The 115,343-nt window shown below is 36.4% G+C and carries 109 protein-coding genes (2 of these 109 only partly in view); 84 read left to right on the top strand and 25 right to left on the bottom strand.

Features of this window, described 5'->3' with window-relative positions; genetic code table 11:
• Nucleotides 1–258, top strand: partial view of a GatB/YqeY domain-containing protein gene (locus ABXT51_RS07520; protein WP_416695036.1) — the 3' portion only. Its footprint begins 189 nt before the window's first position; only the last 258 of its 447 coding nucleotides appear in the window; its start codon lies off the left edge, out of view; its stop codon occupies nucleotides 256–258.
• A 2-nt stretch (nucleotides 259–260) separates the two neighbouring features.
• Here ABXT51_RS07520 and ABXT51_RS07515 read toward each other — a convergent pair whose 3' ends face one another.
• A complete protein-coding gene (locus ABXT51_RS07515; protein WP_416695033.1) occupies nucleotides 261–716 on the bottom strand; it encodes an Lrp/AsnC family transcriptional regulator in 456 nt (151 codons plus the stop codon).
• 147 nt (nucleotides 717–863) lie between these two features.
• On the opposite strand from ABXT51_RS07515, the gene putA reads away from it, so the two are divergent.
• Complete coding sequence (putA, locus tag ABXT51_RS07510; RefSeq protein ID WP_416695030.1) at nucleotides 864–4,496, top strand: bifunctional proline dehydrogenase/L-glutamate gamma-semialdehyde dehydrogenase PutA; 3,633 nt, start codon at nucleotides 864–866, stop codon at nucleotides 4,494–4,496.
• On the opposite strand, the gene ABXT51_RS07505 is transcribed toward putA, so the two are convergent.
• On the bottom strand, nucleotides 4,493–5,488 hold the full coding sequence (locus ABXT51_RS07505; protein ID WP_416695027.1) for a helix-turn-helix domain-containing protein: 996 nt from the start codon (nucleotides 5,486–5,488) through the stop codon (nucleotides 4,493–4,495). The two genes, putA and ABXT51_RS07505, sit on opposite strands and share 4 nt — an antisense overlap.
• A 178-nt stretch (nucleotides 5,489–5,666) precedes the next feature.
• Here ABXT51_RS07505 and ABXT51_RS07500 point away from each other — a divergent pair, with 178 nt between their 5' ends.
• The 9 genes from ABXT51_RS07500 (at nucleotide 5,667) to ABXT51_RS07460 (ending at nucleotide 18,446) form a co-directional block, all read left to right on the top strand.
• A complete protein-coding gene (locus ABXT51_RS07500; RefSeq protein WP_416695024.1) occupies nucleotides 5,667–8,123 on the top strand; it encodes an acyl-CoA dehydrogenase in 2,457 nt (818 codons plus the stop codon).
• 15 nt (nucleotides 8,124–8,138) lie between these two features.
• Nucleotides 8,139–10,577 (top strand): 3-hydroxyacyl-CoA dehydrogenase/enoyl-CoA hydratase family protein, encoded by a 2,439-nt coding sequence (locus tag ABXT51_RS07495; RefSeq protein WP_416695021.1) that lies wholly within the window; start codon nucleotides 8,139–8,141, stop codon nucleotides 10,575–10,577.
• Nucleotides 10,578–10,589: 12 nt separating this feature from the next.
• Nucleotides 10,590–11,783, top strand: a complete 1,194-nt coding sequence (locus ABXT51_RS07490; RefSeq protein ID WP_416695018.1) for an acetyl-CoA C-acyltransferase — start codon at nucleotides 10,590–10,592, stop codon at nucleotides 11,781–11,783.
• A complete protein-coding gene (locus ABXT51_RS07485) occupies nucleotides 11,784–12,770 on the top strand; it encodes an NAD(P)H-dependent flavin oxidoreductase (RefSeq protein ID WP_416695015.1) in 987 nt (328 codons plus the stop codon). It abuts the gene before it with no gap.
• Nucleotides 12,771–12,777: 7 nt separating this feature from the next.
• Complete coding sequence (locus tag ABXT51_RS07480) at nucleotides 12,778–13,347, top strand: DUF2889 domain-containing protein (protein WP_416677709.1); 570 nt, start codon at nucleotides 12,778–12,780, stop codon at nucleotides 13,345–13,347.
• Between the two features lie 22 nt (nucleotides 13,348–13,369).
• The gene (locus tag ABXT51_RS07475) at nucleotides 13,370–15,019 is read left to right on the top strand and encodes an AMP-binding protein (RefSeq protein WP_416695012.1); all 1,650 of its coding nucleotides are present in this window, start codon (nucleotides 13,370–13,372) and stop codon (nucleotides 15,017–15,019) included.
• Nucleotides 15,019–16,971, top strand: a complete 1,953-nt coding sequence (locus ABXT51_RS07470) for an acetoacetate--CoA ligase (RefSeq protein WP_416695008.1) — start codon at nucleotides 15,019–15,021, stop codon at nucleotides 16,969–16,971. The genes ABXT51_RS07475 and ABXT51_RS07470 overlap by 1 nt, the downstream gene beginning before the upstream one ends.
• 65 nt (nucleotides 16,972–17,036) lie before the next feature.
• On the top strand, nucleotides 17,037–17,618 hold the full coding sequence (locus tag ABXT51_RS07465) for a thymidine kinase (protein WP_416677705.1): 582 nt from the start codon (nucleotides 17,037–17,039) through the stop codon (nucleotides 17,616–17,618).
• Between the two features lie 42 nt (nucleotides 17,619–17,660).
• Complete coding sequence (locus ABXT51_RS07460; protein WP_416695005.1) at nucleotides 17,661–18,446, top strand: sulfite exporter TauE/SafE family protein; 786 nt, start codon at nucleotides 17,661–17,663, stop codon at nucleotides 18,444–18,446.
• Nucleotides 18,447–18,477: 31 nt separating this feature from the next.
• On the opposite strand, the gene msrB is transcribed toward ABXT51_RS07460, so the two are convergent.
• Complete coding sequence (gene msrB / locus ABXT51_RS07455) at nucleotides 18,478–18,849, bottom strand: peptide-methionine (R)-S-oxide reductase MsrB (RefSeq protein WP_416695002.1); 372 nt, start codon at nucleotides 18,847–18,849, stop codon at nucleotides 18,478–18,480.
• A 54-nt stretch (nucleotides 18,850–18,903) separates the two neighbouring features.
• Between msrB and ABXT51_RS07450 the strand changes: the two genes are divergently transcribed.
• On the top strand, nucleotides 18,904–19,983 hold the full coding sequence (locus ABXT51_RS07450; RefSeq protein WP_416694999.1) for a polynucleotide adenylyltransferase: 1,080 nt from the start codon (nucleotides 18,904–18,906) through the stop codon (nucleotides 19,981–19,983).
• On the opposite strand, the gene ABXT51_RS07445 is transcribed toward ABXT51_RS07450, so the two are convergent.
• On the bottom strand, nucleotides 19,945–22,449 hold the full coding sequence (locus ABXT51_RS07445; protein WP_416694996.1) for a PD-(D/E)XK nuclease family protein: 2,505 nt from the start codon (nucleotides 22,447–22,449) through the stop codon (nucleotides 19,945–19,947). The two genes, ABXT51_RS07450 and ABXT51_RS07445, sit on opposite strands and share 39 nt — an antisense overlap.
• The gene (gene yihA / locus ABXT51_RS07440) at nucleotides 22,439–23,044 is read right to left on the bottom strand and encodes a ribosome biogenesis GTP-binding protein YihA/YsxC (protein WP_416694993.1); all 606 of its coding nucleotides are present in this window, start codon (nucleotides 23,042–23,044) and stop codon (nucleotides 22,439–22,441) included. The genes ABXT51_RS07445 and yihA overlap by 11 nt, the downstream gene beginning before the upstream one ends.
• A gap of 94 nt (nucleotides 23,045–23,138) precedes the next feature.
• Between yihA and ABXT51_RS07435 the strand changes: the two genes are divergently transcribed.
• From ABXT51_RS07435 to ABXT51_RS07410, 6 genes are all read left to right on the top strand, one after another.
• Nucleotides 23,139–23,666, top strand: a complete 528-nt coding sequence (locus ABXT51_RS07435; protein WP_416694990.1) for a thioesterase family protein — start codon at nucleotides 23,139–23,141, stop codon at nucleotides 23,664–23,666.
• A 29-nt stretch (nucleotides 23,667–23,695) separates the two neighbouring features.
• Nucleotides 23,696–24,853 (top strand): acyl-CoA dehydrogenase family protein, encoded by a 1,158-nt coding sequence (locus ABXT51_RS07430; protein ID WP_416694987.1) that lies wholly within the window; start codon nucleotides 23,696–23,698, stop codon nucleotides 24,851–24,853.
• A 6-nt stretch (nucleotides 24,854–24,859) separates the two neighbouring features.
• Nucleotides 24,860–26,917 carry an acetate--CoA ligase family protein gene (locus ABXT51_RS07425; RefSeq protein WP_416694985.1) on the top strand — a complete coding sequence of 686 codons (2,058 nt, stop codon included), beginning with the start codon at nucleotides 24,860–24,862 and terminating at the stop codon, nucleotides 26,915–26,917.
• A 23-nt stretch (nucleotides 26,918–26,940) separates the two neighbouring features.
• Entirely contained in the window at nucleotides 26,941–27,726 is a 786-nt protein-coding gene (locus ABXT51_RS07420) for an enoyl-CoA hydratase-related protein (RefSeq protein ID WP_416694982.1), read from the top strand.
• Between the two features lie 80 nt (nucleotides 27,727–27,806).
• A complete protein-coding gene (locus ABXT51_RS07415) occupies nucleotides 27,807–28,118 on the top strand; it encodes a c-type cytochrome (RefSeq protein ID WP_416651568.1) in 312 nt (103 codons plus the stop codon).
• A gap of 86 nt (nucleotides 28,119–28,204) precedes the next feature.
• Nucleotides 28,205–28,843, top strand: a complete 639-nt coding sequence (locus ABXT51_RS07410; protein ID WP_416694979.1) for a c-type cytochrome — start codon at nucleotides 28,205–28,207, stop codon at nucleotides 28,841–28,843.
• An 18-nt stretch (nucleotides 28,844–28,861) separates the two neighbouring features.
• On the opposite strand, the gene ABXT51_RS07405 is transcribed toward ABXT51_RS07410, so the two are convergent.
• From ABXT51_RS07405 to ABXT51_RS07385, 5 genes are all read right to left on the bottom strand, one after another.
• Nucleotides 28,862–29,650: an SDR family oxidoreductase gene (locus tag ABXT51_RS07405; RefSeq protein WP_416694976.1), complete on the bottom strand. Its 789-nt coding sequence runs from the start codon at nucleotides 29,648–29,650 to the stop codon at nucleotides 28,862–28,864.
• Nucleotides 29,650–30,684, bottom strand: coding sequence for a quaternary amine ABC transporter ATP-binding protein (locus ABXT51_RS07400; RefSeq protein WP_416694973.1), 1,035 nt, complete (start codon nucleotides 30,682–30,684; stop codon nucleotides 29,650–29,652). The genes ABXT51_RS07405 and ABXT51_RS07400 overlap by 1 nt, the downstream gene beginning before the upstream one ends.
• A gap of 9 nt (nucleotides 30,685–30,693) precedes the next feature.
• On the bottom strand, nucleotides 30,694–31,596 hold the full coding sequence (locus ABXT51_RS07395) for an ABC transporter permease (RefSeq protein WP_416679580.1): 903 nt from the start codon (nucleotides 31,594–31,596) through the stop codon (nucleotides 30,694–30,696).
• Nucleotides 31,597–31,753: 157 nt separating this feature from the next.
• Nucleotides 31,754–32,770 (bottom strand): glycine betaine ABC transporter substrate-binding protein, encoded by a 1,017-nt coding sequence (locus ABXT51_RS07390; RefSeq protein WP_416694971.1) that lies wholly within the window; start codon nucleotides 32,768–32,770, stop codon nucleotides 31,754–31,756.
• Nucleotides 32,771–32,894: 124 nt separating this feature from the next.
• Complete coding sequence (locus tag ABXT51_RS07385) at nucleotides 32,895–33,632, bottom strand: sulfite exporter TauE/SafE family protein (protein WP_416694969.1); 738 nt, start codon at nucleotides 33,630–33,632, stop codon at nucleotides 32,895–32,897.
• 127 nt (nucleotides 33,633–33,759) lie between these two features.
• Between ABXT51_RS07385 and ABXT51_RS07380 the strand changes: the two genes are divergently transcribed.
• From ABXT51_RS07380 to lon, 7 genes are all read left to right on the top strand, one after another.
• Complete coding sequence (locus tag ABXT51_RS07380) at nucleotides 33,760–35,382, top strand: GMC family oxidoreductase (protein WP_416694966.1); 1,623 nt, start codon at nucleotides 33,760–33,762, stop codon at nucleotides 35,380–35,382.
• Nucleotides 35,383–35,400: 18 nt separating this feature from the next.
• On the top strand, nucleotides 35,401–36,510 hold the full coding sequence (locus ABXT51_RS07375; protein WP_416694964.1) for a mandelate racemase/muconate lactonizing enzyme family protein: 1,110 nt from the start codon (nucleotides 35,401–35,403) through the stop codon (nucleotides 36,508–36,510).
• A gap of 69 nt (nucleotides 36,511–36,579) precedes the next feature.
• Complete coding sequence (tig, locus tag ABXT51_RS07370; RefSeq protein WP_416694962.1) at nucleotides 36,580–37,878, top strand: trigger factor; 1,299 nt, start codon at nucleotides 36,580–36,582, stop codon at nucleotides 37,876–37,878.
• 1 nt (nucleotide 37,879) lies between these two features.
• Entirely contained in the window at nucleotides 37,880–38,476 is a 597-nt protein-coding gene (clpP, locus tag ABXT51_RS07365) for an ATP-dependent Clp endopeptidase proteolytic subunit ClpP (RefSeq protein ID WP_416677676.1), read from the top strand.
• A 14-nt stretch (nucleotides 38,477–38,490) separates the two neighbouring features.
• Nucleotides 38,491–39,756, top strand: coding sequence for an ATP-dependent Clp protease ATP-binding subunit ClpX (clpX, locus tag ABXT51_RS07360; RefSeq protein ID WP_271558460.1), 1,266 nt, complete (start codon nucleotides 38,491–38,493; stop codon nucleotides 39,754–39,756).
• A 34-nt stretch (nucleotides 39,757–39,790) separates the two neighbouring features.
• On the top strand, nucleotides 39,791–41,122 hold the full coding sequence (gene hflX, locus ABXT51_RS07355; protein ID WP_416696312.1) for a ribosome rescue GTPase HflX: 1,332 nt from the start codon (nucleotides 39,791–39,793) through the stop codon (nucleotides 41,120–41,122).
• Entirely contained in the window at nucleotides 41,086–43,425 is a 2,340-nt protein-coding gene (gene lon, locus ABXT51_RS07350; RefSeq protein WP_416694959.1) for an endopeptidase La, read from the top strand. Before hflX ends, lon begins: the two co-directional genes overlap by 37 nt.
• Here the strand turns inward: lon and rsmB are convergent.
• Both rsmB and ABXT51_RS07340 read right to left on the bottom strand, forming a co-directional pair.
• Nucleotides 43,379–44,707 carry a 16S rRNA (cytosine(967)-C(5))-methyltransferase RsmB gene (gene rsmB / locus ABXT51_RS07345; protein ID WP_416694957.1) on the bottom strand — a complete coding sequence of 443 codons (1,329 nt, stop codon included), beginning with the start codon at nucleotides 44,705–44,707 and terminating at the stop codon, nucleotides 43,379–43,381. The genes lon and rsmB overlap by 47 nt on opposite strands.
• Nucleotides 44,697–45,416: a DsbC family protein gene (locus tag ABXT51_RS07340; RefSeq protein WP_416694955.1), complete on the bottom strand. Its 720-nt coding sequence runs from the start codon at nucleotides 45,414–45,416 to the stop codon at nucleotides 44,697–44,699. The genes rsmB and ABXT51_RS07340 overlap by 11 nt, the downstream gene beginning before the upstream one ends.
• Nucleotides 45,417–45,494: 78 nt before the next feature.
• Between ABXT51_RS07340 and ABXT51_RS07335 the strand changes: the two genes are divergently transcribed.
• The 9 genes from ABXT51_RS07335 to ABXT51_RS07295 all read left to right on the top strand — a co-directional run bounded on the left by ABXT51_RS07335 (nucleotide 45,495) and on the right by ABXT51_RS07295 (nucleotide 53,381).
• A complete protein-coding gene (locus ABXT51_RS07335) occupies nucleotides 45,495–46,922 on the top strand; it encodes a leucyl aminopeptidase (protein ID WP_416694953.1) in 1,428 nt (475 codons plus the stop codon).
• 9 nt (nucleotides 46,923–46,931) lie between these two features.
• Nucleotides 46,932–47,243, top strand: coding sequence for a pyrimidine/purine nucleoside phosphorylase (locus tag ABXT51_RS07330; protein WP_416694951.1), 312 nt, complete (start codon nucleotides 46,932–46,934; stop codon nucleotides 47,241–47,243).
• A 130-nt stretch (nucleotides 47,244–47,373) separates the two neighbouring features.
• A complete protein-coding gene (gene pabC, locus ABXT51_RS07325; RefSeq protein WP_416694949.1) occupies nucleotides 47,374–48,207 on the top strand; it encodes an aminodeoxychorismate lyase in 834 nt (277 codons plus the stop codon).
• Entirely contained in the window at nucleotides 48,198–49,181 is a 984-nt protein-coding gene (gene mltG, locus ABXT51_RS07320; RefSeq protein ID WP_416694947.1) for an endolytic transglycosylase MltG, read from the top strand. The genes pabC and mltG overlap by 10 nt, the downstream gene beginning before the upstream one ends.
• Before the next feature lie 16 nt (nucleotides 49,182–49,197).
• Nucleotides 49,198–49,815 (top strand): dTMP kinase, encoded by a 618-nt coding sequence (gene tmk / locus ABXT51_RS07315; protein ID WP_416694945.1) that lies wholly within the window; start codon nucleotides 49,198–49,200, stop codon nucleotides 49,813–49,815.
• A complete protein-coding gene (locus ABXT51_RS07310) occupies nucleotides 49,812–50,852 on the top strand; it encodes a DNA polymerase III subunit delta' (protein WP_416694943.1) in 1,041 nt (346 codons plus the stop codon). The genes tmk and ABXT51_RS07310 overlap by 4 nt, the downstream gene beginning before the upstream one ends.
• Entirely contained in the window at nucleotides 50,852–52,135 is a 1,284-nt protein-coding gene (gene hemL, locus ABXT51_RS07305) for a glutamate-1-semialdehyde 2,1-aminomutase (protein ID WP_416694941.1), read from the top strand. Before ABXT51_RS07310 ends, hemL begins: the two co-directional genes overlap by 1 nt.
• Nucleotides 52,132–52,734, top strand: coding sequence for a TIGR00730 family Rossman fold protein (locus ABXT51_RS07300; protein WP_416694939.1), 603 nt, complete (start codon nucleotides 52,132–52,134; stop codon nucleotides 52,732–52,734). Before hemL ends, ABXT51_RS07300 begins: the two co-directional genes overlap by 4 nt.
• Nucleotides 52,725–53,381: an HAD family hydrolase gene (locus tag ABXT51_RS07295; protein WP_416694937.1), complete on the top strand. Its 657-nt coding sequence runs from the start codon at nucleotides 52,725–52,727 to the stop codon at nucleotides 53,379–53,381. Before ABXT51_RS07300 ends, ABXT51_RS07295 begins: the two co-directional genes overlap by 10 nt.
• Nucleotide 53,382: 1 nt before the next feature.
• Here the strand turns inward: ABXT51_RS07295 and ABXT51_RS07290 are convergent, their stop codons facing one another.
• The 5 genes from ABXT51_RS07290 to rpiA form a co-directional block, all read right to left on the bottom strand.
• Entirely contained in the window at nucleotides 53,383–53,898 is a 516-nt protein-coding gene (locus ABXT51_RS07290; RefSeq protein ID WP_271537945.1) for a DsrE/DsrF/DrsH-like family protein, read from the bottom strand.
• A 14-nt stretch (nucleotides 53,899–53,912) separates the two neighbouring features.
• Complete coding sequence (locus ABXT51_RS07285; protein WP_271558474.1) at nucleotides 53,913–54,137, bottom strand: sulfurtransferase TusA family protein; 225 nt, start codon at nucleotides 54,135–54,137, stop codon at nucleotides 53,913–53,915.
• A 47-nt stretch (nucleotides 54,138–54,184) separates the two neighbouring features.
• Entirely contained in the window at nucleotides 54,185–54,595 is a 411-nt protein-coding gene (locus tag ABXT51_RS07280; RefSeq protein ID WP_416694934.1) for a DUF6691 family protein, read from the bottom strand.
• Nucleotides 54,592–55,023 carry a YeeE/YedE family protein gene (locus tag ABXT51_RS07275; protein ID WP_416694932.1) on the bottom strand — a complete coding sequence of 144 codons (432 nt, stop codon included), beginning with the start codon at nucleotides 55,021–55,023 and terminating at the stop codon, nucleotides 54,592–54,594. Before ABXT51_RS07275 ends, ABXT51_RS07280 begins: the two co-directional genes overlap by 4 nt.
• A gap of 82 nt (nucleotides 55,024–55,105) precedes the next feature.
• The gene (rpiA, locus tag ABXT51_RS07270) at nucleotides 55,106–55,771 is read right to left on the bottom strand and encodes a ribose-5-phosphate isomerase RpiA (protein WP_416694930.1); all 666 of its coding nucleotides are present in this window, start codon (nucleotides 55,769–55,771) and stop codon (nucleotides 55,106–55,108) included.
• A gap of 37 nt (nucleotides 55,772–55,808) precedes the next feature.
• On the opposite strand from rpiA, the gene rdgB reads away from it, so the two are divergent.
• The 6 genes from rdgB to ABXT51_RS07240 all read left to right on the top strand — a co-directional run bounded on the left by rdgB (nucleotide 55,809) and on the right by ABXT51_RS07240 (nucleotide 60,510).
• A complete protein-coding gene (gene rdgB / locus ABXT51_RS07265; protein WP_416694928.1) occupies nucleotides 55,809–56,396 on the top strand; it encodes an RdgB/HAM1 family non-canonical purine NTP pyrophosphatase in 588 nt (195 codons plus the stop codon).
• Complete coding sequence (gene hemW, locus ABXT51_RS07260) at nucleotides 56,389–57,522, top strand: radical SAM family heme chaperone HemW (protein WP_416694926.1); 1,134 nt, start codon at nucleotides 56,389–56,391, stop codon at nucleotides 57,520–57,522. Before rdgB ends, hemW begins: the two co-directional genes overlap by 8 nt.
• A gap of 100 nt (nucleotides 57,523–57,622) precedes the next feature.
• The gene (argB, locus tag ABXT51_RS07255; RefSeq protein WP_416694924.1) at nucleotides 57,623–58,495 is read left to right on the top strand and encodes an acetylglutamate kinase; all 873 of its coding nucleotides are present in this window, start codon (nucleotides 57,623–57,625) and stop codon (nucleotides 58,493–58,495) included.
• Nucleotides 58,488–59,348 (top strand): dihydroorotate dehydrogenase electron transfer subunit, encoded by an 861-nt coding sequence (locus tag ABXT51_RS07250; RefSeq protein WP_416694922.1) that lies wholly within the window; start codon nucleotides 58,488–58,490, stop codon nucleotides 59,346–59,348. The genes argB and ABXT51_RS07250 overlap by 8 nt, the downstream gene beginning before the upstream one ends.
• Nucleotides 59,348–59,986, top strand: a complete 639-nt coding sequence (locus ABXT51_RS07245; RefSeq protein ID WP_416694920.1) for a YggS family pyridoxal phosphate-dependent enzyme — start codon at nucleotides 59,348–59,350, stop codon at nucleotides 59,984–59,986. The genes ABXT51_RS07250 and ABXT51_RS07245 overlap by 1 nt, the downstream gene beginning before the upstream one ends.
• A 32-nt stretch (nucleotides 59,987–60,018) precedes the next feature.
• Complete coding sequence (locus ABXT51_RS07240) at nucleotides 60,019–60,510, top strand: asparaginase domain-containing protein (protein WP_416694918.1); 492 nt, start codon at nucleotides 60,019–60,021, stop codon at nucleotides 60,508–60,510.
• 18 nt (nucleotides 60,511–60,528) lie between these two features.
• On the opposite strand, the gene ABXT51_RS07235 is transcribed toward ABXT51_RS07240, so the two are convergent.
• Nucleotides 60,529–60,990, bottom strand: a complete 462-nt coding sequence (locus ABXT51_RS07235) for a c-type cytochrome (RefSeq protein ID WP_416694915.1) — start codon at nucleotides 60,988–60,990, stop codon at nucleotides 60,529–60,531.
• An 81-nt stretch (nucleotides 60,991–61,071) separates the two neighbouring features.
• Between ABXT51_RS07235 and ABXT51_RS07230 the strand changes: the two genes are divergently transcribed.
• The 19 genes from ABXT51_RS07230 to ABXT51_RS07140 all read left to right on the top strand — a co-directional run bounded on the left by ABXT51_RS07230 (nucleotide 61,072) and on the right by ABXT51_RS07140 (nucleotide 82,067).
• On the top strand, nucleotides 61,072–63,591 hold the full coding sequence (locus ABXT51_RS07230; protein ID WP_416694913.1) for an AsmA-like C-terminal region-containing protein: 2,520 nt from the start codon (nucleotides 61,072–61,074) through the stop codon (nucleotides 63,589–63,591).
• The gene (gene tldD / locus ABXT51_RS07225; protein ID WP_416694911.1) at nucleotides 63,588–65,006 is read left to right on the top strand and encodes a metalloprotease TldD; all 1,419 of its coding nucleotides are present in this window, start codon (nucleotides 63,588–63,590) and stop codon (nucleotides 65,004–65,006) included. The genes ABXT51_RS07230 and tldD overlap by 4 nt, the downstream gene beginning before the upstream one ends.
• Nucleotides 65,007–65,100: 94 nt before the next feature.
• Nucleotides 65,101–65,457 carry an NADH-quinone oxidoreductase subunit A gene (gene ndhC, locus ABXT51_RS07220; protein ID WP_271537725.1) on the top strand — a complete coding sequence of 119 codons (357 nt, stop codon included), beginning with the start codon at nucleotides 65,101–65,103 and terminating at the stop codon, nucleotides 65,455–65,457.
• Between the two features lie 12 nt (nucleotides 65,458–65,469).
• Nucleotides 65,470–65,949: a NuoB/complex I 20 kDa subunit family protein gene (locus ABXT51_RS07215; RefSeq protein ID WP_271537727.1), complete on the top strand. Its 480-nt coding sequence runs from the start codon at nucleotides 65,470–65,472 to the stop codon at nucleotides 65,947–65,949.
• Nucleotides 65,950–65,952: 3 nt separating this feature from the next.
• Nucleotides 65,953–66,567 (top strand): NADH-quinone oxidoreductase subunit C, encoded by a 615-nt coding sequence (locus ABXT51_RS07210; RefSeq protein WP_416694908.1) that lies wholly within the window; start codon nucleotides 65,953–65,955, stop codon nucleotides 66,565–66,567.
• 2 nt (nucleotides 66,568–66,569) lie between these two features.
• Entirely contained in the window at nucleotides 66,570–67,823 is a 1,254-nt protein-coding gene (locus ABXT51_RS07205) for an NADH-quinone oxidoreductase subunit D (RefSeq protein ID WP_271537730.1), read from the top strand.
• The gene (gene nuoE, locus ABXT51_RS07200; protein ID WP_416694906.1) at nucleotides 67,820–68,293 is read left to right on the top strand and encodes an NADH-quinone oxidoreductase subunit NuoE; all 474 of its coding nucleotides are present in this window, start codon (nucleotides 67,820–67,822) and stop codon (nucleotides 68,291–68,293) included. The genes ABXT51_RS07205 and nuoE overlap by 4 nt, the downstream gene beginning before the upstream one ends.
• Entirely contained in the window at nucleotides 68,290–69,591 is a 1,302-nt protein-coding gene (nuoF, locus tag ABXT51_RS07195) for an NADH-quinone oxidoreductase subunit NuoF (RefSeq protein WP_416694904.1), read from the top strand. Before nuoE ends, nuoF begins: the two co-directional genes overlap by 4 nt.
• Complete coding sequence (gene nuoG, locus ABXT51_RS07190) at nucleotides 69,584–71,827, top strand: NADH-quinone oxidoreductase subunit NuoG (RefSeq protein WP_416694902.1); 2,244 nt, start codon at nucleotides 69,584–69,586, stop codon at nucleotides 71,825–71,827. The genes nuoF and nuoG overlap by 8 nt, the downstream gene beginning before the upstream one ends.
• Nucleotides 71,828–71,839: 12 nt before the next feature.
• The gene (gene nuoH / locus ABXT51_RS07185; RefSeq protein ID WP_416694900.1) at nucleotides 71,840–72,907 is read left to right on the top strand and encodes an NADH-quinone oxidoreductase subunit NuoH; all 1,068 of its coding nucleotides are present in this window, start codon (nucleotides 71,840–71,842) and stop codon (nucleotides 72,905–72,907) included.
• A 12-nt stretch (nucleotides 72,908–72,919) separates the two neighbouring features.
• Nucleotides 72,920–73,411 carry an NADH-quinone oxidoreductase subunit NuoI gene (gene nuoI / locus ABXT51_RS07180; RefSeq protein ID WP_416651468.1) on the top strand — a complete coding sequence of 164 codons (492 nt, stop codon included), beginning with the start codon at nucleotides 72,920–72,922 and terminating at the stop codon, nucleotides 73,409–73,411.
• Between the two features lie 9 nt (nucleotides 73,412–73,420).
• Complete coding sequence (locus ABXT51_RS07175) at nucleotides 73,421–74,035, top strand: NADH-quinone oxidoreductase subunit J (protein WP_416694898.1); 615 nt, start codon at nucleotides 73,421–73,423, stop codon at nucleotides 74,033–74,035.
• A complete protein-coding gene (nuoK, locus tag ABXT51_RS07170) occupies nucleotides 74,032–74,337 on the top strand; it encodes an NADH-quinone oxidoreductase subunit NuoK (RefSeq protein WP_416651464.1) in 306 nt (101 codons plus the stop codon). Before ABXT51_RS07175 ends, nuoK begins: the two co-directional genes overlap by 4 nt.
• 2 nt (nucleotides 74,338–74,339) lie before the next feature.
• A complete protein-coding gene (nuoL, locus tag ABXT51_RS07165) occupies nucleotides 74,340–76,301 on the top strand; it encodes an NADH-quinone oxidoreductase subunit L (protein ID WP_416694896.1) in 1,962 nt (653 codons plus the stop codon).
• 9 nt (nucleotides 76,302–76,310) lie between these two features.
• A complete protein-coding gene (locus tag ABXT51_RS07160) occupies nucleotides 76,311–77,858 on the top strand; it encodes a complex I subunit 4 family protein (RefSeq protein WP_416694894.1) in 1,548 nt (515 codons plus the stop codon).
• Entirely contained in the window at nucleotides 77,858–79,303 is a 1,446-nt protein-coding gene (gene nuoN / locus ABXT51_RS07155) for an NADH-quinone oxidoreductase subunit NuoN (RefSeq protein ID WP_416696311.1), read from the top strand. The genes ABXT51_RS07160 and nuoN overlap by 1 nt, the downstream gene beginning before the upstream one ends.
• Before the next feature lie 44 nt (nucleotides 79,304–79,347).
• Nucleotides 79,348–80,049, top strand: coding sequence for a glycerophosphodiester phosphodiesterase (locus ABXT51_RS07150; protein WP_416686510.1), 702 nt, complete (start codon nucleotides 79,348–79,350; stop codon nucleotides 80,047–80,049).
• Nucleotides 80,042–80,908: a DMT family transporter gene (locus ABXT51_RS07145; RefSeq protein WP_416694891.1), complete on the top strand. Its 867-nt coding sequence runs from the start codon at nucleotides 80,042–80,044 to the stop codon at nucleotides 80,906–80,908. The genes ABXT51_RS07150 and ABXT51_RS07145 overlap by 8 nt, the downstream gene beginning before the upstream one ends.
• Nucleotides 80,909–80,924: 16 nt before the next feature.
• Nucleotides 80,925–82,067, top strand: coding sequence for a glycerate kinase (locus tag ABXT51_RS07140; RefSeq protein WP_416694888.1), 1,143 nt, complete (start codon nucleotides 80,925–80,927; stop codon nucleotides 82,065–82,067).
• Here ABXT51_RS07140 and ABXT51_RS07135 read toward each other — a convergent pair.
• Together ABXT51_RS07135 and ABXT51_RS07130 are read right to left on the bottom strand one after the other, a co-directional pair.
• Nucleotides 82,064–83,092, bottom strand: a complete 1,029-nt coding sequence (locus ABXT51_RS07135; protein WP_416686505.1) for a D-2-hydroxyacid dehydrogenase — start codon at nucleotides 83,090–83,092, stop codon at nucleotides 82,064–82,066. The two genes, ABXT51_RS07140 and ABXT51_RS07135, sit on opposite strands and share 4 nt — an antisense overlap.
• A gap of 6 nt (nucleotides 83,093–83,098) precedes the next feature.
• On the bottom strand, nucleotides 83,099–84,469 hold the full coding sequence (locus tag ABXT51_RS07130) for a Rieske 2Fe-2S domain-containing protein (protein WP_416694886.1): 1,371 nt from the start codon (nucleotides 84,467–84,469) through the stop codon (nucleotides 83,099–83,101).
• 242 nt (nucleotides 84,470–84,711) lie between these two features.
• On the opposite strand from ABXT51_RS07130, the gene ABXT51_RS07125 reads away from it, so the two are divergent.
• The 22 genes from ABXT51_RS07125 (at nucleotide 84,712) to ABXT51_RS07020 (ending at nucleotide 105,642) form a co-directional block, all read left to right on the top strand.
• Nucleotides 84,712–85,803 carry an aromatic ring-hydroxylating oxygenase subunit alpha gene (locus tag ABXT51_RS07125; protein WP_416694882.1) on the top strand — a complete coding sequence of 364 codons (1,092 nt, stop codon included), beginning with the start codon at nucleotides 84,712–84,714 and terminating at the stop codon, nucleotides 85,801–85,803.
• Between the two features lie 11 nt (nucleotides 85,804–85,814).
• Nucleotides 85,815–86,237 carry a lactoylglutathione lyase gene (gene gloA / locus ABXT51_RS07120; RefSeq protein ID WP_416651446.1) on the top strand — a complete coding sequence of 141 codons (423 nt, stop codon included), beginning with the start codon at nucleotides 85,815–85,817 and terminating at the stop codon, nucleotides 86,235–86,237.
• 11 nt (nucleotides 86,238–86,248) lie between these two features.
• On the top strand, nucleotides 86,249–86,647 hold the full coding sequence (locus tag ABXT51_RS07115) for a cupin domain-containing protein (protein WP_416651444.1): 399 nt from the start codon (nucleotides 86,249–86,251) through the stop codon (nucleotides 86,645–86,647).
• A 7-nt stretch (nucleotides 86,648–86,654) separates the two neighbouring features.
• Nucleotides 86,655–87,206 (top strand): Lrp/AsnC family transcriptional regulator, encoded by a 552-nt coding sequence (locus tag ABXT51_RS07110; RefSeq protein WP_416694879.1) that lies wholly within the window; start codon nucleotides 86,655–86,657, stop codon nucleotides 87,204–87,206.
• Between the two features lie 33 nt (nucleotides 87,207–87,239).
• Nucleotides 87,240–88,658, top strand: coding sequence for a glutamine synthetase family protein (locus ABXT51_RS07105; RefSeq protein WP_416694876.1), 1,419 nt, complete (start codon nucleotides 87,240–87,242; stop codon nucleotides 88,656–88,658).
• 122 nt (nucleotides 88,659–88,780) lie between these two features.
• Nucleotides 88,781–89,674 carry a class II glutamine amidotransferase gene (locus tag ABXT51_RS07100; RefSeq protein ID WP_416694874.1) on the top strand — a complete coding sequence of 298 codons (894 nt, stop codon included), beginning with the start codon at nucleotides 88,781–88,783 and terminating at the stop codon, nucleotides 89,672–89,674.
• 2 nt (nucleotides 89,675–89,676) lie between these two features.
• A complete protein-coding gene (locus ABXT51_RS07095) occupies nucleotides 89,677–90,351 on the top strand; it encodes a protein glxC (RefSeq protein ID WP_416694872.1) in 675 nt (224 codons plus the stop codon).
• Between the two features lie 12 nt (nucleotides 90,352–90,363).
• Nucleotides 90,364–91,686 (top strand): FMN-binding glutamate synthase family protein, encoded by a 1,323-nt coding sequence (locus ABXT51_RS07090; protein WP_416651434.1) that lies wholly within the window; start codon nucleotides 90,364–90,366, stop codon nucleotides 91,684–91,686.
• A gap of 43 nt (nucleotides 91,687–91,729) precedes the next feature.
• Nucleotides 91,730–93,043 (top strand): type III glutamate--ammonia ligase, encoded by a 1,314-nt coding sequence (gene glnT, locus ABXT51_RS07085; RefSeq protein WP_416694870.1) that lies wholly within the window; start codon nucleotides 91,730–91,732, stop codon nucleotides 93,041–93,043.
• 45 nt (nucleotides 93,044–93,088) lie between these two features.
• Complete coding sequence (locus tag ABXT51_RS07080; RefSeq protein ID WP_416696310.1) at nucleotides 93,089–94,099, top strand: alpha/beta fold hydrolase; 1,011 nt, start codon at nucleotides 93,089–93,091, stop codon at nucleotides 94,097–94,099.
• A gap of 8 nt (nucleotides 94,100–94,107) precedes the next feature.
• Nucleotides 94,108–94,443, top strand: coding sequence for a tRNA-binding protein (locus ABXT51_RS07075; RefSeq protein ID WP_416694868.1), 336 nt, complete (start codon nucleotides 94,108–94,110; stop codon nucleotides 94,441–94,443).
• A 273-nt stretch (nucleotides 94,444–94,716) separates the two neighbouring features.
• Entirely contained in the window at nucleotides 94,717–96,027 is a 1,311-nt protein-coding gene (locus ABXT51_RS07070; protein WP_416694865.1) for an ABC transporter substrate-binding protein, read from the top strand.
• Nucleotides 96,028–96,106: 79 nt separating this feature from the next.
• Entirely contained in the window at nucleotides 96,107–96,967 is an 861-nt protein-coding gene (locus ABXT51_RS07065) for a carbohydrate ABC transporter permease (protein WP_416694862.1), read from the top strand.
• A 17-nt stretch (nucleotides 96,968–96,984) separates the two neighbouring features.
• The gene (locus ABXT51_RS07060; protein ID WP_416653548.1) at nucleotides 96,985–97,800 is read left to right on the top strand and encodes a carbohydrate ABC transporter permease; all 816 of its coding nucleotides are present in this window, start codon (nucleotides 96,985–96,987) and stop codon (nucleotides 97,798–97,800) included.
• Nucleotides 97,797–98,585: an SDR family oxidoreductase gene (locus tag ABXT51_RS07055; protein ID WP_416694860.1), complete on the top strand. Its 789-nt coding sequence runs from the start codon at nucleotides 97,797–97,799 to the stop codon at nucleotides 98,583–98,585. The genes ABXT51_RS07060 and ABXT51_RS07055 overlap by 4 nt, the downstream gene beginning before the upstream one ends.
• An 8-nt stretch (nucleotides 98,586–98,593) precedes the next feature.
• Nucleotides 98,594–99,478 carry an AraC family transcriptional regulator gene (locus tag ABXT51_RS07050; RefSeq protein WP_416694858.1) on the top strand — a complete coding sequence of 295 codons (885 nt, stop codon included), beginning with the start codon at nucleotides 98,594–98,596 and terminating at the stop codon, nucleotides 99,476–99,478.
• Nucleotides 99,479–99,482: 4 nt separating this feature from the next.
• A complete protein-coding gene (locus tag ABXT51_RS07045) occupies nucleotides 99,483–100,916 on the top strand; it encodes a mannitol dehydrogenase family protein (protein ID WP_416694856.1) in 1,434 nt (477 codons plus the stop codon).
• A gap of 32 nt (nucleotides 100,917–100,948) precedes the next feature.
• Nucleotides 100,949–101,944 (top strand): ABC transporter ATP-binding protein, encoded by a 996-nt coding sequence (locus ABXT51_RS07040; RefSeq protein ID WP_416694853.1) that lies wholly within the window; start codon nucleotides 100,949–100,951, stop codon nucleotides 101,942–101,944.
• 107 nt (nucleotides 101,945–102,051) lie between these two features.
• Entirely contained in the window at nucleotides 102,052–102,975 is a 924-nt protein-coding gene (locus tag ABXT51_RS07035) for a carbohydrate kinase family protein (protein WP_416694851.1), read from the top strand.
• A gap of 121 nt (nucleotides 102,976–103,096) precedes the next feature.
• Nucleotides 103,097–104,020, top strand: coding sequence for an ATP-binding cassette domain-containing protein (locus tag ABXT51_RS07030; RefSeq protein ID WP_416694849.1), 924 nt, complete (start codon nucleotides 103,097–103,099; stop codon nucleotides 104,018–104,020).
• Nucleotides 104,020–104,781: an ABC transporter permease gene (locus tag ABXT51_RS07025; RefSeq protein WP_416651412.1), complete on the top strand. Its 762-nt coding sequence runs from the start codon at nucleotides 104,020–104,022 to the stop codon at nucleotides 104,779–104,781. The genes ABXT51_RS07030 and ABXT51_RS07025 overlap by 1 nt, the downstream gene beginning before the upstream one ends.
• Before the next feature lie 18 nt (nucleotides 104,782–104,799).
• Nucleotides 104,800–105,642: an MOSC domain-containing protein gene (locus ABXT51_RS07020; RefSeq protein ID WP_416694847.1), complete on the top strand. Its 843-nt coding sequence runs from the start codon at nucleotides 104,800–104,802 to the stop codon at nucleotides 105,640–105,642.
• Between the two features lie 21 nt (nucleotides 105,643–105,663).
• Here ABXT51_RS07020 and bioC read toward each other — a convergent pair whose 3' ends face one another.
• From bioC to cmoB, 3 genes are all read right to left on the bottom strand, one after another.
• Entirely contained in the window at nucleotides 105,664–106,449 is a 786-nt protein-coding gene (gene bioC, locus ABXT51_RS07015; RefSeq protein ID WP_416694845.1) for a malonyl-ACP O-methyltransferase BioC, read from the bottom strand.
• Nucleotides 106,437–107,345, bottom strand: coding sequence for a metal ABC transporter solute-binding protein, Zn/Mn family (locus ABXT51_RS07010; RefSeq protein ID WP_416694843.1), 909 nt, complete (start codon nucleotides 107,343–107,345; stop codon nucleotides 106,437–106,439). Before ABXT51_RS07010 ends, bioC begins: the two co-directional genes overlap by 13 nt.
• A 61-nt stretch (nucleotides 107,346–107,406) precedes the next feature.
• Complete coding sequence (gene cmoB / locus ABXT51_RS07005; protein WP_416694841.1) at nucleotides 107,407–108,372, bottom strand: tRNA 5-methoxyuridine(34)/uridine 5-oxyacetic acid(34) synthase CmoB; 966 nt, start codon at nucleotides 108,370–108,372, stop codon at nucleotides 107,407–107,409.
• Between the two features lie 89 nt (nucleotides 108,373–108,461).
• Here cmoB and ABXT51_RS07000 point away from each other — a divergent pair, with 89 nt between their 5' ends.
• On the top strand, nucleotides 108,462–109,361 hold the full coding sequence (locus ABXT51_RS07000) for a hypothetical protein (protein WP_416694838.1): 900 nt from the start codon (nucleotides 108,462–108,464) through the stop codon (nucleotides 109,359–109,361).
• A gap of 103 nt (nucleotides 109,362–109,464) precedes the next feature.
• Complete coding sequence (locus ABXT51_RS06995) at nucleotides 109,465–111,207, top strand: hypothetical protein (RefSeq protein ID WP_416694836.1); 1,743 nt, start codon at nucleotides 109,465–109,467, stop codon at nucleotides 111,205–111,207.
• Nucleotides 111,208–111,229: 22 nt separating this feature from the next.
• Here the strand turns inward: ABXT51_RS06995 and frr are convergent, their stop codons facing one another.
• Together frr and pyrH are read right to left on the bottom strand one after the other, a co-directional pair.
• Nucleotides 111,230–111,787 carry a ribosome recycling factor gene (frr, locus tag ABXT51_RS06990; RefSeq protein ID WP_416694834.1) on the bottom strand — a complete coding sequence of 186 codons (558 nt, stop codon included), beginning with the start codon at nucleotides 111,785–111,787 and terminating at the stop codon, nucleotides 111,230–111,232.
• 3 nt (nucleotides 111,788–111,790) lie between these two features.
• Nucleotides 111,791–112,513 (bottom strand): UMP kinase, encoded by a 723-nt coding sequence (pyrH, locus tag ABXT51_RS06985; RefSeq protein ID WP_416694831.1) that lies wholly within the window; start codon nucleotides 112,511–112,513, stop codon nucleotides 111,791–111,793.
• Nucleotides 112,514–112,597: 84 nt separating this feature from the next.
• Here pyrH and uvrA point away from each other — a divergent pair, with 84 nt between their 5' ends.
• Nucleotides 112,598–115,343 carry the 5' portion of an excinuclease ABC subunit UvrA gene (gene uvrA, locus ABXT51_RS06980; RefSeq protein ID WP_416694829.1) on the top strand. It continues 71 nt past the right edge of the window, so 2,746 of the gene's 2,817 nt are visible here — the first part of the coding sequence; the start codon lies at nucleotides 112,598–112,600; its stop codon lies off the right edge, out of view.

Genomic DNA, 115,343 nt, shown 5'->3' with positions numbered 1-115,343 from the left:
TCCATATCACAATTTTCAGACGCTGGAAGAACTGACTTGGTTGATATTGAAGAAGCAGAGCTTTTAATTATAAATAACTACATGCCAAAGCAACTAAGTAAAGATGAGGTTGAGGCTGCAGTTATTAAAGCTATTTCTGAAACTGGAGCTGACTCTATGAAAGATATGGGTAAGCTAATGGGGGTTCTTAAAGGCCAGCTTGATGGTAAAGCAGATATGGGCGTGGTTTCCCAATTAATTAAAGCCAAACTAAGCTAGTTCTATTTATACATACTGGTTACTATTTCTTCCATAACGACAAAGGTTGAGCTGTGCTGAACATTTGGTAGTGATGAAATTTTTTCACCTAAGACCTTTCGATAACTCTCCATATTTTGCGTTCTGATTTTTAATAAGTAATCGAAATTTGATGCAATCATATGACATTGTTCTACTTCTGTTATATCTTTAATTGCTCTATTGAATGAATTTAGTGCGGCAGTTTTTGTATCATTCATCTTAATTTGAACAAATGCAATATGGTTATTCTCAACTAACTCATGATCAATAATGGCCTTATAGCCTTTGATATATCCTAGCGTCTCTAATTTTTTAATACGATTTAAACAAGGGGTTTTAGATAACCCAATTTGATTAGACAATTCAGTAACAGTCATTCGACCATCACTTTGAAGGAGCTTAAGAATCTTATGGTCGAAACTATCAATAGTAGGCATAATCACTAAATAAATTAAAATAATAGATCTATTATAATTAAATTTTAAATAAATAAGTTTTATTATATGTATTTAAAAAAAATTATAGTTATTATGACTATTTAATTTAAATTAAAATTGTTATTATTTTAAAATATATCTTTAAAAATGCAGGATCAATACACTTCTAAAGTATTTGATATAGATTACACACCTTCTCGAAAAAAAATGAGAGAAGCAAGAGTAATGTCAGAAGCAGAAGTCCTAGATCAGCTTAAGTTGTCTGAAAAAACAGACGTATATCAGAGAATAGATTTTCAGAAAAAGACCTCGAATCTTATCAGAGATATAAGAGCTTCAAATCAACCAGACCTATTGTCATTGTTTATTTCTGAATATAATTTAACAAGTGATGAAGGACTTTCATTAATGACTCTTGTGGAGGCTTTTCTTCGAGTTCCAGATAATAAAACAAGGGATAAATTATTTATTGATAAAGTTGCTAGAAAGGGTTGGGCCAGGCATATTAGTGGCAGTAAATCATCTATGGTTAATATTGCAACTATTGCTCTTAGTATTGCAGATAGGATGATTACAAATGGAAGTAATAATGAGATTAAAAATAGAGTAAAAAAAGCGTTAGAGATTCTATCGAGGCCCGGTATACGGTTTAGTGCAAACAATGTGATGCAATTTTTTGCTAAGCAGTTTGTCTTTGCTGAAAATATTAAAACTGCAATTAAATCAAGTAAGGCTAAAAATGGTTTGTATTCATTTGACATGCTTGGAGAAGCTGCTTGGACTATGGCAGATGCTGACAAGTATTTTTTATCTTACAAGAATGCATTAATAGAAATTGGAAAGCATAGACAATCAAAAAATGTATTTGAGGCTGATGGAATATCGGTAAAACTTTCTGCGCTTCATCCTAAATATGATTTTATGCACAGAGAGAGAGTTCTCTCTGAATTACTACCTCGGATAATTGAGCTCGTAAATATTGCTCAAAAATATAATATAGGAATTAATATTGACGCCGAAGAGGCTGAGCGCTTAGACCTCTCATTGGACGTTATTGATCGAATTATGGATTCGATTTCAAATACCTCATGGCAAGGATTTGGAGTGGTAGTTCAGGCTTATCAAAAGCGTTCACCATATGTAATTGATTGGCTTTACCAAAGCTGCAAAAAATATAATTTAAAGATAATGGTAAGGCTAGTCAAAGGGGCATATTGGGATAGTGAAATTAAGAAAGCCCAAGTTATGGGAGAAGTTGATTATCCAGTTTTTACAAAAAAAATAAATACTGACTATTCATTCTTAGTATGCGCTCAAAAACTACTCTTGATGAGGAATTTTATCTACCCCCAATTCGCTAGTCATAATGCACATTCATTAGTCAGCGTTTGCGAAATTGCTGGAGATAATGTTGGATTTGAAGTACAAAGACTTCATGGTATGGGCGAGTCTCTTCATATCCATATAAAAAATAAATATAATGTCCTTTCAAGGGTATACGCGCCAATTGGAAGTCATAAGGAGTTGTTGGCTTATCTAATGAGGCGATTATTAGAGAATGGAGCTAATAGTTCCTTTATTAATCATTTATTTGATGAGAATATTAAGCCAGAAAGCTTAGCAATAGATGTTTTTTCTGAAGTTGAAAAAGATACTAATAACTCTCATTCAAAAATCCCACTTCCAAAAGACATTTTTAAAAATATCCGTCAAAACTCATCAAGTATTATGCTGACTGAGCAGAATGAAGTTGATTTACTATTTCAATCTCAAGAGCCTTGGTTAAAGAAAAAGTGGCAAGCAAAATCAATGATTTCTGGGATAGCCCTTGAGGACTCTAATCAAGAAGAAGTAAAAAATCCATCTGATACTTCTGATATTGTGGGGAGTTTGCTATATGCAAATCAATCACAGTTAGATCGCTGCTTAATAACTGCACAAAATGCATTTAATTTAAATTCTCATTACCCAGACAGAATTCATGAGAGTTTAAATAGAGCCGCTGAACTCTATGAAGAAAACCAATTTGAATTGATGGCCCTTGCAATGCGAGAGGCTGGAAAGACTTATCAAGATGCCATTGATGAGGTTAGAGAGGCGGTTGATTTTTTACGCTATTATTCCAACTTAGCACATAATATAATTCCTAATAAAAGACAAGCCATGGGAGTTTTTGTTTGTATTAGCCCGTGGAACTTTCCTTTGGCAATTTTTACAGGCCAGGTTGCTGCTGCCCTTGCTGCTGGAAATGTTGTAATTGCTAAGCCTGCTGAGAGTACCTCTTTAATAGCCTATAGAGCAAGTGAGTTATTAATTGAGGCCGGAATTCCTTTAGGAGTATTTCAGCTTTGCTTAGGAAAGGGTTCAGATGTTGGTTCTTACCTAACTAGCAGTTCAATAATTTCTGGTGTAGCCTTTACAGGATCATCAGCTGTAGCAAAACAAATCAAACACAACCTAATTAAAAATGGAAATCCAGGGGCAAGAGTTATTGCTGAAACTGGCGGCCTAAATGCAATGATAGTAGACTCAACCGCCTTATGCGAGCAGGTAACAAGAGATGTCATTGATGGAGCATTTAAAAGTGCAGGGCAACGTTGTTCTGCGCTTAGGATACTAATGATTCAGGACGAATGCTTTGATGAAACTCTAAAGATGATTCAGGGGGCAATGATGGAGCTCCATATTGGAAATTCAAAACACTTATCTACTGACTGTGGACCAGTTATAAATCATGATGCAAAAGTAAAACTTCAAGGCTATATTGAAAATTCTAGAAAAAGAAATCAAATAATTGGAGAAATTCAATGCGATCTTCAAAATGGCTATTATGTAACTCCAACAATTATTAATCTTAAATCAATTGATGAAATCAATGAAGAGTTTTTTGGTCCAATCCTTCATGTTATTTCATACAAAAGTGATGAGTTGGAATCTATGATTGATCAATTAAATGCAAAAGGCTTTGGATTAACGTTTGGTATACATTCCAGAATTAACAAGCAAGTTGAGGAAATTACGTCCAGAGTTAATGCTGGGAATATCTATGTGAATCGAAATCAAATTGGTGCTGTTGTTGGATCTCAACCTTTTGGAGGCGAGGGCTTGTCGGGAACTGGCCCTAAAGCAGGAGGGCCAAGTTCACTTCATGGATACAGCCAGAGTATAGCCTCAACTAAGACAACCGATCATGAACTTAAACTTTATGGGAATGCACAAGTTAATAATTTGATTTTGCCAAGCATTCTAATAAATGAAGATTTGATAACTAAAATGAAAAACCAGTTTTCATTCATTGAGAGTGATTTCTTTGACTTTCTGCATGATGAAATAGCTAAATATGCAACTAAGATTTCCTTGCCTGGGCCAACTGGTGAATCAAATAGTATTAGATATAAACCAAAAGGAACAGCATTATGCCTTGGTCCAACAGCTATTGATGCACTTAAGCAGACTTTACTAGCTCTTGTATTAGGAAATAGCGTTATTAGTCTTATTAAAGAAGATGAATATAACTCTCTAATTATGCTGGGCTTTGGTAAAGAGAGTATATTTAGATTGGTTAACGGGCCAAGCCTGAAGTTGATGAAAAGTGAATCGTATAAAGTAATATTATTTTTTGGTAATTTGATGTCAGTGGAAAAGTTAATAGTTAATCAGCGCTCAGCGATTACCCCAGTTATGAGTTCTCTTTACGAGACATGGCAATTAGTTAATGAGCGTGTCATTACAGAGGATACAACGGCATCTGGCGGTAATGCCAATCTCTTAGCGCTTTAATCTTTATTAGTTGTTTTAAATGTTGTTGGCGTTAATTTAGTCTGGCCAATAAACCAACGAATAAATGAAGAGGGATCTGAGTAGCCAAGTTGATATGAAATTACTTTAACCGAAAGACCTTTTTGAAGCATATTTTTGGCTTTTTTGAGCTTGAAGTTATTTAGAACCTTTCGAAACGTTGTGTTTTCTTTTGATAATTGATAGCGAAGCTGGATAGTGCTGACACCAAGCTGATCTGAAATTTCTTGAATATTGATATTACTATAATAATTTACATAATTATTCATCAGTACTTCAATATTTTCAACAAGATTAACCTTACTAACCTTTTTATCGATTTTTTCTTGCACAATTGACTTTAAGTAATCAACAAGCTTCGTGTTTGAGAGAGTATTCTTTTTTAAATAATTTTTTTTGCTAATTACAATTGATGTTTCAGCACTTTGAGAGTTAATTGGGCAACTAAAAACTGATTTTTCTTTTATGGCTCCTCCAAAGGTATGAGTTTTTGTATTAATGCATTTAATTGGGAATCTTTTAGACCTAATAAAGGCAGCAAGTATTGAAAGGCATAGATTCTCATAAACAGATGAGTGCTGAATCTTTGGGTTTGCAATAAATATCACTTTAACTTCATTGAGATCTTCCCTAATTACAAAATTAATACCTTCTAATTCAATATTTATATAAGTTTGCAATAGCTTAAAGCCCTCTTTTAAGTGTCTAGAATAAACAAACATTAATCCAAAGGCTTCAGCATAGTTAGGCCTTATTTGAGCTAATCGAGCATAATTTATTGAGATTAGCTCATCATTAAAAACTGATTCAGCCTCGATAAAAAAGTTTAAAAAAATATCAATTGGTAGTGATAAGTTTGGATTTAATAGCATATTTTTTGATAACCCAATCCCGTTACAAATTTCATTTACTTTTTCTGGGTAAATTTGTTGTAATCTTAGAATTGATCGCCAAACTGCACTATTTGTATTCATACTAATTCAACTTAAAGTTAAGATAAAAATCACAATCCTTAGAAAATAAAGCGTTATAAAATGTTAATATTTTATTATATTATGATAACTTAAATTTAATTTTTATAACTATACTAGTTATTCAATTATTAAATTAATAATTCATTTACGACAACGCTTTAATTAAGGATTAATTGTTATGCTCGAAACTATATTTCAATATTCACTTCTTTCTTTCTTTCTTTCTATTGTATTAATTCTAGTAGCTTTAGTGAGATTTCAAATTAAGCCATGGCAATTGTGGCTAATAGCAGTTGGTTTGACATATCCAGGCGCTGTAATTGCTGAGCATTTTGGCGCTCAGCTTTTACTTCTTTTTCTTTTAGCTTTAGGTGTTCTAATAGTTCCAAGTGTTAGATTATTGTTATTTACTAAACCGCTTTATAAGTCAATGCGCAAATCCCTTCCTCCAATTGGATTAACGGAAAGTATTGCACTTGAAGCAGGAAGTGTTTGGTGGGATGCCGAGTTATTTCAAGGTAATCCTGATTGGAATAAGCTATCAGAGCTTGAGGCAACTGAATTGACCGATGAGGAGCAAAGTTTTGTTGATAATGAGGTTGAAACCCTTTGTGGTATGGTCGATTCCTACGAAATTGTTTCCAGTGAAGATTTGCCTAAAGAGGTATGGCAGTATATTTTTGATAAGGGATTCTTGGGCTTGATTATTCCAAAAGAATTTAATGGACTCGGTTTTTCTCATTTCGCGCATGCCATAATTGTAGGAAGGCTTTCATCGGCCTCACAATTTTTGGGAATTTCGGTTATGGTTCCAAATTCTTTAGGACCTGGCGAGCTGTTATTAAAGTATGGGACCGAAGAGCAAAAACAACATTACTTGCCACGTTTAGCCAAAGGAAAAGAAGTACCATGCTTTGGACTAACCTCTACAGTTGCTGGTTCTGATGCAGGCTCTCTGGTTGATAATGGGATAGTATGTTATGGTGAGCATGAAGGTAATAAAGTATTGGGACTAAGATTAAATTGGGAAAAGCGTTATATAACCCTTGCACCTATTGCTACAGTTATAGGTTTGGCTTTTAAGGCATATGACCCTGATAATTTACTACCAGCTGATCACCCTCTTTATAAGAAAAATGATTTAGGAATTACGTGTGCACTTATTCCAAGAAAAACTGAGGGCTTAAGAATAGGAACACGCCATCGTCCAATTGGCGAGCCATTTCAAAATGGCCCTATTTATGGTAAAGATGTTTTTATACCAATGGACTGGGTAATTGGTGGTGAAAAAATGATTGGCCATGGATGGAGAATGCTTATGGAGTGCCTAAGTGTTGGTAGAGGAATCTCATTGCCTGTAACTGGGGCATCTGCCACGCAGGCTATGCTTTTAACTACAAGTACCTATGCACAAACTCGTGAGCAGTTTGGAATACCAATTTCGAAAATGGAGGGAATCCAAGAGAAATTATCGAATCTTGCGACAAATGCATTTCGAGCAACTGCAAACATTAATCTTTCTACTTGGGCGCTTGATGCTGGTCATCGACCATCGATTATTTCAGCAATAGTGAAATATAGAAACACCCAATTATTGCAAAATTCTTCAATAGATGCAATGGATGTTCATGGTGGAAGAGGAGTTATGCAAGGCAAAAGAAATTATGTTTCAAATGTCTATTCTGGTGCTCCAGTTGCGATTACTGTTGAAGGCGCAAATATCCTAACTAGAAGCTTAATGATTTTTGGACAGGGACTTGTTAGGTGCCACAAAACATTATTAGATGAATTAACAGCGCTTCATGATGACGGGAAGAATGCAATAAAGAATTTTGATAAAGCTCTAGTAACTCATGTTGGAAGCTTTATTAATAACATTGCTAGAGCAATTGTCTATGCTTGGACTAAGGGCAGGTTGGCAAAACCTTATGGTAATACAACGACAAAGCCTTACTACAGAAGCTTATCAGTTTTATCTGCAAAGTTTGCTGTCTTAACCGATATTGCCTCTTTATTGTTAGGTGGTTCTTTAAAAAGAAAAGAGATGGTTTCTGGCCGATTTGCCGATGCAATTTCTGCAATGTATGAAATAAGTTCATGCATAAAGCTTTATGAGGAGAAATTCCAAAATGACGATAATATTGAAAGTATTCTTAAATTATCAGTTCTCACTTTAGTTAAAGAGGCTGATTTTGCGATGCGAGAAAATATAGAAAGTATGCCAGTTAATAGAGTTGTTAAGACAATAATAAGATTTTTCCTTTTTCCATTTCCAGTCACTAGCGATAAAATTAATGACAAATTAATTATTGCTACTTCAAATTCTATTACTGATATTGACTGGTTGATTGACAACTTATCTACATGTATTTGCTCCAACTTAAGAGAAAAACCTGGACACCCTTTCTATATTTTATTTCAGGGGTATGAGGCTGGGATTAAATTAAAAGTGCTCAGAGACAAAGCCAAGAAAGCAGGATACAAATATCAGCCAAGTATTACCTTAGAGTTTTGGCTTCAAGGGCTTGTTGATAATAAAACTTTAACCACTGAAGATAAAGAAAATTGGCTTAGATGGAATGACACTCTTCTTGAAGCACTAAAAGTGGATGATTTTGAAAATTTAAAGAATTAAATATATAGGAAAATTATGAAACAATATTTTGATAAATCCTTTAGCAAAATTGCCGTTCTTGGCTCGGGAACCATGGGTGGGCAAATAGCTGCTCACTTCGCAAACTTAGGGTTTGATGTAGTAATGTTTGATACAAGTGAAGAGGCGCTATTGAAATCGCTCTCCATGATGAAAAAATTGAAACCTACGCCATTTGCGAGCCCTTCAATAGCGAGCTTAATTAAGACCTCAACTTATGAAAATCTAGATACCCTATCAAAATGTGATTTCATAATAGAGTCAATTGTCGAAAATATTGATATCAAAAAACAACTTTTCTTAAAAATAGCTCCTTATGTAAATGATCATGCAGTGCTCGTGACAAATACTTCTGGGTTATCAATTCAAAAAATTGCTGAGCATTCACCTGAAAGCTTGAGAAGTAGAATTTTTGGAGTTCACTTTTTTAATCCACCTAGATATTTACCACTTGTTGAATTAATAAGAACTTCATTTAGTGATGAAAAGTTACTTCATTTAGCTGAAGGATTTATTACCTCGGCATTGGGAAAGGAAGTTGTTTATGCGAAAGATAGTCCTGCATTTATTGCTAACAGAATAGGCGTTTTTTCTTTTTTGGCTGTATTAAAGCATGCTGAAAATTTCTCTTTATCTGCTGATACAGTTGATGCACTAACTGGTAAGAGGGTTGGAAGGCCGGCTAGTGCTACATTCAGAACTCTAGATGTTGTTGGTCTTGATGTGATGTCAAATGTTGTAAAAAATATTTATGAAAATGCCAAGGATGATCCATGGGTTGAACTATTCAAATTGCCTGATTGGATTGATCATTTAATTGAAAAAGGGTCATTAGGAAGTAAGACTAAAAAAGGCATATATGAGAAAGTAGGAAAGAATATAAATGTTTATGATCCAGCTACTGGAGAATATAGACTCTCAGATAAAACTATTAGTTCAACGGTCAAGAAAATACTCAAAGACAATGGGAATATTGAGAACTCATTATTAGAGCTATCAAAATCTGATGATCTACAAGCACAATTTTTATGGTCAGTGCATCGTGATGTTTTTCACTACGCCTCTTTCCATTTAGAGCATGTGGCTGAAACAGTAAGGTGTGTTGATCTTGCATTAAAGTCAGGCTTTGCTTGGCAGAAAGGCATCTTCGAGCAAGTCCAGCTTACCGGTTGGAGTAAGGTTAGAGAGGCCTTGAATATTGAAATTAGTGGTGGTAAAACTCTTTCTAAAGAGCCCCTTCCAAATTGGGCTATGGATAAAGATTTTGTTTATTCTGATGATGGAGCTTTTGATCCAAATAAGAATCAATATATTCCAAGATCATCTCATCCAGTTTATGAAAGGCATTTACATAAATCTCTTTTACAGGGTGAAAAGCAATATCACCAAAATATTTTGCTCGAGGGCGAGGCAACTAAGTTACTCGATATCGGTGATGGTATTGCTAGCGTTTCTTTTAAAACAAAAATGAATGTTTTAAGTTCAAACGTTTTAACTGAACTACCAAAGTGTCTTGATTATCTTGAAGAAAATAGTTTTCATGCTTTAATTTTTAAGCAGGAGCAAGAGCATTTTTGTGCTGGAGCGAATCTATATGAAATAATTTCTGCTATTAAACTAGGCCTACTAGAAAAAGATCCAGGAGTTGCCTCTAAAGCTAAAAAGAAGGCGTTTGAAGTTATGAATCCAGGGCTTCCTAAGCTTGGTAAGCTTTATTCCATTAAAAAAACAGTAGCTATGCTGCAAGAATTATTGATGCGCTTAAAGCATGGCAAAATAGTAACAGTGGCTGCAGTTGATGGACTTGCACTTGGTGGAGGCTGCGAGCTTTTATTACATTGCAATAAAGTAGTAGCCTCAATGAATTCTTATATCGGCCTTGTAGAAGTTGGTATTGGTGCCTTACCAGCGGGCTGTGGCAGTAAAGAAATGGCTTTAAGAGCATTTCTTAATAAAGAAACAGATGATATATTTCCTTTGCTTTCTAAGCATTTTGAGCAAATTGCGATGGCAAAAGTTTCAGCAAGTGCTTTAGAGGCAAAAGAAATGGGCTATTTAAAAAATGATGATGTAATTATTGCTAATCCAAACGAGTTACTTTATGTTGCAAAGCAACAAGCAATGTCATTACTTGAATCTGGATTTAAATCTCCTTTAGATTCAACATTTAAAGTAGTTGGAAAAGCTGGGTATGCGAACATTATGGCGCAAATTGCCAACCTTTATGAAGGGCACTTTATGTCAGATCATGATAAGTATTGTATAACCTCTCTGGCAAAAGTAATGACTGGCTCTGAAGTTGAAGAAAATACAATAGTGAATTCGCAAATGCTATTAGATCTTGAGAGAAAGTATTTTATCGAGCTTTTAGGCACTCAGAAAACGCAAGAAAGAATTGAGTTTATGCTAAGAAATAGCAAGCCACTTCGAAATTAACTGGAGAACATTATGAGAAAAGCTTATATTATTGATGCAAAAAGGACTCCAGTTGGAAAAGTAAGGGGTTTATTGTCTAAAACTAGAGCAGATGATTTATTAATTCATGCAATACAAAGTGTATTAAATGCATCGGATGCTAGTGAAGAAATTAATAAAAATATTGATGACATTATTGTTGGCTGCGCTATGCCAGAGGGCCCACAAGGCCTAAACATTGCTCGCATTGCAACATTACTTGCCGGCCTGCCAGATTCAACGCCTGCGTACACTTTAAATAGGTTCTGCTCATCAGGACTTCAGTCGGTATCCAATGCCGCTGATTTAATAAAATTGGGCTCAGCTGACTTAGTTATAGCAGCTGGTGTGGAGAGTATGAGCAGCGTTCCTATGACTGGCTTCAAACCTTCTATGAATCCTAAAATTTTATCAGATGAAAATATTTCTATAGCCTATGGAATGGGATTAACAGCAGAAAAAGTAGTACAGAAATATAAAATATCAAGAGAAGCTCAAGATGAATTTGCATTTGAAAGTCACCAAAAAGCTATTCTTGCAAATAGTAATGGTTCATTTTCAAATGAAATATCACCAATAACAACTGTTGAAAATGGATACTCAACTACTTCCAATGAATACACAACTCGTTCTAATGTTGTATCTATGGATGAAGGCCCAAGAGAAGATACAAGTCTTGAAGTTTTGGCTAAATTAAGAACTGTATTTGCTCAGGATGGTTCAGTTACTGCAGGAAATAGCTCGCAAATGTCTGATGCTGCTGCTGCAGTTCTTGTTGCTAGCGAAGAGGCTGTTGAGAAATACAATCTAACACCAAAAGCTGAGTTCATCGGCTTTTCAGTTGCAGGTGTTCCTGCAGAAATTATGGGAATTGGGCCAGTCAAAGCAATTCCTAAAGTTTTAAAATCAACAGGCTTAAACCTTGATGATATTGGCTGGATTGAGCTCAATGAGGCTTTTGCTGCGCAATCATTAGCTGTAATTCAAGAGTTGGGCCTTGATCCTAAAAAAGTCAACCCACTCGGTGGCGCAATTGCTCTAGGTCATCCCTTAGGGGCTACGGGTGCTATAAGGATTGCTACCCTAGTATCAGCTATGCAAAGAGAAAATATTGATTATGGTATGGTCACAATGTGTATTGGAACTGGTATGGGCGCTGCAGGCATACTTAAAAATATAAGAAATTAGATGAAAACACAAAATTTTATCAATAAGCTAAGACTGCCAATCATTCAGTCACCAATGTTCATTGTATCCAATGCAAGACTTGTTATTGCATCATCAAAGGCAGGAATTGTTGGGTCATTTCCGTCAGCTAATTGTCGAACATTAGAAGCACTGGATCAAACTTTTTCTGAAATAACTCAAGCTTTAGGTTCAGGCAAAGAAGCACTTCCTTGGGCGGTTAATCTTATTGTTAGTAAAATGTATGCTCGGAGCAATGATGACCTAGATTTAATTCTTAAGCATCAGCCACCAATTGTAATTACTTCACTGGGTAACCCCAAAGAGGTTGTTGAAAAAGTCCACAAATATGGCGGGTTAGTTTTTTCAGATGTCATTAATTTATACCACTCAAAAAAAGCAATCGATGCTGGAGTTGACGGTTTAATATTGGTTTGTAATGGCGCAGGCGGGCATACCGGTGAATTGTCACCATTTGCTTTTGTGGCTGAGGTGAGAGAGATCTTTGACGGCACGATCATCGTCGGTGGAAGTATCAGCTCAGGCGATTCAATCTTGGCAGTCCAGGCTATGGGTGCTGATATGGCTTATATGGGAACTCGCTTTATTGCTACAAAAGAAAGTGATGCCACTGAGGAGTATAAAGAGATGATACTTAATGCCTCAGCAAGCGATATTATTAAGTCTAATAAAATTACTGGTGTTAATGGCAACTGGCTCGAGCAATCACTAAAAAATGCTGGGATTTCACCTAAAGAAGGAGGAATTAAGCAAACACTGGGTGATTTAAAGAAAATGATAATGCCCCTAATAAAGCAAAAACTTAAAGTAGATTTTGATATCAGTAAGGTTACTGCTAAAAGGTGGCGTGATATTTTTTCAGCAGGGCAGGGAGTAGGTTCTATCTCCAACGTGCCAAGTGTTGAGGATTTAGTGTTAGAATTAGAAAAGCAACATGCTAAATCGAAAAGTCGAATTTTAAAAGGATAATAAATAAATGCTATCTAGGCCAGCAAAGCGAGATTTAAAACATAATAGAGTCATCGAAGGCAAGGGCTATAAAAGAGATGATGGGCTTTGGGATGTTGAGGTTTTCCTAGTTGATAGTAAAACCTATTCATTTGAAAATATGCATAGAGGCTATATAAGTGCTGGAGAGCCACTTCATGATATGGCTGTTAGATTAACTCTAGATGATGACAGGAAAATTATCGATATAGAGGCAGTAATTAATGCATCTCCATACAACATCTGTCCACAGGCTGTACAAAATTGCCAAAATTTAAAAGGTGAATATTTAATTTCAGGCTTTAATAGGAAAGTTATCAAGGCAATGGGCGGTGAAAAAGGATGCAGGCATATTACTGATTTATTGGCTTATGCAGGAACAATTGCTTATCAAACACTTTGGAAAGAGAAAACTGGTGGTGAAGCCAATACTATTTCTTTAGAGGAAGCCAAATCGATAGAAAAGAAATTTACAAACTCTTGTTTTGCATTTAAGAAAGATGGAGAGGTTTATAATCAGTACAAAGAAATATTAATAAACAAGATAGAGAAAAGTTAATTACTAGAATAAGGAGAAAAGCATGGAAAAAGTCATACCTAACAAACTTGAAGAAACAGAGTTTTTTAAAGAGCATGGTAACTTAGTAGAGTTTTTTGATAACTGCTGTCAAGAGCATAATGGAAAAATGGCTTTTGAAAGCTTTGGTGTTGAAATTTCATATGAAGATCTTTCAGAAAAAGTAAATGCTTTTGCCTCATGGCTGACTAATAATTTTCAGGCAGGAGATAGGATAGCTGTGATGATGCCAAATATGCTTGCCTATCCAATCATTGTATATGGAGCTTTGAAGGCTGGAATCGTTGTTGTTAATGTTAACCCTCTCTATACTCAAAGAGAATTAGAGCATGTCCTTAAAGATAGTGAAGCTAAAGTATTAGTAGTCTGGGAGGGCGTCGCTAATGTAGTAGAAAAGTCTAATCTTGCGAAAGTAGAAAAAGTAATGATTACAACCGTTGGTGACCTTCTTGGATTTAAAGGGAAAATTATTAATTTTGTAACTAGAAAAGTTAAAAAATTAGTGCCTAAATTTAATATTGATGGCGCTATTATGTTTAATAAAGTACTAAGTGACAACTCAGGGAAAAATCCGGTTAAAGTTGATATCTCTATTGATAATACTGCATTCCTTCAATACACTGGAGGCACAACAGGAGTTTCAAAGGGCGCAGTATTATCCCATCGAAATATCCTTGCAAATATTATTCAAGCGTTTTTTACTATTGATCCAAAAATGTATGATGAATCAAGAAATGAACAGAGAATTGCCATCTGTCCGTTACCTCTTTATCATATATTTGCATTAACCGTTCACAACTTCATGCTGTTTCATATTGGTGGAAAAACTGTTTTAATTACTAATCCAAGAGATCTTAAGACTTTTGTTTCATTAATGAAAAAACATAAGTTTCATATGATTTCTGGTGTCAATACTCTTTATGAAGCTCTATTAAATTATGATGGCTTTAAGGAGTTAGATTTTAGTAACTTGCTTATGTCATTAAGTGGAGGAATGGCTGCTTTAGATACCACTGCCAAAAGGTGGCATGAAACTACTAAATCTGTCATTTGGCAAGCATACGGACTAACAGAGACTTCTCCTTTGGTGAGTGTTAATGATTATAAGCAAACTGAATTTACTGGCTCTGTAGGACTTCCTGCTGCTTTCACTGAAATTGAAATTCGAGATGAGGATAATAATGTTTTAACTGAAACTAACGAGGTTGGAGAGCTCTGCGTACGCGGACCACAGGTTATGAGTGGATATTGGAATTCTGATGTTTCAGGTCTTGACGAAAATAATTGGTTCATGACAGGTGACATTGCTCGAATAGATGAAACAGGTAATATTTTTATCGTTGATCGTAAAAAAGATATGATTATTGTTTCTGGTTTTAATGTATTTCCAAATGAGGTAGAGGCTGTTGTAAATGAGCACCCTGCAGTTCTTGAGTGTGGCTGCGTTGGAATTGAGGGTGAAGGCTCTCAAGAGCTTGTGAAAGTATTTATAGTTCTCCATGAAGGGCAAACGTTATCAGAAGAGGAGGTCATTAGTTTTTGTCGTGAAAAATTAACTGCTTATAAAGTACCTAAGCATATTGAGTTTATTAAGGAAATTCCTAAAACAAATGTTGGTAAAGTTCTTAGAAGAGAGTTAAAGACTGGGTCTTAATGAATGAGATACTGTGGAAGCCAACTCTAAGTGAAATTGAGGATTCCCAAGCCTGGGAGTTTATTCAAGAAGCTAATGTTAAGTTTAATATAAGTCTAGAAAATTTTCATGACTTATATAAATGGTCATGCAAATGCCCCGAGTCTTTTTGGGAGTTATTTTGGACATATTCTAAAATCATTGCGGAGAATGACTCTAAAGAGGTTTTAAAAAATGGCGATGATTTTTTAGGATCAGAATGGTTTTCAGATTCTAAATTAAATTTTGCAAAAAATCTATTATCTAAAAGGGATCAATCACTTGCTATTGTTTTTTGGGGTGAGGATAAATATAAAAGCTCTTTATCACACTCTGAATTATACAATCAGGTTTCAAGACTCTCTCATTGGCTTAAGAAAAGTGGCATTGTAAAAGGTGACCGCGTTGCTGGCTTGCTTCCTAATATGTCCGAAGCGGTGGTCTCGATGTTGGCAACATCTAGTATTGGTGCAATCTGGACATCCTGCTCTCCTGATTTTGGTGTTCAAGGAGTCCTAGATCGATTTGGTCAAGTTAAGCCTAAAGTATTTATTTGTGTGGACGCATATCTTTATAACGGAAAGGTTTTTAATTGCCTTGAAAAGAATGCAGAAATAATTTTAAAGTTGCCATCTATTGAAAACACTTTGTTGGTTCGTTATATTGATGATCAAGCTTCTTTAAATGAAAATAATTCTATTTTTGCATTTGATAAAATTGCTGATCAGAAGGTAACTCCTGAATTAATTTTTGAATCTGTTGCTTTTAATGACCCACTCTATATTTTATTTTCATCTGGAACTACTGGCGTTCCAAAGTGCATTGTTCATGGAGTTGGTGGGACTCTAATTCAACATAAAAAAGAGCATACTCTTCACTGCAACATACAAGAAGGTGAAAGGGTCTTTTATTTTTCTACGTGTGGCTGGATGATGTGGAACTGGCTCGTTAGTTCTTTAGCTTCTGGGGCAACAATAATGCTCTATGATGGCTCTCCAATATTAAAACATAATGCTGGTGTTTTGTTTGACTATGCAGAGCAAGAAAGAATTAATGTTATGGGTATATCTGCAAAATTTTTGGATACTTGCAGGAAAATAAATCTCAATCCACGTGCATCTCACAATTTAGAATCACTAAGAATGTTGCTTTCTACAGGATCAGTATTAAGTCCTGATTGTTTTGATTATGTCTACCAATACGTAAAAGATGAAATATGTTTGTCCTCTATTTCTGGTGGGACTGATATTGTTTCATGTTTTGTATTGGGCTCTTCAATACTTCCAGTATATCGAGGTGAGCTACAAACTCGAGGCCTTGGTCTTTCTGTTGAAGTTTGGAATGAGCTAGGCGAATCTGTTACTGGAGAAAAAGGTGAGCTGGTTTGCACTAGTACTTTTCCTTCAAAACCAATAATGTTTTGGAACGATAAGAATATGGATAAATACAAAAGTTCATATTTTGAACGCTACTCCAATGTTTGGCACCATGGGGATTATGTAAAGCTCATGGAATCGGGTGGAATGATTTTTTATGGGAGATCAGATGCGACCCTGAACCGAGACGGAGTACGGATTGGCACAGCTGAAATATATCGACAAGTTGAAATACTAACTGAAGTGTTAGAATCTGTCGTTGTTGAGCAAGCACTTGATGATGACTCACGAATCATCTTGTTTGTAAAGTTAAGAGAGGGCCAGCAACTGAATGATGAGATTAAGAATAAAATAGTTCACCAAATTAGAAGCAATACCTCACCAAGGCATGTTCCAGATGTGATCATTCAGGTCTCTGATATTCCTAGAACAAAGAGTGGCAAAATTGTTGAATTAGCGGTTCAAAAAGCAATTAATAATCTTCCTATTGACAACAAGACTGCCCTAGAAAATCCAGAAGTTCTTCAGGAGTTTTATCAACATAAAGAGCTTCAATGATGCAACATTTTGAAGGGTTATCAAAGGTTATAATATTATATTATTTCTAATTTAAGGTTTGTATTTTGGCTAAGCTTTACTTTTATTATTCTGCAATGAACGCCGGAAAGTCAACCTCACTTCTTCAGTCTGCATATAACTATAAAGAGAGAGGTATGCGGCCTTATATAATGTCAGCAGCAATAGACAATCGATATAGTGTTGGTAAAGTAACGTCAAGAATTGGCCTTGAGGCAGAGGCCTATCTTTTTCATAAGGAAGATGATTTGTTTAAGATACTTTCTGAGGAAAATAAAAAGCAAGGCATCAACTGTGTGCTTATTGATGAAAGTCAATTTCTAAGTCGAGACCAAGTTAAGCAGCTCGCTATTGCTGTAGATGATCTTGATATACCTGTTCTTTGTTATGGTATTAGGACTGACTTTAGGGGTGAACTCTTCCCAGGTAGTCAGCATCTTTTGGCTTGGGCAGACAATCTAATAGAGCTAAAAACTATTTGCCATTGTGGAAGTAAAGCAACGATGGTGGTTCGCACAGACGAAAAAGGTAATATTATTAATGATGGCGATCAAGTAGTTATTGGTGGCAATGATCGTTACCAGTCCATGTGTCGAAAGCATTTTGCAGAGCATATCTGGTCAAATTGAGTTGACATATGAAGGTAAATAGCACTTTAATAGCCTCTTGTTATGAGTGAACTTGTTGCCCTTCTGCTGCTTTTAGGCGCATTTTCTGGATTTTTAGCTGGTCTATTGGGGGTTGGTGGGGGGCTAATAATTGTTCCAGCTTTGCTATATCTTTTGGCACCATCCGTGGACCAGTCAATCTTAATGCATACTTCAATTGGAACTGCTTTGGCGGCTATTGTTTTTACTTCTATTTCTAGTCTCTATGCGCATCAAAGGCACGGAGCAATACTTTGGGATAATTTTAAAAAGTTAGCCCCTACGATTCTACTTGGGTCTTTTACTGGCGCCCTATTAGTAAAATATATGAGCTTTGATTTTCTAAGGCTATTTTTTGCATTCTTTGAGATTAGTGTTGCTTTGATTCTATGGTTTGGAGTTACTGCATCAAGCCATGCTGATAATTTATCTAGATGGGCTTGGTCAATAACTGGGTATTTTATTGGTCTAATTTCTGCTATGGTTGGAATTGGTGGTGGAACTATGACAACACCATTTTTGGTTTATAACAATGTAAATATTAAAAATGCTATTGCAACCTCTGCATCTGTTGGGATGCCAATTGCAATTGCTGGCAGTATTGGTTTTATGATTACAGGCTCAAGTCAAGCCCTTCCAACTGGTGGGATTGGATTTATCAATTTTGAAGCGCTTGTCGCTATTGTCGCTACGAGTATTTTTTTTGCGCCATTAGGAGCAAAGGTAACCCATGCTGTTGATAGTAAAAAACTTAAAAAAGGGTTTTCGATTTTTCTAGGTTTTTTGGCGGTTATGGTTCTATTTTATTAAATGGTTACTAGCTAGACTTATTACTAAACCATCACTGATCATCAGTAAAATTTAAAGCAACAGAGTTAATGCAGTATCGCTTTCCAGTGGGCTGAGGGCCGTCAGGGAAAACATGCCCCAAGTGGGCGTCACAAGACGCACATCTAACTTCGACTCTAACATAGCCCAAAGAATCATCTTCTAGTTGACGAACACAGCTACTGTTTGCAAGTTCATAAAAACTTGGCCATCCACTTCCCGAGTCAAATTTAGTGCTCGATTCAAATAACACTGCGTCACAGCATATACAATGATAGTGACCTGTCTCATTATGATTATAATACTCACCAGAGAATGGAGGCTCAGTGCCACATTCTTGAGTAATATGATACGCTTCGGGTGATATATTCTTCTTATTATCCATTCGTGTATTATAAGATAAATTTACAGTCATCTTTAAAATCTGCAGTTAATAATTATGGAAATATATTTAGTAGGCGGCGCTATTCGAGATCAGATTTTAGGGATAGCATCCGAAACAACAGAAAAGGATTATGTTGTTGTTGGTTCATCCCCTGAGGAGCTTTTGTCACTTGGCTATCGTCAGGTTGGAAAAGAGTTTCCAGTATTCCTTCATCCAGAGACTCATGATGAGTACGCACTCGCAAGAATTGAGCGTAAAGTCGGCGCAGGCTATACTGGCTTTGAATTTGACACTTCTAGGACTGTAACACTTGAGCAAGACCTTTCAAGGAGGGATCTAACAGTTAACGCAATTGCTCAAAAAATAGATGGCAATGGAAGTTACGTTGATCCTTATGGCGGAATAGAAGATATCAAAAAGAAAACGCTTCGTCATGTATCTGATGCTTTTTCAGAAGATCCTGTGCGCATATTACGCACTGCCCGTTTTGCATCTCGCTTCTCTAATCTTGGTTTTACTATTGACGATAAGACGCTACAGCTAATAAAAAAAATGGTTGTCTCTGGTGAAGTCGACGCTCTAACATCAGAGCGCGTTTTTAAAGAAATTGCTCTTTCAATGCAGACAGAGTCTCCGTCTGTATTTTTTGAAGTTTTGATTGAATCTGATGCATATGAAAGGTTATTTCCAATGCTAGAGCTTAGTAATAATAGTGATTTTAAGCTACTCAATCAATCAATCAAGCAACCTGAAGTCTCCTTTGCTCTTTGGCTTTATAAGCAAAACTCTCAAAATATTGAGGCGCTTTGTGAGCATCTTAAATGTCCAAAAGATATCCAACAAATTTCTGAACTCGTTGCAGAATGGAGTCATTTTGCAATGAATTTCTTGTCATTTAATCCTCAAGAGGTCTTAAATTTTTACTTAAAGAATGATAGTTTAAGGCGTCATAAAAGGTTTCAAATAATTCTGACAGCTTTTGATTACTTAGATATAAATACAAAGCCAATAATTAAATTACTTGAGCTTCTTAAATCAATTCAGATTTCGAAACTTGCTAATATCAATATTGCACAAGAGATAGCTCAAGAAAGACTATCGATTATTACTAGATTTATCGATTCTACAGAGTAGGTCATAATTACAGTAGTCGCAAGCATTTTTTGCAGGCAAGACGCTAGCAACACCTGACTGAAAATTTTGGCTAGCTGAGATTAAGCTTGATTTCCATTCAGTCAATTGACTGTCCCAATCTGGCATTTTATTACTCGCCTGTTTACTTATTGGAAGTTCAAATTTATTCTTTGTTATTGCCTTAAATTCACAATTATTAGAGTTAATAGTTGCAAATGAGATTCCATCAACTGAATTCGTTATTGCGTAAATAGGAAGCTGAGCCTCCTTTAAAGGATTTCCAGTGAGATGGCTTGCTTTAATATTTTTTCCAGTTTTATAATCAATGATGAGTTTTGTGCCAGAGGCCATTTTATCCATGCGATCAATACGTGTTGAAAACTTCAAGCCCTCAATATTAACTTCAGATGCTGATTCAGTCTCTAGCACTTCAAAGTAATCTCGCTGCTTCTCAAGATCAAGATATTCATTAATAATTGCTAAAAGCCTATTTTTTTCATTGACCTTAAAATTTGAATTGGGTATTTTTAAAATTGCAGACACAGTATGTTTCTCTATTAATAAAGTAAGCTCATTATCAGAAAGTTGCAATAATTTTGTGCTGGTTTTAATCTCATTGAAGAAAGTTTCTAAGATCTTATGGATTAAATTGCCCTGTTCAAGTCGGCTTATACCAATATGTGGCTCTTCAAAGTTATCAATACTAAGACGGTTTGTAAATCCTTTAAACCCGCAACTCATCTGATCTTGAAGTGTTTTAACACCTTTTTTTATGGAAGGTTCAATAATTTTAGATGCTTTAAAATCTTCAATATATTCTAAATCTCTAGGTAAATCTTCAGATAAACCTTCGAAAGGAAATTCATCAAAGTCTAAATATGGAGTAGGAAGCTCTTCACGATTACTTGAGTTCTTTGGGTAACTATATGTAGTATCAAAACTTAAATTATTTAAGTTTTCTAATGTTTTTTTGCTTTCTTTAGTAACTAATTCAAAGCTTGAATTTGGAAGTTTATGCTCAATTGAAGTCTTTGATGGAATGAATAATGGCATTTTTATTCGCCCTGGAAGGAAGTTGCTTGTCATGCTGGATACCCATGCATGATCGAAGAATAAACCCTCAGCCTCAAGAGAGCCCATTATATGAATATTTGATAAACCACTCTTTGGTTGAAAAATAACAGCACTTATATGGGCACTTAAGATATCTAAAGCGTTCACTAAGTTTGTTTTTTTATAATAAATTGATAGTTTATTTAGAATTAAACTTTCAGTTTGATACTTTTCAAATATCTGATATTCACTACTTGATAAGACTCTATCTGAAGTAAAGCCCCAACAAGAAAGTAATAAGTTGACAGAATCAAGGGAATCTTCAAGAGATATAGTTTTTGAGGTTTTAATTGTATTTATTTCTATAAAAATCTCTTTAAGTAATGGGCATTTATCTAAAAGAGAAATGATTTTATTAACACTGCTCTCTGTGGCGCCAATTTTTAAAACTTTAGAGACCAATAACGCGCGACTATCTCGCTCACTCTTAGCGCCTTTAATATAGGGCGAGGTAACAACTTTGATCAATAATTCGTGGTTAATATGACCCTTGATAAATTGAGTTGAAATTTGTAAAATAGAGAAAAGATGTTGAATGAGTGGGTAGTGTCCAAGCGGTATTCCAAGAGAAATATTGTATGGTTTTTGATGAGTTTCGATTAGGGTCGAAGTAAATTCAAGATCAAAAATAGCTTTAACAATATGCTGTAATTTATTTAAATTTGGGATAACAATTCCAATTTTTTTATCTGGATTATTTATACTAATCTCTTTTGCCCATTTTGCTATTGTCTTTAATTCATTATCTTGGTTATTGAAAGAGAAGGCAGGAATATTGTTATTTTGACCTTGATGCAACATAGGCCTACATTTTAATATTTCAAAAAGTTTTTTTTGCTCAGGCGTTGGCTCATTGAAGCCGTAAGAATAATATTTCCCTTCTTTATTTTGAGTTTTTAGAGATTTTAGTGAAGCACGAAAAAGATCTGTATGATCGATACACTTATTAGCCGTTTTAAACTTATCATATTTACTTATCCAGCCTATAAAGAGCTTAGGAGGAATTGCACCATAGCTTGATAACTCAGTGATATCAATAAAATAAGTTTTGCAAATTGTGTAGCACTTAATTAGCTCATCAATAAATGCTTCAGGATTGCTTGTAACATCTTCTTTACTAATTTCTTTTAATAAAAATCTTACTTCAAATTGAGTAAGCAGGCGCAAACTTCTTGATGGATTATTTTGATTCCAGTTGCCTTCAAGCCATGATTTATAGGAAGATACTTTTGGCATTTTTGATGTGCCATTAAGTTTAGATATTGATTTCTTGATTGCTAAGACTTGACGATTGTTCGCGACAATAATTGTATCGTTAGCTTTAATTAAAGAGAGGTCTAGGTTAACCCTCATTACTCACTTCAAATATTTTATTAAGATAACTACAAAGTTCAGGTACCCCTTCTTTTTTCAGAGATGAGAAAAGCTGAACACTTATTGATGGGTAATCTTTGGTTGCTTTCATGACAGCAAGTTTAGCTGAGCTTGCAGCTCCCTTTTTAAGTTTGTCAGATTTTGTTAGTAAAATATTTGTAGGGACTTTATTAGTGATAGACCACTCAAGCATCATTTGATCAAAGGGCTTTAATGGATGACGACAGTCCATTACAAGTATTGCAGCTCGCATGCACTTTCTATTGTCAAAATATTCACTCATATTTCTATGCCAATTTTGTTTTACAGCATCTGGAACCTTGGCATATCCATAACCAGGTAAATCAACAAGCCTTCGATCTTTATCAAGCTCAAAGAATACTAAATGCTGAGTTCTACCAGGAGTCCTGCTAACTTTTGCTAATTTTTTTTGTTCTGTGAGTGTATTAATTGCACTAGATTTACCTGCATTAGAGCGACCTGCAAAAATAACTTCATATCCAGCATCTTCTGGACAACCTTTAATGGATGGACAGGATAAAAGAAACTTTGCTTTGCGGTAGAAATTATGCATAATTCAAGTAGTTCGGTGCAGACATTGTCATTATATAATCTTTATTAATTGACATCTCATTACATTCTAATTCTATTAGGTATTCTGACATCATATGGATAATGAAATATATCTTAAAAGAAAGTACCAATACTTTTCTCTAGAGGACAAACTTAATACTCCTTTAGAGTTATATCAAACGGAAGTTCATCCAGATTGGATTGACTACAATGGCCATATGAGCGAGTCATTCTATTTGTATGCTTTTGGTGATGCTTCAGATGCTTTATTTCAATACATTGGGGTTGATAATGACTATCGCTTAGCAGGCAAGTCTTTCTATACTGTTGAAACGCATATAAACTTTTATTTGGAAGTTTCAAAGGGAGAGCCTCTTAAGTTTACTACTCAATTACTTGGTTTAGATGCAAAAAAACTTCATATTTTTCATCAAATGTTCCATGCTAAAAGTGGTGACTTATTAGCTACAACTGAGCAAATGCTTGTTCACGTAGATATGAATAAAGGGAAGGCATCTCAGATTGAGCCAGCTGTTGAAGATATACTTTTAAAGATTTGGGGTTATCATCAAAAATTGCCTATACCAAGGCAAAAAGGCCGCATTATGGCGATTAAAAAATAAAGTAAGTTAATTAAATTGTAGGAGTAGAGATGGATTTTGGCCTTTCTAATGAGCAAGAAATGATTATCGATTCAGTTAAAAGTTTCGTGGAGCAAGAGCTTTATCCTCACGAAGATGAGGTTGAACAAAGTAATAAAATTAACAAATCCCTAGCTGAAAATATCAAAAAAAAGGCAATCGATCAAGGCCTTTATGCTAGTAATATGCCAGAAATACATGGGGGCGGTGGTCTTGATACTTTGACTTTATGCCTTTTAGAAAAGGAGTTAGGTAAGGCAAATTTTGGCCTTCAGTATATTGTAGCAAGACCCAGTAATATATTGCTGGCCTGCCAAGGAGCGCAAATTGAAGATTATTTAATTCCAACGATTCGAGGAGATAAGGTTGAATGTCTTGCAATGACAGAGCCTAACGCAGGGTCAGATGTTCGATCCATGCAGTGCAAGGCAGAGAGAGATGGAGAGTTTTTTGTAATTAATGGCTCAAAGCATTTTATTAGTCATGCGGATGTGGCCGACTACGTTATCTTATTTGCAGCTTCTGGAACTGAGAAGACTTCCAGAGGGGAGAGGAAAAAAATAACTAGCTTTTTGGTGGATATGGGTTCCCCAGGCTTTTCTGTAGAGCCTGGATACAAAAGTGTTTCTCATAGGGGTTATCATAACTTTATTCTTAATTTTGATAATTGCCGTGTCCATGAATCTCAAGTATTAGGTGAGGTAGACCATGGATTCGATGTTGCAAATGAGTGGCTTGGCGCTACGCGATTATCAGTTGCAGCAATGTGTCTTGGCAGAGCTGAAAGAGCACTGCAAATTGCAACAGAATGGGCTGCAACACGTGAACAATTTGGTCAAAAGATTGGTAAATTTCAAGGAGTTTCTTTTAAGCTTGCTGATATGTCAATGGAGCTTCATGCTGCAGAACTATTAACTTTAAAAGCTGCATGGAAGGATACGCAAGGAGAAATCACTAATAGTGATGCTGCAATGGCAAAACTGAAAGCTACAGAGACTCTTGCAATGATTTCTGATGAAGCCATACAAATACTTGGAGGTATGGGTCTGATGGAAGAGCTCCCGTTAGAAAGAATATGGCGAGACCATCGAGTTGAGCGAATTTGGGATGGTACGAGTGAAATTCAAAGACACATCATCTCAAGGTCACTACTAAGACCATTTGAGTAGTCCTTTATGAGTAGAACCAATTTGAGTCGGCTAATATCACCAAAATCAATAGCTGTGATTGGAAATCGTGGTGCAAATTTTGCGATTAGAGAAAGTAAAAAATTAGGCTATAACCAGAAAATTTGGGCAATCCATCCAACTCTAGATTTTCTTGAGGGAATTAAGTGTTACAAAGATATTAAAGATCTTCCTGAGGCTCCAGATGCTACGTTTATAGCAGTTAATGCAGAGTCTGCTATAGATATCGTTGCTGATTTAAAGTCGATTGGAGGTGGTGGAGCAGTTTTGTACGCTTCTGGTTTTGGAGAGCTTGGAGAAAAAGGAATAAAACGAAATCAGAGGCTGGTAGAGGCTGCTGATGGCATGCCATTAATTGGACCGAACTGTTATGGCTTTATCAATAGTCTTGATGGAGTTGCTTTGTGGCCTGATGTTCATGGTTGTGAGCCAGTTTCGAGTGGGGTTGCAATTATTACACAGAGTGGCAATATAGGTCTAAACATTACAATGCAATCAATCGGGCTATCAATTGCCTACATGTTTACTCTTGGCAATCAAACAAATACTAATATTGCAGATATTATTCATGCGATGCTCGATGACAATAGAGTCAGTGCAATAGGCCTTCATATCGAAGGAATTTCTGATATCAAATCGTTTGATGTTGCTGCTCGAAGAGCCCTTGATAAAAAAATTCCAATTGTTGCAATTAAGTCAGGACGCACTGATGTTTCTGCAAAGATTGCACTGAGTCACACCAGCTCAATGACAGGCTTGGACCAACTTTTTAATGTATTTTTTGAGCGACTAGGGATTGCTAGAGTGGATAATGTTCCAGAGTTCCTAGAAACTTTAAAATTGCTAAGTATTTTAGGAACCATTAACCATAACGGTGTTGCATCTATGAGCTGCTCTGGTGGAGAGGCAGGAATGATGGCCGATTTGATTGATGGACTGGATATCAACTTTCCTAGCCTTGACGATCGTCATAAAGATAGAGTTAAACTAGCACTTAATGATTTTGTCGAGGTTGATAATCCACTTGATTACCATACCTTTATTTGGGGTGACCGAAAAAGAACTTCAGAATGCTTTAAGCAGATGATTAGTGGCAATTTTGCTGCAACAATGTTGTTGTTGGACTGGCCAAGAACGCAAGAATCAGAACAAAAAGATTGGGACTTAACTTTATTGGCTCTCTCTGATGCGATTTCTGGGACACGTGAGAAGACTATAGTATTAGCTTCAATTGCAGATTGTATGCCTAAAAGAATTATTAAGGAATGCCAAAAATATGGTATCGCGCCTATGATAGGGCTGGATATTTGCTTAAAGGCTCTTAATCACTCTTATAGAATTGGACTCGCTTTTCAGAAGAGCTCATTGCAATCGATAGAGATATTACGCTCATTATCTCACTCTTCTAAAATTTCAACTCTAACAGAATTTGAAGGCAAGAAATTGTTGAAAAAATATGGAATTCCTGTGCCAGATGGAAAAATTATTACTAGCACCTCTGAGGCTTTAATGGCCGCTGATAAAATACATTACCCTATAACACTTAAGGTTTCAGACGTTGAATTGGCACATAAAACAGAGCTAGGTGCTGTTATGCTAAATATAAATGATCCTTTAGCACTAGAGAAGGCTTGCCAGGATTTATTTAAGATTGGTTCATCCCTTCTTATTGAAAAAATGGTGCAAGATTCAGTTGCTGAATTGATTGTTGGTGTTGGCCTTGATCCAATTTTTGGAAAATATATTATTATTGGAAGTGGTGGAATTTTGGTGGAGCTTTTCAAAGAAAGTATTCCACTTCTATTTCCAGTTAATAGAGAGGATGTTTCTCTAGCCTTATCAAAATTAAAAGTTTTTCCTTTAATTAACGGTTATAGAGGTAATCCACAAGGAGACGTTGAGATGATTATTGATTGCGTAATGGCTACTGTCAAACTAGTCAGTGAAAATGATATTGATGAATTGGATATTAATCCATTATTAGTATTGAGGAGAGGGAGTGGAGTAATTGCTGTCGATACACTTATTAAGTTAAACTTAGGCTAATTAGGCTTTTAATTGGGAACTTTATGAACAATAGTGTTAATTGCAAAATTTATGATGACGTAATGTTGATTACTTTGGACCGACCAAAAGCTAATGCAATTGATGCTAAAACAAGTCATGCATTAGGTGATGCATTTATTAGTTTTAGAGATAATAATAAATTACGAGTAGCTGTTATTACAGGCGCAGGTGATCGTTTTTTTTGTGGTGGCTGGGATTTAAAAGCCGCATCTGAGGGAGAGGCAATTGATGCAGATTTTGGGCCGGGTGGTTTTGCTGGGTTAACAGAGCTGTGGGATCTTGATAAACCTGTCATTGCCGCAGTTAATGGACTAGCAGTTGGAGGAGGCTTTGAGTTAGCTTTAGCAGCTGACCTTATAATTGCAGCAGATAGTGCAGAGTTTTTTGTTCCTGAAGCTACTCTAGGCATTATTCCTGATAGTGGAGGCGTCTTAAGATTGCCGCAACGATTGCCATCTACGGTAGCAATGGACATGCTCATGACAGGTCGAAGAATGGCAGTAGATGAAGCAAAACACTTTGGCCTAGTTAATCGAAGCTGCCCGTTAAAAGAATTAGAAAATTCAGCAATAGAGTGGGCACATCAAATTGCTGAGTCTGCACCACTTTCTCTAGCAGCCATAAAATCTGTTGTAAGAAAAACAGATCAAATGGATTTGGAAGGTGCTTATAAAGTTATGCGATCTGGAGAAATTGAGGCTTATCAGAAGATGTTGAATTCTGAAGATGCAAAAGAAGGTCCCAAAGCTTTTTCTGAAAAGAGATCTCCAGTCTGGAAAGGGAAATAATCGCTAACAATACTGCTGGTTTTAAACAAACTAGAAATGGGTATAATTCAGTTAATGAATTATGTTGGGACTTAGTTTCAATGAAAAGATTTTTTTTAACATCGGTTACAATTGCTTTAGCTATTTTTTCGCTAAGCTCAAATGCTAATAGTGAAGGCGAAGCAATGTATAGTGCTTTGGGCTGCGTAAGTTGTCATGGCCAGAATGGACATTCGACAGATGAAAATGCACCTTCTTTAGCTGGAAAAGATGCTGATTGGATTGTTCAGCAATTAGAATATTTTCAGTCAGGTGAGCGTCAGAATTCATACATGAATGCAATGGCTCCAATGGCTGAAGGGTTTGAACGCTCGATTGCTGAATACCTTTCTATTCAAAATTCTAAATACTAATATTAGTCCATAAAACTGTCCTAATTGAAGTTTACGATGCCGTTATTTTTCACGTATAATTTCCTTGAATTTTTTGGAGATTAAGAATGAAAAAGACCATTATTGCTTTAGCTTATATATTAATTGCTTCTTTTAGTAGCCCTATTATTGCTGCTGGCGATGCCGAGGCAGGTCAGGTAAAGACTACAACATGTATGGGTTGCCATGGTCTTGCAGGAAACAGCACTATCCCTTCTTTTCCTAAGTTAGCTGGACAAGGTGAAGCTTATCTTATTAAACAATTACAGCACTTTAAGTCAGGAGAAAGAAAGAATGCAATGATGGCTGGTGTTGCTGGAATGCTCTCTGAGCAAGACATGATGGACATTGCAGCTTACTATTCAATCCAAACTATAAGTGAAAACAGCGCGAATGCAGATGCTGAAACTCTCGAGCTTGGACGCAAGATTTATGTTGGTGGGAAAATGGATACTCAAACGACAGCTTGTATTGCTTGTCATGGAGCTAAAGGTTTAGGTATTCCAACTGCAGGTTTCCCTGCAATCAGTGCTCAGCATGCAGAATATACAGCGTCTCAGTTAAAAGCGTTTCGTCAATATTCCATAAATGAACAAACAGGCTCTACAGATATTTCTAGAGCAAATGAGATGATGGTGAATGTTGCTAAAGGTTTAACGACAGTTGAAATTGAAGCTCTATCAGAATATATAGCTGGGCTTCACTAAACTAGAGAAAGCTAAAGCTTAATCCATTCTCTCAGTGTTGCCGTCAACTGTCATTATTTGACCAGAAATCTTACTTGCTTCATTTGATATTAAGAAGCTCGCCATGTTTGCTATATCCTCTTTGTCAACAAAAGTCTTAAGCGAGACCATTGCTTCAAAATCTTCCTTTACTTCTTTTTCAGAAGAGCCTATTGATTTAGCTTTTGCCTCAATAACACGATTAATTCTATCGCCTGATACTGACCCTGGGCAAATCGCATTTACTCTAATATCAAATTCACCGAGCTCCATGGCGAGTGACTTTGTAATTCCAATGATGGCCCATTTACTTGCTGCATAAGGCGTTCTTAATGGAAATCCAAACAGTCCAGCTGTTGAAGATAGATTGATAATTGAGCCCCCCTTATTCTTCTTTAAAAGCGGTATTGCAAACTTAGTGAAGTAGAAGTGACTATTTAAATTTATATCAATCGTTTGCCTCCAATCCTCAATGGTTAAATCTTCCATTGGTCCAGTAGGGCCAGCAACACCAACATTATTTATGAGGACATCAATACTTGTAATTTTTTGAGAAAGGGCTTTAAAGTATGACTTAACTGACTCTGGATTCCCAACATCTACATTATCAATAAATACTCTTTTATTGAAAAGCGGATGCTTATGAACTTCATCAATTTTTTGCTGATTAATGTCAGATAAGTAAACTGTGTGGCCTTGATCTATCAAAACAGTAGCCATGCACCAGCCAAGTCCATCAGCTGAGGCTGAAATGATTATATTTTTACTAGCAAAATTACCCTGAGACATTACTTTGTTTTTGTTAAGGCTTCAGAGAGTTCATCAGATGAGATGTATCCAGTTGTGCTTCCATTTTTATCAATAACTTCAATAGTTGATCTATCTTTCAAAACCTTAGGGATTAGCTCTTCAATAAAGGTATCTTCATCATACTTGTATGTTGATGATGGGTTAATGCCGGAGGTATCAAATTTATCAATTTTTGTCATTACTGTCTTCGCTCTTAAAACTTTTGAGCGATTAACGTCTTTAACAAAAGCTTTAACGTAATCATCTGCTGGATTAAGGATAATATCTTCTGGGCGACCAACTTGAACCAAGCGTCCACCATTTAGGATTCCTATATGATCACCGAGTTTAAGGGATTCATCGAGGTCATGAGTAATAAAGACAATCGTTTTTTTAAGTTTCGATTGAAGATCAACTAGTTGGGTTTGCATTTCACTTCTAATCAAAGGGTCTAAAGCGCTAAACGCTTCATCCATTAGAAGGATTTGTGGGTCAGTTGCAAGAGCCCTTGCAAGTCCAACTCTTTGCTGCATTCCGCCAGATAGTTGAGCTGGGTATTGGTTTTCAAATCCTTGGAGCCCTACAGCATCAATTTGACCTTGGGCAATTTCTTTTCTCTTATCTTCAGGGACCTCCTGAATTTCAAGTCCATAAGCCACATTTTCAATAATTGTCTTGTGAGGGAATAATCCAAAGCGCTGAAAAACCATACTCATAGTTTTTTTTCTAAACTCTAAAATTTCTTTCTCATCTAAACTTAATACGTCGACATCATTTACAAGAACTTGTCCTGCAGTAGGATCAATTAATCTATTAATGTGCCTAATCAAAGTTGACTTGCCAGAGCCAGATAGGCCCATGCAAACAAAAATTTCACCTTCTTCGATAGATAATGAAACGTTATCTAAGCCAACAGTATGTCCAGTCTCTTCTAGAACTTGTTCTTTATCTGCTCCATTTTGGACCATTGATAAAACCTGGTCAGGCTGGGGACCAAATATTTTATAAATATTTTTAATTTCGATTTTTGACATAATAGGGGTTTATTCTGGTGGTTTATTTCTATCTTGTATTCTTTTACCATAAGCCTGCGTAATTCTATCTAACACAATTGCTAATAGAACAATTGCAAGACCGGCTTCAGTTGCTTTTCCAACGTTTAGCTGTTGAAGTCCAAGTAAAACTTCATCGCCAAGGCCTCGAGTTCCAATCATTGAGGCAATGACAACCATAGCTAGTGCCATCATTGTGCACTGGTTGATTCCTTGCATAATATTCGGTAGGGCAAGAGGTAACTGAACCCCAAGTAATTTTTGTTTCGGGCTAGCCCCAAATGCTTCAGCTGCTTCAATAACTTCGGTATCAACTAGTGTAATTCCAAGATCAGTCAATCGGACTAATGGGGGAACCGCATAAATAACGGTTGCAATAATTGCTGGAACAGCACCCAATCCAAACAGCATAATTCCTGGAATCAGGTAACAGAAGCTTGGGATTGTTTGCATTAAATCAAGAACTGGCAGTATTGCATTTCGAACTTTATTATTTCGAGACATTGCAATACCCAATGGAATACCAATAATAATACAAATAATAATTCCAATTATCATAATAGAGGTTGTTTCTATGGCTTTATCCCAAAACTTTGGATGCAGGAAGCCTATAAAAAATGTACAGAACCCAACAAAAACGGTGGTTCCTATTTTTCTGCCACTAGAAAAGAAGACAACTGCAACAACGAGTGCAATGACTACTGGCCAAGGTAAAACGATTAAGAACTTCTTAAGAGATAGGATTGCACCAAGAAGAAAATCATTGATTACTTCGAAGTAAATTCCATATTTTTCATTAAAGACTTTAAAGCCATCATTAATCCATTTCATTAGAGGAATATCTAACCATTTAGGCCAGTCATAGAGCCAACTTAAATCAGTAAAAAGCTCCATAACACTATCGGGCTTTCTTTTCGATGAGCTGTAACTTACGACTAAAAGCCATACAAAGAATATTGGGAATGTAAAGTATGTGAGAATTTTTCTTATCATAATGATTTTGATGAAAAAAAGAGCCCACAAGTGAGCTCTTTTTTATATTAAGATTAACTTATAGAGCTCCAGATACTTTAGCAGCAACGTCTGCTGGTACCCAAGATTTCCATGAATCATCATTCGCTAAGTACTCCATTGCAGTTAGCTCCATATCACCATCTGACTCATCTTCATAGAATGCAAGCAGTCTATTTACTTGCGCAGTTGGTATGCTATAAGCCTCTAAAAATGCAGTCTCTGCAGGGTGTGAATCCGCCCATGAACTAAGAACTGACTTGTCTAGTGACATGTCTCTGTACTCAACTCCACAAGTAGGTACCCATGCATCCTCACCATTGGCTTTGATGTCTTCAACAACAACTTGCATAGATGCCCAGCACTCAGCATTAAATGGAGGTTCTGCTAGTCTAACAAGATCAACCTTACCCATTAGACCAGTTGGCGCCCAATAGTAAGTAAAGATTGGTTGCTTTTTGGCAAACGCACCTGCGATTGCTGCATCAAGCGCACCACCTGAACCTGGATCAAAGTTAGTATAGTATTTATCTAGTCCATAAGCTTTTTGTTTAACAAGGTTAATTGTGTAGCAAGTCCAGCCACCAATACAGCTTGTCATTCTTCCCATTGATGGGTTCTCAGGATCACTAAATAACGCAGCAATTTCTGGCCTATTCATATCTAGAACATTTGTAAGATTGTACTTATCAGCAGTTGCTCTATCAACATAGAATGCTTGCTGAGAGTCAGGAGTATTTACTCCTAAGTTTCTCACAGTTCCATCTGCTTCATGACCATCAAAAGTATCTTTAATGTTGTCATACCAAAGCTCAGTAACTACATCAAGCTGTCCATCATAGTGCGCAGCCATAATAGGTGTTGTACTTCCTTTAGTTATACTAACTTCACACCCATAACCATGCTCCAAGATGAAGCCAGCAATAGCAGTATGAATATTAGCACTACTCCAGTCAAAATCAGCTAGTCTTGCCTTACCGCAGTCAGCACTAACAACTCCTGGCATTAGAGCAACTGAAATAGCCGAGATAGCTAATAGTTTATTTATTAGTTTCATTTTTTCTCCTTAGGTTTTAAAACAAAATCCTTATTAAATATAAGGATTGATTTTTAGTATATATAAAATTTCAGTGCAAGTTGAATTATATTCGATGATTACAATCACATATTAATTGGAAATATTAAATTAATAAAACTATTCCTGCTATAAAAATTAATCCTAGAATTGTTTTTTGAAACACCTCGCCATCAATAACATGATAGATTTTCATGCCAAGAAAAGAGCCAATAATTAAAGCTGGAATAGTCAAAAGAAGGTCATAAAATATTTGCAATGTAAATAGACCAGCGACAGCAAAACTTATAACTGCCATAATGCTTGTTATAAAAATAAAAGGTTCATAAGTTCCTCGCTGAGTATTTTTTGGTAATTTCTGCAGACTAACCCAAATTGTAGGAAATATTCCTCCAAGCGCTGCAAAGCCACCCATAAATCCACTTATCAATCCTATAAAACGATCAATTAATTTATTGTTGTTAACATTAACGGATAGGTTATTATTTTTAAATATTAATATTGCATAGAAAACTAAAAAAATGCCAATAGATATTTTAAATAATCTTGGGTCAGTAGTTTTTAGAAGAAGCATACCAAGGGGTATACCAATTAAACCAGAAATAACAAATGGTCTCAGTTTTGAAAAATCAAGAGTTTTTCTTAATTTAAATAATGGCCAACCCGATATCAATAAGCAAGTAATTATATTTAATGGAATTGCAATAGCAGGTTCCATTATGTGAAGCCAAAATGCATTAAGAACAAGACCACTTCCAAAGCCACTAGCACCCTGGACAAATGCTGCAGTAAATGCTCCTGAAATTAAAATTAATAAATATATTGATGGGTCAGAAATGATCATTAAAGAATTGCCAAAATAATGCATATGAGTATATAGATTATTTTGTTATTTGTATTTGATTTCAATATAATGACGATGTTAGGTATTTTAAATTTTGATTATCAAATGGTCCTATTACTTCTAATTTATGTCTAATTATGACTACATAATTGTAGGGGCTGGCTCCGCTGGCTGTGTCCTTGCAAATAGGCTCAGTAAAAACTCATCTAATAACGTTTTGCTAATAGAGGCCGGTGGCTCAGATCGTCGATTCTTTATCCAAATGCCAATTGGTTATGGGGTGACTTACCATCAAAAAGCTGTTAATTGGATGTATATGACAAAGCCAAGTCCAGAAGCTGATAATAAGCCAAGTTATTGGCCAAGAGGAAAGGTTTTGGGTGGATCTAGCTCAATTAATGCAATGGTTTATGTGAGAGGAAATCATAAAGATTTTGACCAGTGGTCTGAGATGGGGAATACAGGCTGGTCATATAATGATGTTCTGCCCTACTTCAAGAAAATGGAATCTTGGCAAAATGGTGCTGATAGTTTTAGAGGCGGTGATGGACCATTAAATGTCTCGGAGGTGTCTGACCAGTTACACCCATTATGTAAGAATTTTTTATCTGCAGCTCAAGAGATTGGTATTAATCTTAATAGAGATATGAATGGAAAAAATCAGGAAGGAGTTGGCAACTTTCAAATCACAACTCATAAGGGTCAGCGAATGTCTACCTCAAGAGCTTACTTGTGGCCAATAAAGAGTCGTACTAATCTTACTATTATTAAAAATGCTTTAGTTTCAAGAGTATTAATTAAAGATAAAAAGGCTTATGGAGTTGAGTATATTAAATCAGGTAAGATTCATCAAGTGATGGCTTCATGTGAAGTTATATTAAGCGCAGGATCAATCAATTCACCTCAGCTTCTTCAGCTTTCAGGAGTTGGTCCAAAAGATGTTTTAGATAAAGCTGCAGTTTCTTTAATTCATGATAGTCCAGCTGTTGGAGAAAACCTACAAGACCATTTGGGTGTTAGTTATTTTTATAAAAGCAAAGTGCCAACCCTAAATGATCAGTTAAGGCCATTTCTAGGAAAGATATATCAAGGTCTGAGATATATTATTACAAGAAGAGGGCCACTGAGTTTAAGTGTCAATCAATCAGGAGGATTCATTAAGACACGTGATGGTCTTGAGAAGCCCAATATCCAGCTTTATTTTTCGCCCGTCAGTTACTCTCTGGAATCTCCTGAAAAAAGGGCAATGCTGAGCCCAGATCCCTTTTCAGCAATGTTATTTGGAATTTCAAGTTGTAGCCCTCTTTCAAGGGGAAGAGTTCATATTGAAAGTAATAACCCATTAAAACCTCCAATCATTGAACCTAACTACCTTTCTCATAAAGATGACATCAGAGATTTATTAGAGGGGGTTAAGGTCCTTAGGAAGTTGGCTAAAACTGATAGTTTTAGAGAAGTTATTGGAGAAGAGTTTCGTCCTGGGCAGGAATGTCAGACTGATGAGCAAATGATCCAGCATATTAAAGATACTGTTTGGACTGTTTTTCATCCTTGTGGTACTTGCCAAATGGGCCCTAATCCACTGAAAAATGTTGTTGATAGCAATCTGAGGGTTCATGGCATCAAAAATCTGAGAGTAGCAGATGCCTCAATATTTCCTCAAATAGTTTGTGGTAATATTAACGCCGCAACAATCATGGTTGGTGAAAAGGCATCAGATTTAATATTAGAAAGTGCAGAAAATAATTAAATTTATTAAAGAATCCTTATGAAGATAATTAGTATTGAAACTTTTACGAATGAATACGTCGGTTTAGTTCGCATAAGAACTGATGAGGGCGATGAAGGGTGGGGTCAAACCTCTACCTATAATGCTGATATTAGTTCTCAGGTAGTTCATAGACAGGTTGCTCCTCATATTTTAGGACTCAGTGGATTTAATATTAAAGATATAAATAGAGAGGTCTTAGAGAGAGAGCATAAGTTTCCTGGTACATACCTTTATAGAGCTTTAAGTGGAATTGATACTGCTCTTTGGGATATTAAAGCTAAGCGTTCGAACAAGAGTGTTTGCCAGCTTTTGGGCGGTGAAAAACAATCTATTCCAGTTTATGCTTCAAGTATGCAGAGAGAGATTAGTCCAGAAGCCGAGGCCGAAAGATTTCTTGCGCTTAAGGAGGCAAATGGTTATTTCGCATTTAAATTTCGGATTGGAAAAGAGTGTGGCCATGATTTTGATCAATGGCCTGGGCGAACTGAGGCAATTATAAAAGAAGTGAGAAAAGTTCTAGGAGATGATGTTGCTTTGCTTGTTGATGCAAATAGTGCTTTTAGCCCCAAAAAGGCAATTGAAGTTGGACACATGCTCCAAGATTATGGCGTAAGTCATTTTGAAGAACCTTGCCCATACTGGAAGCCAGATTGGACTCGGGAAGTTAAAAATGCACTAGATATTGATATCAGTGGCGGCGAGCAAGACAATGATATGAGAGTTTGGAGTCATATGATTGATACTAAGGTTGTTGATATTGTCCAGCCTGATATATGCTACATGGGAGGCGTTACTAGGACACTAGAAGTTGTAAAGATGGCAGAGAAGGCAAATCTTCCTGTAACTCTACATTCAGCAAACCTTTCTCTAGTGACACTTTTTTCGGCCCATATTATGGGCTCTATTAAAAATCCAGGAAAATATTTGGAGTTTTCAATAGAAGGCCCTGATTACTACCCATGGCAAGATAATATTTTTTACCCAAACTATAAAATTATTGATGGGTGTCTTGAGATGATCCACAAGCCTGGTTGGGGGGTTGAAATAAATCAAGAATGGCTGTCTTTATCAGATTACAAAGTAAGCTATACAGGGTCTCGCTTTTAGTGCAATTTTTTGGGTAAGAAAATCCTGTATAATTTCTTTTTTTTTAATAAGTTACGGATTTATAACTAGATGAAGACCTCACTCACTAAACTTAAGGGATTAAAAAGATCCCTTGTGGTTGAATTACCTGTAGACACTTTCAATCAAAAAACAGAAAGAATTATCAAGAGCCTTGCCTCAAAAGTTCGTATTGATGGCTTTAGGAAAGGAAAAATTCCAGCTTCAATTTTGCGCCAACGCGTTGGCGGTAGTGCTAAATCCGATGCTGCTAATGAAATTGTTACTGAGACTTTGGCGGATGCCCTTAAAGATGCAGATGTTTCTCCAGCTGCTCAGCCGTCATTGGTGAATGTAGATACTGAGAATTCAGACAGTTTTATTTATACAATAGAGTTTGAAGTGTTTCCAGAGATCAAAGTGGGCTCTTTAAAAAGCTTAACTATGGATCAGATTAATTCAAAAGTTACTGAAGAAGATGAGGAACGAGCTCTTCAAGATCTACAAGATAGGTCAACTGAATATAAGACTGTCAAGAGAAAATCTAAAGAAGGGGATCGTTTAATTATAGATTTTGAAGGCTTGCTAGATGGAGAGTCATTTGAAGGCGGAGCTGCTGAGGGTTTTGAAATTGTTTTAGGCAAAGGTACGATGATTGAAGGTTTTGAAAAAGGTCTTATAGATATCGCACCTGAAAAAACAGTTGAAGTAGCTGCAACATTTCCGGAAGATTATCATGTAGAAAATCTGGCAGGAAGAGAGGCCATCTTTAAAGTTACTGTTAATGAAGTAGGCTCACCAACAGAAGTAAAGAGAGACGATGAATTTGCCAAAAAATTTGGTGAAAAAGATTTTGAAACTATGAAATCGAGAATGTCAAAGCAGATGCAAGTTGAATTAGAATCTCGATTAGTTCAGCAAAATAAAGACACTGCATTTTCAGTTCTTTTAGATGCAAATAATTTTGAGGTGCCTGAAGGCAGTGTTTCTGCTGAGTCGCTCAAGCTACAGCAAGATATGGAATCTAGAATGGAGCAGCAAGGTATGCCTTCTAAAGGTAAATTACCTGCAGAAATGTTTCAAGAGGAAGCAGCAAGAAGAGTTAAACTTGGTTTGTTAATTAATAAAATTGCAACAGATGGTGAAATAAAAGCTGAAAAAGAACAGGTTGATGCTAAACTTAATGAAATGGCACTCCAATATGGTGAAAGTGCTCAGCAAATGATTGATTGGTATAATACAGATCCTTCAAGACTTGCCAACATTGAATCAATTGTCGTTGAAGATATGGTTGCGAAACATGTTGCAGATCAAGCCAAAGTAACGATGACAGACAAGACCTTTTTAGAAATAATGAGCCCACAAAATTAATATGACAATTCAAAACTTAAATCAAATCCCAATGGTAATTGAGAGCTCTGGAAGAGGAGAGAGGGCTTATGATATTTATTCTAGGCTCCTCAAAGAGCGTGTTGTTTTTATGGTCGGCCCGGTTGAAGATTACACTGCAAATGTAGTAGTAGCTCAGTTGCTTTTTTTAGAATCTGAGAATCCAGATAAAGATATTCATTTGTATATAAATTCACCTGGCGGCTCAGTAACTGCAGGCCTTGCTATTTATGACACAATGCAATTCATTAAGCCAGATATTTCTACTCTTTGTATTGGACAGGCGGCAAGTATGGGTGCATTACTTCTTACAGCTGGTACTAAGGGGAAAAGGTTTGCGCTACCTCATGCTAGGATGATGATTCATCAGCCTCTTGGAGGATTTTCCGGTCAGGCAAGCGATATAGATATTCATGCACAAGAAATTCTTAAAGTTAGAGATAACTTAAACACCATACTTAAGAACCATACTGGTCAAAGTATGAAAAATATTCAGAAAGATACTGATAGAGATAATTTTATGTCAGCGAGCGAGTCTGCGAAATATGGGCTCATTGATAAAGTAATTAATAAGCGATAAATTTAAGTTTGTCTATGGACCAAAATACTGAAGACCTTAGCTGTTCATTCTGCTCAAAACACAAAGATGAAGTAGTTCGCCTAATTGCAGGCCCGGGAGTTTATATTTGTGATGAATGTATAGACTCCTGCTATAGTTTGATTCAAGAGCAAACTATTAAGGATAAAAAAGATCAACATCAGGACTGGAATAATACCCCAAAAGAATTGTATGCCTCTTTAGATGAATATGTGATTGGCCAGTCCCACGCAAAAAAAGTTCTTTCAGTGGCAGTTTATAATCACTACAAGCGACTAAAAACAAATTACATCTCAAATGATGTAGAGCTTGATAAATCAAATATTTTACTTATAGGCCCAACAGGAAGTGGCAAAACTCTTCTTGCGCAATCTCTGGCGCGTTTTCTGGACGTCCCTTTTGCTGTTGCTGATGCAACAACTTTAACAGAGGCTGGCTATGTTGGTGATGACGTAGAGAATGTAATTAAAAGCCTACTCTCAAAATGTGATTTTGATCCAGAAAGAGCAGAACAAGGCATTATTTTTATAGATGAAATCGATAAGATTTCACGCCGCTCTGACTCTCCCTCAATAACAAGAGATGTTTCTGGTGAAGGAGTTCAGCAAGCCATGCTTAAGTTGATTGAAGGCACTATTGCATCTGTTCCTCCTCAAGGAGGTAGAAAACATCCTAACCAAGAAACTATTGATGTCGACACTTCAAAAATATTGTTTATTTGTGGTGGTGCATTTGATGGGCTTGGGAAAGTTATTGATAGGCGCATTGAAAAGGCTACTGGTATTGGTTTTTCTGCTAACGTTAAGGAAGCAAGCGGTAAAAAAACATTAACTGAGCTTTATAAATTTTTAGAGCCAGATGATTTAATTAAATTTGGATTAATTCCTGAATTAGTTGGTCGTTTAGCTGTCCATACTTCTTTAGATGAGCTTGATGAAGAGGCATTGGTTCAAATTCTTACGAAGCCCAAAAATTCTGTAGTCAAGCAGTTTCAGCAATTTTTTGCTATTGAGGGTGTTAAGCTGACGATAAGAAAAAATGCTCTTTTAGCGATTGCTAAACTTGCGCTGAAAAGGAAAACTGGTGCGAGGGGTTTAAGAGCTATTTTAGAAGATTTACTACTGGAGACGATGTATGAAATACCTTCAACTCCAAGCGTTAAAGAGGTTGTTGTAGATAAAGAGGTTGTGGAAAGAAAAAAACAACCTATGATTGTTCATGTTTCTGATAAAAAACAAAGCAATATTCGTAAAGCAAGTTGATTAATTTCATTTTATATATACTGGTCTCTTAAGAATATCTATGGAGCTTTTTGATCGCCAAAAAGATGCAGTTGGCCAAGGTGAAAGAACTATATTGGTTCATATTGAGTTAACTTCAAATAGACAGGCATCAAGCAGTATTGGTGAATTTCAACAGTTGGCATTGTCCTCTGGTCTCACTATTATTGACACTATAACAGTTAAAAGAAGCATTACTAAAGCCCAGTTTTTTATTGGCACTGGGAAGGTTGATGAGCTATCAACAATTGTGTGTGACAATGAAATCGATTTAGTTATTTTTTCTCTACAGCTATCCCCCTCTCAAGAACGTAATTTAGAGAAAGCATTAAAGTGTCAAGTGATGGATCGAACTGGCTTAATATTAGATATCTTTGCATTAAGAGCAAGCTCCTTTGAGGGAAAGTTGCAAGTAGAGCTAGCACAGTTAAAGCATCTATCTACTAGACTTGTAAGAGGCTGGACTCACCTTGAAAGACAAAAAGGCGGTATTGGACTTCGTGGACCAGGTGAGACGCAGCTAGAAACTGATAAGCGATTAATTTCGGTACGTATAAAAAATATTAATAAGCGACTAGATAAGGTTCATAAGCAGCATGATTTGGGACGTAAATCCCGAATTAAGAATCAACTTCCTATGATTTCACTTGCAGGATATACCAATGCAGGAAAATCAACACTCTTTAACCTTCTAACTAAGGCCAAAGTTTATGCAGATGACAAGTTATTTGCTACACTAGACTCAACTATTCGACGTGTTATCTTACCAGCTTCTGGTGAGGCAGTTATAGCTGATACGGTTGGCTTTATTCAAGATCTACCACATGAGCTGGTTGAGGCCTTTAAGTCGACTCTTGAAGAAACACGACAAGCTAACGTCCTACTTCATGTGGTCGATGCGTCAGATCCGAATAACAGGGATAAAATTGAGCAGGTAGAGGATATTATTGAGCAAATAGAGGCACAAGATATTCCAAAAATTATTGTAATGAATAAGATTGATGGAATTGCTGATTTTAAACCTCGCCTTGATAAAGACCATGATGGTAATATTTATAGAGTTTGGATTTCAGCTCATACGGGAGAAGGAATAGATCTGCTTTATCAGGCACTTTCGCAGAGTTTAAGTGGAATGATGACTTTTGCAGGAATTAAGTTAGATGTTCAATCTGCTTTCATTAGAAGTGAAATTTATAAAGTTGGATTTATTCAAAAAGAAATAATGAATGAATTTGGGCAATGGCTACTTGAAATTAATGTCACTCGACACTATCTAGAAAGATTACTAGACAAGCAAGGCGTTTCATTATTATGGGAACAGAAATCACCACAGAGCCAAACGGCTTAAGCAAGCAATCAATTCCACTACTTCCTCTTAGAGATGTAGTAGTTTTCCCGCACACGGTAATTCCTTTATTTATAGGAAGAAAATCTTCAGTTAATGCAGTTACTCAGGCTATGGAGGCTGATAAGAATATTTTTTTAGTTACCCAGAAAGATGAAACTATTGAAGAGCCAAATAATGAGCAGCTTCACAAGGTTGGAACCCTCGCAACAATTCTTCAATTACTGAAACTTCCAGATGGAACTATTAAAGTTTTAGTCGAAGGTGTTAAAAGAGCAAAAATCGAAGAATTTGTTGATTTAGGTGAGCATACAGAAGTAATTTTAAGTGACTGTAGTTTGACTCATGATGATGACACTGAGATAAAGGCTATGATGCGTTTAGCCCTTGAAAACTTTGAAAAATATATCAAGCTCAGTAAAAAAATCCCTGAAGAAGTTTATAAAGTACTTAAAGAGATTACAGATATTGAGCGTTTCAGTGATGTCATTATTGCAAATCTTAATCTTAAAATTGAAGAAAAGCAGAACTTACTTGAGAGCAGTGAGGCAAGAGAAAGACTCGAGAAAATTCTATCAATCCTTGAAGGAGAGCTAGATGTTCTTGGCGCAGAGCAAAAAATTCAAAGTCGAGTGCGCAAACAGATGGAATCCAATCAAAGGGATTACTATTTGAATGAGCAAATGAAGTCCATTCAAAAAGAGCTTGGAACTGTCGATGATGAGAATGAGATTGAAGAATTACAAAACAGTATTAATAAGGCAAAAATGCCTAAAGAAGCTAAGAAGAAGGCTCAAGGAGAGCTTAATAAGCTTCAAAGAATGTCATCTCAATCATCAGATGCTTCAATCATTAGGACTTACATAGAAAATTTATGCTTAGTTCCCTGGAGTAAAAAAACGAAAACAAACCAAGATTTGGTAAAAGCTCAAAGAATTCTGGATGAAGATCACTATGGTTTGGATAAAGTTAAAGAGAGAATCATGGAGCACTTAGCAGTCCAAAGTCGAGTCACCCATAATAAAGCGAATATATTATGTTTGGTCGGACCACCAGGAGTTGGAAAAACTTCTCTTGGAGAGTCAATTGCAAAATCAGTCAATCGTAAATATGTTCGTATGGCTCTTGGAGGAGTTCGAGACGAAGCTGAAATTCGAGGCCATAGAAGAACTTATATTGGGGCAATGCCTGGTTCAATTGTCCAAAAAATGCAAAAAGTTAATGTAAAAAATCCATTATTTCTATTAGATGAGATTGATAAGATGGCATCTGATTTTAGAGGAGATCCTGGCTCTGCAATGCTAGAAGTTTTAGATCCAGAACAAAATCATACTTTTAATGATCATTACCTAGAAGTTGATTATGATCTTTCCCAGGTCATGTTTGTTGCTACTGCAAACTCTTTAAATCTTCCTGAAGCATTAATAGATCGCATGGAAATTATTCACTTGTCTGGATATACTGAAGATGAGAAGCTTGAAATTGCTAAGCGCCATCTAATTTCTAAACAAATGAAAAATAATGGTGTTAAAAGCTCTGAAATTATTTTTAAAGACTCCGCAATAATGGATATTATTCGTTATTACACAAGAGAGGCAGGAGTTCGAAGCCTCGACCGTGAAATCGGAAGTATTTGTAGAAAGGTTATTAAAGATATCACTCTAAAAAAACGAAAAGCTAGAGCAATCATCAATTCAAAAAGCCTTCCAAAATATTTGGGTATGAAGAAATATCGCTTCGGTCTTGCTGAAGAGCATAACCAAATTGGTGAAGTGACTGGACTGGCATGGACATCTGTTGGTGGAGACTTGCTTACAATTGAAGCTTCTTCATACAAAGGTAAAGGAAAGCTCAATTACACAGGCCAGCTTGGTGATGTCATGAAGGAATCCATTCAGGCGGCAATGTCTGTAACAAGATTGCGAGCTGAATCACTTGGCATAGCGGATGACTTTCATGAAAAACTTGATATTCATATTCATGTGCCTGATGGGTCAACTCCTAAGGATGGTCCAAGTGCTGGAGCTGCAATGTGCACCGCTCTTGTGTCGGTTTTAACAGGTCGAAAGGTAAAAGCTGCAGTGGCAATGACTGGAGAAATAACTCTAAGGGGTGAAATAACTCCAATTGGTGGGCTAAAAGAAAAATTACTTGCGGCGATGCGGGGCGGGATTCAGACTGTCATTATTCCTGAAGATAATGAGCGTGAGTTATCTGAAGTGCCCGAAAAAATTAAAAGTAAACTTGAGATTATTAAAGTTAAGTGGATTGATCAGGTTTTAGACATTGCACTTGAGGAAAATTAAAGGTAATTAACTTTGATAGCTTTTTTGTAAGTTTGGCGTAATAAAAGCCGTCATATACTTTCTTAGGAAGTTGTTGTTTTCCAATGAACCCATCTCCCCATGAAAGGGATATTTCTTCGTTGGTAGCATCTTTAAACCTTTCAAGAAAGCTAACAATTTGTCTCTCGTTTTCATCTGGAAGAACTGAGCAAGTAGCATATATAAGCTCCCCACCGGGCTTTAAGAGATGCCATAAATTATCAAGAATTAACGCTTGAATTTTAGTAATTTGATTGACATCTTTTAGTTTTCTTAATAGTTTAATATCTGGGTGTCTTCGAATGACTCCTGTTCCTGAACAGGGAGCATCAATTAAGATTTTATCAAACTGTTTTTGGTCCCACCAGTCTTGCCTTGTTGCATCCCCAACAATCATTTCAACATTCTTAGTTTTAAGGCGATCAATATTTTCTTTAACTTTTAGTAACCGTGTTTCATCACTATCTAGAGCAACTATATTTGCTTCAGGACATAGTTCAGCTATGTGAGTTGTTTTACCTCCAGGAGCACAACATGCATCAAGAATTAATTCCCCTTTTTTTGGTGAGACTAGATGAGCTGCAAGTTGAGCAGATACATCCTGCACGTAGCAAGACCCTTTTTCAAAATCTGGCAGGCTGCCTACTTTTACAGCACTCTCAAGAATAAGTGCTTGCGGGGCAATGTTTGATTTCTCAGAAAATATATCTTGTTTTTTTAATTTTTCTTGAAAAGCGCTTAGATCAATTGATGGGTGAACTCGAATTGACATTGGGGCTTTTTTATTATTCTCAAAAAATATTTCTTGGAAGTCTAACGGGTAATCTTTTTTTAATTTTTTTACAAGCCAGCTTGGATGAGAATGATGAGCTGTCTTCAAGATTGAGTCTTTATCTCGATCAATTCCTCTAAGTATTGCATTAACAAAACCTTTGGCCCAGGTTTTTCCAATTTTTTCTGCTATTTCAACAGTTTCATTGATTGCTGCATGACTCGAAATATCAGTGTAAAGAAGCTGATATGCTCCAAGAATCAATAAACTATGGATATCAAGGTTTTTCTTTTCTAACGGCTTCTTTATACGGGGCGTAATTATGTCATTAAGATGATGATAGAATCGGATTGAGCCATATACCAAGGATTTTGCAAAAGGAGATTCAGTACTTTCCGCTGGAAATAAGGCGTCCGATAAAGCTTGCTTCTCTAAAGCTACTAGGCAGATGGCTTTATGGGCTATAACCCTGGAGCTTTCGTTATTGAGCAATTGCTTGTAAGATACTATTTAAAAGTTGATTGGGCTCTTGGTAGCCAGGAATATTTGAGCCATTTTCAAGGAAGATTGAAGGCGTTCCATTAACTCCTAATTGCTTAGAGATTGCAAGTTGATCTTCAACAGGATTTATGCAATCAGGGCTATTAGGTAAATCACGATTAGTTTTATAGTTGTGCATTGCAATGGCTTTGTCTTCAGCACACCATATTTTTTCCATAGCGCTTTGTGCATTTGGGTGAAGTTGTTCAATTGGCGCAGCTAAGTATTTAATTGTGATACCTAGAGAATTCATACCTTGCATATTTGAGTGAAGCTTTGCACAATAAGGACAATCTACATCCGTAAAAACATGGAGAATGTATTGCTCATTTTCGGCCTTGAAAACTATTTTATTATTTTCATCAATACTATTTAAAATTTTAATTTTTTCTGAGTTTATTCTTTTAGTAGAAAGATTGGCCATTAACTTTATGTCGGTTACTGCACCTTGAATAACATAACGCCCATCAAGCGAAATATACAAAACCTCAATCTGAGGGTTGGTAAGAACTACCTCGTAAAATCCTTCCAATTCTGAGCTGCTTATATTCTCAGTTTTAATAGTTGGGAAGAATGGCTTTAAATTATCAAAAACCTTGTCAATATTTGCAGTTACGGAGTTAGTAATTATGATTAAAGATAAAAGAAGAAGCTTTTTCATATTAAAAATTCAAGATTAAAGAAGTAAATTTTACAGTTTTTTGGTAGAATACCGAGATTATAATTTTCGGAAAAAGTCATGGAATTTTTTGTTACTCATCAAGCAGCGGATCATTACAGTGGTGACTGCTCAGTCGCTTTTGTTTTTAAAGATACAACTAATGAAAATAGAATTCTTCAAGGGCTTCTTGAGCTCCATCGTTTTGAAGCAAATCTAGGCGAAACCCTAATGCTTGGTAAGGTCGAGGGCTATAAATCAAAAAGGGTATTAGCAATTGGCTTAGGAGAGTCGCCATTAACTCAAAAAAAATATATTAAGGTGCTTAAGTCGCTTTCTTCAGCTATGGATGATACAAAAGTAAAAAATGTTGTAATACCTAGCCTTGAAGTAGAGGGACGTGACGATTCTTGGTTACAAATTACAACGGCTCGAGTGTTAAAAAATGAAAGTTATCAGATAAAAAAAGTTGGCTTAGAAGTGGAAAAGAAAGCTACCGTTCTTGAGGCGGTAAATATTTATTCTGAAAATAATGGTATTACAGAAATTAGTAAAGGAGTTGCAATTGCAAATGGAATGGCTCTGGCACGAGAGTTAGGTGACTTGCCGCCTAATATATGCACACCAACTTACATTGCTGAAATAGCTCAATTATTAGCATCAACCTACAAACTGAAATGTGAGGTTTTAGAGGAGTCAGATATGGAGGCCTTGGGGATGAATTCATTGCTCTCAGTTTCTCTTGGATCCTCTCAACCTGCAAAGCTAATTAGTTTAAATTACTCTAATGGTGGGAAAGAAGACCCGATTGTTCTAGTTGGAAAAGGGGTAACTTTTGATAGTGGAGGTATTTCGTTAAAGCCAGGATCAGGTATGGATGAGATGAAGTATGACATGTGTGGCGCTGCATCCGTTCTTGGAACAATGAGCGCGGTAGCAGAGATGGGCATTAAAGTTAACTTAACAGTTGTAGTGCCTACTGTTGAAAATATGCCTGCTCACAACGCCTCTAGACCAGGTGATGTGGTAAAAAGCATGTCTGGCCAAACCATAGAGATTCTAAATACAGACGCAGAGGGCCGGTTGATTCTTTGTGATGCCCTAACTTACTGTGAAAAATTTAATCCTAAGGTTGTGATTGATGTTGCGACTCTTACTGGTGCTGTAATTGTTGCATTAGGTAAACATCACTCTGGCGTTATGTCTAATGACCAAAATCTTGCTGATAGCCTTAAAGCTTCAGGTATTTCATCAATGGATACAGTTTGGCAGCTCCCTCTTGATGATGAGTATGACGAATTACTTAAGTCTAATTTTGCAGATATGGCAAATATTGGTGGGAGAGAAGCGGGTACTGTAACTGCTGCGTGTTTTCTAGCGCGTTATACTAAGAATTACTCTTGGGCTCATATTGATATTGCAGGAACTGCTTGGCTTGGAGGTTCAAAAAAAGGCGCAACAGGAAGGCCAGTTCCTCTATTAACTCAGTATGTCATGGACCAAGTTTAGGAGTACATTATGTCAACATTTAAAAATGTAGAAATTAGTAAAGAGGCTAATATTTATTTTGATGGCAAGGTTACAAGTAGAAAGGTTAAATTTAGAGATGGAGTAGTTAAAACTCTTGGAATTATGATGCCAGGCTCCTTTGAATTTGGCACTGAGCAGAATGAATTAATGGAAATCACGGCTGGTGAAATGAATGTATTGTTAGCTGGAAAAACTGAATGGCAAACGATTCAAGGCGGTGAATCGTTTGAGGTTCCTGCATATAGTTCTTTTAAGTTGGAAGTAAAATCTGTAGTAGATTATTGCTGCTCTTACTCATAAACAAGGCTATTTTTGATTCTTTTCTTTATAGAGCTTTGTTTGGTTGACTCACATTCTCTCAATTAAGGTAGCTATAAGGTTTACTTTTCTTTCGCTATAATTTATTCTTACAAAAAGACAAAATCATGATATGAATCCAGTTGTATTGATTAATGGGGTGGAGCAGGAAAAGATTTCAGTTTTTAACCGAAATATGCAGTATGGTGACGGTTTATTTGAAACTTGTGTTGCTAGGGATAATCAAATTTTATTTTGGCCACGTCATTATTCTCGCTTAGAAATAGGCTGCGTAAAACTCAACATTAATAAGATAGATGAGGGGCTATGGCTGAGCGATATAAAGAAGGCATTTGAATTATCTTCGAAGAAAAATTGCATTGTTAAGTTGATCTTGTCACGTGGTGATTCTCTTAGAGGGTATGGCTATAAAGATGACATTGAGCCTGTAAGAGTTGTTATTGTCTCTGAAATGTATCAACCCTTATTTAATAAAGAATTTTCTCTTGAATATGCAAAAAGTGGTTTTCATTCAAATCCACAATTAGCTGGCATAAAGCATTGCAATAGGCTTGAACAGATTTTAGCAAGGTCTAGCTTGTCAAGTAATGAGGCAATTATGCTGGATGAAAAAGAAAATATCATCTCGGTAACTCAAGGCAATATTTACTTTATATTTGGAAATAAGTTATTAACGCCTAAACTAGATCGCTGCGGTGTTGTGGGTAGCAGAAGATCGCTTATTCTTGAGCTTGCAATGTCACTTAAAATGGAAGCTTTAGAAAGTAATATTTCTATTAATCAAGCTCAAAAGGCCGACGAGGTATTTATTTCAAATAGCGTGATAGGTATTCAGCCTGTCCATTCAATTGAGATTCATAAGCTTGGTCAAAACCCACTAACAGAAAAGATTCAAAAAGCATTTTTATCTAAAACAAAAGAAATTAGTTCGTGGACATGTCCATAAGCGATAAGAATAAAAAGTTTTCAAAATTAGCAGCTTTATTTGTTCTGCTATTATTTGCAATCTGGTCCCTTTCTTCGAAAGATATGATGGTTACTGAAAGCCATATATTTGAGGTTAAAAAAGGATCTTCAATGGGCTCTATTGCCAAAGAACTGAGTAATAAGGGACTCATAAAGTCTGAGTTATTTTTTACATCATTCAGTAAATTTCTTAATGCTAATAAGAAATTAAAGTCAGGTTATTATGAGATAGTGCCAGGCACAAGTGTATGGACTTTTATAGATAAAATTTCAACAGGATCTGTTCTTTCAACTAAGGTAACCTTGATAGAAGGTAAGACTATTAAATTTTATTTCAATCAATTAACTAATGATCCTTCTATTAAGCCTAGTGGCTCTCTTAAAGAGGTAATGACATCAATTGGTATTAATGAGCCATATGATGGATGGTTTTTTCCTGAAACATATAGTTTTAATTATGGAGAGAGCCTTGAGAATGTATTGAAAAGGGCTCATCAAGAATTGATGAAAAATTTAATGGTATTGTGGGATCAAAGAGATAAAAGCTTGCCACTTAAGTCACCGTATGAAGCTATTATCCTAGCCTCTCTAATAGAAAATGAAACAGCACTAGATGAAGAAAAATCATTAATTGCAGGTGTATTTATACGAAGACTTAATGAAGGGATGCGGCTTCAAACTGACCCAACTGTTATTTATGCTTTAGGAGATGCTTACTCCCCTCCACTTAAGAAGAGTGATTTAAGGATAAACAGTTTATATAATACCTACCGCAATAAAGGGCTACCACCAGGAGCAATTTCTTCTGTAGGTTATCAGTCTCTGTTCGCCGCCCTTCATCCTTCAAGCAATACTGACTTATATTTTGTTTCAAAAAAAGATGGTAGCCATGCTTTTGCACCAAACTATGAGAAACATAAAGAAAATATCAAGAAATATTTAAATAATAACTAGTCTAAAATTGAAAGTTATGAATAAAGGAAAATTTATTACAATTGATGGTGTTGAAGGTTCTGGTAAAAGTACTCAAATTGATCTTATTTGTAGTTATTTGCAGCGAAAAAGTATAGATGTTGTAAGAACTCGTGAGCCAGGTGGTACTGATCTAGGTGAAAAAATTCGTTCCCTATTGCTTGATGTTGATAATAAAGAAATGCATAGTGATACAGAGTTATTGTTAATGTTTAGCTCTCGTAATGAGTTAATACAGAATAAAATTATCCCCGCTCTAAATAAGGGCTCTTGGGTTGTTAGTGATCGATTCACTGATGCTTCATTTGCTTATCAAGGCGGAGGTAGAATGCTTGACTTAAATCGTATTTCTAAGCTTGAAAGCTGGGTATTAGGTGAATTTCAACCAAATTTAACGTTGTTTCTTGATGTGAGTATTGATGTTGGAATGCAAAGAGTTGAAGCAAGAGCACCCAAAGATAGGATTGAGTTGGAGGAAAGAGCCTTTTTTGAGCGGGTGCGCTCAGTTTTTATTGATAGATCTAAATCCTATCCAGAGAGAATAAAATTAATTGATGCAAGCGGCTCAATAAGTGAAATTCATAACAACATAAAATTATTTTTAGACGTATTATGAATTTGCCTTGGCATAGTAGTGCTCATAAAAAGATAAATAAAATGATTGATCAGAATCATTTGCCGCATGCGCTTCTTATTACTGGAGTTCAAAAGATTGGTAAATTCGAATTTGCCCAAACCCTAATTCAAAAACTCCTATGCAAAGATTCATCCTGTGGGAGCTGTGCAGTCTGTTTATCTTTAACAAAAGATGAGCCAAATGCTAATTTAGAGCATAGTATATTAATACGACGATCGCATTATCCAAACTTAATTTATTGCCGAGCTGAACTAAATGACTCAGGCTCTATGTCTAAGGATATTCGTGTAGATCAGATTCGTGCTTTTTGTGAATCACTTGGAAAAACAGCTGACTCACTGCAAATTGGCATTATTTTTTACGCGGACCAAATGAATGTAAATGCTGCAAATGGTCTTTTAAAGACTCTAGAAGAGCCTAGAAAAAATACTCTTATTATTTTATTAGCTCACAATGCGCGCTCACTTCCACAAACTGTTTTATCTAGATGCCAGACTATCCATATCAATCCCACATATGAGCAAGAAAGCGCAGATTGGCTCTCAAAAAATATTGACAAAGATTCAAGAGATGATTTTGATGCTTTGCAGCTATTAGAAAGTTCCCATGGAATACCTTATAAGGCCCTAGAGGATTTAAAGGGGCACTACTTTTTTCACTATCAAAACTGGCAGAATTCACTATTGGAGATTGCAATAAGCCCTACTAAGATATACGATACTGCAATGTTTGACGGAAATGAAATTGGGGTTTTGAAATGTTTACAACAGCTAGTTAATGAAGGGATAAAAATAAAAATCCTTAATCATGAAGGGGCTAATTTAGAGCTAAATAAGGTTGTTGAGAGAACATCTAGTAATTATTTATTCAATTTGCAGGATGATATTAATTCTGCGATTTCTATGTCACAAACTACTGTCAATATGAAGTTATTATTGGATAATGTATTAATTGTCTGGTCACACATTTCTCATTTAAAAAAATACCCAGCTATTACTAATATTCAGGAAAACTAATGAATCGATCATCAGCATTATTTAAAGAGGCTCAAGAATATATGCCTGGAGGCGTTAATTCACCTGTTCGGGCCTTTAATGGAGTCGGCGGAACTCCAATATTTTTTGAGCGTGGAGAAGGTGCTTATCTTTATGATGTAGATGGCAATTCGTATATTGATTATGTAGGCTCTTGGGGCCCAATGATTTTAGGGCATGCTAATCCTATAATTATAGATTCAGTAAAAGCTGTTTTAAAGAAAGGATTGGGTTTTGGGGCGCCTACTGAAATTGAAACATCTCTTGCAAAGAAAGTTTGTAAGCTTGTTCCTTCAATTGATTTAGTCCGGATGGTGAGTTCAGGTACTGAAGCAACTATGAGTGCAATTCGCCTGGCGAGAGGGTATACGGGGCGAGATAAAATTTTAAAATTTGAGGGTTGTTATCATGGCCATTCTGACTCTTTATTGGTAAAAGCAGGTTCAGGCGCACTAACTTTAGGTGTGCCAACTTCGCCTGGAGTGCCAAAAGACCTGGCAAAACATACTCTGACACTTGAATATAATAATTTAGAGGTTGTGGAGGAATTATTTTCTGAGATGGGCGAAGAGATTGGATGCATTATTGTTGAGCCAGTTGCAGGAAATATGAACTGTATTCCTCCAAAAGAAGGATTTTTACAAGGCCTACGTAAGATTTGTAATGAATATGGCGCTGTACTTATTTTTGATGAGGTGATGACAGGCTTCCGGGTGGCTTTAGGTGGTGCTCAAGAGTTTTATAATGTTACACCTGATCTTACTGCCTTAGGAAAAGTGATTGGAGGTGGCCTTCCTTGTGCTGCGTTTGGAGGGAAGAAAGAAATTATGAATCAAATTGCCCCACTTGGTCCTATCTATCAAGCTGGAACACTCTCTGGAAATCCTCTTTCAATGGCTTCTGGACTTGCCATGTTGAGCGCCTTAGAATCTGATAAATCTTTTTATGAAAACCTTGGTAAGCGCTCTCAGTATTTAGTTAATGGAATAGTTTCTGAAGCTAAAGCACAAAATATTCCGATGACAAGTAATAGTGTTGGAGGAATGTTTGGTTTGTTTTTCAGTTCTGAAAAAAAGGTTAGTAACTTTTCTCAAGCATCAAGCTGTAATATAGAACTATTTAAGAAATTTTATAATGCGATGCTGAAGCAAGGAATCTATTTAGCACCATCTGCATATGAAGCGGGCTTTTTATCAAATGCTCACACAGATGATGACCTTGATAAAACTATCAATGCAGCTTCAACTGCATTTTCTTTGATATGAGTTTAGTAACGGTTGGCGCTGAATTATTGGCTGCAAAACAACGACTTCAGATATTTAAAAATAATGTTACTGTTTTTGGCTCCGCTAGAATTAAGCCGACAGACCCTTTGTATAATGATGCTTATGAGTTGGGAAAAAGTTTATCTAATAGTGGTTATAACGTGTTTACCGGTGGCGGTCCTGGAATCATGAGTGCTGCAAATAAGGGGGCGTATGAGGGGAAATCAAAAAGTATAGGCCTGAATATTGAACTACCACAAGAGCAATCTAGTAACCCTTATCTTGATGAGAATATTACATTTGACTACTTCTTTTCTCGAAAGGTTATGCTTGTCAAATACTCTAGTGCTTGTGTGTACTTTCCCGGAGGTTATGGAACTGCAGATGAGTTAATGGAGGTTTTGACTCTAATGCAAACTAACAAAATGAAAAAAGTTCCAATAATTTTGTACGATTCAAAATTTTGGGCATCATTACTCTTATGGATTGAGCAGTCAGTCGAAAAATCTTATGTAAGTAAAGAAAATTTTGAATTAATAAGGGTGGTTGACTCAGTTGAAGAAATTATTAATATTGTGCAAACAGAAGTATGTCTTTAGCAATTTTTGATCTTGATAATACTCTGATCGGTGGCGATAGTGACCACTTATGGGGTGAGTTTTTATGCGATGAAGGCATCATTGTTGATCGCCAATCGTTTCAAAAAAAGAATGATTATTTTTATCAACAATACGAATTAGGCTTATTAGATATATATGCATGGGCAGAGTTTAGTTTTGAGATACTGGCGCGACACTCCATGAAAGAGTTAGGCGAGCTCCATCATAAATTTATGATTGCAAAAATTGAACCAATTATTTTAGATAAGGCTCAAAATTGTATAGATAACCATAAAAAAAATGGAGACACAATTCTCGTCATAACAGCCTCAAATACCTTTGTCACTTCTCCAATTGTCAAGAGGTATGGGATCGACCATTTACTGGCAACTGAGCCTGAAATAAAGTCAGGACGTTATTCTGGAAAAATTTCTGGGACTCCATGCTTTCAGTCAGGAAAAATAGATAATTTAATGCCATGGATGGCTAAAAATAATGAAACATTAGAAGGTTCTTCTTTTTATTCAGACTCGCATAATGATCTCCCACTCTTGGAGTTAGTTGATCACCCAGTTACAATAAATGCTGACAAAATTTTAACCTTAGAGGCTAAGAAAAAGGGCTGGTTGAATCTAGACTGGCGTTAGTCTAGATAAACAAATCTTGGCTAGATTTATCGGCAACATCAAGATAAGTTGCGGCTCCAGCAAATTCTATTCCTTCAATAAAGTCATCTCTTGAAAATCCAAACATACCCATTGTCATTTCGCAGGCAATAAATTTAACACCCATTTCAACACAAATAGATCTCAGCTCTTCAATTGAAGCCATACCATTATTTTTAAAGGTTTTTAGCATCATTCGAGTTGCAAAAAGTTCCATACCAGGGATGTTCCAAAAAATATTTGGAATTTTTTGGCTAAAATCTATAGCTTGAAACCACTTTGGGCCAAATGGCATTTTCATTGGCATATCTGGATTTCCTTGAGGTGATATACGAAGATGTGACAAATCCTTAAGGAGAAGGTTTAAGCCATAAAAAGTGCAAAAAACTGTCACTTCTTTGCCCATCGCAATACCTGTTGAAGCTAGTATAAAGGGCGGATATGCCCAGTCAAGAGTGCCTTTAGAGGCAATAACAGTCATTTCTTTTGAGTTAGGCATTTTTGTTTGGTAAATTAATTTTTTTGAATATTAAAGATGATTTTATTTCCATCATTTTTTTGTGACAATAACTTATGACCAAGTTGGTTGCAGAAGGCTTCAAAGTCTTTTTTTGAACCTTGGTCTGTGCACGTTACTTCAATTACCTCATCCGTGTTCATTTTGGCTAATGCCTGCTTAGTTTTTAAAATAGGCATTGGACATGCATAGCCGCACATATCTAGAGTTTGATCTGCCATAATGAACCTTAAGGATTAAGTAAGAGTATTTTAGTTGCTAATTAACTCTATTTTATCGTATTTTTTTTAACTAAAACACCTGCAGCCATTGAAATTAGGAAGACTAGGGTAATTGGATCAAAGGTTGCTAATGCTGAGATTGCGGGTCCAGGACAAAGACCAACAAGCCCCCAACCAATTCCAAATAGTGATGAACCTATAATTAGTTTTTTATCTATATTTTGTTTAATAGGCAAATTAATTTTATCACCTAGAGCTGAAAGTTCTTTATTTTTGAAGAAGTAAAAGAATGGGCCTGCAGTAATAATAGCCCCGCTCATAACAAATATTAAAGAGGCATCCCAGTTGTGGGTAATACTTAAAAAACCTATGACTTTTTCGGGATTTGTCATTCCTGAAATAACTAAACCAATACCAAATATAATCCCACAAATTAAAGAGATAATTTTATCGTTCATAAGTAAATCCCAAACTGTTGAAGAACAGCAACAGTAAGCATTCCAATTGCTACAAAAATGCCAGTAGCGATTATAGAGCTTTTTGATAGCCTTCCAATTCCACAAATCCCATGCCCAGAAGTACAGCCCCCTCCAAGTCTTGTTCCAAAACCAACTAAAAAACCACCTGGAATAATTAAAAGATAAGAGTGGGTTATGTTGAATGCTACAGGAGCACTGGAGGCAATAAAATTGAAGTAAATTAAAGGCCCAATTACTAAGCCAAGTAAAAATGCAAGATTTGAAAGCCTTTGAGAGGCTTTAGTTATGGCATTTTCAAAAATTCCACTAATTCCTGCCAGCCGGCCTGTCATATAGAAATAAAAAACTACAGAGAATCCAATGATTACGCCTCCTAAAAGAGCGCTAAAAGGTGTAAAGTTGTTCATTAATATGAAGTTAAAACAAAATTTAATTTAATTACTTTAATCATAACAGAATTATTCAATTGTTTAAAGGACGGTAAATAAGTCAATCTGAAACTATTGTTTTTACGCCACTCTCAGACCCCAAAAGAAGAATATCGGCACCTCGATTTGCAAATAGTCCATTAGTAACAACCCCAACAATATTATTTAATCTATTTTCAAGAGTTTTAGGGTCATCTATAGTTAGATCATGTATGTCAAGTATTAAGTTACCATTATCTGTTGTTAGCTCTTCTCTTAAGATTGGATTGCCTCCAATAGATTTAATAATTTCACGTTTTACAAAGTTTGCAGCCATAGGAATCACTTCAATTGGCAAAGGAAATTTACCCATCACATCAACAAGTTTAGATTCATCAGCTATACAAATAAATTGGTTAGAAACTGCAGCAACTATCTTTTCACGTGTCAGTGCTCCACCTCCACCCTTTAATAAATTGAGCTGATGATCTGATTCATCAGCACCATCAACATACACTGAAATTTCTTTAATTTCATTCAAATTAACCACGTTTATTCCGTGGCCCCTAAGCCGATTTTCAGTATCAATTGAGCTCGCTACAGTTCCTTGAACTGAATCTTTAATTGTAGCAAGTTGATCAATGAAAAAATTTGCTGTTGAGCCTGTTCCAACGCCTATAATAGTCCCTGGAATAACATACTTAAGTGCTGCTTTTGCAACCTCATTTTTTAATTCGTCTTGGGTCATTTTCTCTTAATTTTTTTGTTCAAAATTATTATACACTATGAAAAAAATAATCCTTGCAACAGGCAATGAAGGCAAAGTTAGAGAACTTAATGACATGCTTAAGGGCCACTATAACGTAATTTCTCAGAATGATATGCAAGTCAAAGAAGTTCCTGAAACTGGTACTACATTTATTGAAAATGCATTAATTAAAGCTAGAAATGCATCTCTCCACTCGAAATTACCAGCCCTAGCAGATGATTCTGGTCTTCAAGTTGAGGCTCTTAATGGTGATCCAGGTATTTATTCTGCGAGGTATGCTGGAGTGGATGCAACGGACAAAGATAATATTGAAAAGCTTATTTTAAATATGAATCAGTATAGTAATCGCAAAGCTCATTTTTGTTGTGCGATGGTCTTTATACATAGTGCTAATGATCCAAGCCCAATCATTATTGAAAAGCAATGGGAAGGAGAGTTGTTGAGAGAACCAATAGGCGTTAATGGTTTTGGCTATGACCCTATTTTTTATTTGCCAGATCATGATTGTAGCTCAGCTCAGCTTCAGCCCCATGTAAAAAATGAGATATCACATCGAGGACAGGCTTTAAGTGAACTCTTAAAGCAACTATTATCTTTTGAATAATTTTCTGGAACTGCCACCACTCGCTCTCTATATCCACTATCCATGGTGCTTAAAGAAATGCCCATATTGTGATTTTAACTCGCATGAGGGGTCAATTCATAATGGCTATATTAAGGCTTTACTTAAAGACTTAGATGATGATTTAAAGTTTATTCAAAACCGCAAAATCCATTCAATTTTTATTGGTGGTGGAACACCAAGTTTGATGAGCATAGAGGATGCTTATGAGTTGTTTTATGGTTTAAATGAAAGGCTATCAATATCAAAAAACATTGAAATCACACTTGAGGCGAACCCAGGAACATTTGAAGTAGAAAAATTTTCTGAATTTCGAAAGGTAGGCATTAATCGCCTTTCAGTTGGAGTGCAATCATTCAAGGACAATCAGCTTAAATTTTTAGGAAGAATTCATAGTGGAGGTAATGCCTTGAGGGCAATTTCTGAAGCTAAAAAAGTAGGCTTTGATAATTTGAATATTGATCTAATGTATGGCCTAAAAGATCAAACTATTGATATGTGTCTTGAAGATGTGATGCAAGCAATTGAATTAAAGCCGAGTCATATTTCTTTTTATCAGCTAACCCTTGAGCCAAATACATTGTTTGCAAAATACCCACCAAAACTTCCAATTGATGAAAAGATATGGGATATGGGTGAGCAAGGTGCTGCCCTATTAAATCAGAATGGGTTCAGACAATATGAAGTATCAGCTTATAGTGAGAGGCCATCAGAACATAATATAAATTATTGGAAATTTGGAGATTACATTGGCATTGGCGCTGGAGCACATGGAAAGATAACAGATGTTGAGTCTCAACAAATATTTAGAACACTTAAGCCTAAATCACCAAAGGACTACTTATCTAAAATGCAAGCTGGAGTAGATATTTCAACTAAAAAAGAAGTGGATAATATAGCTTTTGAATTTATGCTTAATAGTCTTAGATTAAAAGATGGTTTTAGCTCTTCATTATTTGAATCAAGAACGGGGTTATTAATCAAATCTTTGAGTTCAGAGCTAGGAAGAGCAGAAAATCTTGGTTTATTAGAAAATAAGAATAATTGGATAAAGCCCACATCGAAAGGTTTTAATTTTCTTAACGAGCTGCAAGAAATTTTTTTATAAAATGCCTTTTAATTAATTCTATTAAAAAAATTAGGTAAAGCCTGACAATAGGGTTTATGGCTGTTAAAATACTTTCTAGTTTTTATAAACTTATAACAATATGAAATCTCATACAATTGCTGACGTTCTAACTGAGTCTTTACCTTATATCCAAAAGTTTAAAGGCAAGACAATTGTCATTAAATATGGTGGAAATGCTATGGTTGATGAGGACTTAAAATCAAGTTTTGCGCGCGATATAGTCCTTATGAAATCTGTCGGTATGAATCCTATTGTGGTTCATGGCGGCGGCCCTCAAATAGGTAAAACACTTGAAAAACTAGGTAAAAATAGTAAATTTATAGATGGTATGAGAGTAACTGATAGCGAGACTATGGATGTTGTTGAAATGGTTCTTGGCGGCCTAGTTAATAAAGAAATTGTTAATCTTATTCATCAGCATGGTGGAAATTCTATTGGGCTTACTGGCAAAGACGGGCGGCTTATTACAGCAAAGAAACTGAAGACTAAGGTTGAACCTACTTCAGAAATTATTGACTTAGGCCATGTAGGACAAGTTGATCAAATAGACGTTTCAGTAATTAACTTGTTATTACAAGGTGATTTTATTCCTGTCATTGCGCCAATTGGTGTTGGTAAAGATGGCTATTCATACAATATAAATGCAGATCTAGTTGCAGGCGCAATTGCAGAGTCATTAAATGCTGAAAAGCTTATTCTTCTTACTAATACTGTTGGTTTGCTGGATGATGATGGAAAACTTATGACTGGAATGAGCTTGAAGACGGTCAAAAAACTGATTGATGATGGCACAATTCATGGCGGTATGCTTCCCAAGATTGGGTGCGCTTTATCAGCAGTTGAAAATGGCGTGGAAGCGAGTCATATTATTGATGGCAGAGTTTCTCATGCAGTTCTTTTGGAGGTCTTCACTGACTCTGGTGTTGGAACGTTAGTTACAAAAAATGGTTAAAAGTAATCGAGATACAATTAGTGTTAATGATTGTCAGATATTAGCTCACTATAAATATGAAGCAGAGCAATATATTATCACTCTAGCTTCAAAAGAGATTGCAGAAAATACTCAACCTGGTCAATTCGTTCATCTTTCTGTTTCAGGAATGCTTGCTATGAGAAGGCCTATTTCCGTTATGTCAGTTGATAAGGAAAATGGAACCTTTGATCTTCTTTATAAAATTGTTGGAGAGGGAACTAGGCAGTTGGCAGATCGTAAAATTGGAGACGTGTTGTCGGTTATTGGGCCCATTGGTAATGGGTTTAAAATGACTGATAAAAAAATTCCACTTTTGATAGGTGGTGGCGTTGGAATGCCTCCAATTATAGCAATTGCTCAAAATATAAAAGATAATGATTACTTTAATCCATACGTTATCTTAGGCTCTGAAGTGCCATTTCCTTTTGACACTGTCGTAAGTAACCTAGGCGGGTTTTATTCTTCAAAAATTCATACTATGCCTTTACTGGAAGAGTGGGGCATACAGGCTGGACTAACAAGTCTACAAAACTTTGAAGGGGTATATGAGGGTTATGTGACTGGTTTAGCAAAAGAATATTTAGATAGTTTATCCAAAGATGATTTGTTAAATGTTGAAATTTTTTCTTGCGGGCCTCACCCTATGCTTGAAGCTGTCTCTAAATTAGCTAAAGACTTCAACTTGCCTTGCCAGGTCTCACTCGAAGAATATATGGCTTGTGCTGTTGGTGGCTGTGCTGGATGCGTTGTTGAGGTTCAGACTGAGAATGGCCCAGCAATGAAAAGAGTTTGTGTTGATGGCCCAGTTTTTGAAGCGCAGACAGTTTTTTAATGATTGCTGATAATTTAAAGCGGGTAACTTCACGTATAAATTCAATTGAATGTAATCACGAAGTGCAGTTAATTGCAGTTAGTAAAACTCGATCTATTGCTGAAATCAAAGAGGCTGTAAATGCTGGTCAAGTTCATTTTGGAGAAAACTATTTACAAGAATCCCTCGATAAAATTTCTTTTTTTAAAGAAAGTAAACTAATTTGGCATTTTATTGGTCCAATCCAATCAAATAAAACAGCCTCAATAGCAGAAAACTTTGATTGGGTCCATAGCATTGATAGGCTTAAAATTGCAAAAAGACTCAGTGATCAAAGAGACCCTAGCCTTGGAAAGCTCAATATTCTTATTCAGATAAATATTGACGAAGAGCAGACTAAGTCTGGCTTGCTTCTTAAAGATGTAAATGAAATTATTTCAGACGTGAGTGACTTGCCTAATATATCTTTGAGGGGCTTTATGTGTATTCCAAGTCCAAAAAACTCAGCTATGAGTTTTAAAGAGATGGCAAATTTAATATCAAAATACCCTTTTCTTGACTCACTTTCGATGGGCATGTCCTCAGATTTAGAGCTTGCGATAAAAAATGGTGCAACCTTTGTCCGAGTTGGAACTGATATTTTTGGACCAAGAAGTTAATTGTTAATGCATTTTTTTGGGATGATAATGATATGAAAGTAAGACTACTTATTACAGGTGGAACGATTGATAAGGTTTATAACCAGTCAAATGGTGGGCTTGAGTTTGATAAAACACACTTTCCAGAAATGATTTCCAGATCAAGAATTGAGGTGGATTTGACGCCTGAACAAGTTCTTCTAATTGATAGCTTAGATATGGTTGATGCAGATCGAGATTTAATAATAGATAGGTGTGTTAGCTGTGAGGAGAAATTTGTTTTAATTACTCATGGAACAGATACTATGTGTGACACAGCAAAACTTTTAGGTGAGGCCTCAATTGACAAAACAATTATTTTATTTGGTTCGATGGTCCCTTATGCAGTGAATAACTCAGATGCTTTGTTTAATTTTGGGTGTGCTTTAGGGTCTCTTCAGTTGCTCGAATGCGGTGTTTATGTTGCAATGAATGGAAGGGTTTTACCCTGGACTGATGTTGAAAAAAATAGGAGTTTAGGCGTTTTTCAGGCCTTGAACTCCTAATTTTGAATCATAACTCTTTTATTTTAGGCTATCAAGCATATACTGAACTGTTAGTTTGATTTCGTTATCTGAGCAATCCATACAAGTTCCTCTTGCAGGCATGCCACCCTTTCCTGCAATAGCAGATAAAGTAAGTTTTTCAAGACCTAAATCAATTCTTGGAGCCCAGTCTTCTAAAGAGGCATACTTTGGTGAACCCATAACCCCAGAGCTATGACAGCCTTGGCAGTTAGCACTATATATTTCTTCTCCAGAGCGCTCAGCTTTTTCTGAGCTTTCAGATGTTGCAACAACAATACTACTATCAATTCGAACTTGACCTATAGGTTTTATTCTTTCAAGTAAGGCGCTATCAATCATTACATCACTATTAGATGCCTCTTCGCTTGATGAGTTAAGAGCTTTGTAGCCAATAAAAAGCATAGCAAGCACCCAAACGATAATCATTAGTTTTGTAGAACCTTTAGAACCCTGACTCATTGCGCCTTTCCTTAGATTATATTAAATTCCGGAATATTATACATTTGGTTATAATAACTTGCAGTTTAATGCAATAAAAATATGCTTAAAAAAACTCTATTACGAAGCTTCAATGTTTTAAAGATTAGCGCATGGTTAGCTACATTTATTGCTTTTACTTTACTGGTAGTTGTTGCTTTTTTTATATTGTTCCCTCAAACGATTAAAGGATCAATTGAAGATCGCCTCTCTCAAGTGAGTGGGTTGAGCGTTGGTATCGATAAAATTTCTCTTGAATTCCAAGATAATGAGCTTGTATTGGCAGTCAGAAATGTTGAAATTAGCTCAGAAGGTCTGGAGCCAATTGTCACAATTGATGTCTTGAGGTGGGATGCAAATTTAATTGCACTTTATAAAGGGATTGAAATACCTGGACATATAGATGTCAATGAATTGTTAATTGATACCTCTTCGATTGATGAGTATGTTTCTATTATAAATACTGACGCAGTTTTATCTAGTCTTGGGTTATCTGGCCTTTTGGCACTTAAATCACTTTCTATTAATCGAACGAAATTAATTGGAGACCAGTCAGTTGAGCTTGCACCAATTGAAATAACAAGAAACAAACAAAAGGTAAGTTTGTCAATGAGAGATCAGTCTATTTTTAGTAGTCCCCTAGTTCCTAAGCTTGGAAGTGCAGTCAATATAAGTAGTTCTATTGATGTTTCAAAGGCAAGAGAGGATAAAATTGCAGTTATTCCTTTTTCACTAAAAAATGAAGATTTTAGTCTCTCTGCTCAGCTTAAAATTTTTACTCAACAAGACAAAGTTTATCTTGAGTTTGAGAGTTATATTGATCAGATTGAGGTTTCAAAAATTAATCAAAATATACCTGCTATTCTTGCTAATACTGAGGGTGCTCGATGGATAAATGATGTTTTGACTGAAGGTGTTTTGACTGATATTAAGCTGACAACTCGTTTTAATATGTCGGGCGATCTTGAGGCGCCAAATACAAAATTTTCTGCAAATCTTGATGGTGCAAAAATAACTGTTAGCTCTGATTGGCCTTCTATTGAAGAATTAGATGCAAAAGTTACTTTTTCAAATGATTATCTAAAGATAGTTGGAAATAAAGCAAGCATGGAAGGTATTGATTTAAGTTACCTGAGCATCACTACAAGGGATTTTAATCAACCAAATGCTGTACTGTCATTAAATGGAAGATTTAGCTCACAAAGTAAGAAGATTGCTAAATTTATAACTCAGTCCTCAGTACCTTTAAAAATTAAAAGTTATTTTGATGAGTTTGAGCTAAATGGTAAGCTATGGGGCAACGTAAATATAGTGGTACCACTTCAAAAATCTAGTAGTCAAAAAACTAAAGTTGCTTTTGATATGTACGCATCTGAAAATTCATTAACACTTCTTTCTGGAAAATTAAAAGTTGATGAATTTAGTTCACAACTTTCTTTTAGTGATGGGTTGATAAGAACAAAAGGCAAAGGCCTTATTGGCGGTGAACTTTTTCAAATATCTTTAAATCCTAAAGAATGGATAGATGACCAAGATAATAACTTTAGAGTTAAAGTAAGTCATTTGGCTAGCATTACTGATATATATGTTACTAAGAATAAAGCTAATGAATGGATGAGCATAATTGAGTCAGATAATTTGCAAGGCGATATCAGCTTAAAAATTGATGAAAATGGTAATTATTCTGTTCAGTTACAAGATTTGAATATTGAGAGTTTTGAGAATATAGATTCATGGAAGTTAACACCAAATATTTTTCCTAGTTTTCATTTATCCTCTAAGAATGCTAAGTTAAATGGCAAAACTATCCCTAATCTTGAGGCAGATCTGCTTAATAATGCAAATGTGATGGAAATTAAAAATCTAACATTTGAAAATATTGGTGTCAGTAATGAAGATTTAGTTTTTAATGGAAATTGGCTTAATGGAAAAACCTTACTTAGAGCAAAAGCATCAAATAATAACTTATCAAACTTTTTAACTAAATTTGGAATTGATGAGCCAGTTATTGGAGGAAGTTTTAATGTCGATTTGAGGTTATATTGTGACTGTGAGCCATGGCAAGTTTCTACAAATAAAGTTAGTGGCTTTATGAAAGCAGATGTCGAAAAAGGAGTCTTTACTAATCAAGATCCAAATTTTTTCAAGCTCCTTTCATATATTAATCTAGAGTCTATTGCAAATAGATTAAGGCTTACAAGAGGGGAGTTGAGAGAACAGGGCTATGTGTATGATCAAATAAATGCAAAGTTATTATTTAATAATGGAGTTGCTAAGGTGGATTATTTTCTAGTTGAAAGTGAAGAGAGTGATATTGAGCTTACTGGCTCTGTTGACCTAATTAAAAAAGACTATAATCTAGCAGCTAATGTGCAGCCTTCAATCGCTGATACGATTCCACTTGCTACATATTTAGCTGGAGGCGGTCTAGCTGGGTTGGGGGTTTGGGCAGCAGATAAAATGCTTTTTGGTGGTGCAGTTATTGATGGTCTATTAGATAATGTTGTTGAAATAACATTTATGATTTCTGGACCATGGTCTGAACCAATTATTGAAAAACTAGATGGAGTTAAAGTTTTATGATTAATCAATTACTCAGTGATCACAATATTAATGAGAGTGAAGTATATAACTTACTTAGTTCATTATCTAATACTGGAGCAGAATATTCTGATTTATATTTTCAACACTCTGTTGCAGAGTCATGGGTTCTCGATGAGGGGATTGTAAAAGATGGTTCATATAACATTAGTCATGGCGTAGGTGCTCGATGTGTTTCAGGTGATAAAACTGGCTTTTCTTATTCTGATGATCTTAATATTAAAGCGATTAAGGGTGCTGTAGATTTCGCAAAAGGAATATCTAATAGTAAACCTAACATAGAGCCAGAGATCCTAAAGACTATTAATTACCCTTCTAAATATGCTGGTTTAAGCCCACTTGATAGTTTAACTTCAAAGCAAAAAGTTGATCTTCTGAGGGAAATTAATTCGATTGCAAGAAAAGAGCCAAAGGTTGTTCAAGTTAGTGCTTCTCTATCTGGAGCCTATACAGAGGTATTAATTGCCTCAACAGATGGCGTATATCAAGTAGATTGTAGGCCAATGGTCAGAGTAAGCGTAACGGTTATTGTGGAGCATAATGGAAGGATAGAGCAAGCCTCAAGTGGAGGTGGTGGTCGTTATGATTATGGCTACTTTGCAAGTAATTCGCTTGCTGAAACTTATACTAAAGAAGCCCTTCGTTTGGCCTTTGTTGCGCTTGAATCTAAAGATGCGCCAGCTGGCAAAATGCCTGTTATTTTAGGCTCTGGATGGCCAGGTGTCTTATTGCATGAAGCTATTGGACATGGCCTAGAAGGAGACTTTAATCGAAAGGGGAGCTCTGTTTTTAGTGGAAAAATTGGTGAAAAAATTGCGAGTGATAAATGCACTATTGTAGATAATGGAACAATCGCTAATCGTCGTGGAAGTCTTACAATTGATGATGAAGGAACACCAACTCAAGAAACAACATTGATAGAGAATGGAATATTAAAGGGCTACATGATGGATAAGATGAATGGTCGCCTAATGAATCAGCCTAGTACGGGAAATGGGAGGCGAGAATCTTATGCTCATATTCCAATGCCAAGAATGACTAATACTTATATGCTAAATGGAAAGGATCATTTTGAAGACATGGTTTCCTCGGTTGAGGATGGAATTTATGCCAAGAATTTCGATGGTGGTCAGGTTGACATTACTTCTGGAAAATTTGTTTTTTCAGCTAATGAAGCCTATTTAATAAAAAATGGAAAAATAACAACTCCTATAAAAGGAGCGACTCTTATTGGTGCTGGAGATGAGGTTCTCCATCAAATTTCAATGGTTGGCGATGATTTAAAACTTGATCCAGGGGTAGGCGTTTGTGGAAAAGATGGTCAAAGTGTTCCAGTTGGAGTGGGGCAGCCCAGTTTAAAAATCGACATGTTAACTGTTGGCGGAACTCAGCTATAGTTTGCTGTCTTTTTTGCAATTATTTGAAGGCTAATAACTAGCTGTTTTCCAATAATCTTGTTATAATATCTCGTTGTTTAATTTAGGATAAACAATGCTCGAAAATTATTTGCCAATTATCGTATTTATATTCCTTGGAATAGCCTTTGGAGTGGGGCTTACGCTTGTTGGCTATCTTCTTGGTCCAAGCAATCCTGGTGAGGAAAAAAACTCACAGTTTGAGTGTGGATTCCCTGCATTTGATGACTCGCGGATGCACTTTAATATCCGCTACTATCTTGTTGCTATTTTGTTTGTTCTTTTTGATTTAGAAGTTGCATTTTTCATCCCTTGGGCAGTAGTCCAGGCAAAACTTGGATGGTTTGGATTTGTGGCTATGTCTATTTTCTTACTTCTACTGGTAGTTGGTTTTATTTTTGAATGGAAGAAAGGCGCATTAGAGTGGGAATAATGAGGATTAAATATGGCTATTGAAGGTTTAATGAAGGAAGGCTTTGTTACTACATCACTTGATAAGGTTATTAACTGGGCAAGGACTGGATCGCTATGGCCAATGACTTTTGGTCTTGCATGTTGTGCTGTTGAAATGATGGAAGCGGGTTCAGCTCGTTATGATCTTGATCGTTTTGGGATTGTTTTTCGTCCAACTCCACGCCAGTCTGACCTGATGATTGTTGCTGGAACCCTAACCAATAAGATGGCGCCAGCATTGCGTAAAGTTTATGATCAAATGCCGGATCCAAAATATGTTCTTTCAATGGGTTCTTGTGCAAATGGTGGCGGCTATTACCATTACTCTTATGCTGTTGTTAGAGGCTGTGATCGCATTGTGCCGGTTGACGTTTACGTTCCTGGATGCCCACCAACTGCGGAAGCTCTTCTCTATGGAATTCTTCAGCTCCAAGATAAAATTCGAAGAACTAACACGATTGCTCGCACTTAAGTTATGAAAGAATTTAAGAAAAATTTAACTAAAGCTTTTGGCAAAAAAAATCTTAGCGAGTCTTTCGACGAGTTAACACTTGTTATTAATAGCGAGGATATAATTGAGGTTTGCACGCAATTACGCGACGATTTTAATTTTGATATCCTGATTGACCTTTGCGGAATTGACTACTTAACTTATGGCGAGTCAGATTGGAATGGGAATGCCAGCTCTTCAGGTTTCGGAAGAGCGCGCCAAGCACAAAAATCATCAAATAAAAAGGACCAACGTTTTGGGGTTATTTATCATCTCCTTTCAGTCTCAGACAATCAGAGGTTAAGAGTCAAAGCAGTTCTCTCTTCAGAAAACTTAATGATTAAATCTGTAACGAAAATTTGGAATTGTGCAGACTGGTATGAAAGGGAAGCATTTGATTTGTTTGGAATCTTGTTTGAAAACCATAATGATCTGAGAAGAATACTGACAGACTATGGCTTTGTTGGCCACCCTCTAAGAAAAGATTTTCCAATGATTGGTGAAGTTGAGATGAGATATGACGAAGAGTTAGGCAGGGTAGTTTACGAGCCTGTAAGTATTGAGCCAAATATAAATGTCCCTCGAGTCATAAGGAAATAACTATGTCTGAGATGAAAAACTATACGCTAAATTTTGGACCGCAACACCCTGCTGCTCATGGAGTTCTTAGATTGATTCTTGAGCTCGATGGTGAGGTTGTAGAACGTGCGGATCCTCATATTGGACTTCTTCATAGAGGCACCGAGAAACTAGCAGAGTCTAAACCGTATAATCAGTCTATCGGGTATATGGATCGTCTTGATTACGTCTCTATGATGTGCAATGAGCATGCCTATGTGATGGGTATAGAAAAGATGCTGGGCCTTAAAATTCCAGAGCGGGCTGAGTATATAAGGGTCATGTTTGATGAAATTACTCGAATCATGAACCACCTAATGTGGATTGGAACTCACGCACTAGATGTTGGCGCTATGAGTGTTTTCTTGTATGCTTTTCGAGAGCGAGAGGCTCTAATTGATTGTTATGAAGCAGTAAGTGGCTCAAGAATGCACGCAACTTACTACAGGCCAGGTGGAGTCTATAGAGACTTGCCAGACAAGATGCCTCAATATCTAAAGTCTAAGTTAAGAAGTGATAAAAAGCTTGAAGAGATTAATAGAAATCGTCAAGGCTCGTTACTAGACTTTATTGAAGATTTTGCGATTAATTTTCCAAAAAGTATTAAGCAATACTCTGATTTATTGACTGATAACAGGATTTGGAAGCAGAGGCTTGTAAACATTGCTATTGTATCTGCTGAGCGTGCAAAACAACTTGGATTTACTGGAGCAATGCTAAGAGGCTCTGGAGTTGAATGGGATATTAGAAAAAATGAGCCCTATTCAGTTTATGAAAAATTAGAATTCGATGTTCCAGTTGGCGTAACTGGTGATTGCTATGATCGATACCTTGTACGAATGGAAGAGATGCGCCAATCAACTAGAATTATAAATCAATGCGTTTCATGGCTTAAAGCTAACCCTGGACCAGTAATGTCAGATGATCATAAAGTTACTCCTCCAAACCGTGAAGCTATGAAGGATGATATGGAGTCATTGATTCATCACTTTAAATTATTTACTGAAGGGTTTTGTATCCCCGAAGGTGAGAGTTACACTGCAGTTGAGGCGCCCAAAGGTGAGTTTGGAGTTTATCTAGTTTCAGATGGAGCCAATAAGCCATACAGAGTAAAAATTAGAGCACCTGGATTTCCTCATCTTGCATCAATGGACGAGATGTCAAAGGGCCATATGCTTTCAGATGTAGTGACCATTATTGGTTCTCAAGATATTGTTTTTGGGGAGGTTGACAGATGATTTCTGATCAAGCAAAAAAAGAAATTGATTTTTGGGTGACAAAATATCCAGAGGGAAGGCAAAGTTCAGCCGTAATGCAGGCACTAACAATTGTTCAGAATGAAAATAATGGGAGCTTGACGGGTGAATTAATGCAAGAGGTTGCTGATCACCTTCAAATGCCATCCATTAGCGTCCAAGAGGTTGCAACTTTTTATGAGAACTATAACCATAAACCAGTTGGCAAGCATATTATTCGATTCTGTCACAATATTTCTTGCATGCTTAATGGCTCAGATGAGCTAATTTCATATCTTGAAGAAAAGTTAGAGGTAAAAACTGGTGAGGTAAGTAAGGATGGACTGGTAAGTGTTAAGAAAGTTGAGTGTTTGGGTGCCTGTGTTGGCGGTCCAATGTGCCAGATTGGCGATCAATACCATGAACATTTAACGCCGAGTAAATTAGATAATATTTTGGATAATTTAAAATGAATGAAGTCTGCTTTAAAAACTTAGATAAAAAAAACCCAGCAAGTTTTGCAACCTATGAATCAACAGGTGGTTATAAAGTTTGGAGAAAAATTCTTAATGGAGAGTTAACTCCTGAGGATATTCTTGCTGAATTAAAAACATCAGGATTAAGAGGACGAGGCGGAGCGGGTTTTCCAACTGGCTTGAAGTGGAGTTTTATGCCTCGCAATCAAGAAGGACAAAAATATGTAGTTTGTAATTCTGATGAAGGTGAGCCGGGCACTTGTCATGATCGAGATATTCTTAGATACAATCCTCATTCTGTAATTGAGGGGATGGCTATTGCAGGCTTTGTAATGAATGCAACTGTTGGCTATAATTATATTCGTGGTGAGTTTATGGAGCCCTATTACCGCTTTGAAGAAGCCCTAAAAGATGCTTATGATGCAGGGTTACTTGGTAAGAGTATTCAGGGGAGCGTGGTTAGTTTTGATTTATATACTCATTTAGGTGCTGGAGCTTATATATGCGGAGAAGAAACTGCATTATTAGAGTCTCTTGAAGGCAAAAAAGGTCAGCCAAGATTTAAGCCTCCTTTTCCAGCAAATGTTGGGTTATATGGTAAGCCAACAACTATTAATAATACTGAGACATTTGCTAATGTTCCAGAAATTTTAACTCAAGGTGGACAGTGGTTTGCTGATTTAGGAGTTGAAAATTCGGGCGGTACAAAATGTTTTTCAGTTACAGGTAATGTAAAGAATCCTGCTAATTTTGAAGTTCCAATGGGTACGCCTTTTAGTAAGCTGTTAGAGTTAGCTGGTGGCCTTAAAGAAGGAAGAACTCTCAAAGCAGTTATTCCAGGTGGCTCGTCAACTCCACTTTTGTCAGCAGATACTGCAATGAATATGACAATGGACTATGACAGTATTGCAAATGCCGGCTCAATGCTTGGTGCAGGCTCAGTAATCATAATGGATGACACTACATGCATGGTTAAAACTCTAACACGATTAGCTCACTTTTATTATGATGAGTCTTGTGGACAGTGTACTCCTTGTCGAGAAGGTACGGGTTGGCTCTATAGAGTATTGCAACGCATTTTAGATGGTAATGGAAAAAATGAAGATTTAGACTTGCTTGTTTCAGTTGGAGAGAAAATAAGTGGCAACACTATTTGCGCCCTTGGCGACGCAGCGGCAACCCCAGTTGAGAGCTTTATAAGACACTTTAGACATGAGTTTGAATACTATATTAAGCATGGTAGAAGTATTGTAGAAAGTGAGCATCATTTAATTGAGGAAGAGGCAATTGTCTGAAATTGAATTTGAAATTGATGGCAAATTAGTTTTTGCTAATCAAGGCGACTCTATTATTTCTATTGCAGATAGAGAAGGTATTGATGTGCCTCGTTTTTGCTACCATAAAAAGCTATCAGTTGCAGCAAACTGCAGGATGTGTTTAGTTGATGTTGAGGGAGTTCCAAAAGCTCAGCCAGCTTGCTCTACTCCTGTTGCAAATGGTATGAAAATTCATACTAGAAATGATAAAGCTAAGAGTGCACAAAAAGCGGTGATGGAATTCTTACTAATTAATCATCCTCTTGATTGTCCAATATGTGACCAAGGTGGTGAGTGTGAACTTCAAGATGTGGCAATGGAGTATGGGACAGATGTTTCAAAATTTAACTTAGGAAAACGAATAGTTGCAGACAAAGGTATTGGTGCATTAATTCAAACTGACATGACTCGATGTATTCACTGTACTCGTTGCGTTCGTTTTGGCGCAGAAGTTGCAGGTATAGTTGAAATGGGTGGAACTGGAAGAGGTGAAGGTGTAAAAATCGAGCCATTTTTAACTGAAGGTATTCAGTCAGAGCTTTCTGGAAATATGATTGACGTTTGCCCAGTTGGCGCTCTAACTTCAAAGCCATTTAGGTATGAAGCCAGAACCTGGCAAATGAATGCCGTGGAAACGATAGCAAGGCATGACTTGATAGGGTCAAATATTTATACCCAAACCTATAGAGGTAAGGTTAAAAGAGTTGTTGCAAGAGATAATGAATTAGTAAATGAAACTTGGATTTCTGATCGTGATCGCTTTTCATATGAAGGACTAAATCATGAAAGCCGAGCATTACACCCTAAAATTAAAAAGAATAACAAATGGCAGGAAGCCAGTTGGGAGGTTGCTCTTGATTTTGCGATTAGTGGCCTGAAAAAAAATGCACAAAATCCAAATCAATTGGGCGTATTAGCTTCAAAAAACTCAACACTAGAAGAATATTATTTGATGCAAAAATTAGCTCGTAGTTTTGGCTCAGAAAATATTGATTATCGTTTAGATAAAGCAGACCTAAGCAGTGGAAGTTCTATGCTTTCAAATATTTCTTTATCTGAAATGGAATCAATAGATCATGCTTTAATTGTTAATTCATACCTTCGATTAGAGCAACCAATGATCAATCATCGTATTAGAAAGGCAACTTTAAGTGGTGCCTCGGTTAATACGATTAATAATAAAAAGTTTGACTTTAACTATCGGACTAATTTGGAAGTTTTATCTTCTCCACAAAAAACTGTATTAATGCTTCAGTCTGTCCTCAAGTCTCTTCATGACAAAACTAAGACTACTGCTCCAAAGAACTTATCTAAGATCAAAGTTGACAATAGTCAAAATAAAATTGCAGATGACTTAATTACTGCAGAAAGGCCAGTGATTGTTATAGGCGAGCACGTAAATAGTAATATATCTTCTTCAGATATTATGAATATTATTTCTGAAATTGCAATGCTTGCGAATGCAAAAATTGCCAACTTAAGCTATAGTGGAAACTCATTATCTGCTGAAAAAGTTGGATTTAAACCTTCTAGTAAAGGAAAAAATGCAACCTCAATGCTTTCTGAAAATACCAAAGCATTTATACTGATGGACGTTGATTTTAACTATGACTTTATTAATCCAAAATTAGCTGCTGATACTTTTAATAAAGATGATGTCTTTGTTGTTTCACTTAATAGTTTTGAAGATGAGGCGTCTCAAATAAACTCTGATGTAATATTACCGCTAGCTAGCTTTTATGAAAGTTCAGGTACGCATATAAATTTTGATGGCATTGCTCAATCATTTAGCGCCTCAGTTAAAGGTCCAGGAGATTCTAAACCAGGTTGGAAAATTATTAAAGTTCTTGCAGATTTATTTGAGTTCAAAGGTTTTGAATATACTGATTCAACTCAAGTAGCTGATGACGCACTTGCTATTACTTCAATTGGAAATAATGATATTCTTGATAACAATACTAAAGTAATTGATGATTCTAAGATTGCAATTCATTGGCAATATTCGCCTTATGCAGTCGATGGAGTAACTCGCAAAGCTAAATCTCTCCAAGAAACACAAATTGGAAAAATGAATGCTGCATTTATTTCTTTAGTAACGGCCAAAGAGTTGAAGCTTTCAGGCGGTGATTTGTTTCATGGAGTTCCAGTTTCTATTAATGAAACTGTTGCTGAGGGATGTGTTTTTGTTCATACTTATCAATCGAGAAAGGGATAGGAGATATTGACTATGTGGCAATCATTAGTAGACAGTATCCATAATTTAATTCCTTGGTTGGATGGTGGACTTGCAGACGTAATAATTATCTTAATCAAGGGCCTTGCCTTAATCTTTCCATTAATAATTGCGATGGCATACATGACTTATGCTGAGCGCAAAGTTATTGGCTTCATGCAGCTTAGAATTGGTCCAAATAGGGTGGGACCATTAGGGTTATTACAACCATTTGCTGACGTTTTTAAAATGATGTTTAAGGAAATAATTTTTCCTACTAAGTCAAACATTTATCTATTTCTTTTAGCACCTGTGTTGGCCTTTGTTCCTGCAGTAGCAGTTTGGGCAGTTGTGCCATTTGGAGAAGGCTTTTATATTGCTAATCTTGATGTAAGCTTGCTGTATGTTATGGCAATCGGTTCAGTTGGTGTTTACGGAATTGTTCTTGCGGGCTGGGCATCTAACTCTAAGTACCCGCTTCTTGGAGCTTTAAGAAGCACAGCTCTGCTGATTTCCTATGAACTTGTAATTGGATTTGTTCTTGTAACAGTCGTAATGATTGCAAGCTCTGTTAATTTAAATACTGTTGTAGAAAAACAAGCTGGAGGAATACTTAATTGGTATTGGATTCCACTATTCCCAATGATGATAGTTTTTTGGATTGGGGCTTTAGTTGAAACAAATAGGGCACCATTTGATGTTGTAGAGGGTGAGTCGGAAATTGTTGGTGGCACGCATGTTGAGTATTCTGGAATGCCTTTTGCATTGTTCTTTATGGCAGAATATTTCAACATGATTTTTATGGCTATGCTGGCAGTTTTATTATTTTTTGGCGGATGGCATTCACCATTCGAAGGCATACCTCTTCTTGAGGGTTGGTTTGAGTTTGTTCCTGATTTATTCTGGCTACTCTTTAAGATGAGTTTCTTTTTATTTTTATATTTTTGGATTCGTGCTTCCTTTCCAAGGTTTAGGTACGATCAGATTATGCGTTTATGTTGGAAAATTTTCTTACCCTTAACGATTGTGTGGATCTTTGTGGTTGCATTGATGACACAGCTTCATATAGGACCTTGGTTTTAAGGAGAAAAAGATATGATAAAAAAAGTTAAAAAACTAGTAAAAGATTTTGGTTTAGGCGAGCTACGAACTGGCCTTAAAGTGACTGGTAAAGAATTTTTAAATAATAATATTACGGTTCAGTTCCCAGAAGAGCGAACGCCAATTTCACCCAGATTCAGAGGCCTTCATGCTCTTCGTCGCTACCCAAATGGAGAGGAAAGGTGTATCGCTTGTAAGCTTTGTGAGGCGGTATGTCCAGCAAATGCAATAACTATTGATTCTGAAATGAGAGAAGATGGCACTCGCCGAACAACTCAATATGATATTGATCTTTTTAAATGTATTTTTTGCGGCTTTTGTGAAGAGGCATGTCCCGTTGATGCCATTGTAGAGACTCATATTTTTGATTATGCGTTTGAGTCAAGAGAGGGGAGCATTATTGATAAAAAGGGGCTTTTGGCTATAGGTGATGAGAATGAAAAAGAGATTAGCAAAGCCAGACTTGAAGACTCTAAATATAAATAATAGGTAGCTATGGAATTTTCATCAATTTTATTTTATGTCTTCTCCTTTTTCTTTATCGTTAGTTCGATATTGATGATTACATCAAGGAATACTGCAAAGGCTGCTTTATTCTTAATACTAACTTTTTTTAGTGCTGCTAGCTTATGGTTACTTCTTGAAGCAGAGTTTCTAGCAATTACACTTATATTGATTTATGTTGGCGCTGTTATGGTGTTATTTATGTTTGTTATTAAGATGCTTGATACCGATAAATCAACTCTTCGTGCCCAGTTCACGCGCTATCTGCCGTTGGGAATTTTTGTATCTATAATTGTGATCGCGCAAATGGTGCTAGTCCTTAATGCTGGTCAGTTTGATTTAGCAATGACGGGTGTTCCAGAAAAGCATGACGCTTCATATAGCAATATTACTGCCATTGCAGAGCAGCTTTATACGGTTTATGTGTACCCTTTTGAATTAGCAGCAATACTTCTTTTAATCGCAATTATTGCAGCAATTACTCTTGTTCATCGAAATGAATCTAGGAGCAAAAAGCAAGATATTTCAGAGCAAATTAATGTTCAGGCAAAAGATAGAATGAGAATGGCCTCTATTAAGCCAAAGTCAGCCAAGGAGTCAAAATGATAGCACTATCTGATTACCTAATTCTGAGCTCAATAGTTTTTTGTATCGGTCTTGCTGGAATCTTTATTAACAGAACTAATATCATTATGCTTTTGATGTGTGTCGAGTTAATTTTGGCAGCAGTTAATACTAATTTTATTGCTTTTTCATATTATGGCGGCGATCTTGCTGGACAAATATTTGTATTCTTTATTTTGACAGTTGCTGCTGCTGAAGTGGCTATAGGTCTTGCAATCCTCACGCTGATGTTTAGAAGTCGTGGCTCGATTGATATTGATGCAACTAATACGTTGAAAGGGTAGCTATGCTTAATATTTATTCTACAATTGTACTAGCGCCGCTAATTGGTTCAATCATAGTTGGACTTGCTGGGAATAGACTCGGACGAAAAGCTTCGCATTCAATTACGATTCTAGGGGTAGCAATCTCTACCGCACTATCACTATATGTTTTTAATCATCACGTTCTAAATGATGGTGAAATTTTTAATCAGAACATCTATACATGGATGCAAATTGGAGGACTCAATATTAGTGTCGGCTTTTTAGTTGATAACTTGACCGCTCTGATGTTGGTGGTGGTTTCATTTGTTTCACTAATGGTGCACATCTACACTATAGGTTATATGCATGATGATAAGGGATACACTAAATTTTTTAGCTACATATCCCTATTTACTTTTGCAATGTTTACACTTGTAATTTCAAATAACTTTATGCAGCTATTCTTTGGCTGGGAGGCTGTTGGTCTGGTTTCATATCTTTTAATTGGATTTTGGCACCATAAGGAATCAGCAGTTCAGGCTAACTTAAAAGCTTTTCTCGTGAACCGGGTTGGTGACTTTGGTTTTCTTTTAGGAATTGCAATGGTCCTGATGTTTTTTGGTACTTTAGATTACGCCGAAACATTCAGTCAAAAAGATCAAATTATTGGACAAACTTTATTTGGAGGCGTCTCTGCTATAACGGTAGTCTGCCTTCTACTTTTTGTAGGAGCAATGGGCAAATCAGCACAGGTTCCTCTGCATGTTTGGCTGCCCGGCTCAATGGAAGGCCCCACTCCGATCTCTGCTTTGATTCATGCGGCAACAATGGTAACGGCTGGTATCTTTATGGTTTCCAGAATGTCACCCTTATTTGAGTTAAGTGATGTTGCACTAACAGTAGTCATGATAATAGGAGCCATAACAGCCCTATTTATGGGTTTACTAGGCATTGTTCAAAATGATATAAAGAAAGTTGTTGCTTATTCCACACTCTCTCAGCTTGGTTATATGACTGTTGCTCTAGGAGTAAGCGCCTACTCAGTTGCAATTTTTCACTTAATGACTCACGCGTTCTTCAAAGCTTTGCTTTTTTTAGCAGCTGGATCAGTAATTGTTGCACTTCATCATGAACAAGATATTCGAAAAATGGGCGGCCTAAGAAAGAAAATGCCAATAACCTACGTTACTTCTCTTTTAGGTACTTTAGCTCTGATCGGCTTTCCTGGCTTCGCAGGGTTTTATTCAAAAGATATGATAATTGAGGCCGTTCATTATTCGGACCTACCTTTTGCTGGGTGGGTTTATTTTGCAGTTGTGCTGGGCGTATTCATTACCGCTTTTTATAGTTTACGACTATTATTTTTAGTATTTCATGGTGAGTCAAGGCTTGATAGTCATACCGAAGCAAATGTTCATGAGACAGCTCCATCAATTACGGTTCCTTTAATATTACTAGCGATACCATCTGTATTGATTGGGTATTTTACAATTGAGCCGATGCTTTTTGGTGGGTGGCTAGAAAACGGAATTTTTATTGATTCTTCTCATCTTGCCGTTTCAAAACTTGAGGATCACTTTCATTCAGCGTTCTCTTTAATAACGCATTCAGTCATGACACTTCCATTCTGGATGATGGTTGGCGGTGGTTTGACAGCATGGGTTTTCTGCATATATCGAACTGACTGGGCAGACCTAATTCAGAGTAAATTCAAACGTATTAATTATGTGTTGAATTCTTTGTATGGTTTTGATCGATTTAATGAAATTGTCTTTGTTCGTGGATCACTGAAAATTGGTAATCTGTTGTGGAAAATTTCAGATATGGCAATCATTGATCAGCTTTTGGTTAATGGGAGTGCTAGATTCGCTCGTTACGTAGGCGCTTTTATTCGACCAGTTCAAACTGGGTATGTCTATCACTATGCATTTTTTATGATAATTAGTTTGATGTTTGTTTTGGGATGGGTTCTTATTGCCTCAGATTATTCATTTTTTAGTTAAGGTAATAGTATGGATTCATTACTAAGTATTTTAATTTGGCTTCCTATATTAGGGGCTGGCTCAGTCCTATTTATAGGAAACAATAGAGCTCAACTTGCCCGCTGGGTAAGCGTTGCTATTTCTGTGATTGTTTTCGTCTTATCAATAAATTTATTTTTAGATTTTGACACTTCAACCTCCTCAATGCAGTTTGTAGAAAAGGTCAGTTGGATTACTCAATTTAATATTTTTTACCATCTAGGTGTTGACGGAATATCAATGCCACTAATTATTCTTACCACCTTTTCAACAATATTAGTAATTGTTGCTGGGTGGGAAGTTATCAAGAATAGAGTGGCAGATTATATGGCAGCTTTTTTAATCATGGAAGGCCTCATAATTGGTGTTTTTTCGTCAATGGACTCCATATTGTTTTATGTTTTTTGGGAGTCATCACTAATACCAATGCTTTTAATTATTGGTGTCTGGGGTGGTCAAAATCGTGTCTATGCCTCGATTAAATTCTTTTTATACACTTTTCTAGGATCAGTATTTATGCTGGTTTCACTTATTTATATGTACAATTTAAGTGGCTCATTCGCAATTTCTGAAATGTACACCTTGCCGCTTACTATGGCTCAGCAGAGTTGGATATTTTGGGCTTTCTTCCTTGCTTTCGCGGTAAAGGTACCTATGTTTCCTGTCCATACATGGCTTCCAGATGCTCACGTCCAAGCACCAACAGGTGGCTCTGTAATCTTGGCAGCTATAATGTTAAAGATGGGTGGTTACGGATTTTTCCGCTTCTCACTGCCTATCACGCCGGATGCATCATCATCATTTGCAACTGTAGTAATCGTTCTCTCTTTGATCGCAATTGTTTATATTGGTTTTGTAGCGCTGGTTCAAAAAGATATGAAAAAATTGATTGCCTACTCGTCAATTTCCCATATGGGCTTTGTTACTTTAGGTGTTTTTGCGTTATTTTCTATTATGAAAATGGGATCAAATGGCGAGCTAATTTCTATTAGTGGAGCAAGTATTGAGAGTGCTTATCTTGGCTTAGAAGGTGCAATGATTCAAATGATTTCTCATGGCTTTATTTCTGCAGCAATGTTCTTAGTTGTTGGCGTGCTGTATGACAGACTTCACTCCAGAGAAATATCTACCTATGGAGGGGTTGTAAACTCAATGCCTAAATTTACAGGTTTTGCTGTTCTATTTGCAATGGCAAATGCTGGCCTTCCTGGAACTTCAGGTTTTGTCGGGGAGTTTATGGTTATTCTTGGAGCTTTACAAGCTAATTTTTGGTTTGCATTTTTGGCTTCAATGACTTTGATTATTGGCGCTGCCTATACATTGTGGATGGTTAAGCGTGTTTTTTGGGGGGAGATAACTAACCCAGAGGTAAGCACTTTGAGCGATATCAATTCTAGGGAATTTGGAATCTTAGCTATTTTAGCTATTGCTGTATTATGGATGGGTTTATACCCACAGCCAGTAATTGAGGTAATGCATGCTTCCATTGTTAATCTTCTTGAGCAAGCACTTACAACTAAACTACCAGTTTTATTATGATGAACTTTAATTTTAATGTTGCAGAACTTCTCTTTGCTTTGCCAGAGTTGTTTTTATTATTTGCAATTTCACTTATATTATTATTTGACCTTTTTGTAAGCCAACGTTTAAAGCAATTTACTTATTACTTGACGCAATTAGCACTTCTAATAACAGGTTTCTTGGCGTTTAATTTAATTGGTGAGAATGCAACGATTTTTTCTGGCACTTTTGTTCTTGATTCTTTAGGCTCAACTTTTAAAGTTTTCATACTTGGGTTTGCAATTATTGCCCTTGTCTATACTCGTCATTATCTTAAGGCACATGAGCTTTTAAGAAATGAGTATTTTATTCTGGCAATGATGTCAATACTGGGAATGATGGTAATGGTTTCTGGACATAGCCTCCTTACTTTGTACTTGGGTTTAGAAATAATGTCACTATCGTTGTATGCACTTATTGCCACAGCAAGAGACAGAGCTAGTGCTATTGAGGCTGCCCTTAAATACTTTGTTCTGGGCGCTATTGCTTCGGGATTATTGCTTTATGGAATGTCCATGATTTATGGAATAAGTGGAAGCCTGGATATTTCCCAGATATCAAGTTTTGCAAGTGCCTCAACTTTGAGCTCTCAGCAAACATTAATTCTTAATTTTGGTTTAGTTTTCTTAGTCATTGGCATTGCTTTCAAACTTGGAGCTGTGCCTTTTCATATGTGGGTTCCAGATGTATATCAAGGATCACCAACTTCAGTTACTATGTTTTTATCAACTGTACCAAAAATTGCCGCGATCGCATTACTGATTCGATTGTTAATTGATGGTTTAGGAGAGCTTCAGCATTACTGGGCAGATCTATTTATGATCTTAGCTGTCCTCTCAATTGCAATAGGATCATTAGTTGCATTAACTCAAACTAATATCAAACGAATGCTTGCTTACTCAACAATATCCCATATTGGTTTTGTGTTGCTAGGTTTTGTTACAGGAGTGGTAGATGGTTATGGCGCTGCAGTCTTTTATGTGCTGGCTTATATCTTAATGAGTTTAGCGGCCTTTGGTTCAATTATTGTTCTAAATAGGAAGGGATTTGAGGCTGATCAAATTTCTGATTTTCAAGGTTTGAGTAAACATTCTCCATGGTTTGCATTAATTATGTTGGTGGTTATGCTTTCAATGGCCGGTGTTCCACCCTTTATTGGTTTTTATTCTAAGTTATTTATTCTTCAGCAAGTGGTTGCAGAGGGCTATGTAATTCTTGCTATAACAGCAGTAATCTTTGCTGTAATAAGTGCTTACTATTATCTGCAAATTATTAAAACAATGTATTTTGATGATGTAGATAAAGAGATACTGGTTTCTGCTCCGTTAGATATGAAGGTTGTGCTTTCTATCAATGGTATTCTTATTCTAGTCGTTGGCTTGATGCCAAGTTTCTGGATGGAGCTATCTGTTTCACTATTCTAAGTTTTTTAAAAAAAGACTGCTAAATTTTTATGTAGAATATCTCAATGATTATTGCACATCGAGGTATTTCATTTGATCTACCAGAAAATTCTTTACCAGCTTTTAATGCCTCTTGGGATAAAGGAGTGGATGGGATAGAAGGTGATTTTCATCTTACCAAGGATGGTGCCATTGTTTGTATTCATGATGATGATACTCAAAGAGTTTGTAATCAAAAGTTAATTGTTAAAGACTCAACTCTTGAAGAGTTAAAGCAACTCAACTTATCTCATAAAATTTCTAATAATTCAAAAGTAAAAATTCCTACTCTAGCTGAAGTGCTTAACGTGTTGCCTTCTGGTAAAAAAATATTTATAGAGATAAAGTGTGGTATTGAGATTATAAGACCCCTAATTAAAGAGCTTTCTCAATCTGAAATACATACCGAGCAAGCTGTGATTATTTCATTTGATGAGAGAGTTATTAAGACTTTTAAATCAGCAGCACCTAATTATAAGGCTTACTGGTTATATTCATATGAGCCGAACTATGACTTAAATAAAATATTAGATGTACTGAATGATATTAAGGCCGATGGCCTCAGTTCAGATAATGAAAACTCAAAAACTTTAATTGACCGAGTTATGGATGCTGGTTTTGAATACCACTCATGGACAATTGATGATATTGATATTGCTAATAAATTGATTAGCTGGAGAGTACAATCTATCACAACAGATAATCCAGGCCAAATCCAAAATGAGTAATAAGATATTTTCAAGTATTTTTACAGCAATTTTATCTGCCTTCTTTTTTTCTCTTGCAGCCACTACTGCTCCCTATTTCTATGGTGTTGGAGGAGGCGTATTTCTTCTTCTTTCTGTTCGCTATGTTAGTACTTTTATTTTTGCAAGTATTTTAAATAAATCACCTAAGAAAATTAAAAGCAAGGCAACACACATTAGATTAATACTAATTAGTATTTTTCAAGCAATTTTTATTGCATCGTATATGTATTCAATAAGCTTGATTCCATTAAGTTTAGCCGTAGTAGTGATTTATACTTTCCCAATTATTACCTTTTTTGTTAACTCAATACTTAAGAGTAGATCCATTGATTTTTTATCAGCTGCCGCACTTCTTGTGTCATTATTTGGCATCTGGATTTTAGTTCAAGGAGATTCAAGTGATTGGAATTTATGGGGCGTTTTTTGGGGCCTTATTGCTTCTCTTGCCCAGGTTACTGTAAATATTTTATCTCGCCATAAAAGTGTAGAATCAGGATGGGGCCTAATTCAATATATTATGGTATTGCCTTCAGTAGTTTTTGTGTTGATATATTTTATAGTCACTTTAGAACCTATAGCTTCAGTATCTTCAGAGATGTTACTTTGGAGTATTCTTTCAGCAATGGGGATGACTGGAGGTATTTACTTTTTCTTTAGGTCAATATCAATTATTGGACCCGTGCGAACCTCAAATGTGATGTACTTAGAGCCTATTTTTACTATTATTTTAGGTGTAATTCTTCTTCAAGATATGCTGGGCATGAATCAGTGGCTTGGTATGTTTATTATTTTTACTGCAACAATCTCACTTGAGAGGTGGGGTAAAAAATATAATTAAGTTAAAGAAGTAAAATATGAAGATATTAATTGCACCTGATTCTTTTAAAGAAACCTTAACAGCTTCTGATGCAGCAAATGCAATTGAGGAAGGTTTTTTAGGTATTTTTCCAGATGCTAATATTTTAAAATTACCGATTGCTGATGGTGGAGAGGGAACAGTTGATGTCTTAGTTACTGCAACCCAAGGCAAGTATTTTTCAACGAAAGTGTCAGGTCCTCTAGGAGAATATATCAATGCCAAGTGGGGTATGCTCGGCAATTCAAAAACAGCAGTAATCGAAATTGCTGAAGCTTGTGGCTTGCAACTAGTTCCACTTAAAAAAAGAAATCCAATGAATACCTCTAGTTTTGGAGTTGGTGAGCTCATACTTGCTGCAATTGATGAAGGCGCTGAGCATATTATTATTGGTTTAGGAGGAAGTGCAACAAATGATGGAGGAATGGGTTTTTTGCAAGCAATTGGAATCCAGTTTTTAGATTCTTTTGGTAAGGAACTCACTGGAGGTGTAGAAAGTTTAAATACACTTTCAGATATTAATATTACTTCTATCGACTCACGCCTCAAAGGAGTCAGTTTTGAGATTGCATGCGATGTGGACAATCCTCTCATTGGACAGCAAGGCGCATCAGTTATTTTTGGATCTCAAAAAGGTGCTGATGAAAAGATGATTAATCAATTAGATACTCTATTGAGTCATTACTCCAGAATCGCTTCCAGTAAATTAAATAATAACCTCTCAATGCACCCAGGGGCAGGTTCAGCAGGTGGCATAGGTTATGGTTTTCTTGCTTTTTTAAAGGCGGATCAAAAAAGTGGGGTACAAATTATTCTTGAAAAACTTAATTTTGAGCAACATCTACCAACTACAGATCTTGTAATAACAGGCGAAGGTAGGTTTGATAGTCAAAGTCTTAGAGGTAAAGCTCCAATGGGAGTAATTGATTATGCAAGAAAGCATAAATGCAGTATCTTTGTCATTGCAGGTAGTGCAGAGAATGATGAAATACTGGAAAATAAATATGATATCGACAAGGTATTTAGTATTATTTCTAATGACCTATCATTTGAACAGTCAATTGCAAATCCCAATGATAGTCTAATGGCTACTGCAAAAAAAGCAGCCCAGCACTATAAAAAATATTATTTAAATCTTTAATATCCTAGATCAGGGTTTATTAAATTATTTAATTTTTCATCAGCAATGTATCTTTGCATATTCATTAGAACGAGATCGAGTGTTAGAGGAATATATGTATCACCATCATCAGCAGATATATGCGGCATAACCATTAAGTTCGGTGTGTCCCATAATATTGAATTTGAAGGGAGTGGCTCAGGATCAAAAACATCAATAATAGCAGCCTTGATGTGACCAGAATTTAAGTTCTCTACAAGAGCATCATAGTCCATTGTGGCAGCCCTTCCAACATTAACAATACCTACTCCTGGCTTCATTAATGATTGACGCCTTTTATCTAATAAATTAAATGTTTCAGTTGTATTCGGTGTAGACATAAAAATGTAATCAGCTGCAGGGAGTACTTCATCTAATTTATCTACCTTAACCATTTGATCGACGCCTTCTAAAGGCATCCCATGACGACTTACCCCAATTACTTTCATGCCCAATAATTTGCATTTTTTTGCAGCAGCATGCCCTATATTGCCTGTACCTATAACCAGCAATGTCTTACCTAATATTGGAGATGAATAGAGAGATTCCCAATGCTTGTTTTGTTGATTTTGAATGATTTCAGGGATATGCGTATGCAACATTAGCACACTCATTAGACCAAACTCCCCTGCTTTTGCTGAGTGCACGCCCCGATTATTAACAACTGAAACGTGTTCTGGCACCCAGTCCATTGGACATAAATGTTCTACCCCTGCACCAATAATATGAATCCATCGAAGTTTAGGCGCAATTTCAGCAAGATTCTCAGTAGGAAAATCCCAGCACACAAGAACCTCAGCAGTCTTCATGGATTCATAAAAGTTCTCTAAATCCCAATCAAAAATTGGCTCAATTTTGTTTTTTAAATCAGGGTAGCTTTCAATTGCATTATCAAACCTTTCTTTGGTAATAGCAAAAACACTTTCCCCTTCAATAGTTGGTGGGAATGAATCAGGGTCAGCATGATTACTCTTAAAATGAACTCTTATTTTATTATCACTTGCCATAGGTATTTATTTATTGGTATTTGAAGTTTCTCTTGATTGTATTTCTTTTAATTTTTTCGTAACTATTTTAACTCTCTCTTCTTCAACCTTTCCATCGACTTCAAATTGAATTTGAACGAATTCATGTGCAAGTTTACTTAAGAAGGAATTGTCTTCCAAATTACTCGCTGGAATATTAAGGACAGAATCACCTCCATAAGTTGGAACTGGCAATCCATTAATGCCACTTGCTAGATATGGTTTTTTGCCAGAGGCAACAGTTTTTATTTGCTCTCTAATTCTCTGACGCATCATTGCAACTCCTTGATCACTAGGTAATAAATTTTCATTTTTATGGATATTTATTGGACCCATACCTTCGCATGCTTCTCGGTCTGCAGGAAATCTTTGACGTTCTTTGTAGGGGCGATCAAAAATTTCACCCTGTTCAATTAGTTCAGGACCCTCTGGAGTGTTAAATTCCTGTGGATCTCCTCTCTCCCCAAAATTAGCCCAGGCATAGCAGATAGTTGTTTCATCGTCGATTGGAACAACCCATCGTGTAAATGAACTTCTACCATAGTGTATTTGCTTTGTTCCATCTACAGCAAAAGCTGCACCTGCTTGAGTAAAGTTTGGCAAAACGACTTCGTTAATCCTAAACCAAATATTGTCACCAACTCTCCTGGTATTGCAGCCTAAAATCCAACTATCACGCTCAAAAAAATCAATCTGTCCAACTTCTCCAAAGCCTTCTGAAAACTGTTTTCGACTCATATTTGAATGAAGGAAAGAGGTGTGAATTGGATCAACTATAGCATCCAAAACCTGAAGCCAGTTGCAATTGAAGGGTGCCTTATAGGGCACCATTTCCATATCTTTAAAATTTAGGCTGTCATACATTGGAAATTCAGGTTTTTCATCAATTGGCCCAAGATAGGCAAAAATTAAACCTTTAAATTCATAAGTTGGATAGGCGCCAAGTCGAACCCTTTGTTTAATAATGTCAGCTATATGTGCAGGCTGGCCAGGAACATCTAATAATGTTCCATCAATACCAAAGTGCCATCCATGGTAGCAACATTGAATTCCTGTTTCTTGACAAATACCAAATTCAAGAGAAGCTTGCCTATGAGGGCATTGTTTATGAACCAATCCTAATTGATTGCTTTTGTCTCGAAATAGAACAAGCTCTTCACCCAGAATTTTTATTGATACAGGAAGATCATCGAGTTCAGAAGAGATAAAAACTGGCTGCCAGTATCTTCTAAGGTATTCACCTGCTGGCGATCCAGGACCAATACGTGTAATTACATCATCAACATCTTTTGAGTGGATTAATCCATGCCCTGAATATCCTTTCAATTCAACCTCGAAGTCACTTCCTTTAATGCCCATATTGCATCTTCTCCTGATTAAAAGTGTTAATTAAAGTTACAAATAATACCAAATTAATACGAATGTTAACAGTAAATAATTTTTATGATTATTACATATTAATTATTTTTAATCGAATAAATAGCTGTATTGGTAACTTATTCTTTAATTTATTACATTTAATGTAATAATTAGGTTTATAATTTTTCTCATTATCATTTGTTTCATTTATTTTTTGAGGTACTACAATTAATAAACTTAACATGTCATCTTTTTTTGAGAAAGGCAAGCTTAAGCATGGACTGCCCTCATCTGCCTATACTAGTGCTGATTTTTTTCGCACTGAGTGCGATACCGTGTTTACCAATAATTGGGTTTTTGTAGGTTTTGCCCATGAGCTAAATGAGCCAGGGGATGCAAGACCAATTATGGTTGCTGGTCAGCCAGTAGTCTTAATTAAAAATAATGAAGGAAAAATTTCAGCTTTCCATAATGCATGCTCTCATCGATGTTTGAAGTTAGTTGATGAGCCAATGAATGTTGGCAAGATGTTATCTTGCCCCTATCATGCATGGACGTACAGTCTTGATGGTGATCTTTGTGCTACGCCGTTCTTTGGTGGCAAAGAGCATCAGCCAGAAGGCTTTGAAATGTCAAATCATAATCTTAAATCAATAAAAATAGCTATTTGGCAAGATTGGATTTTTATTAATTTAAGTGGCAATGCTGCCAATTTTGAGGATTATGCAGCTCCTCTTATTCAAAATTTTAGTGATATAGATTTTCAAAAAGTGAAGCCTGTAGCTACTTTGGATTTTGGTGAGATTTCTACGAACTGGAAATTTCTTATGGAAAATTTTATAGAGCCTTACCATGTTCAATTTGTCCATCGTACAACAACAAATCAGCCTCTTGAGGATCATTACACAATTGTTGATGGCGTTTGCCTAGGAAGCGCTATTGATCTAGATGATGATGATAAGGTAAAGGGGAGTTTGTCTGTAAGTTCAAGATACTTAACTCTTTTTCCAAATTTTATAATTGGTCGTTATGCTCCTGATCAAATTGGAGTCTATTTGAATGTTCCAGTTGATGAAGGTCATACGCATCAAAAAAGGGTTATCTACACCACAGAAGGCGAGAGCGTTTCAATTAAAGAGGTTGATGAAATGAAAAAGTTATGGTGGGATGTCCACAAAGAAGATCATGCAATTTGTGAAAGGATGCAGCTTGGGAGAGCGTCTCCAGTTTCAAAAGATGGTGGTATGTTGTCACCTCACTGGGAAGATAGTGTTCGCGCTTTTCAAGAAATGATTGCAGAAGCCGTTACTAGCCCACCAAAAAATAATAAATAAAGGAGAATTTAATGACCGATACAAGTTTTAATAGTGACTTTAGATTAGCACATACGATGATGAGAGTTCTTGACTTAGAAAAGTCACTTCATTTTTATTGTGACATTTTAGGTATGCAAGTGCTAAGGCGAACTGATTACCCGGGGGGAAGATTTACAAATGCATTTGTAGGTTATGGCCCTGAAATTGAATTTCCCGCGCTGGAGCTAACCCATAACTGGGATCAAGAAGAGCACTATGACAAAGGTAATGGATGGGGACACATTTGCATTGAAACGCCAGATGTATACAAAGCTGTTGAAGACCTAGAGGCTGGAGGCGCCAAAATCATTAGTCCAGCTAAACCTATGAATGCTGGAACTCGAATACTTGCATTTATTGAAGATCCAGATGGATATGTCGTAGAACTTAATGAAAAACTTAACTTAACTTAAAAGGGATAAAAATGAGTAATAAACCACAACTATATAAATTTGGTGACATTGAGCACCGTTTACACACTTTAGAGCCAGGACAAAGCTATATCAAGCCTTTTGTTACTAGTGCAGTTAGTGACACGATGTGCGGCGGTTTGAATTTTTTAAACCAAGTATCTGTGCCATGGGAGTTAACATGCGATGAGATTATTTATTGTATGGAGGGGACGTTTAGATTAACGTGTGATGGCGAGTCTTATAACTGCAATCCAGGTGATGTCCTTTATATCCCTAAAGATAACTCAATAGCTTATGAGTGTGATGAAAAATGCGTAATATTCTATGCCGCCTATCCTCATGACTGGAAGCAACAAGCAGGCATTACTTTTGTGCCTGGAATAGATCCAGAAGACATGCCTCAAAACTAGGATTTAAATGAGTAATTCAAGTAATCATATAGTGCACCTAAGTCAATCTAATGATAGTAATGATAGCGATCAACTTCCGCGTGTTCCAACTAGGGATACGCTAAAAGATAAATTGAACCAACGAATCATTGATATGCTTGAGATTGATGGACGAAAGCCATTTAACGAAATTGCTAAGTCACTGGAAATCTCTGAAGGGACTGTTAGGAATCGTGTGAATCGCATGAAAGATGCAGGTGTCTTGCAAATCAAAGCATTGGTAGATCGCTCTGCTATAAATTATGCAACAGATTCGATGCTTGGAATAAAAGTTGCTTCAACTTCTAGCCCTACTGAGGTTGCTAAACGTCTTCAAGATTGCAATGAGATAGTCTTTATTATCTGGGTCACAGGTCGATATGATCTTTTAGTAGAAATTGCCTCTGAAGGAGATGAGACCCTTACTAGGTTTCTAGATGAACATTGTTTTAATAACGGTGATATAAAGGATGTTGAGGTAATGAAAGGCCTGGCAACATATAAAAATCAATTTTTATTAAAATCGCAAGAAAAATTATAAATATTTAATAAATTCATAAATAAGGAGAAGAATATGGCAAAGATTTATCACACAACAATGGCAGATGCCCTGCCATCAAAGAAACGTGTTGCAGAGGAAAAAGCTCGATTAGAAAAAGCAGGCGTAAAGTACATTCTGTCGTGCTGGATTGATATGCTCGGCCTTCCTAAAACAAAGCCAATTCCTATGAAGGAGTTTGAAGCATTGTGTGCAGGAAAGGGCCCTCAATTTGCGGTTCATTCAGTTTCTTTTGTTCCTGAATTAGGGCCTAATGACTCAGATCAAATCCCTGTACCTGATTTAGATAGCTTGGTAATTTGTCCATGGGATAAGACGTGTGTATGGGTTTTTTCAGATTTATGGTGGGAAGGTAAGCCTTATAACTTGTGCCCTCGTCAAACTCTTAAAAGAGCAGTACAAAAAGCAGATGACGCTGGATATAAAGCCTTTTGTGGTATTGAGCCAGAATTTATTGCAATGCGATGGGAAGATGGTCAGCCTGTTAAGGCTTTTGATGATGACCCATTACCAGGTGACGGCTTACGTCCTCGCAGACAAGCTTTTGGATACGATGTTGAGTATTCAATTGATTCAATGGAATTCCTCAAAGAATTAATTGATACTGTTAATGATTTAGGCTGGGATATGAAGGATGTGGTTTGTGAGGGCGCCTACTCACAGTTTGAGCTTGACTTCACTTATACAGATATTCTTCAGATGGCAGATCGATTAGTTTTCTTAAGGGTTCTTCTTAAAGAGGTTGCTAAAAAGTATGGGATGTTTATTACCTTTATGCCAAAGCCAACGATTGGTGATTGGAGGTCTGGAGCGCATATTAATTTTAGTATGACGAGTAACTTGGATAACAAAAATGTTTTTGAAGGTAAGGATGGAAAATTCTCTGATACAGCTTATCATGTAGTTGGTGGATTGCTAAAGCATGCAACAGAAATTACTGCTATTGCTTGTTCAACGGTAAACTCATATAACGGTTTGGTTCCAATAGTTGGTGGATTTGAAGGAGGAGTCTATACATGGGCGCCGACAACAATGGCCTATGGAGATAATAATCGATCTTGCATGATTCGACTCCCTCAAAACCGGTTTTGTATCGAGAATCGTGCTGCTGACATGTGCATGAATCCATACCTATCCTTAGCACTTACAACAGCTGCAGCTTTGGATGGAATTAAGAATAAGATTGATCCAGGTGATCCTTTAAATATAAACTTATATACATTAAGTCCTGAAGAAATGAAGGAAGCAAACATTAAATCTTTACCTCGTAATCTTTTAGAGGCAATTGAGGCTTTAAATGAGGATGATTTTGCAAGAGAAGTTTTAGGTGATTCAATGCTCCTTCAATTTTTCTCTTATAAGAAAGATGAGTGGGATCGATATCATCAGGCTGTTACAAACTGGGAAGTTGAGGAGTTTTTAAGGCTCTATTAAGCCAGATTTTTTATCAAAAGATAATAGATAAAAGCGTTAATCGTTTTTTTTCATTTAAACTATTGCCCTTGAGTTCATGTCATGCATGAATACAGGGGCTATAATAATTTTTTGGAGTTTTTATGTGTGGAATTGTAGGACTTTTTATTAAAAATCAAGCTCTAGAGTCTCAATTAGGTGCGCTTGTAGCACCAATGCTCAGTGAGATGACTGAGAGAGGGCCAGATAGCGCAGGTATTGCCGTTTATCGTAATCCTCAAGAGAATGGCTGTAAGATTACTGTCCTTGCTCAGCACCAAGACTTTGATTGGGGTGCTTTAGAGGCTACAATAAGTAATCATTTTTCTTTAAGAGATATTACAGTAACCCGCAATCATGCAGTTTTGAGTCTAGATTCTGAAATTGATGATGTTCAAGTTTGGATGAGAGATAACTGGAGTGATCTTAGTATTACAAGTGCAGGAACAAATATTGAGATCTTTAAAGGTAAAGGTAACCCAGCTGAGTTTATTGATCAGTTTGATATTAAAAGTATGACTGGCACTCACGCACTTGGTCATACCAGAATGGCAACAGAAAGTGCAATTACAACAGAGCACTCCCACCCTTTCTCAACAGGCCAGGATTTATGTCTTGTGCATAATGGCTCTTTATCAAACCATAACAGATTACGTGAAACTTTACGAAAAAAAGGTGTTCATTTCAAAACCGATAATGATAGCGAAGTTGCTGCTGGATATTTGAGCTGGCGCTTAAGTGAGGGGGATGATCTAGATCAAGCCTTGAATCATGCCATAGAGGATTTAGATGGATTCTATACCTTTGCAATTGGAACCAGGGATGGTTTTGCAGTTATGCGTGATCCAATTGGTTGTAAGCCAGCAATTATGGCAGAAACTGATGATTGGGCTGCGATGTCTTCTGAATATCGTGCTATTGCAACTTTGCCAGGCGCTGAAAATGCGCGCATTTGGGAGCCTGAACCAACTCAGATTTATAGCTGGAAAAGGAGTTAATAATGACTGAAATTAATTTAGAAAAAAGCACTATTAGAGAGCTTAATGAAGCATTGCAGGCAGGGTCTTCTGGTGATAAATTTTCTGTAAATAATACTGTTGGAAAGCATGCTCTTTCAGTTGGTCTTACAACAAAGGTAGATGTTGAAATTAATGGACATGTTGGCTACTATTGCGCTGGTATGAATCAACAGGCCAATATAATAATTAATGGAAATGCTGGGCCAGGTTTAGCTGAAAATATGATGTCTGGTCAGGTACGTGTTACTGGAAATGCCTCTCAATATGCTGCTGCAACAGCACATGGTGGACTATTAGTTATTGAGGGAGATTCAAGTTCACGATGTGGAATTTCGATGAAAGGTGTAAATATTGTTGTTGGCGGTAATATTGGACATATGAGTGCGTTTATGGCGCAATCTGGATGCTTAGTCGTTTGTGGAGACGCTGGAGATGCTCTAGGTGATTCAATTTATGAAGCCAAAATTTATGTTCGAGGTAAAGTCAAAAGCCTAGGTACAGATTGTATCGAAAAAGAGATGCGAGATGAGCATAAGAAAGAGCTTCAGCAATTACTAAGCCAATCAAAAATGAGTCATGGGGTTGAAGAATTTCGACGTTATGGTTCTGCGCGCAAATTATATAATTTTGACATTGACCAAGTCGATGACTACTAAGGAGGTCAGATTATGAGCAAAGATAATCCAACATTAATAGAGTCTGCAACTTTTCCTCGGCATGTGATTGCGGAAATTCAGCGTGCAGCTAAAACAGGAATTTATGATATTCGTGGATTTGGTGCTAAAAGAGATATTCCTACATTTGACGATTTAGTATTTCTTGGTGCTTCAACTTCTCGCTATCCATTAGAGGGCTATAGAGAAAAATGCACAACTGAGGTCATTTTAGGTAATAGGTTTGCAAAAAATCCTATTCATTTAAAAACACCAATCACAATTGCAGGCATGAGCTTTGGCTCCCTTTCAGCTCAAGCCAAAGAATCGCTTGGAAGAGGCGCGACTATAGCAGGCACTAGCACAACTACAGGGGATGGCGGAATGACTCCAGAAGAAAGAGGGCATTCTAAAACTTTAGTTTACCAATACTTGCCTTCAAGATATGGGATGAATCCAGATGACTTAAGGAAGGCTGATGCAATCGAAATTGTTTTGGGTCAGGGTGCAAAGCCGGGAGGCGGAGGCATGCTATTGGGGCAAAAAATTTCTCCTAGAGTAGCACAAATGCGAAATCTTCCAGAAGGAATAGATCAGAGATCTGCTTGTCGTCATCCAGATTGGACGGGTCCAGATGATCTTGAAATCAAGATACAGGAATTACGTGAAATAACAAACTGGGAAAAACCGATCTATGTCAAAGTTGGAGCGACGCGAGTTTTTTATGATGTCACCCTTGCTGTAAAGGCAGGCGCTGACGTTGTTGTTGTTGATGGCATGCAAGGAGGAACTGCAGCAACACAAGATGTTTTCATTGAGCACGTTGGAATACCGACGCTTCCAGCAGTTCGAATGGCTGTTGAAGCTCTCCAAGAAATGGATATGCATCGTAAGGTACAGCTGATCGTTTCTGGCGGTATTCGAAGTGGGGCAGATGTTGCAAAGGCCTTAGCTTTGGGTGCGGATGCAGTTTCAATAGGTACTGCTGCATTAATTGCTCTGGGCGACCAAAGCCCTGAATTTGATGATGAATATAAAGAGATAGGTTCAGCAGCAGGTTTTTGGGATGACTATCAGGCGGGAAATGATCCAGCTGGCATTACGACTCAAGACCCTGAGCTTGCAAAGAGATTAGATCCAATTCTAGGTGGCCGACGACTTGCGAATTATATAAATGTTCTTACGCTTGAATTGCAAACATTGGCCCGTGCATGCGGTAAGAGTCATGTGCATAATTTAGAGCCAGAGGATATGGTAGCATTAACTATGGAGGCAGCTGCGATGGCTGGCGTTCCCCTAGCTGGTACTAATTGGATTCCAGGTAAGGGTGGAATATAATTACTAATTTAATAAAAATAATAACGAATAAATAGGAGAAATTATGGCCACTAAACTTAGTAAAGTAGCTGCAGATAAAGGTATTGAATATTTTCTTATTAGCTTTGTAGATCTTTTTGGAAGTTTGCGTTCTAAGTTGGTTCCTGCAAGGGCCATTGATGGAATGCAAAAAGATGGAGCGGGTTTTGCAGGATTTGCAGCCTGGTTAGATATGACGCCTGCACATCCCGATATGTTTGCTATTCCAGATCCTGATAGTCTTATCCAGTTGCCTTGGAAGCCAGAAATTGCTTGGTTAGCCTCAGATTTATGGATGGATGGTAAGCCTGTTGAGGCTTCTCCGCGAGTTGCATTAAAGAAGCAATTGGCAGAAGCTGAAAAGCAGGGTTTTAGAATGAAAACAGGTGTTGAGTGTGAATATCATCTCATCAATGAAGATGGAACTGATATTGCTGATGAGAAAGATACTCAAAGCAAACCTTGTTATGATCAGCAAGCCTTAATGCGCCAATATCCAGTTATCAAGCAAATTTGTGACAGCATGATTGAGTTAGGTTGGGGTCCATATCAAAATGATCACGAAGATGCTAATGGTCAATTTGAAATGAACTGGGATTTTGATGATGCTCTAAAAACTGCTGATCGCCAAGTATTTTTTAAATTTATGGTGAAATCAATCGCCGAGCTTCATGGCATGCGCGCAACATTTATGCCAAAACCTTTTAGTCATCTTACGGGTAATGGCTGCCACTCTCATGTCTCAATATGGAATCTAGATGGTTCTCAAAATTTATTTAATGGTGAAAATGATAGCCGAGGTTTAGGATTGTCATCTCTTGCGTATCAGTTTTTAGGTGGGATTATGCATAGCGCAGACCGCTTAACTGCCATCTTTAACCCAACTGTAAATAGTTATAAACGTATTAATGCTCCAAGAACAGTTTCTGGTGCAACGTGGTCTCCTAGCTCAATCACTTATGGTGGAAATAATCGTACTCATATGATTCGAGTTCCAGACTCAGGTCGTTTTGAATTACGATTAATGGATGGCGCAGCAAATGCTTATTTAATGCAGGCAGCAATACTTGCTTGCGGTCTTGATGGCATTGCTGGCAAACGTGACCCAGGGGATCCACTTGATATAAATATGTATGAGCTTGGAAAAGACATCGAGGGCTATAAGCAACTGCCGCGTAATTTACTTGATGCGCTCAGATTACTTGAAAATTCAGATGTTCTTAGAGAAAGACTTGGAGACAGCATAATTGATGCTTACATAAAATTAAAGCATACAGAGTGGAGTGGTTATGCCTCCCATCTGACTCAATGGGAGAGGGATAATACTTTAGATTGTTAGGCGCAAAATTTAATGATTTTCTTATAACTATAATGAAACTTTGTGATGGATTATGAAAAGTTTGAGCTAGGTGATGTTTCTCTTTTATCAGGAGAGGAGTTAAATTCAGCCTTTTTAATTTACAAAACTTATGGAAAGCTGAATAAAGGTAAAGATAATGTTGTTGTTATGCCTACTTTTTACACTGGCTCACATCAAAGAAATGAGGGCTTTTTTGGTGAAGGTAGGGCAATTGATCCGGCAAAACATTTTATTGTTTCAATTAACTTATTTGGAAACGGACTCTCCTCTTCACCGAGTAATTCAAAATCGCCTCAAGATGGCCCAAGATTCCCGCGTATTTCTCTTTGGGATAATATTGCTTGTCAGTACAAGCTATTAAAAGAGCATTTAGGTGTCGAGAAAATTGCGCTAGTGACTGGCTGGTCAATGGCAGGTTGTCAGGCTTATCAATGGGCTGCACAGTACCCTAATTTTGTTAAAGCAATTTTGCCTTTTTGTGCTTCAGCTAAAACATCCCCTCATAATCATGTATTCCTGGAAGGGGTAAAGGCGGCACTTTGTGCGGACCAAAATTGGAATAATGGTGATTATTCTTCTCCTCCAGTTGCTGGCCTTAAGGCATTTGCAAGAGTTTACGCAGGTTGGGCATTTTCACAAACTTTTTATCGTAACTCTCTATATAAAGAGATTGGATATGACTCCTTTGAAGATTTACTTGTCGATTGGGAGGAAGATCATTCTAAGAATTGGGATGCCAATAATCTCCTTTGTAAGCTTGATACTTGGCAGACTAGTGATATCAGTGTTGGCCCAATATATAACGGAAACATAGAGATGGCGTTAAATGCTATTAAGGCCAAAACTATCTTGATGCCCTGTATGCATGATCTTTACTTCCCACCTGAAGATAATGAAATTGAAGCAGGCTATATAAATGGTGCTGATTTTCGACCATTTGATTCTCCATGGGGCCACTGTGCAGCAAATCCTGGAAATGATCCTGACTTCACAGCTGAACTTGAGCGTGCCATTAATGAATTACTTGAAGAGTAAAGACTGAGATGACAATTACATGGCAAGATTTCGAAAAAGTTGACATACGGATTGGTACTATTGTTGAGGTTAAGGATTTTCACAAAGCAAGAAATCCAGCCTTCATATTGCATGTTGATTTTGGAGTAGAAATTGGATTAAAAAAATCCAGCTCTCAAATTACAGATCTTTATACCAAGGATCAATTGCAAGGCAAACAAGTTATTGCAGTTGTAAATTTTGAACCAAAACAAGTTGGACCTATTATGAGTGAATGTTTGGTGCTAGGATTTTATCGCCAAGATAACTCAGTTGTTTTGGCCACAAATGATCTACCTATTAGTAATGGTTCTCGACTTTTATAATAGACTTACGATCTAATTCTTTACTGATACTAATCCAACCAATAAATATAGAAATATTCAGTATTGAATCTAATTTGTATCATAATGGTTTTAAACTATAATCTATTAGAAAGTAATTGTTTTTTGTATCACTTTGAGCCATAATAGTATTATATAAACAATATAGTATTAGTTTTAGGCTTTTTTACATTAGATTTGTATAATATTGAGGTGTATATTCCTAATTTCATAACTGGGTTTTCAGCTATGTTAAATAATGGAAGGGAGAAATAAATGAAGAAAAATATAAAAATCTTGGCCGGTAGTGCGATTCTTGCTGTTGCAAGTTCTGCTGCTGTTCAAGCTGGCGAGTTAACAGTCGCTACAGTGAATAATGGTCATATGATCACTATGCAAAGTCTAACAGGACACTTTGAAAAAGATAATCCAGGAATTAAAGTTAACTGGGTGACTTTAGATGAGGGTACGTTGCGTCAACGCGTAACAACAGACATTGCTACTAAAGGTGGTCAGTTTGATGTTATGACAATTGGTATGTACGAAGCTCCAATGTGGGGTGCAAAAGGTTGGTTACATTCTTTAGAGTTTGGCTCTAGTTATGATGTAGACGATCTTCTACCTGCAATGCGAAATGGATTATCAGCTAATGGTAACTTATATGCAGCACCATTTTATGGTGAGAGCTCTATGATTATGTATCGTAAGGACTTGTTAGATGCAGCTGGTATGAGTATGCCTGATAACCCTACTTGGGGTCACGTCCAAGACGCAGCAGCAGCAATGACTGACAAAGCTAATGGTGTTTATGGTATCTGTTTACGTGGTAAGCCAGGTTGGGGTGACAATATGGCATTCTTAACTACAATGGCTAACTCGTTTGGTGCGAGATGGTTTGATGAAGAGTGGAAGCCTCAGCTTGATTCACCAGCTTGGAATCATGCAGTTAATTTCTATGTTGATTTATTAACTCATTATGGCCCTCCAGGATCATCAGGTAACAGCTTTAATGAGATCTTAGCTTTGATTAACGAAGGTAAGTGTGGTATGTGGATTGATGCAACTATTGCGGCTTCTTTTGTATCAGACCCAAGTCAATCTAAAGTTGCTGATGTAATTGCTTATGCACAAAGTCCAGTAGCTGTAACCCATCGTGGTGCTAACTGGTTATGGGCATGGGCTCTAGCTGTTCCAGCTGGAACACAGCAATCTGATGATGCTCTTAAGTTTGTTGAGTGGGCTACTTCTAAAGAATACATTAATCTTGTAGGCGAAGAGAAGGGCTGGGGAAGTGTTCCTACAGGTACACGTTCAAGCACTTACCAAAATATGAAATTCCTAGCTGCAGCAAATTTTGCTGAAGCGGAAATGAAAGCTATTTTGTCGGCTGATCCTTCAAACAGTACGCAAGAGCCAACACCATACCAAGGTGTTCAGTTTGCATCAATTCCTGAGTTTCAGGCTATTGGTACTGCTGTAGGCCAACAAATGAGTGCTGCTTTGGCAGGTACGATTTCTGTTGAAGATGCTCTTGCTGCATCGCAAAAAGCGGCAGAAAGAGAAATGATTAAGGCCGGTTACTACTAGAGAGTAATAACCATTTAAACGGGTCAGTTTTGCTATAAAACTGGCCCGTTTTTTTTAATATCTACTGGGGTTTTTTTTAATGAAGTTCAGCGTTTCAAAAGCATTACAAGCTCCAAGTGTCATTCTTCTTCTTCTGTGGATGATTGTCCCACTAAGCATGACAATATATTTTTCATTCATGCGTTACAACTTGCTTTATCCAGAGCGCTATGGCTTTAATGGGCTTTCGAATTACGATTTCTTTTTAACAGATCCAGCATTATTTAGCGCAGTCACAAACAGTATTACTTTGGTTGGAAGTATTATTGCAATATCAGTCATTTTAGGCCTGGGTATTGCTTTGTTATTGCAAGAAACCTTTAAAGGCCGAGGGATTGTAAGGGTTTTACTAATATCTCCTTTTTTCATAATGCCGACAGTCAATGCGTTAATTTGGAAGAACATGTTTATGAATCCGGTTTATGGCCTTTTTGCATTCGTCAGTGGAATTTTTGGCTGGCCAGTTGTTGACTTCTTATCAGACTTTCCTTTATTGTCAATTATTATTATGTTGAGCTGGCAATGGACTCCATTTGCTTTACTTATTTTTATGACTTCACTCCAATCTATGGATACAGAGCAGGTTGAAGCTGCTGAACTGGAAGGTGCTGGCTTTTGGTCAAAGTTTCGTTATCTAACCTTGCCACATTTGGGCAGAGCTATTGGTGTTGTTGTAATGATTCAGGCTATTTTTCATCTCTCAATTTTTGCAGAAATTTTTGTGACAACCGGAGGTGGACCCGGTTATGACAGTACAAATACAACTTTTTTAATTTTTACTCAAGCACTTCTTCAATTTGATGTAGGCGTTGCTTCCGCAGGAGGCGTTTTTGCAATTGTGGTTGCTAACATTATTGCTTATTTCTTAATTAAGACAGTTGCTAAGGGAATGGCTAAATGAACATAAGTTATAGAAATATGAAAAAAATAAAGCACCAATCGAGGATATTGGCTTGCTGGACTTTAGCTATAATTTTCTTTTTTCCTATTTTTTGGATGGTTCTAACGAGTTTTAAAACTGAGCTTCAAGCAATCTCCATTCCACCACTTTTCATTTTTGAGCCAACTTTTGAAAATTTTTCAATTGTCCAGGAAAGAAGTGATTATTTTAAGTATGCCACTAACTCGCTAATTACTTCTTTTGGTGCAACAATTTTTGCGCTAATTATCGCTGTGCCTAGCGCATATTCAATGGCATTTTTCCCTGGAAAATATACGAAAGATATTTTACTTTGGATGCTATCTACCAAGATGCTTCCAGCTGTTGGTGTTCTTATGCCTATTTACTTACTAGCTGATGCAGCTGGCTTGCTAGATACCAAAACTGTTTTAATAATTATCTTTGCAATGATGAATTTACCAATTATTATGTGGCTATTATTTTCATATTTTAAGGAAATACCAAGTGAAATTCTTGAGGCTAGTAGGATGGATGGGTGTAGCACATTTGATGAATTAAGACATATTGTATTACCTCTTTCTTGGGGTGGTGTTGCTTCAGCTGGTCTTCTAAGTATTGTTTTATGTTGGAATGAGGCATTTTGGGCAATTAATCTAACTGCTGGAGATGCTGGCACTTTGACAGCGTTGATTGCTTCATATTCAAGCCCAGAAGGATTATTTTGGGCAAAACTTTCTGCCGCTTCAACACTTGCATGTGCACCTATTATTGTATTTGGGTGGTTTTGTCAAAAACAGCTAGTTCAAGGCTTAACTTTTGGAGCTGTGAAATGATGAATAAAAAACAATACTCAGGGCCTAATTTATCAGAAGCCATTATTCTTGTTACAGGTGCTAATGGAGGCATTGGATTTGACATTGTAAAGTCTGCATTAAAATCTGGAGCTAAAGTTCTAGGAACTGATGTAGTAATTAGCAAAGACCTTGAAGAATTACACCTAAATGCTAGCTTGGAATTAAGAGCTTATGACCTTTCTAAAGATAATCATCTTGAAGAGTGCCTTTTATGGGCAGATTCACTGGGAGTCAATGTACTCATTAATAATGCTGCAATTTTTGATATGGCTCCTTTATTGGAGGCAGATCTTGAGCAGTTTGATAAGTTATTTGCGGTGAATGTTAGGGCTATGTTTGCGATGATGCAGGGTGTTGCTAAGAGCTTAGTTTCGCGAAATGAAAAAGGTGTGATTATTAATTTTTCAAGTCAAGCGGGTAGGCGTGGGGAAGCTTTGGTTTCTCATTATTGCGCTACAAAGGCAGCAGTAATAAGTTACACGCAATCTGCCGCATTGGCTTTAGCGCAGAAAGGAATTAGGGTGAATGCAGTAGCGCCAGGCGTTATTGATACTCCAATGTGGGATAAAGTTGATGCATTATTTGCTAAATATGAGGATCTTGATATTGGAGAAAAGAAAAAAAAGATTGGAAAATCTGTCCCACTAGGTCGGTTTGGTACTCCATCAGATGTAACTGGAGTTGTATTATTTCTAGCCTCTAACCAATCTAAATATATTACAGGTCAAACTATTAATGTTGATGGTGGCAATGTTTTAAGTTAAGGAAAAGTATGTCAATAATAGATAGAATAAAACCAGAGTTTGAAATCGTTGATAAAGTAGAGACGATTCGGTATTTAGAGCATGGCTGGCCCACAGCGCTTTGCCGCTGGCATGCGCATGAAGAGTATGAGCTGCATTTAGTTGTAAAAACTTCAGGTAAGGTTTTTGTAGGTGATTATGTTGGACAATTTTCACCTGGATCTTTATTTTTGACTGGACCTAACTTGCCACATAATTGGGTCACTGAAGAGAGTTCAAGTAATCTAGTCCCATTAAGAGATATGTTGATTCAATTTAATCATGAAACATTGAAAAAGGCATTTACAGCGTTTCCTGAATTTGTGGAATTAGATCATCTTTTAGAGTCATCACGCTCTGGAATTGAATTCAAGAATTATGATCCAGAACTTGCCAAAAAACACTTAGAGTTAATACGTGATAGTCAGGGTATGAAAAGACTGTTGTATTTTTTAAATTTTCTTCATGAGCTTAATGAATGGTCAGAAAAAGTAACGTTATCACTAACTAAATTAAATCCTAGCTTATCTTCAAGTAGTCAACATCGAATTAATGAAGTTGTGAATTATGTAATAGATAACTACAAAAATAACATTTCATTAGTTGAGGCGGCAAAAATTGCAAATATGAGTGAGAGTGCATTCTCAAGATACTTTATGAAAACAACAGGAAATCGATTTTCAGAATTTGTCTCAAGAATTAGATTAGGAAGGGCATGCGTTATGCTCTATGAAACTGATAAAAATATTTCAACTATAGCCTTTGCATCTGGCTATAACAATCTTGCTAATTTTAATAGACAGTTTGTTAAATTAAAAGGTATGACGCCAAGAGAATACAGAAAGACAGCATATAAAGGATTAATAAGTGAATAAAGGTATGACAAAAAACATAAATGAGAGTAATTCTCTAGTTAAAGCTAGTTTTGAACCTGCCAACTGCAAGGTTGGAGTAATTCATATTGGTGTGGGAAATTTTCATAGGGCGCATCAAGCAGTATATTTTAATAATATCTTAAAGAATGCAAGTTCAAACAATTGGGGTATTGCTGGAATCAATCTAAGGAAAGAGCAGAGTAAATTAATTATGGATTTGAAAAAATCTAATAATAACTATATCTTAAAGACTGTCTCTGCAGCTGGAGAAGCTAGGCATGAAGAGATAAAATCAATTATAGAGTTATATGATTGGGAGATTAATGATAGAGAAATTCAACATCTTTTTTCATCTAGTAATGTTCAATTGGTAACAACTACGGTTACTGAAAGTGGTTATTATTTTGATAAAGACAAGCAATTAAAAATAACAACAAAAGATATTCAAAATGATCTAAATGGAGGTACGCCATTAACTATTTTTGGGGCCCTTGCAAAAGGTTTGAGAGTAAGAATGGAAAGTAATGGTCTGCCAATAACTATTGCGTGCTGTGACAATATTCAAGAAAATGGCATTATGTTAAAACATTGCTTTAATCAGTATTTAAATGAATTAGGCGATGAAGTTTTATTAGATTGGGTTTCAAAAAATACCAGTTTTCCATCTAGTATGGTTGATAGAATTACACCTAAAGTTAATGCCAAAGAGCTACTAAAAATTCAAGAATCTTTTAGTCGAAGCGAAGACTGTTCAGTTATCTCTGAAGACTTCATTCAATGGGTAATTGAAGATAAATTTTCTGGAAAAAAACCCCCTCTTAGTTCTGTTGGAGTTGAAATTGTTGATGACATAGAGCCCTATGAAAATACAAAAATTCGTATCTTGAATGGGGGGCATACTGCTCTTGCTTATCTTGGTGTTTTGCAAGGATATAAAACTTATGATCAAGCTTTAAGTGACCCTGAGTTGTCTAATTTTTTTGACTCAATACAAGTTAAAGAAATTATTTCATCTTTGCCAATAGAGCCTTCAATTAATTATTTAGATTACTTATCTACAACTAAGAGAAGGTTTGGAAATCAAAATTTACCTGACTCTTTGTCAAGAATTTGCATGGATGGAGGCTCTAAGTTCCCTATATTTTTATTGCCAGTCATCGAGTGGCATTTATCAAAAGGAGAGACTCCTGAGTTCTCATTAAAGGCTATTGCAAGTTGGTATATTTTCCTATGTCAAGTGATTACTAATAAGGTAACTTTTGAATATGTTGAGCCAAAATGGAGCATGTTAACTCCTTTTTTAGTCGAAGGTGGTGAGCTTGGCTTTGCAAAAGATTCAGAACTTTGGGGAGATGTTCCACAAAAGTACCCAGACTTTGTTGATGGAGTCATTAAAGAAATTCAAGCAATGAAAGAACAATATCAGATTAATTTTTAAAATGTAGTTAGGCGTATACGAGGAGAGTAATTTTGGCTGAAATTAAATTAGAATCAATACATAAAAATTTTGATGAAGTAAGTGTCATTAAGGGTGTTGATATTGAAATTCATGATGGAGAGTTTGTTGTTTTTGTGGGGCCATCTGGCTCAGGTAAATCTACTTTACTAAGAATGATTGCTGGTCTTGAGGATATAAGTTCAGGACTCTTAATGATTGATGGTGAAGAAATGAATGATGTGCCACCATCTAAAAGAGAGTTGGCTATGGTATTTCAATCCTATGCTTTGTATCCTCATATGAGTGTCTTTGATAACTTAGCTTTTGGACTTAAATTGGCAAAGGTAAATAAAAGTGAAATTAAAGAGCGCGTTGAGAAGGTGGCTGAAGTCTTACAAATTCATGATTATTTAGAGAGGCTTCCTAAACAATTATCTGGTGGGCAGCGACAACGAGTTGCTATTGGTAGGGCAATTATTAGGGAGCCTAAGGTTTTTTTATTTGATGAGCCTCTATCTAACTTAGATGCAGCTTTAAGGTCTGATATGAGAGTTGAGCTTGCAGAGCTTCATGAAAAGCTTAGTGCTACAATAATTTATGTAACGCATGATCAAATTGAAGCTATGACTCTTGCTGATAAAATTGTTGTTCTGAATAATGGGTTGGTTGAGCAAATTGATACTCCCACTGAACTCTACAATAATCCAAAAACTGAATTTGTTGCAGGCTTTATTGGGTCTCCAACTATGAATTTTTTAAGAGGTGATATAGTTGATAAAAGTGGTGCAGAGGTTTATGGAGTAAGACCAGAACACATTTCACTTTCTCCTAATAAGGGCAAAATAAAATGTACTTTGAAGCATCTAGAGAATCTAGGTGCAGATACCTTATATTATATGCAGTCAGAAGATTATCAGCAAATTACAGTTAGAGTTGAAGGTATGGGTTCCCATAAAAAAGGTGAAATATTGTTTTTAGATTATGATGAAGCCAATGTGCACATGTTTAAAGATGGAAAACGAGTTTAATTTAACTAATTAAAACTATCTAGATTGTTTGTATAAAATTAGTTGACTTACTTGTTGCTATATTTAGTATTTAATTTTTAATAATGTAACCTTTAAATAAGTTTCTCATGATAATTTGTGCTGGTGAATCTTTAATTGATATGGTGTCTTTTTTAGGTGAGGTTGAATATACTCCTCATGTCGGTGGAAGTAACTTTAATTCTGCAATTGCTCTTGGTCGTTTAGGTACCAATAGTTATTATTTTGGTGCTGTGTCAAATGATAACTATGGAAAACTAATAGAGGGCTCCCTTAAAAACTCTAATGTCAGAGAAGAATTCATTATAAAAACTAACCGACCAACCACTCTTGCCTATGCAGATGTGGTTAATGGTATTGCAGAATATACATTTGTTGATGAACATTCAGCTGGACGAATGCTAGATAAGGCTAGTTTAAAGCCTTTTTTGAGTAGAGTGATGAAGGCAAAAGCATTATTAGTTGGAGGGATTAGTCTGCAAGCGGAGCCCTGTGGATCAAGTTGGCAGTGGTTAGTTGAACAAATCTCAGGCCATTTACCGATTTATTTTGATGCTAATATCAGGCCTGATTTTATTGAGGTTAAGAATGATTATGTTAATCGATTCAAAAAACTTACTTCAAAAGTTGACATAATAAAAATTTCTGAAGACGATTATCGTTATCTTTTTGGTGCACAGGATTTTAAAGAAGTTAGCAAAGAGTGGCTCAAGAATGGCGTTAAATTAGTTATCTTGACATTAGGTGGAGATGGATCAAAGGTAATTTTTGATGGTGGCAAAGAAGTATATGTCAAGAGTAACCAAGTTGAAGTTGTCGATACAATTGCTGCGGGCGATAGTTTTAATGGAGGTTTTCTGTTTAGTCTTGAACAACAAGGGTTTCTTAGTAGAGATAAATTGAGTTTTATGGAAGAAACTTCTCTTAAAAAAACACTCACTTTTGCAAATCAAGTTGCAAGCTTAACTGTTATGAAGAAAGGTGCAAATCCACCTTGGCTTAATGAGATTTAAATAGCCTTGTAGATTAGATCTATTTATGACAATTTATCAAGAGTCTGTTTTCAATATTTAAGGCAATACATTCTTAGTGAAAGGTTAAAATACTTTTTTCGATTCCCCCGATTAGATATCAATGCAAACAATTATTTCAATTAAGAATTTATCAAAAGTTTATGATTCTGGCTTTAATGCTTTGAAAAGTATTAATCTAGACATAAATACAGGCGAGATATTGGGACTCTTGGGTCCAAATGGAGCTGGCAAAACAACTTTAATTTCAACAATATGTGGAATTGTTTCTCCAACCTCTGGCGAGGTTACTGTTGATGGCTTTGATATTATTAAGGATTTTAGAAAAACACGATCAATAATTGGTCTTGTGCCACAGGAGCTAACTCTTGGATCATTTGATACAGTTTGGGGGACAGTTAGGTTTAGTAGGGGTTTATTTGGAGCTAAGAGAGATGATGCTTATCTTGAAGAGCTCTTAAAAGACTTATCTCTTTTTGATAAAAAAGATTCTGAAATTAGAATGCTTTCTGGAGGAATGAAGAGGCGAGTTCTGATTGCTAAAGCACTCTCTCACAACCCTAAAATACTGTTTCTTGATGAGCCTACTGCGGGCGTTGACGTTGAGCTACGTAAGGATTTATGGAAGATTGTTAACGTATTGAAATCTAAAGGCGTTACCATAATTTTGACGACTCACTATATTGAGGAAGCTGAAGAGTTAGCTGATAGGATTGGAGTTATTAGTAATGGCGAACTTTTACTTGTTGAGAAAAAAGCGCATTTGATGGAAACTCTTGGAAAGAAGCAGTTAATTGTTGAGCTAAAAGAGTCACTTTCCAAACTACCTTCTTCTCTTGATAAGCACAATATTGAGATTTCTGAAGATGGTATGCATATTTCATACACGTATATTGTTAAAGATGAAGAAACTGATATGTCTGAAGTACTCCAGGAAATTACAAATTCTGGATTGCATATAAAAGACCTTAAAATTGTTCAGAGCTCACTCGAAGATATATTTGTAGACTTAGTTAAGGAAAAATAATGAATTTAATGGCAATCAAAGTAATTTATTTAAACGAGATGATGCGTTTCTGGAATACACTTTTTCAGAGTGTCGCCTCTCCAGTAATATCAACAGCTCTATATTTTGTAGTCTTTGGCTCAGCAATTGGTTCAAGGATTGAAAATATTGATGGCATTTCTTATGGGCTTTTTATTGTTCCGGGCTTGACAATGCTCTCTGTATTAACCCAAAGCATCTCAAATGCATCTTTTGGTATCTTTTTTCCAAAATTTACAGGCACGATTTATGAGCTTTTATCTGCCCCTGTCTCATTCTATGAGACTTTAATTGGTTATGTTGGAGCCGCTGCAACTAAGTCATTAATTTTGGCAACTATCATCTTACTTACTGCGAACCTCTTTGTTGATTTGAATATTGCGCATCCAATCTGGATGCTGAGTTTTTTAGTTTTGACCTGTGTGGCATTTAGCTTATTTGGTTTTATCATTGGTCTATGGGCTGATAACTTTGAAAAGCTACAAATAATTCCACTTTTAATTATTACTCCATTAGTATTTTTAGGTGGAAGTTTTTATTCAATCAGTATGCTCCCACCGGTATGGCAGAAGGTCACTTTATTTAACCCTGTTCTTTATTTGGTGAGTGGTTTCCGTTGGAGTTTCTTTGAAATTTCAGATGTTGGAGTCGGAGTGAGTCTACTAATGGTTTTACTTTTCTTAAGTATTTGTATTGCTATAATAGCCTGGATGTTTAACACTGGTTATAAGTTAAAACAGTAAGTTAAATTCAGGGGCTTTATGGTTCAAATTACCGATCTATTTATCTATCCTGTTAAATCACTCAAAGGTATTGCCCTAGAAGAATCAATGACTGCGCTGCGTGGTCTTGAGTATGATCGTGAATGGATGGTGACTACTATTGATTACGAATTTATTACTCAGCGCGAAATTGAGTCGATGTCAATGATTGAAGTGAGTATTGATTCAGGCGCTTTAACACTTAGCTCAAAGAATAACACTAAACATAATATTCCTTTGGATTCAATTAAATCTGAGCTAATTAAGGCATCTGTTTGGGGTGATATTTGTGATGCCTATGATGAGGGCGATGATGTTTCGTTGTGGCTAACTAGCGTCTTAGGTCAGTACAAAGGTAAGTCCCTGAGACTTGTGAGGTTTGCCAGTCAAGGGCTTCGCCCAGTGCCCTCTAAGTATCTTGAAGGAACGGAGGCTCAGAGTGCATTTTCTGATCAATTTCCCTATCTAATAACGTCATGGGAGTCTCTAGATAAGCTGAATAAAGGTCTCATTAAAAATGGCTCTCAAGTAGCTAAAATGGATCGCTTTAGGCCCAATATTGTTGTCAAAGGTATTGAAGATCTTGAAAAAAAAACATCTCAAAATTTTTTATGCCAGCAAAGTGGGTATAGCTTTGGACTAAGAAAGCCCTGTAAGCGCTGCAAAATTATTACGATTAACCAAGATGATGGAAAAATTGATAACCCAAAAGAGCCTTTAGCAACCCTAACTTCTCTGAGGTTTAATGATGAGATAAATGGTGCATTTTTTGGACAAAATGCGATTTTGTTATCGACGAAAAATTACATTCTTAAAGTGGGTGATGAGCTTTCAATTGGCTAGTTTAGATAGCGCTATTCTGGTTTAATTCTCCAGTGAAATAGCGCCAAGCTTGTTTTCGTTTTTCCAGGCATGTCCATAAATTACTTCGTAAGTTGCTGGCAGTTTTCCATCAGAGCGATAGCTTTCGTACATCTCTATCATTTTTTTAAATTTAGTTTTCCCTGTGAGCGCTTTTGATCGGCTACCTACATTTTGTGCACCAATTGATTTCAGGTCATGCATTAAGTCAAGCACATTTTCATAGGTGAGGGTTATATTCTCCATTTCCATTATTGGGCTTTGAAAGCCTGATTGAAGCATCTGGTCGCCTATATCATGCATGTCAATAAAATCATTAACATGCGCGCTACTATCAACTGCTGACCAACTCCGTTTAAGCTCCTTTAGAGTATCTGGACCAAAGGTAGTGAAAAGAATTAAGCCCTCAGGCTTTAGAACTCTAAAGCATTCATTAAAAAGTGCTTTTAAATCAGGACACCACTGCATCATTAAGTTAGAAACAATAAAGTCAACGCTATTTGAAGCAAACGGAAGCTCGTAGGCATTTGCACAAACCTTTAAGTTTTGAGAATTTTTTAAAAGTGATTGTTGCGCAAAATCCACACAAATTAGATTTGCATTTGGAAATATTTCAGCTGTTTTATTACTAAGAAGACCAGTGCCAGAGCCAAGATCAATTATTGTTTGAGGCTTAATTGAAATGACTTTCAATTTTTCAGCCAGTCTATTTGCTATTTCACTTTGAAGAAAGGCATTATCATCATAATTGCTAGCGGCGCCATTAAAAGTGCTTCTTATTTTAGACATGAGGCCAATTGACTTGAGATTCTTTTCATTAAGTTAAAGTATTGATCAGGCCCTGCTGGATATTTGGTTCCCAAAATATCAATTTCGAATGTTTTTAAGCTGAGACCTTCCGACAAGACGCTTATTTGATTTAGCTTGGCCTCTTGTCCATAGAGTAGACACGAAACACTTAAATCACTCATAGCTTTCTTGGCCATAAGAGTTCTAATAATGCTCAATCTTGCTCCATGATATGGAGTGATGATAGCAGGCCGTAAAAGATTCATGCTCTTTTCGAAGTACTGCGTAGTGTCTGAAAATACTGCAAACTGTGAAGCTAGAAAAGGATCAATCTCTTTTTCTAAATCTATTTTTAGTTCCTCAAGATCAAGCATTAATTCTAGAAAATTGTTATTATATTTATCTTCGTTGACTGGATCTATTTTAATGAGCAGTTTATTAATATGTTTGGCTATAAGCTTCATGTTGTTAATATCTAGCCATAGATGTAAATCATAAATATTCTCTTCATGCTCATCAGCGTCATCATGTTCCTTTGACTTAAGTATTTCAGACCTCGATTTATGGATACTGAGATTATTCAAACTAATAATTTGAAATAGCGAATCATCTTCTATATTTTTAATTGCTTTTCTTAATCCAGATTCAAAGTCTCCACTAATGATTATTACTAAGTCAGCATTTGCGAGCATCTGGACTTGTGAGGGCTTCAAGTGAAATGTGTGTGCTGAGTTATTTGATTTAAGTAATAGCTGTGGCTCTGCAATGCCGTTCATAAGGCTCATCACGATACTATGAATAGGCTTAATACTGACTACGACAGATGGCGTTGATTGTGCAGCAACATTTTTGATAGCTAAAAGAAAAATAAAACTTAGTAGAAGACGATATTTCATAATAAGACTAAAATTGAAATTGAAGATAAATTATACGTTAATCGATGAATTCAACTTTGAATTAGTTGTTGCAAATAATGATTACTCGAGTAGGTGCAGGGTGACCTTCTTTTGTGAGAGATGAGTCAGATGGGTCAAGGAAATCCTCTAATGAAGCCGCATTATCTCCAATCCACTCTGTTCTTCTTTGCTCTTCAGAGGAAGTTTTACTAATATCAATAACTTTAATATTTTCGAATTTGGCATCAACAAGCCATGATTTCAGAGTCTCAACACTAGGAAGGCAATGAACATTCCGCATTTGAGCATAGCGACCATCTGGGATAAGTGAGTACCCATTTTGACCTTCAACTACTAAGGTCTCTAATATAAGCTCTGCGCCTGGCACCATCATATCTTTTAACTGAAGCAAATGTTCCATATGACTTCTTTGATGATAAAGAACACCCATTGAGAAGACAGAGTCAAAGATTGATAATTTAGGTATTTCTTCAAGTCTAATAGGAAGAAGCATCACATTAATGTCTTTATTAACTAACGATTTAATTGCAGCATACTGGTAATTAAATAAAAGGAAAGGCTCAATTCCTAGTGCTTTCTTGGCGCCTTCCATCGCCATTCTTAATGTGAAATAGCCATTTCCAGCACCTACATCAAGAACTCTTCGATTTTTTAATGGAGTAATGTGCTTTTGCAGACGTTTCCATTTAATATCACCTTGCCATTCGCTCTCAAGTTTTAAATTATTGAATATGAATGGGCCTTTCCTCCATGGCAGAAGTCTTTTGAGTGCCTTTTCGAGTAATATAGGGTCAGCACTATTTTGATCTATTCTAATGTAGGGTTCATTTAGCTCTATTTCACCTTTAGGTATCGCTTTTAACTCATCCAATGCTATAGTCCATTTAGGAATATTTCCGTTGTTAACGTTGAAAGCATCTAGGCTTATTCTGAGGCATTTATCTGCAATTTTTTGGAGTGATGAATCATTGAAAAATAGCTTAAATTCATCCGTAAATAAAATCATAAATTAAATATGTTCATAAAATATATCTAGTATAAAATAAAGTTAGATATATATACATATATTACTTTTAACTCTTATTGGAGATTAGCGTGATAAATAAATCAATTAAATTTTTTATAATCTTTTTCCTTTCATTTAATGTTTTTGCTGGTGGTGATGATCGTGATGATGCTTACTATGCAAATTTAGATGAAGAATTGGCTGCCTTTGAAGCTCAAATTGCTGCTGATCTTGAGGCTGATGCATTAATGGCCGAAATAGAAGCAGAGATGGCAAGACAAGCTGCCCTTGATGCCTTTCAGGCAAAACTAGCTGCAGATAAAGCTGCTGCTGCGAAGTCAACAGCCGCCTATCAATCTAAACGTGCAAATGATGCAAAGATTGCTGCGCTTATGGATCAGTTGAATACTGAAAAAGAATTGGCTAACTTTGAAGCACAACTTGAGGCTGAATTAGCCGCACAAGAAATGATGGTCGAAATAGAAGCAGAGATGGCAAGACAAGCTGCCCTTGATGCCTTCCAAGCTAAACTAGCTGCGGATAAAGCTGCTGCTGCAGCGTCAACTGCCGCTTATCAAGATAGTCTTTTAGATGCTGAGTTCGCAGCGCTTGAGGCTCAAATTAAAGCTGAATTGGATGCTGCTGAAATGATGGCTGAAATTGAGAGAGAAATGGCTCTTGCTGATTTCCTTCAAAAACTAGCTGATGAAAAAGCTGCAGCTGCAGCGTCAACTGCTGCTTACCAAGCCTCACTTGCTGAAGAAAAAGTTATAGGTGTCATTGAAGAGGTTGTTGTTACAGAAGCTGCACATGAAGCATGTAAATATGCGTTAAATTTATCTGAAAGTAATATTGCACTCTTCGAATCTGGATTGGCTGATGGAACTTTATTTAATAAAGGCCCTCAGGGTGCAAACGGAACTGAATTTTCAGCCAATAGATGGGACAAGTACGCAAACTGTGTTACTAACTATGTAAACCCTTTCTAGGGTTTAAGATAATTAGTCATTTTGCTTACTTAATGTAAATGCAGAATGTGTCAGAAATAAAAACCCAGGGCTTGCTCTGGGTTTTTTTATTTATAATGAATTTATGAAAAATAATTTAATAAGTATTCTTATAAAATTAGCATGTATTTTATTACTATCATTTAATGTCCACTCAAGTGATGATTTAAATGACTCACTCCTGAAGGACGATAACGATATTATGCTGATAGATGAATTTAGTTCATGCACAGATCAATATGAAATTAATGATTTAGAAGCTAATAACATTACTTCTTCACTTTTGTTATCTGGAGAAACCCTCTTTGCTCCAGGTGACATGATTATTGGTTCAACAAATGCAAGAGCCATTGTTGACTCATATGATCCTTCATCAAATAAATTGATATATTATCAAACTGCTGAAACTGGTTTTAAATCATTCTCTATAGGTGAAAAACTTGTCGGTAAAGGTGAAAACGTTTCTACTATTAAAGAGTTTATTCTTGATTTTGGAGTTCCTTGCTCTGATCTTGTTGTCTCAATTGAAGAAAGTCCTGAGCAAATGATGTTTATTTTTGCTGACTCTGATGAAGCAATTAAAGCTAAATTAGCCGCACAAGAAATGATGGCCGAAATAGAAGCAGAGATGGCAAGACAAGCTGCCCTTGATGCCTTTCAGGCAAAACTAGCTGCAGATAAAGCTGCTGCTGCGAAGTCAACAGCCGCCTATCAATCTAAACGTGCAAATGATGCAAAGATTGCTGCGCTTATGGATCAGTTGAATACTGAAAAAGAATTGGCTAACTTTGAAGCACAACTTGAGGCTGAATTAGCCGCACAAGAAATGATGGTCGAAATAGAAGCAGAGATGGCAAGACAAGCTGCCCTTGATGCCTTCCAAGCTAAACTAGCTGCGGATAAAGCTGCTGCTGCAGCGTCAACTGCCGCTTATCAAGATAGTCTTTTAGATGCTGAGTTCGCAGCGCTTGAGGCTCAAATTAAAGCTGAATTGGATGCTGCTGAAATGATGGCTGAAATTGAGAGAGAAATGGCTCTTGCTGATTTCCTTCAAAAACTAGCTGATGAAAAAGCTGCAGCTGCAGCGTCAACTGCTGCTTATCAAGATAGTCTTTTAGATGCTGAGTTCGCAGCGCTTGAGGCTCAAATTAAAGCTGAATTGGATGCTGCTGAAATGATGGTCGAAATAGAAGCAGAGATGGCAAGACAAGCTGCCCTTGATGTCTTTCAGTCAAAACTAGCTGCGGATAAAGCTGCAGCTGTAGCGTCAACTGCTGCTTATCAAGATAGTCTTTTAGATGCTGAGTTCGCAGCGCTTGAGGCTCAAATTAAAGCTGAAGTGGATGCTGCTGAAATGATGGCTGAAATAGAAGCAGAGATGGCAAGACAAGCTGCCCTTGATGCCTTTCAGGCAAAGGTAGCTGATGAAAAAGCTGCAGCTGTAGCGTCAACTGCTGCTTACCAAGCTAAACTTGCTTATGATATGAGGGTTACTAAAATTATGGATGACTTAATTGTTCAATTAGATGAACTAGGTATTATTGATGATTATAAATCGACTATCAAACATGAGCTTATAAAAGAAGCGACAGAGAAGTTAGAAGATGAGAAATTTATTGGTACAATTTCTGGAGAAATAGTAACGGTCGCGATACATGATTTTTGCAAGGTAAATTTAGGGTTATCAGATAGCAATATTGAACTTTTCCAGAAATCATTAGAAGGTGGTTATTTAGGAAATGTTGGTCCTCAGGGAGCAAATGGAACTGAATTTTCACCGAATAGATGGGATGACTATATAAATTGTGTTGGCTCTAAAAGAATATAAAAAATTATTTACTAAGTAACAATTATATTTCTAATAACGAACTCTCTTTTTCAGATAAAGACCTTTCAATTAAAGAGATATGCTGATCTGTGATTTTTTGTATATTATCTTCAGCTCTATGTGACTCATCTTCTGATATTTCTTTTTCTTTAAGGAGCTCTCTAAAGTCAGATATAGCATCTCTTCGAATATTTCTTATTGCCACGCGCGCATTTTCAGCTTCATCACGAACAACTTTTACTAATTCTTTTCTGCGTTGTTCAGTTAGAAGGGGCAAAGGAATTCGCAAAACCTGTCCTTGAGTGTTTGGGTTTAAACCTAAATCAGACATCATAATTGCTTTTTCAATTGGTCTAACCATATCTTTTTCCCAGGGTGAAACCTTAAGAGTTCTTGAGTCTTCAGCGCTTACATTAGAAACTTGTGAAAGAGGAACCATGCTGCCATAGTATTCAACTGTAATTTGATCAAGTAGTGAGGGGTGAGCCCTTCCAGCACGAATCTTACTAAAGTCAGTCTCAAGAGAAGCGAGTGATTTACTCATTCGGCTATTTGCATCACTGTGAATTTCATTAATCATTATTTATTCTCCATTTTGACTAACAATCGTGCCAATTGATTGGCCATTTAAAATATTAGCTAAAGCATAATTATCATCAAACATACTAAAAACACAAATCCTTATATTATTTTCTCGACATAACGCAAATGCGGCAGTGTCCATAACCTCAATATTTTTTTCAATAGCCGAATCAAAACTAAGTGCGTCAAACTTTATAGCATTCGAATCTTTCAATGGGTCACTTGAATAAATACCATCGACCTTAGTAGCTTTAAAGACAATATCAGCCTCAATTTCAACAGCTCTTAATGCCGCAGCAGTATCAGTTGTAAAGCAAGGACTTCCAGTGCCAGCAGAAAAAATAACTACCTTACCTTCTGATAGAGCATTTTTAGCTTTAGTATAATTAAAAGGATCACAAACACCACCGCCAATCGAAAAGCCAGACATGACAATTGAAGGAATATTATTTCTTTTAAAAGCGTCTGATATTGCTAATGCATTCATCACTGTAGCAAGCATTCCAATATGATCTCCAGTGATTTTGTTCATTCCATCACTTGCAAGCGCTGCGCCGCGATAGATATTTCCACCACCAATTACTATGGCTATTTCAACGCCAAGATCCAAGGCAGATTGAACAATAGTGACTACTTTTTTTAGCATTTCAGGATCAATATTATTATTGTCACTTTTTAGTGCTTCACCACTAAGTTTAAGTAAGATTCGACGATAAGAAACCATGTGCTAAGAATTGAATACAAAATTAAGATTTTACACAACGCATGAGTATAATGAACCCTTTGTCCACCATAAAATAACTAACCTATGGATTCAATAAACATACGTGGCGCTCGGGTCCATAATTTAAAAAACATTGATGTTAGAATTCCAAGAAATAAGCTTGTAGTTATTACTGGTCTATCGGGTTCTGGTAAGTCATCATTAGCCTTTGACACAATTTATGCTGAAGGCCAAAGAAGGTATGTTGAGTCATTATCAGCATATGCAAGGCAGTTCTTATCATTAATGGAAAAGCCAGATGTTGATCATATTGAAGGACTATCTCCTGCAATATCAATCGAACAAAAAGCTACCTCTCATAATCCTCGCTCTACAGTAGGAACTATAACTGAGATTTATGATTATTTGAGACTACTTTTTGCCAGAGTTGGCTCACCTAGATGTCCTGAGCATGGAGATGATTTACAAGCACAAACAATTTCTCAAATGGTAGATGCAATATTAGACCTTCCTGAAGATGCAAAAATTATGATACTTGCACCAATTGTAAAAAATAGAAAGGGTAGCCATCTAAAATTATTACAAGAACTTTCTCATCAAGGCTTCCTTCGTGCGAGAGTTGATGGTGAGGTTATGCTTCTTGAAGAAATTGATGAGCTTGATGGTAATAAAAACCATACCATCGAGATCGTAATTGACCGATTAAAAGTTAGGCAAGATATAACTTCAAGATTATCTGAGTCTCTTGAAACTGGCCTTAATATGAGTGCAGGTATTGCTATAGCTTGCCCTATGGATATTAACTCTGGCTTTAAGGAGCTAACATTTTCAGCAAAGTTTTCTTGTGTTCATTGTGGGTACTCTTTGGAAGAGTTAGAGCCTAGACTCTTTTCATTTAATAATCCTGTTGGGGCATGTGAAACATGCGATGGTTTAGGTATCAAAGATATATTTGATGAAGAAAGAGTTGTGGCTAATCCTGAGCTTAGCCTTGAAGATGGTGCAATTTATGGCTGGAGCAAAAGTAATGCCTATTTTTATCAAATGCTTTCTTTAGTTGGTAATTATTATAAATTTGATATTGCAACACCATTTAATGAACTCTCAGAAGAGAATAAAAAAATTGTTCTTTATGGAAGTGGAAGTCAAGTTATTGATTTTTCAAAAATTAAAGGAAGAAGAGGTTGGACAAGTAAGAAAAAACCTTTTGAGGGCGTAATTCCAAGGATGATGCGTCGTTATGCAGATAGTGATATCCGCTCAATTAGGGAAGAATTATCTAGATATGTAATAAGCAAACCCTGCTCAAGTTGTAATGGAGATAGACTTAATGCATCTGCAAGAAATGTCTTTATAGATAATAGAAATATTTCTGATTTAACAAAGCTGACAATAGACCAAGTATTTGATTTTTTTGAATCTCTTGAGCTGGAAGGTCAGCGTGGGGAAATTGCAAGTAAGATTCTAAGTGAAATTTCACAGCGTTTGCATTTCTTAATTAATGTTGGGCTCGATTATCTTAATTTAGAGAGAAAAGCCAACTCTTTATCTGGTGGAGAGGCTCAACGAATAAGATTAGCCTCTCAAATAGGTGCGGGCTTAATTGGGGTGCTTTATGTTTTAGACGAACCATCAATTGGACTTCATCAGCGCGATAATCAAAAGTTACTTGATACGTTGACTTATCTTAGAGATTTAGGTAACACAGTTATTGTTGTTGAACATGATGAAGATGCGATAAGACAGGCTGATTATGTTGTGGATATTGGACCTGGTGCAGGTATCCATGGTGGTGAAATTGTTGCGATAGGTGCACCTGATGAAGTTATAGCTAATACAAAATCTCTTACTGGAGATTATTTAAGTGGTCGATTAGAAATCAGCACTCCTAAAACCAGAAAGAAATCAAATGGCTGGCTTAATATTACTGGAGCAAGTGGAAATAACTTAAAGCATGTTGACTTAAAAATTCCTATTGGCGTTTTAACCTGTATTACAGGTGTTTCTGGCTCAGGAAAGTCAACATTAATCAACAACACACTTTATGAGTTAGCTGCAAAAACACTTAATGGAGCTCAAACTGATATTGCTCCATTTAAAGAAGTCAAGGGTATGGACCTGTTTGATAAAGTAGTTAATATCAATCAAAGCCCAATTGGAAGGACCCCTCGATCTAACCCAGCTACTTACACGGGCGTCTTTACGTTAGTTCGTGACCTTTTTTCATTAACTCTTGAGTCTAGGACGCGAGGGTATAAATCTGGACGTTTTAGTTTTAATGTTAAAGGAGGAAGATGTGAAGCTTGCAAAGGAGATGGCTTAATTAAGGTAGAGATGCACTTTTTGCCTGATGTTTACGTCTCATGTGATATCTGTCATGGCCATAGATATAACCGAGAAACCTTAGAAATTAAATACAAAGGAAAGTCAATTGCAGAGGTTTTAGAGATGACTGTCGAAGATGCGCTTGATTTTTTTAAAGCGATTCCAAAGATTAATCAAAAAATGCAAACTTTAATGGATGTTGGACTTTCTTATATTACGCTTGGCCAAAATGCAACCACCCTTTCTGGTGGAGAGGCTCAGCGTATAAAGCTTGCTAAAGAACTTTCTAAAACAGATACGGGGCAAACTTTATATATATTAGATGAGCCAACAAGTGGCCTACATTTTCATGATATTAAACAATTGCTGTCCGTGATTTTTAGACTACGAGATCGAAATAATACAATTGTTATAATTGAGCATAATTTAGACGTTATTAAGACTGCCGATTGGGTTGTTGATCTTGGGCCTGAAGGCGGGAACAAAGGCGGCGAAATAATTGCAT

Origin of the sequence: Candidatus Pseudothioglobus sp. Uisw_050_01, from assembly GCF_048085775.1 — a bacterium.
In the GTDB taxonomy this organism is placed as follows: Bacteria; Pseudomonadota; Gammaproteobacteria; order PS1; family Pseudothioglobaceae; genus Pseudothioglobus.
The sequence above is the reverse complement of the archived record's forward strand: the minus strand, read 5'-3'. Positions and strand labels throughout refer to the sequence as shown.

Coding starts and splice junctions, on each gene's coding strand:
- ABXT51_RS07295 (WP_416694937.1), top strand. CDS start 52,725: ATGTCTTTAGCAATTTTTGATCTTGATAATACTCTGATCGGTGGCGAT.
- ABXT51_RS07415 (WP_416651568.1), top strand. CDS start 27,807: ATGAAAAGATTTTTTTTAACATCGGTTACAATTGCTTTAGCTATTTTT.
- ABXT51_RS07330 (WP_416694951.1), top strand. CDS start 46,932: ATGTCAACATTTAAAAATGTAGAAATTAGTAAAGAGGCTAATATTTAT.
- tmk (WP_416694945.1), top strand. CDS start 49,198: ATGAATAAAGGAAAATTTATTACAATTGATGGTGTTGAAGGTTCTGGT.
- ABXT51_RS07065 (WP_416694862.1), top strand. CDS start 96,107: ATGAAGTTCAGCGTTTCAAAAGCATTACAAGCTCCAAGTGTCATTCTT.
- ABXT51_RS07175 (WP_416694898.1), top strand. CDS start 73,421: ATGGAATTTTCATCAATTTTATTTTATGTCTTCTCCTTTTTCTTTATC.
- ABXT51_RS07110 (WP_416694879.1), top strand. CDS start 86,655: ATGAGTAATTCAAGTAATCATATAGTGCACCTAAGTCAATCTAATGAT.
- ABXT51_RS07380 (WP_416694966.1), top strand. CDS start 33,760: ATGTCTAATTATGACTACATAATTGTAGGGGCTGGCTCCGCTGGCTGT.
- ABXT51_RS07135 (WP_416686505.1), bottom strand. CDS start 83,092: ATGGCAAGTGATAATAAAATAAGAGTTCATTTTAAGAGTAATCATGCT.
- ABXT51_RS07490 (WP_416695018.1), top strand. CDS start 10,590: ATGAGAAAAGCTTATATTATTGATGCAAAAAGGACTCCAGTTGGAAAA.
- ABXT51_RS07420 (WP_416694982.1), top strand. CDS start 26,941: ATGAACAATAGTGTTAATTGCAAAATTTATGATGACGTAATGTTGATT.
- ABXT51_RS07080 (WP_416696310.1), top strand. CDS start 93,089: ATGGATTATGAAAAGTTTGAGCTAGGTGATGTTTCTCTTTTATCAGGA.
- ABXT51_RS07100 (WP_416694874.1), top strand. CDS start 88,781: ATGTGTGGAATTGTAGGACTTTTTATTAAAAATCAAGCTCTAGAGTCT.
- ABXT51_RS07240 (WP_416694918.1), top strand. CDS start 60,019: ATGAAAGTAAGACTACTTATTACAGGTGGAACGATTGATAAGGTTTAT.
- ABXT51_RS07230 (WP_416694913.1), top strand. CDS start 61,072: ATGCTTAAAAAAACTCTATTACGAAGCTTCAATGTTTTAAAGATTAGC.
- ABXT51_RS07280 (WP_416694934.1), bottom strand. CDS start 54,595: ATGAACGATAAAATTATCTCTTTAATTTGTGGGATTATATTTGGTATT.
- ABXT51_RS07410 (WP_416694979.1), top strand. CDS start 28,205: ATGAAAAAGACCATTATTGCTTTAGCTTATATATTAATTGCTTCTTTT.
- ABXT51_RS07310 (WP_416694943.1), top strand. CDS start 49,812: ATGAATTTGCCTTGGCATAGTAGTGCTCATAAAAAGATAAATAAAATG.
- ABXT51_RS07400 (WP_416694973.1), bottom strand. CDS start 30,684: ATGTCAAAAATCGAAATTAAAAATATTTATAAAATATTTGGTCCCCAG.
- ABXT51_RS07505 (WP_416695027.1), bottom strand. CDS start 5,488: ATGAATACAAATAGTGCAGTTTGGCGATCAATTCTAAGATTACAACAA.
- ABXT51_RS07250 (WP_416694922.1), top strand. CDS start 58,488: ATGGTTAAAAGTAATCGAGATACAATTAGTGTTAATGATTGTCAGATA.
- ABXT51_RS07335 (WP_416694953.1), top strand. CDS start 45,495: ATGGAATTTTTTGTTACTCATCAAGCAGCGGATCATTACAGTGGTGAC.
- ABXT51_RS07435 (WP_416694990.1), top strand. CDS start 23,139: ATGGATAATGAAATATATCTTAAAAGAAAGTACCAATACTTTTCTCTA.
- ABXT51_RS07385 (WP_416694969.1), bottom strand. CDS start 33,632: ATGATCATTTCTGACCCATCAATATATTTATTAATTTTAATTTCAGGA.
- ABXT51_RS07025 (WP_416651412.1), top strand. CDS start 104,020: ATGAATTTAATGGCAATCAAAGTAATTTATTTAAACGAGATGATGCGT.
- ABXT51_RS07070 (WP_416694865.1), top strand. CDS start 94,717: ATGAAGAAAAATATAAAAATCTTGGCCGGTAGTGCGATTCTTGCTGTT.
- pyrH (WP_416694831.1), bottom strand. CDS start 112,513: ATGGTTTCTTATCGTCGAATCTTACTTAAACTTAGTGGTGAAGCACTA.
- ABXT51_RS07010 (WP_416694843.1), bottom strand. CDS start 107,345: ATGAAATATCGTCTTCTACTAAGTTTTATTTTTCTTTTAGCTATCAAA.
- ABXT51_RS07395 (WP_416679580.1), bottom strand. CDS start 31,596: ATGGAGCTTTTTACTGATTTAAGTTGGCTCTATGACTGGCCTAAATGG.
- clpP (WP_416677676.1), top strand. CDS start 37,880: ATGACAATTCAAAACTTAAATCAAATCCCAATGGTAATTGAGAGCTCT.
- ABXT51_RS06995 (WP_416694836.1), top strand. CDS start 109,465: ATGAAAAATAATTTAATAAGTATTCTTATAAAATTAGCATGTATTTTA.
- ABXT51_RS07430 (WP_416694987.1), top strand. CDS start 23,696: ATGGATTTTGGCCTTTCTAATGAGCAAGAAATGATTATCGATTCAGTT.
- ABXT51_RS07030 (WP_416694849.1), top strand. CDS start 103,097: ATGCAAACAATTATTTCAATTAAGAATTTATCAAAAGTTTATGATTCT.
- ABXT51_RS07215 (WP_271537727.1), top strand. CDS start 65,470: ATGGCTATTGAAGGTTTAATGAAGGAAGGCTTTGTTACTACATCACTT.
- ABXT51_RS07500 (WP_416695024.1), top strand. CDS start 5,667: ATGCTCGAAACTATATTTCAATATTCACTTCTTTCTTTCTTTCTTTCT.
- ABXT51_RS07145 (WP_416694891.1), top strand. CDS start 80,042: ATGAGTAATAAGATATTTTCAAGTATTTTTACAGCAATTTTATCTGCC.
- tig (WP_416694962.1), top strand. CDS start 36,580: ATGAAGACCTCACTCACTAAACTTAAGGGATTAAAAAGATCCCTTGTG.
- bioC (WP_416694845.1), bottom strand. CDS start 106,449: ATGTCTAAAATAAGAAGCACTTTTAATGGCGCCGCTAGCAATTATGAT.
- ABXT51_RS07130 (WP_416694886.1), bottom strand. CDS start 84,469: ATGGGCATTAAAGGAAGTGACTTCGAGGTTGAATTGAAAGGATATTCA.
- ABXT51_RS07300 (WP_416694939.1), top strand. CDS start 52,132: ATGAGTTTAGTAACGGTTGGCGCTGAATTATTGGCTGCAAAACAACGA.
- nuoI (WP_416651468.1), top strand. CDS start 72,920: ATGATAAAAAAAGTTAAAAAACTAGTAAAAGATTTTGGTTTAGGCGAG.
- ABXT51_RS07475 (WP_416695012.1), top strand. CDS start 13,370: ATGGAAAAAGTCATACCTAACAAACTTGAAGAAACAGAGTTTTTTAAA.
- ABXT51_RS07125 (WP_416694882.1), top strand. CDS start 84,712: ATGTCATCTTTTTTTGAGAAAGGCAAGCTTAAGCATGGACTGCCCTCA.
- ABXT51_RS07105 (WP_416694876.1), top strand. CDS start 87,240: ATGGCAAAGATTTATCACACAACAATGGCAGATGCCCTGCCATCAAAG.
- ABXT51_RS07390 (WP_416694971.1), bottom strand. CDS start 32,770: ATGAAACTAATAAATAAACTATTAGCTATCTCGGCTATTTCAGTTGCT.
- ABXT51_RS07485 (WP_416695015.1), top strand. CDS start 11,784: ATGAAAACACAAAATTTTATCAATAAGCTAAGACTGCCAATCATTCAG.
- ABXT51_RS07290 (WP_271537945.1), bottom strand. CDS start 53,898: ATGCCTAACTCAAAAGAAATGACTGTTATTGCCTCTAAAGGCACTCTT.
- nuoH (WP_416694900.1), top strand. CDS start 71,840: ATGTGGCAATCATTAGTAGACAGTATCCATAATTTAATTCCTTGGTTG.
- nuoE (WP_416694906.1), top strand. CDS start 67,820: ATGATTTCTGATCAAGCAAAAAAAGAAATTGATTTTTGGGTGACAAAA.
- ABXT51_RS07445 (WP_416694996.1), bottom strand. CDS start 22,449: ATGAGGGTTAACCTAGACCTCTCTTTAATTAAAGCTAACGATACAATT.
- tldD (WP_416694911.1), top strand. CDS start 63,588: ATGATTAATCAATTACTCAGTGATCACAATATTAATGAGAGTGAAGTA.
- ABXT51_RS07425 (WP_416694985.1), top strand. CDS start 24,860: ATGAGTAGAACCAATTTGAGTCGGCTAATATCACCAAAATCAATAGCT.
- ABXT51_RS07515 (WP_416695033.1), bottom strand. CDS start 716: ATGCCTACTATTGATAGTTTCGACCATAAGATTCTTAAGCTCCTTCAA.
- ABXT51_RS07210 (WP_416694908.1), top strand. CDS start 65,953: ATGAAAGAATTTAAGAAAAATTTAACTAAAGCTTTTGGCAAAAAAAAT.
- ABXT51_RS07470 (WP_416695008.1), top strand. CDS start 15,019: ATGAATGAGATACTGTGGAAGCCAACTCTAAGTGAAATTGAGGATTCC.
- ABXT51_RS07020 (WP_416694847.1), top strand. CDS start 104,800: ATGGTTCAAATTACCGATCTATTTATCTATCCTGTTAAATCACTCAAA.
- glnT (WP_416694870.1), top strand. CDS start 91,730: ATGGCCACTAAACTTAGTAAAGTAGCTGCAGATAAAGGTATTGAATAT.
- rdgB (WP_416694928.1), top strand. CDS start 55,809: ATGAAAAAAATAATCCTTGCAACAGGCAATGAAGGCAAAGTTAGAGAA.
- ABXT51_RS07035 (WP_416694851.1), top strand. CDS start 102,052: ATGATAATTTGTGCTGGTGAATCTTTAATTGATATGGTGTCTTTTTTA.
- ABXT51_RS07115 (WP_416651444.1), top strand. CDS start 86,249: ATGAGTAATAAACCACAACTATATAAATTTGGTGACATTGAGCACCGT.
- yihA (WP_416694993.1), bottom strand. CDS start 23,044: ATGCATAATTTCTACCGCAAAGCAAAGTTTCTTTTATCCTGTCCATCC.
- mltG (WP_416694947.1), top strand. CDS start 48,198: ATGTCCATAAGCGATAAGAATAAAAAGTTTTCAAAATTAGCAGCTTTA.
- ABXT51_RS07460 (WP_416695005.1), top strand. CDS start 17,661: ATGAGTGAACTTGTTGCCCTTCTGCTGCTTTTAGGCGCATTTTCTGGA.
- frr (WP_416694834.1), bottom strand. CDS start 111,787: ATGATTAATGAAATTCACAGTGATGCAAATAGCCGAATGAGTAAATCA.
- ABXT51_RS07275 (WP_416694932.1), bottom strand. CDS start 55,023: ATGAACAACTTTACACCTTTTAGCGCTCTTTTAGGAGGCGTAATCATT.
- ABXT51_RS07235 (WP_416694915.1), bottom strand. CDS start 60,990: ATGAGTCAGGGTTCTAAAGGTTCTACAAAACTAATGATTATCGTTTGG.
- ABXT51_RS07140 (WP_416694888.1), top strand. CDS start 80,925: ATGAAGATATTAATTGCACCTGATTCTTTTAAAGAAACCTTAACAGCT.
- nuoK (WP_416651464.1), top strand. CDS start 74,032: ATGATAGCACTATCTGATTACCTAATTCTGAGCTCAATAGTTTTTTGT.
- cmoB (WP_416694841.1), bottom strand. CDS start 108,372: ATGATTTTATTTACGGATGAATTTAAGCTATTTTTCAATGATTCATCA.
- ABXT51_RS07480 (WP_416677709.1), top strand. CDS start 12,778: ATGCTATCTAGGCCAGCAAAGCGAGATTTAAAACATAATAGAGTCATC.
- nuoN (WP_416696311.1), top strand. CDS start 77,858: ATGAACTTTAATTTTAATGTTGCAGAACTTCTCTTTGCTTTGCCAGAG.
- ABXT51_RS07095 (WP_416694872.1), top strand. CDS start 89,677: ATGACTGAAATTAATTTAGAAAAAAGCACTATTAGAGAGCTTAATGAA.
- clpX (WP_271558460.1), top strand. CDS start 38,491: ATGGACCAAAATACTGAAGACCTTAGCTGTTCATTCTGCTCAAAACAC.
- ABXT51_RS07245 (WP_416694920.1), top strand. CDS start 59,348: ATGATTGCTGATAATTTAAAGCGGGTAACTTCACGTATAAATTCAATT.
- ABXT51_RS07405 (WP_416694976.1), bottom strand. CDS start 29,650: ATGTCTCAGGGTAATTTTGCTAGTAAAAATATAATCATTTCAGCCTCA.
- putA (WP_416695030.1), top strand. CDS start 864: ATGCAGGATCAATACACTTCTAAAGTATTTGATATAGATTACACACCT.
- ABXT51_RS07375 (WP_416694964.1), top strand. CDS start 35,401: ATGAAGATAATTAGTATTGAAACTTTTACGAATGAATACGTCGGTTTA.
- ABXT51_RS07285 (WP_271558474.1), bottom strand. CDS start 54,137: ATGGCAGATCAAACTCTAGATATGTGCGGCTATGCATGTCCAATGCCT.
- ABXT51_RS07160 (WP_416694894.1), top strand. CDS start 76,311: ATGGATTCATTACTAAGTATTTTAATTTGGCTTCCTATATTAGGGGCT.
- ABXT51_RS07055 (WP_416694860.1), top strand. CDS start 97,797: ATGATGAATAAAAAACAATACTCAGGGCCTAATTTATCAGAAGCCATT.
- ABXT51_RS07450 (WP_416694999.1), top strand. CDS start 18,904: ATGGAAATATATTTAGTAGGCGGCGCTATTCGAGATCAGATTTTAGGG.
- ABXT51_RS07150 (WP_416686510.1), top strand. CDS start 79,348: ATGATTATTGCACATCGAGGTATTTCATTTGATCTACCAGAAAATTCT.
- ABXT51_RS07045 (WP_416694856.1), top strand. CDS start 99,483: ATGACAAAAAACATAAATGAGAGTAATTCTCTAGTTAAAGCTAGTTTT.
- ABXT51_RS07340 (WP_416694955.1), bottom strand. CDS start 45,416: ATGAAAAAGCTTCTTCTTTTATCTTTAATCATAATTACTAACTCCGTA.
- pabC (WP_416694949.1), top strand. CDS start 47,374: ATGAATCCAGTTGTATTGATTAATGGGGTGGAGCAGGAAAAGATTTCA.
- hemL (WP_416694941.1), top strand. CDS start 50,852: ATGAATCGATCATCAGCATTATTTAAAGAGGCTCAAGAATATATGCCT.
- ndhC (WP_271537725.1), top strand. CDS start 65,101: ATGCTCGAAAATTATTTGCCAATTATCGTATTTATATTCCTTGGAATA.
- ABXT51_RS07495 (WP_416695021.1), top strand. CDS start 8,139: ATGAAACAATATTTTGATAAATCCTTTAGCAAAATTGCCGTTCTTGGC.
- ABXT51_RS07205 (WP_271537730.1), top strand. CDS start 66,570: ATGTCTGAGATGAAAAACTATACGCTAAATTTTGGACCGCAACACCCT.
- argB (WP_416694924.1), top strand. CDS start 57,623: ATGAAATCTCATACAATTGCTGACGTTCTAACTGAGTCTTTACCTTAT.
- ABXT51_RS07050 (WP_416694858.1), top strand. CDS start 98,594: ATGTCAATAATAGATAGAATAAAACCAGAGTTTGAAATCGTTGATAAA.
- lon (WP_416694959.1), top strand. CDS start 41,086: ATGGGAACAGAAATCACCACAGAGCCAAACGGCTTAAGCAAGCAATCA.
- msrB (WP_416695002.1), bottom strand. CDS start 18,849: ATGGATAATAAGAAGAATATATCACCCGAAGCGTATCATATTACTCAA.
- rpiA (WP_416694930.1), bottom strand. CDS start 55,771: ATGACCCAAGACGAATTAAAAAATGAGGTTGCAAAAGCAGCACTTAAG.
- ABXT51_RS07060 (WP_416653548.1), top strand. CDS start 96,985: ATGAAAAAAATAAAGCACCAATCGAGGATATTGGCTTGCTGGACTTTA.
- nuoL (WP_416694896.1), top strand. CDS start 74,340: ATGCTTAATATTTATTCTACAATTGTACTAGCGCCGCTAATTGGTTCA.
- ABXT51_RS07075 (WP_416694868.1), top strand. CDS start 94,108: ATGACAATTACATGGCAAGATTTCGAAAAAGTTGACATACGGATTGGT.
- ABXT51_RS07090 (WP_416651434.1), top strand. CDS start 90,364: ATGAGCAAAGATAATCCAACATTAATAGAGTCTGCAACTTTTCCTCGG.
- gloA (WP_416651446.1), top strand. CDS start 85,815: ATGACCGATACAAGTTTTAATAGTGACTTTAGATTAGCACATACGATG.
- nuoF (WP_416694904.1), top strand. CDS start 68,290: ATGAATGAAGTCTGCTTTAAAAACTTAGATAAAAAAAACCCAGCAAGT.